The organism is Devosia elaeis, from assembly GCF_001650025.1.
In the GTDB taxonomy this organism is placed as follows: domain Bacteria; phylum Pseudomonadota; class Alphaproteobacteria; order Rhizobiales; family Devosiaceae; genus Devosia; species Devosia elaeis.
The window spans coordinates 1-113,338 of record NZ_LVVY01000081.1 but is presented as its reverse complement, the minus strand read 5'-3'; the positions used below and the strand labels follow the sequence as shown (position 1 = coordinate 113,338).

At 65.0% G+C, this 113,338-nt stretch carries 110 protein-coding genes and 1 tRNA gene (1 of these 111 cut by a window edge); 74 read left to right on the top strand and 37 right to left on the bottom strand.

Annotated elements, in window-relative coordinates:
- On the bottom strand, positions 1 to 1,009 hold the 5' end (the start) of the coding sequence (locus tag A3840_RS09615) for a PBP1A family penicillin-binding protein (RefSeq protein ID WP_067455457.1). Its footprint begins 1,715 nt before the window's first position; 1,009 of the gene's 2,724 nt are visible here — the first part of the coding sequence; its start codon is at positions 1,007 to 1,009; its stop codon lies off the left edge, out of view.
- 256 nt (positions 1,010 to 1,265) lie between these two features.
- Here A3840_RS09615 and A3840_RS09610 point away from each other — a divergent pair, with 256 nt between their 5' ends.
- Complete coding sequence (locus tag A3840_RS09610; protein ID WP_067455454.1) at positions 1,266 to 1,787, top strand: hypothetical protein; 522 nt, start codon at positions 1,266 to 1,268, stop codon at positions 1,785 to 1,787.
- Here A3840_RS09610 and A3840_RS09605 read toward each other — a convergent pair whose 3' ends face one another.
- On the bottom strand, positions 1,788 to 2,810 hold the full coding sequence (locus A3840_RS09605) for an LLM class flavin-dependent oxidoreductase (RefSeq protein ID WP_067455451.1): 1,023 nt from the start codon (positions 2,808 to 2,810) through the stop codon (positions 1,788 to 1,790).
- Between the two features lie 303 nt (positions 2,811 to 3,113).
- On the opposite strand from A3840_RS09605, the gene A3840_RS09600 reads away from it, so the two are divergent.
- The 11 genes from A3840_RS09600 to A3840_RS09550 all read left to right on the top strand — a co-directional run bounded on the left by A3840_RS09600 (position 3,114) and on the right by A3840_RS09550 (position 12,196).
- Complete coding sequence (locus A3840_RS09600) at positions 3,114 to 3,818, top strand: FadR/GntR family transcriptional regulator (protein WP_067455448.1); 705 nt, start codon at positions 3,114 to 3,116, stop codon at positions 3,816 to 3,818.
- Positions 3,815 to 4,831 carry a zinc-binding alcohol dehydrogenase family protein gene (locus A3840_RS09595; RefSeq protein ID WP_067455445.1) on the top strand — a complete coding sequence of 339 codons (1,017 nt, stop codon included), beginning with the start codon at positions 3,815 to 3,817 and terminating at the stop codon, positions 4,829 to 4,831. Before A3840_RS09600 ends, A3840_RS09595 begins: the two co-directional genes overlap by 4 nt.
- On the top strand, positions 4,828 to 5,607 hold the full coding sequence (locus tag A3840_RS09590) for an SDR family NAD(P)-dependent oxidoreductase (protein ID WP_067455442.1): 780 nt from the start codon (positions 4,828 to 4,830) through the stop codon (positions 5,605 to 5,607). Before A3840_RS09595 ends, A3840_RS09590 begins: the two co-directional genes overlap by 4 nt.
- A 43-nt stretch (positions 5,608 to 5,650) precedes the next feature.
- Entirely contained in the window at positions 5,651 to 6,622 is a 972-nt protein-coding gene (locus A3840_RS09585) for a C4-dicarboxylate TRAP transporter substrate-binding protein (RefSeq protein ID WP_067455439.1), read from the top strand.
- A 72-nt stretch (positions 6,623 to 6,694) separates the two neighbouring features.
- Positions 6,695 to 7,168 carry a TRAP transporter small permease gene (locus tag A3840_RS09580; protein WP_067455436.1) on the top strand — a complete coding sequence of 158 codons (474 nt, stop codon included), beginning with the start codon at positions 6,695 to 6,697 and terminating at the stop codon, positions 7,166 to 7,168.
- A complete protein-coding gene (locus A3840_RS09575) occupies positions 7,161 to 8,438 on the top strand; it encodes a TRAP transporter large permease (RefSeq protein ID WP_067455432.1) in 1,278 nt (425 codons plus the stop codon). The genes A3840_RS09580 and A3840_RS09575 overlap by 8 nt, the downstream gene beginning before the upstream one ends.
- A gap of 15 nt (positions 8,439 to 8,453) precedes the next feature.
- On the top strand, positions 8,454 to 9,146 hold the full coding sequence (locus tag A3840_RS09570; protein WP_067455429.1) for an RraA family protein: 693 nt from the start codon (positions 8,454 to 8,456) through the stop codon (positions 9,144 to 9,146).
- A gap of 1 nt (position 9,147) precedes the next feature.
- Positions 9,148 to 9,456: a UxaA family hydrolase gene (locus tag A3840_RS09565; protein ID WP_067455426.1), complete on the top strand. Its 309-nt coding sequence runs from the start codon at positions 9,148 to 9,150 to the stop codon at positions 9,454 to 9,456.
- Complete coding sequence (locus A3840_RS09560) at positions 9,453 to 10,658, top strand: UxaA family hydrolase (RefSeq protein WP_067455423.1); 1,206 nt, start codon at positions 9,453 to 9,455, stop codon at positions 10,656 to 10,658. Before A3840_RS09565 ends, A3840_RS09560 begins: the two co-directional genes overlap by 4 nt.
- Before the next feature lie 302 nt (positions 10,659 to 10,960).
- Positions 10,961 to 11,302, top strand: a complete 342-nt coding sequence (locus A3840_RS09555; RefSeq protein WP_067455420.1) for a putative quinol monooxygenase — start codon at positions 10,961 to 10,963, stop codon at positions 11,300 to 11,302.
- Positions 11,303 to 11,323: 21 nt separating this feature from the next.
- On the top strand, positions 11,324 to 12,196 hold the full coding sequence (locus A3840_RS09550) for a sigma-70 family RNA polymerase sigma factor (RefSeq protein WP_067455417.1): 873 nt from the start codon (positions 11,324 to 11,326) through the stop codon (positions 12,194 to 12,196).
- A gap of 77 nt (positions 12,197 to 12,273) precedes the next feature.
- On the opposite strand, the gene A3840_RS09545 is transcribed toward A3840_RS09550, so the two are convergent.
- Positions 12,274 to 12,350 (bottom strand) — tRNA-Arg (locus A3840_RS09545).
- A 256-nt stretch (positions 12,351 to 12,606) separates the two neighbouring features.
- On the opposite strand from A3840_RS09545, the gene A3840_RS09540 reads away from it, so the two are divergent.
- Positions 12,607 to 13,230, top strand: a complete 624-nt coding sequence (locus tag A3840_RS09540; RefSeq protein ID WP_067455414.1) for a DNA-3-methyladenine glycosylase I — start codon at positions 12,607 to 12,609, stop codon at positions 13,228 to 13,230.
- Here the strand turns inward: A3840_RS09540 and A3840_RS09535 are convergent.
- Entirely contained in the window at positions 13,227 to 13,664 is a 438-nt protein-coding gene (locus A3840_RS09535; RefSeq protein WP_067455411.1) for an FKBP-type peptidyl-prolyl cis-trans isomerase, read from the bottom strand. The two genes, A3840_RS09540 and A3840_RS09535, sit on opposite strands and share 4 nt — an antisense overlap.
- 439 nt (positions 13,665 to 14,103) lie before the next feature.
- Here A3840_RS09535 and A3840_RS20255 point away from each other — a divergent pair, with 439 nt between their 5' ends.
- On the top strand, positions 14,104 to 14,688 hold the full coding sequence (locus A3840_RS20255) for a transglycosylase SLT domain-containing protein (protein WP_082903782.1): 585 nt from the start codon (positions 14,104 to 14,106) through the stop codon (positions 14,686 to 14,688).
- A gap of 354 nt (positions 14,689 to 15,042) precedes the next feature.
- On the opposite strand, the gene A3840_RS09525 is transcribed toward A3840_RS20255, so the two are convergent.
- Complete coding sequence (locus tag A3840_RS09525; RefSeq protein WP_131798292.1) at positions 15,043 to 15,429, bottom strand: response regulator; 387 nt, start codon at positions 15,427 to 15,429, stop codon at positions 15,043 to 15,045.
- Positions 15,430 to 15,631: 202 nt separating this feature from the next.
- On the opposite strand from A3840_RS09525, the gene polA reads away from it, so the two are divergent.
- From polA to A3840_RS09510, 3 genes are read left to right on the top strand one after another with little or no spacing between them, the layout of a single operon-like run.
- Positions 15,632 to 18,550: a DNA polymerase I gene (gene polA, locus A3840_RS09520; RefSeq protein WP_067455407.1), complete on the top strand. Its 2,919-nt coding sequence runs from the start codon at positions 15,632 to 15,634 to the stop codon at positions 18,548 to 18,550.
- Positions 18,547 to 19,335 carry an aminoglycoside phosphotransferase family protein gene (locus A3840_RS09515; RefSeq protein ID WP_245676584.1) on the top strand — a complete coding sequence of 263 codons (789 nt, stop codon included), beginning with the start codon at positions 18,547 to 18,549 and terminating at the stop codon, positions 19,333 to 19,335. The genes polA and A3840_RS09515 overlap by 4 nt, the downstream gene beginning before the upstream one ends.
- 38 nt (positions 19,336 to 19,373) lie before the next feature.
- Positions 19,374 to 19,889, top strand: coding sequence for an AAA family ATPase (locus A3840_RS09510; protein WP_067455405.1), 516 nt, complete (start codon positions 19,374 to 19,376; stop codon positions 19,887 to 19,889).
- Between the two features lie 11 nt (positions 19,890 to 19,900).
- Here A3840_RS09510 and A3840_RS09505 read toward each other — a convergent pair whose 3' ends face one another.
- Entirely contained in the window at positions 19,901 to 20,110 is a 210-nt protein-coding gene (locus A3840_RS09505) for a hypothetical protein (RefSeq protein WP_067455403.1), read from the bottom strand.
- Between the two features lie 127 nt (positions 20,111 to 20,237).
- On the opposite strand from A3840_RS09505, the gene A3840_RS09500 reads away from it, so the two are divergent.
- A complete protein-coding gene (locus A3840_RS09500) occupies positions 20,238 to 20,498 on the top strand; it encodes a hypothetical protein (RefSeq protein WP_067455400.1) in 261 nt (86 codons plus the stop codon).
- Positions 20,499 to 20,507: 9 nt separating this feature from the next.
- On the opposite strand, the gene tsaE is transcribed toward A3840_RS09500, so the two are convergent.
- From tsaE to A3840_RS09455, 9 genes are all read right to left on the bottom strand, one after another.
- Positions 20,508 to 20,942: a tRNA (adenosine(37)-N6)-threonylcarbamoyltransferase complex ATPase subunit type 1 TsaE gene (tsaE, locus tag A3840_RS09495; RefSeq protein ID WP_067455397.1), complete on the bottom strand. Its 435-nt coding sequence runs from the start codon at positions 20,940 to 20,942 to the stop codon at positions 20,508 to 20,510.
- A gap of 131 nt (positions 20,943 to 21,073) precedes the next feature.
- Positions 21,074 to 23,473: a sensor histidine kinase gene (locus A3840_RS09490; RefSeq protein ID WP_165603162.1), complete on the bottom strand. Its 2,400-nt coding sequence runs from the start codon at positions 23,471 to 23,473 to the stop codon at positions 21,074 to 21,076.
- 486 nt (positions 23,474 to 23,959) lie between these two features.
- Positions 23,960 to 25,363 (bottom strand): adenosylhomocysteinase, encoded by a 1,404-nt coding sequence (gene ahcY, locus A3840_RS09485; RefSeq protein WP_067455392.1) that lies wholly within the window; start codon positions 25,361 to 25,363, stop codon positions 23,960 to 23,962.
- Between the two features lie 110 nt (positions 25,364 to 25,473).
- Positions 25,474 to 25,986, bottom strand: coding sequence for a DUF2937 family protein (locus A3840_RS09480; protein WP_067455389.1), 513 nt, complete (start codon positions 25,984 to 25,986; stop codon positions 25,474 to 25,476).
- Between the two features lie 354 nt (positions 25,987 to 26,340).
- The gene (locus A3840_RS09475; protein WP_067455386.1) at positions 26,341 to 26,640 is read right to left on the bottom strand and encodes an HPr family phosphocarrier protein; all 300 of its coding nucleotides are present in this window, start codon (positions 26,638 to 26,640) and stop codon (positions 26,341 to 26,343) included.
- A complete protein-coding gene (locus A3840_RS09470; RefSeq protein WP_067455383.1) occupies positions 26,640 to 27,044 on the bottom strand; it encodes a PTS sugar transporter subunit IIA in 405 nt (134 codons plus the stop codon). Before A3840_RS09470 ends, A3840_RS09475 begins: the two co-directional genes overlap by 1 nt.
- Before the next feature lie 142 nt (positions 27,045 to 27,186).
- Positions 27,187 to 27,654, bottom strand: coding sequence for an HPr kinase/phosphorylase (locus tag A3840_RS09465; protein ID WP_067455380.1), 468 nt, complete (start codon positions 27,652 to 27,654; stop codon positions 27,187 to 27,189).
- Between the two features lie 9 nt (positions 27,655 to 27,663).
- Positions 27,664 to 29,352: a sensor histidine kinase gene (locus tag A3840_RS09460; protein WP_082903788.1), complete on the bottom strand. Its 1,689-nt coding sequence runs from the start codon at positions 29,350 to 29,352 to the stop codon at positions 27,664 to 27,666.
- 102 nt (positions 29,353 to 29,454) lie between these two features.
- Complete coding sequence (locus tag A3840_RS09455; protein WP_067455373.1) at positions 29,455 to 30,171, bottom strand: response regulator transcription factor; 717 nt, start codon at positions 30,169 to 30,171, stop codon at positions 29,455 to 29,457.
- Positions 30,172 to 30,425: 254 nt separating this feature from the next.
- Between A3840_RS09455 and pckA the strand changes: the two genes are divergently transcribed.
- Entirely contained in the window at positions 30,426 to 32,018 is a 1,593-nt protein-coding gene (gene pckA / locus A3840_RS09450) for a phosphoenolpyruvate carboxykinase (ATP) (RefSeq protein WP_067455370.1), read from the top strand.
- Between the two features lie 54 nt (positions 32,019 to 32,072).
- Here the strand turns inward: pckA and A3840_RS09445 are convergent, their stop codons facing one another.
- The gene (locus A3840_RS09445; protein WP_067455367.1) at positions 32,073 to 32,963 is read right to left on the bottom strand and encodes a cell wall hydrolase; all 891 of its coding nucleotides are present in this window, start codon (positions 32,961 to 32,963) and stop codon (positions 32,073 to 32,075) included.
- Positions 32,964 to 33,250: 287 nt separating this feature from the next.
- Positions 33,251 to 33,934, bottom strand: coding sequence for an HAD family hydrolase (locus A3840_RS09440; RefSeq protein WP_067455364.1), 684 nt, complete (start codon positions 33,932 to 33,934; stop codon positions 33,251 to 33,253).
- A gap of 102 nt (positions 33,935 to 34,036) precedes the next feature.
- On the opposite strand from A3840_RS09440, the gene A3840_RS09435 reads away from it, so the two are divergent.
- Positions 34,037 to 35,446, top strand: a complete 1,410-nt coding sequence (locus A3840_RS09435; RefSeq protein ID WP_067455361.1) for a protein adenylyltransferase SelO — start codon at positions 34,037 to 34,039, stop codon at positions 35,444 to 35,446.
- 10 nt (positions 35,447 to 35,456) lie between these two features.
- On the top strand, positions 35,457 to 36,011 hold the full coding sequence (locus A3840_RS09430; protein ID WP_067455358.1) for a gamma carbonic anhydrase family protein: 555 nt from the start codon (positions 35,457 to 35,459) through the stop codon (positions 36,009 to 36,011).
- 261 nt (positions 36,012 to 36,272) lie between these two features.
- Here the strand turns inward: A3840_RS09430 and A3840_RS09425 are convergent, their stop codons facing one another.
- Positions 36,273 to 37,685: a helix-turn-helix domain-containing protein gene (locus tag A3840_RS09425; RefSeq protein WP_067455486.1), complete on the bottom strand. Its 1,413-nt coding sequence runs from the start codon at positions 37,683 to 37,685 to the stop codon at positions 36,273 to 36,275.
- A 124-nt stretch (positions 37,686 to 37,809) separates the two neighbouring features.
- Between A3840_RS09425 and A3840_RS09420 the strand changes: the two genes are divergently transcribed.
- From A3840_RS09420 to mce, 5 genes are all read left to right on the top strand, one after another.
- Positions 37,810 to 39,342: an acyl-CoA carboxylase subunit beta gene (locus A3840_RS09420; protein WP_067455355.1), complete on the top strand. Its 1,533-nt coding sequence runs from the start codon at positions 37,810 to 37,812 to the stop codon at positions 39,340 to 39,342.
- Between the two features lie 151 nt (positions 39,343 to 39,493).
- Positions 39,494 to 39,838 carry an endonuclease domain-containing protein gene (locus tag A3840_RS09415; protein WP_067455352.1) on the top strand — a complete coding sequence of 115 codons (345 nt, stop codon included), beginning with the start codon at positions 39,494 to 39,496 and terminating at the stop codon, positions 39,836 to 39,838.
- Entirely contained in the window at positions 39,835 to 41,817 is a 1,983-nt protein-coding gene (locus tag A3840_RS09410; RefSeq protein ID WP_067455349.1) for an acetyl-CoA carboxylase biotin carboxylase subunit, read from the top strand. The genes A3840_RS09415 and A3840_RS09410 overlap by 4 nt, the downstream gene beginning before the upstream one ends.
- Positions 41,818 to 41,956: 139 nt before the next feature.
- Entirely contained in the window at positions 41,957 to 44,083 is a 2,127-nt protein-coding gene (scpA, locus tag A3840_RS09405; protein WP_425388845.1) for a methylmalonyl-CoA mutase, read from the top strand.
- On the top strand, positions 44,080 to 44,502 hold the full coding sequence (gene mce, locus A3840_RS09400; RefSeq protein ID WP_067455342.1) for a methylmalonyl-CoA epimerase: 423 nt from the start codon (positions 44,080 to 44,082) through the stop codon (positions 44,500 to 44,502). Before scpA ends, mce begins: the two co-directional genes overlap by 4 nt.
- On the opposite strand, the gene A3840_RS09395 is transcribed toward mce, so the two are convergent.
- The gene (locus tag A3840_RS09395; protein WP_067455339.1) at positions 44,480 to 45,205 is read right to left on the bottom strand and encodes an SIMPL domain-containing protein; all 726 of its coding nucleotides are present in this window, start codon (positions 45,203 to 45,205) and stop codon (positions 44,480 to 44,482) included. The two genes, mce and A3840_RS09395, sit on opposite strands and share 23 nt — an antisense overlap.
- 83 nt (positions 45,206 to 45,288) lie before the next feature.
- Between A3840_RS09395 and A3840_RS09390 the strand changes: the two genes are divergently transcribed.
- A complete protein-coding gene (locus tag A3840_RS09390; RefSeq protein ID WP_067455336.1) occupies positions 45,289 to 46,323 on the top strand; it encodes a Gfo/Idh/MocA family protein in 1,035 nt (344 codons plus the stop codon).
- A gap of 288 nt (positions 46,324 to 46,611) precedes the next feature.
- Here A3840_RS09390 and A3840_RS09385 read toward each other — a convergent pair whose 3' ends face one another.
- The 4 genes from A3840_RS09385 to A3840_RS09370 all read right to left on the bottom strand — a co-directional run bounded on the left by A3840_RS09385 (position 46,612) and on the right by A3840_RS09370 (position 51,842).
- Positions 46,612 to 48,252, bottom strand: coding sequence for an ABC transporter ATP-binding protein (locus A3840_RS09385; protein WP_067455333.1), 1,641 nt, complete (start codon positions 48,250 to 48,252; stop codon positions 46,612 to 46,614).
- A complete protein-coding gene (locus tag A3840_RS09380) occupies positions 48,252 to 49,169 on the bottom strand; it encodes an ABC transporter permease (protein ID WP_067455330.1) in 918 nt (305 codons plus the stop codon). Before A3840_RS09380 ends, A3840_RS09385 begins: the two co-directional genes overlap by 1 nt.
- 46 nt (positions 49,170 to 49,215) lie before the next feature.
- Positions 49,216 to 50,196 (bottom strand): ABC transporter permease, encoded by a 981-nt coding sequence (locus A3840_RS09375; protein WP_067455327.1) that lies wholly within the window; start codon positions 50,194 to 50,196, stop codon positions 49,216 to 49,218.
- Between the two features lie 68 nt (positions 50,197 to 50,264).
- Positions 50,265 to 51,842, bottom strand: a complete 1,578-nt coding sequence (locus tag A3840_RS09370) for an ABC transporter substrate-binding protein (protein ID WP_067455325.1) — start codon at positions 51,840 to 51,842, stop codon at positions 50,265 to 50,267.
- 228 nt (positions 51,843 to 52,070) lie between these two features.
- On the opposite strand from A3840_RS09370, the gene A3840_RS09365 reads away from it, so the two are divergent.
- The 3 genes from A3840_RS09365 (at position 52,071) to A3840_RS09355 (ending at position 55,067) form a co-directional block, all read left to right on the top strand.
- Positions 52,071 to 52,607, top strand: coding sequence for a hypothetical protein (locus A3840_RS09365; RefSeq protein ID WP_067455323.1), 537 nt, complete (start codon positions 52,071 to 52,073; stop codon positions 52,605 to 52,607).
- Positions 52,604 to 53,542: an aldo/keto reductase gene (locus A3840_RS09360; RefSeq protein ID WP_067455320.1), complete on the top strand. Its 939-nt coding sequence runs from the start codon at positions 52,604 to 52,606 to the stop codon at positions 53,540 to 53,542. Before A3840_RS09365 ends, A3840_RS09360 begins: the two co-directional genes overlap by 4 nt.
- Positions 53,543 to 53,879: 337 nt before the next feature.
- Positions 53,880 to 55,067 carry an ROK family transcriptional regulator gene (locus A3840_RS09355; protein WP_067455317.1) on the top strand — a complete coding sequence of 396 codons (1,188 nt, stop codon included), beginning with the start codon at positions 53,880 to 53,882 and terminating at the stop codon, positions 55,065 to 55,067.
- On the opposite strand, the gene A3840_RS09350 is transcribed toward A3840_RS09355, so the two are convergent.
- A complete protein-coding gene (locus A3840_RS09350; RefSeq protein ID WP_067455314.1) occupies positions 55,058 to 55,369 on the bottom strand; it encodes an HU family DNA-binding protein in 312 nt (103 codons plus the stop codon). The genes A3840_RS09355 and A3840_RS09350 overlap by 10 nt on opposite strands.
- 190 nt (positions 55,370 to 55,559) lie before the next feature.
- Between A3840_RS09350 and rirA the strand changes: the two genes are divergently transcribed.
- Together rirA and A3840_RS09340 are read left to right on the top strand one after the other, a co-directional pair.
- Positions 55,560 to 56,036 (top strand): iron-responsive transcriptional regulator RirA, encoded by a 477-nt coding sequence (gene rirA / locus A3840_RS09345; protein WP_067455311.1) that lies wholly within the window; start codon positions 55,560 to 55,562, stop codon positions 56,034 to 56,036.
- 242 nt (positions 56,037 to 56,278) lie between these two features.
- Entirely contained in the window at positions 56,279 to 58,096 is a 1,818-nt protein-coding gene (locus A3840_RS09340; protein ID WP_067455308.1) for an ABC-F family ATP-binding cassette domain-containing protein, read from the top strand.
- A 174-nt stretch (positions 58,097 to 58,270) separates the two neighbouring features.
- Here A3840_RS09340 and A3840_RS09335 read toward each other — a convergent pair whose 3' ends face one another.
- Together A3840_RS09335 and A3840_RS19440 are read right to left on the bottom strand one after the other, a co-directional pair.
- Entirely contained in the window at positions 58,271 to 59,317 is a 1,047-nt protein-coding gene (locus A3840_RS09335; protein WP_067455305.1) for a LacI family transcriptional regulator, read from the bottom strand.
- Between the two features lie 115 nt (positions 59,318 to 59,432).
- Positions 59,433 to 59,624 carry a hypothetical protein gene (locus tag A3840_RS19440; protein WP_131798291.1) on the bottom strand — a complete coding sequence of 64 codons (192 nt, stop codon included), beginning with the start codon at positions 59,622 to 59,624 and terminating at the stop codon, positions 59,433 to 59,435.
- 205 nt (positions 59,625 to 59,829) lie between these two features.
- Between A3840_RS19440 and A3840_RS09330 the strand changes: the two genes are divergently transcribed.
- The gene (locus A3840_RS09330) at positions 59,830 to 60,045 is read left to right on the top strand and encodes a hypothetical protein (protein WP_067455302.1); all 216 of its coding nucleotides are present in this window, start codon (positions 59,830 to 59,832) and stop codon (positions 60,043 to 60,045) included.
- A 275-nt stretch (positions 60,046 to 60,320) separates the two neighbouring features.
- On the opposite strand, the gene A3840_RS09325 is transcribed toward A3840_RS09330, so the two are convergent.
- Genes A3840_RS09325 through A3840_RS09310 form a run of 5 tightly spaced genes read right to left on the bottom strand, consistent with a single transcriptional unit; the run spans position 60,321 to position 63,113 of the window.
- Positions 60,321 to 60,527 carry a hypothetical protein gene (locus A3840_RS09325; RefSeq protein ID WP_067455299.1) on the bottom strand — a complete coding sequence of 69 codons (207 nt, stop codon included), beginning with the start codon at positions 60,525 to 60,527 and terminating at the stop codon, positions 60,321 to 60,323.
- Positions 60,514 to 60,663 (bottom strand): hypothetical protein, encoded by a 150-nt coding sequence (locus A3840_RS19700; protein ID WP_165603161.1) that lies wholly within the window; start codon positions 60,661 to 60,663, stop codon positions 60,514 to 60,516. The genes A3840_RS09325 and A3840_RS19700 overlap by 14 nt, the downstream gene beginning before the upstream one ends.
- Before the next feature lie 58 nt (positions 60,664 to 60,721).
- Positions 60,722 to 61,288 carry a phosphonate metabolism protein/1,5-bisphosphokinase (PRPP-forming) PhnN gene (gene phnN / locus A3840_RS09320; RefSeq protein ID WP_067455296.1) on the bottom strand — a complete coding sequence of 189 codons (567 nt, stop codon included), beginning with the start codon at positions 61,286 to 61,288 and terminating at the stop codon, positions 60,722 to 60,724.
- Entirely contained in the window at positions 61,285 to 62,430 is a 1,146-nt protein-coding gene (locus tag A3840_RS09315; RefSeq protein WP_082903775.1) for an alpha-D-ribose 1-methylphosphonate 5-triphosphate diphosphatase, read from the bottom strand. Before A3840_RS09315 ends, phnN begins: the two co-directional genes overlap by 4 nt.
- Entirely contained in the window at positions 62,427 to 63,113 is a 687-nt protein-coding gene (locus A3840_RS09310; protein WP_067455290.1) for a DUF1045 domain-containing protein, read from the bottom strand. The genes A3840_RS09315 and A3840_RS09310 overlap by 4 nt, the downstream gene beginning before the upstream one ends.
- 158 nt (positions 63,114 to 63,271) lie before the next feature.
- On the opposite strand from A3840_RS09310, the gene A3840_RS09305 reads away from it, so the two are divergent.
- From A3840_RS09305 to A3840_RS09265, 9 genes are all read left to right on the top strand, one after another.
- Positions 63,272 to 64,525 (top strand): glycerate kinase type-2 family protein, encoded by a 1,254-nt coding sequence (locus A3840_RS09305; RefSeq protein ID WP_067455287.1) that lies wholly within the window; start codon positions 63,272 to 63,274, stop codon positions 64,523 to 64,525.
- 12 nt (positions 64,526 to 64,537) lie between these two features.
- Positions 64,538 to 64,891, top strand: a complete 354-nt coding sequence (locus A3840_RS09300; protein ID WP_067455284.1) for a VOC family protein — start codon at positions 64,538 to 64,540, stop codon at positions 64,889 to 64,891.
- A gap of 85 nt (positions 64,892 to 64,976) precedes the next feature.
- A complete protein-coding gene (locus A3840_RS09295) occupies positions 64,977 to 65,915 on the top strand; it encodes a Gfo/Idh/MocA family protein (RefSeq protein ID WP_067455281.1) in 939 nt (312 codons plus the stop codon).
- Between the two features lie 289 nt (positions 65,916 to 66,204).
- On the top strand, positions 66,205 to 67,233 hold the full coding sequence (locus A3840_RS09290; RefSeq protein WP_067455278.1) for a sulfate ABC transporter substrate-binding protein: 1,029 nt from the start codon (positions 66,205 to 66,207) through the stop codon (positions 67,231 to 67,233).
- 68 nt (positions 67,234 to 67,301) lie between these two features.
- Positions 67,302 to 67,565 (top strand): hypothetical protein, encoded by a 264-nt coding sequence (locus A3840_RS09285; RefSeq protein ID WP_131798290.1) that lies wholly within the window; start codon positions 67,302 to 67,304, stop codon positions 67,563 to 67,565.
- Between the two features lie 167 nt (positions 67,566 to 67,732).
- A complete protein-coding gene (cysT, locus tag A3840_RS09280) occupies positions 67,733 to 68,578 on the top strand; it encodes a sulfate ABC transporter permease subunit CysT (protein WP_067455272.1) in 846 nt (281 codons plus the stop codon).
- Positions 68,568 to 69,437 (top strand): sulfate ABC transporter permease subunit CysW, encoded by an 870-nt coding sequence (gene cysW, locus A3840_RS09275; RefSeq protein WP_067455268.1) that lies wholly within the window; start codon positions 68,568 to 68,570, stop codon positions 69,435 to 69,437. The genes cysT and cysW overlap by 11 nt, the downstream gene beginning before the upstream one ends.
- A 12-nt stretch (positions 69,438 to 69,449) precedes the next feature.
- A complete protein-coding gene (locus A3840_RS09270; RefSeq protein ID WP_067455265.1) occupies positions 69,450 to 70,481 on the top strand; it encodes a sulfate/molybdate ABC transporter ATP-binding protein in 1,032 nt (343 codons plus the stop codon).
- Between the two features lie 88 nt (positions 70,482 to 70,569).
- Positions 70,570 to 71,586, top strand: coding sequence for a LacI family DNA-binding transcriptional regulator (locus tag A3840_RS09265; RefSeq protein WP_067455262.1), 1,017 nt, complete (start codon positions 70,570 to 70,572; stop codon positions 71,584 to 71,586).
- Between the two features lie 119 nt (positions 71,587 to 71,705).
- Here the strand turns inward: A3840_RS09265 and A3840_RS09260 are convergent, their stop codons facing one another.
- Positions 71,706 to 72,899 carry a hypothetical protein gene (locus A3840_RS09260; protein ID WP_067455259.1) on the bottom strand — a complete coding sequence of 398 codons (1,194 nt, stop codon included), beginning with the start codon at positions 72,897 to 72,899 and terminating at the stop codon, positions 71,706 to 71,708.
- Between the two features lie 197 nt (positions 72,900 to 73,096).
- On the opposite strand from A3840_RS09260, the gene A3840_RS09255 reads away from it, so the two are divergent.
- The 11 genes from A3840_RS09255 (at position 73,097) to A3840_RS09205 (ending at position 86,765) form a co-directional block, all read left to right on the top strand.
- Positions 73,097 to 75,022 (top strand): ABC transporter substrate-binding protein, encoded by a 1,926-nt coding sequence (locus tag A3840_RS09255; protein ID WP_082903774.1) that lies wholly within the window; start codon positions 73,097 to 73,099, stop codon positions 75,020 to 75,022.
- Positions 75,023 to 75,361: 339 nt separating this feature from the next.
- A complete protein-coding gene (locus A3840_RS09250) occupies positions 75,362 to 76,354 on the top strand; it encodes an ABC transporter permease (RefSeq protein ID WP_067455253.1) in 993 nt (330 codons plus the stop codon).
- A 1-nt stretch (position 76,355) separates the two neighbouring features.
- Positions 76,356 to 77,489, top strand: a complete 1,134-nt coding sequence (locus tag A3840_RS09245; protein ID WP_082903773.1) for an ABC transporter permease — start codon at positions 76,356 to 76,358, stop codon at positions 77,487 to 77,489.
- 114 nt (positions 77,490 to 77,603) lie between these two features.
- Positions 77,604 to 78,620: an ABC transporter ATP-binding protein gene (locus A3840_RS09240; RefSeq protein WP_067455250.1), complete on the top strand. Its 1,017-nt coding sequence runs from the start codon at positions 77,604 to 77,606 to the stop codon at positions 78,618 to 78,620.
- Positions 78,617 to 79,693 (top strand): ABC transporter ATP-binding protein, encoded by a 1,077-nt coding sequence (locus tag A3840_RS09235; protein ID WP_082903772.1) that lies wholly within the window; start codon positions 78,617 to 78,619, stop codon positions 79,691 to 79,693. The genes A3840_RS09240 and A3840_RS09235 overlap by 4 nt, the downstream gene beginning before the upstream one ends.
- Before the next feature lie 104 nt (positions 79,694 to 79,797).
- Entirely contained in the window at positions 79,798 to 81,651 is a 1,854-nt protein-coding gene (locus A3840_RS09230) for a DUF2264 domain-containing protein (RefSeq protein ID WP_067455247.1), read from the top strand.
- A complete protein-coding gene (locus A3840_RS09225; protein ID WP_067455244.1) occupies positions 81,648 to 82,658 on the top strand; it encodes a hydroxyacid dehydrogenase in 1,011 nt (336 codons plus the stop codon). Before A3840_RS09230 ends, A3840_RS09225 begins: the two co-directional genes overlap by 4 nt.
- 5 nt (positions 82,659 to 82,663) lie before the next feature.
- On the top strand, positions 82,664 to 84,295 hold the full coding sequence (locus tag A3840_RS09220; RefSeq protein ID WP_067455238.1) for an acyltransferase: 1,632 nt from the start codon (positions 82,664 to 82,666) through the stop codon (positions 84,293 to 84,295).
- Between the two features lie 121 nt (positions 84,296 to 84,416).
- Positions 84,417 to 85,064 carry a ThuA domain-containing protein gene (locus A3840_RS09215; protein WP_067455480.1) on the top strand — a complete coding sequence of 216 codons (648 nt, stop codon included), beginning with the start codon at positions 84,417 to 84,419 and terminating at the stop codon, positions 85,062 to 85,064.
- Between the two features lie 55 nt (positions 85,065 to 85,119).
- On the top strand, positions 85,120 to 86,034 hold the full coding sequence (locus A3840_RS09210) for an ROK family protein (RefSeq protein ID WP_067455234.1): 915 nt from the start codon (positions 85,120 to 85,122) through the stop codon (positions 86,032 to 86,034).
- Positions 86,031 to 86,765, top strand: coding sequence for a copper homeostasis protein CutC (locus A3840_RS09205; protein WP_067455232.1), 735 nt, complete (start codon positions 86,031 to 86,033; stop codon positions 86,763 to 86,765). Before A3840_RS09210 ends, A3840_RS09205 begins: the two co-directional genes overlap by 4 nt.
- Before the next feature lie 361 nt (positions 86,766 to 87,126).
- Here the strand turns inward: A3840_RS09205 and A3840_RS09200 are convergent, their stop codons facing one another.
- Positions 87,127 to 88,245 (bottom strand): 5-methyltetrahydropteroyltriglutamate--homocysteine S-methyltransferase, encoded by a 1,119-nt coding sequence (locus A3840_RS09200; protein WP_067455228.1) that lies wholly within the window; start codon positions 88,243 to 88,245, stop codon positions 87,127 to 87,129.
- Positions 88,246 to 88,372: 127 nt separating this feature from the next.
- On the opposite strand from A3840_RS09200, the gene A3840_RS09195 reads away from it, so the two are divergent.
- The 8 genes from A3840_RS09195 (at position 88,373) to A3840_RS09160 (ending at position 96,494) form a co-directional block, all read left to right on the top strand.
- Positions 88,373 to 89,419: an aromatic ring-hydroxylating dioxygenase subunit alpha gene (locus A3840_RS09195; RefSeq protein ID WP_067455225.1), complete on the top strand. Its 1,047-nt coding sequence runs from the start codon at positions 88,373 to 88,375 to the stop codon at positions 89,417 to 89,419.
- A complete protein-coding gene (locus tag A3840_RS09190; protein WP_067455222.1) occupies positions 89,419 to 90,150 on the top strand; it encodes a GntR family transcriptional regulator in 732 nt (243 codons plus the stop codon). Before A3840_RS09195 ends, A3840_RS09190 begins: the two co-directional genes overlap by 1 nt.
- Before the next feature lie 180 nt (positions 90,151 to 90,330).
- Complete coding sequence (locus tag A3840_RS09185) at positions 90,331 to 91,299, top strand: PDR/VanB family oxidoreductase (protein ID WP_067455219.1); 969 nt, start codon at positions 90,331 to 90,333, stop codon at positions 91,297 to 91,299.
- A gap of 116 nt (positions 91,300 to 91,415) precedes the next feature.
- Positions 91,416 to 93,275 (top strand): feruloyl-CoA synthase, encoded by a 1,860-nt coding sequence (locus A3840_RS09180; RefSeq protein ID WP_067455216.1) that lies wholly within the window; start codon positions 91,416 to 91,418, stop codon positions 93,273 to 93,275.
- A gap of 3 nt (positions 93,276 to 93,278) precedes the next feature.
- Positions 93,279 to 94,520, top strand: coding sequence for a thiolase family protein (locus A3840_RS09175; RefSeq protein WP_067455213.1), 1,242 nt, complete (start codon positions 93,279 to 93,281; stop codon positions 94,518 to 94,520).
- Positions 94,520 to 95,281: an SDR family NAD(P)-dependent oxidoreductase gene (locus tag A3840_RS09170; RefSeq protein WP_067455209.1), complete on the top strand. Its 762-nt coding sequence runs from the start codon at positions 94,520 to 94,522 to the stop codon at positions 95,279 to 95,281. The genes A3840_RS09175 and A3840_RS09170 overlap by 1 nt, the downstream gene beginning before the upstream one ends.
- 8 nt (positions 95,282 to 95,289) lie before the next feature.
- Positions 95,290 to 95,706, top strand: a complete 417-nt coding sequence (locus A3840_RS09165; RefSeq protein WP_067455206.1) for an acyl-CoA thioesterase — start codon at positions 95,290 to 95,292, stop codon at positions 95,704 to 95,706.
- A gap of 23 nt (positions 95,707 to 95,729) precedes the next feature.
- A complete protein-coding gene (locus tag A3840_RS09160) occupies positions 95,730 to 96,494 on the top strand; it encodes a crotonase/enoyl-CoA hydratase family protein (protein WP_067455203.1) in 765 nt (254 codons plus the stop codon).
- A gap of 5 nt (positions 96,495 to 96,499) precedes the next feature.
- On the opposite strand, the gene A3840_RS09155 is transcribed toward A3840_RS09160, so the two are convergent.
- Positions 96,500 to 96,973 (bottom strand): MarR family winged helix-turn-helix transcriptional regulator, encoded by a 474-nt coding sequence (locus A3840_RS09155; RefSeq protein ID WP_082903771.1) that lies wholly within the window; start codon positions 96,971 to 96,973, stop codon positions 96,500 to 96,502.
- 265 nt (positions 96,974 to 97,238) lie between these two features.
- Here A3840_RS09155 and A3840_RS09150 point away from each other — a divergent pair, with 265 nt between their 5' ends.
- The 3 genes from A3840_RS09150 (at position 97,239) to A3840_RS09140 (ending at position 100,218) form a co-directional block, all read left to right on the top strand.
- On the top strand, positions 97,239 to 97,781 hold the full coding sequence (locus A3840_RS09150; protein ID WP_082903770.1) for a TRAP transporter small permease: 543 nt from the start codon (positions 97,239 to 97,241) through the stop codon (positions 97,779 to 97,781).
- Complete coding sequence (locus A3840_RS09145) at positions 97,778 to 99,103, top strand: TRAP transporter large permease (RefSeq protein WP_067455199.1); 1,326 nt, start codon at positions 97,778 to 97,780, stop codon at positions 99,101 to 99,103. The genes A3840_RS09150 and A3840_RS09145 overlap by 4 nt, the downstream gene beginning before the upstream one ends.
- 92 nt (positions 99,104 to 99,195) lie before the next feature.
- Positions 99,196 to 100,218 carry a TRAP transporter substrate-binding protein gene (locus tag A3840_RS09140; RefSeq protein ID WP_067455197.1) on the top strand — a complete coding sequence of 341 codons (1,023 nt, stop codon included), beginning with the start codon at positions 99,196 to 99,198 and terminating at the stop codon, positions 100,216 to 100,218.
- An 80-nt stretch (positions 100,219 to 100,298) separates the two neighbouring features.
- On the opposite strand, the gene pobA is transcribed toward A3840_RS09140, so the two are convergent.
- Positions 100,299 to 101,456, bottom strand: a complete 1,158-nt coding sequence (gene pobA / locus A3840_RS09135) for a 4-hydroxybenzoate 3-monooxygenase (protein WP_067455195.1) — start codon at positions 101,454 to 101,456, stop codon at positions 100,299 to 100,301.
- Between the two features lie 89 nt (positions 101,457 to 101,545).
- Between pobA and A3840_RS09130 the strand changes: the two genes are divergently transcribed.
- Positions 101,546 to 102,379 (top strand): helix-turn-helix domain-containing protein, encoded by an 834-nt coding sequence (locus A3840_RS09130; RefSeq protein WP_067455192.1) that lies wholly within the window; start codon positions 101,546 to 101,548, stop codon positions 102,377 to 102,379.
- Positions 102,380 to 102,568: 189 nt separating this feature from the next.
- Here the strand turns inward: A3840_RS09130 and pcaQ are convergent, their stop codons facing one another.
- On the bottom strand, positions 102,569 to 103,489 hold the full coding sequence (pcaQ, locus tag A3840_RS09125; RefSeq protein ID WP_067455474.1) for a pca operon transcription factor PcaQ: 921 nt from the start codon (positions 103,487 to 103,489) through the stop codon (positions 102,569 to 102,571).
- A 149-nt stretch (positions 103,490 to 103,638) separates the two neighbouring features.
- On the opposite strand from pcaQ, the gene pcaD reads away from it, so the two are divergent.
- The 6 genes from pcaD to A3840_RS09095 all read left to right on the top strand — a co-directional run bounded on the left by pcaD (position 103,639) and on the right by A3840_RS09095 (position 108,473).
- Complete coding sequence (pcaD, locus tag A3840_RS09120) at positions 103,639 to 104,433, top strand: 3-oxoadipate enol-lactonase (RefSeq protein ID WP_067455188.1); 795 nt, start codon at positions 103,639 to 103,641, stop codon at positions 104,431 to 104,433.
- Positions 104,426 to 104,815 (top strand): 4-carboxymuconolactone decarboxylase, encoded by a 390-nt coding sequence (pcaC, locus tag A3840_RS09115; protein WP_067455185.1) that lies wholly within the window; start codon positions 104,426 to 104,428, stop codon positions 104,813 to 104,815. Before pcaD ends, pcaC begins: the two co-directional genes overlap by 8 nt.
- Positions 104,812 to 105,558, top strand: coding sequence for a protocatechuate 3,4-dioxygenase subunit beta (gene pcaH / locus A3840_RS09110; RefSeq protein WP_067455182.1), 747 nt, complete (start codon positions 104,812 to 104,814; stop codon positions 105,556 to 105,558). The genes pcaC and pcaH overlap by 4 nt, the downstream gene beginning before the upstream one ends.
- Positions 105,558 to 106,181, top strand: a complete 624-nt coding sequence (pcaG, locus tag A3840_RS09105; RefSeq protein ID WP_067455180.1) for a protocatechuate 3,4-dioxygenase subunit alpha — start codon at positions 105,558 to 105,560, stop codon at positions 106,179 to 106,181. The genes pcaH and pcaG overlap by 1 nt, the downstream gene beginning before the upstream one ends.
- Positions 106,182 to 106,394: 213 nt before the next feature.
- Positions 106,395 to 107,423: a 3-carboxy-cis,cis-muconate cycloisomerase gene (locus A3840_RS09100; RefSeq protein WP_067455177.1), complete on the top strand. Its 1,029-nt coding sequence runs from the start codon at positions 106,395 to 106,397 to the stop codon at positions 107,421 to 107,423.
- Positions 107,424 to 107,456: 33 nt separating this feature from the next.
- Positions 107,457 to 108,473, top strand: coding sequence for a Gfo/Idh/MocA family protein (locus A3840_RS09095; RefSeq protein ID WP_067455172.1), 1,017 nt, complete (start codon positions 107,457 to 107,459; stop codon positions 108,471 to 108,473).
- 77 nt (positions 108,474 to 108,550) lie between these two features.
- Here the strand turns inward: A3840_RS09095 and A3840_RS09090 are convergent, their stop codons facing one another.
- Positions 108,551 to 109,243 (bottom strand): FadR/GntR family transcriptional regulator, encoded by a 693-nt coding sequence (locus A3840_RS09090; protein ID WP_067455162.1) that lies wholly within the window; start codon positions 109,241 to 109,243, stop codon positions 108,551 to 108,553.
- Between the two features lie 146 nt (positions 109,244 to 109,389).
- Between A3840_RS09090 and A3840_RS09085 the strand changes: the two genes are divergently transcribed.
- The 3 genes from A3840_RS09085 (at position 109,390) to A3840_RS09075 (ending at position 113,131) form a co-directional block, all read left to right on the top strand.
- Positions 109,390 to 110,943: a sugar ABC transporter ATP-binding protein gene (locus tag A3840_RS09085; protein WP_210178261.1), complete on the top strand. Its 1,554-nt coding sequence runs from the start codon at positions 109,390 to 109,392 to the stop codon at positions 110,941 to 110,943.
- A gap of 162 nt (positions 110,944 to 111,105) precedes the next feature.
- Entirely contained in the window at positions 111,106 to 112,101 is a 996-nt protein-coding gene (locus A3840_RS09080) for an ABC transporter permease (RefSeq protein WP_067455161.1), read from the top strand.
- An 82-nt stretch (positions 112,102 to 112,183) separates the two neighbouring features.
- Positions 112,184 to 113,131, top strand: coding sequence for an ABC transporter substrate-binding protein (locus tag A3840_RS09075; RefSeq protein WP_067455158.1), 948 nt, complete (start codon positions 112,184 to 112,186; stop codon positions 113,129 to 113,131).
- Positions 113,132 to 113,338 lie beyond the last annotated feature (207 nt).

Genomic DNA, 113,338 nt, shown 5'->3' with positions numbered 1-113,338 from the left:
TGGGATCGATGCGGGCCGCATCGGCCTCTTCGCGGGTGATATAGCCTTCCTGGGCCATGAGATTGAGCACCAGGCGCTGCCGTTCGCGGGCGCGGTCGGGATTGGTCTTGGGATTGTAGACCGAGGGGGCCGGCAGGATGCCGACCAGCATGGCGGCCTGGCCCAGCGACAGATTGCGGGCCGAGACGCCGAAATAGGTCTGTGCCGCCGCTTCGATGCCGGTGGCGCCCTGGCCGAAGAACACGCGGTTCATATAGAGTTCGAGAATTTCTTCCTTGGTGAAATTCTGCTCCAGCCAGACCGCCAGAATGGCTTCCTGCACCTTGCGGCCCAGGGTCTGGTCGGGGGTGAGGAAGAGGTTCTTGGCCACCTGCTGGGTGATGGTGGAGGCGCCACGGGTCACCCCGCGCGCCTGCACGGATTCCACCGCCACGGCCATGAGGCCGATCGGATCGACGCCGAAATGACTCATGAAGCGCCGGTCTTCCGAGGCGATAAAGGCCGCCGGCACATATTGCGGCAATTCGCGGAAGGTAACGGCTTCGCCGCCGGTCTGGCCCCGATTGGAGATCAGCGTGCCGTCGGCGGCCAGGATGCGGATATTGGGTGGACGCTCGGGAATGGCCCAGGTATTGGCCGCCGGCAATTGCGCGCCGTAATAGACGATGATGCCGATAACGGCCAGGCCGCCCCAGAGACAGGCCACGAAGCCCCACCAGAGCAGGCCCATGAGAAAGCCGCCGGAACGGCTTTTCTTCCTGCGCGGCTTGGCCGGCATTGCCCGGCCCTTGCGCGGCTTGCTGTTCTTGGGCGGCTTGCCGCCGCCATTGCCGCCCCCGGCATTGCCGGGGCGGTCATTGTCGACCGAAAAGGCCATGGTCTGGCCCAGGCCGGATTTGCCCATGCTGGGTTCGACGCGCTGACTCTTGGTGGCGGGCCGCGCCTGCGGCTTGCTTTGCCGGGCAGCGGGAGCACCAACGCGGTCATCGGCCGAAATACGGAAATCCATCAGGCAAACCTGTCGCAGAAAGGGATCACGCTGCTTCTACCCTGTTCCTCGATTGAGGGAAACAATTGGTGAGCGCGAGGTTAAGACCGGTCATGGCGCACGAACCTCCGCCGCATCCAGCAGCACGCCCACGCTTGTCCGCGTCAATTGTGGCCGGTTTATGTGACGAAACGGCGCTTTTTCGTGAGTGTGACCGCCTGAACACAGCGGGATCGCTGCCTCTTGCCGCCTGCCCGGTTCGGAGGCAGAAGGAGCCATGCGCTTCCTGTTTCCGATCCTGCTCGCTGCCCTTCTGTTCCCCGCTCCCGCCCTCGCCGATCCGGTCAATGTCGCTTTCAATGCGGCCATAACGGCCTTCGAGCGTGCCGGGCCGCGCCTTGCCGCCAGTGAAATGGGCGTCGATGTCACTGCCTATGGCGATGCGCTGACCCTGGGGCGGTTCACGTCCGCGTATTGGGGCGGCGAGATTGGCCTCGATGTCGCCGAGTCGCGCCAGGCCGACCGCGATTGCGCCCGCTTTGCCGCCTATGTCCGCATCCCGCCGCAGGATGGCCGGGTGGGATTGGTCATCTGCCCGCAATTTTCGGCCGAAGGTACCGACGCCCTGCGGCGGCTGACCATCCTGCACGAGATGGTACATGTCGTGGCCGGCCCGGACGAATGCCGGGCCATGGCCTTCGCGGCTCGGATCGAGCACCTGGCCCTCGGCAGCTTTACGCCGGTCGAACGCTATTGGCAGGCCAATGATTGCGCCGCCTCCGCGTTCCGCCTGCCCTGATCAGCGCCAGCCCAGGGCGGGCGCCACATATTTGAGAATGCTCTCGATCACATGGGCATTATAGGCCACGCCCAATTGGTTCGGCACCGTCAGCAGCAGGGTATCGGCCTCGGCGATGGCTTCGTCCTTTTCAAGCGCGGCGATCAGCTTGTCCGGCTCCCCGGTATAGCCCCGGCCGAATACGGCCCGCTTTTCGGGCTCGATATAGCCGAACTGATCTTCCTCGGGTCGACCCGAGCCGAAATAGGCCCGGTCCTGGTCGTTCACCAGGGCGAAGATGGAGCGGCTGACCGAAACGCGCGGTTCATGGGCATGGCCGGCTTCCTTCCAGGCCTGCCGATAGGCGCGGATCTGCTTGGCCTGCTGGATGCTCAGCGGTTCCCCGCTTTCATCGAACTTGAGCGTCGATGATTGCAGGTTCATCCCCATCTGCGCCGCCCAGATGGCGGTGGCGTCGCTGGCCGCGCCCCACCAGATACGCTCGCGCAGGCCTTCCGAATGCGGCTCCAGCCGCAACAGGCCCGGCGGATTGGGGAACATCGGGCGCGGATTGGGCTGGGCGAAGCCCTTGCCCTTGAGCACTTCGAGAAACACTTCGGCGTGGTTGCGCGCCATGTCGGCATCGGTCTTGCCCTCTTCGGGCTGAAAACCGAAATAGCGCCAGCCGTCGATCACCTGTTCGGGCGAGCCACGGCTGATGCCCAATTGCAGACGTCCGCCGGCGATAAGGTCCGCGGCCCCGGCATCCTCGGCCATGTAGAGCGGATTTTCATAGCGCATGTCGATGACGGCGGTGCCGATCTCGATCGTCTTGGTCCTGGCGCCCACCGCAGCGAGCAGCGGGAAGGGCGAGGCCAATTGGCGCGCAAAATGGTGCACTCGGAAATAGGCGCCGTCGGCGCCCAATTCCTCGGCCGCCACGGCCAGGTCGATCGATTGCAGCAGGGCATCCCCGGCCGTCTGCGTCCCCGATTGCGGCGACGGACTCCAATGGCCGAAGGACAGAAACCCGATCTTTTTCATGGCACACCTCGCATTCGCCGCCGCGGATGGCGGCGAGCCTTACCTATGTGGTCCAGACACGGCAAAAAAGCCAGTTCGCCGGAACGGACTGGCCCGGCTGAGTGAACAGCGGCCGGGGGAGGAGCGCTTGGCGCCGGAATCCACCATTCCTCCGTCGTCCCTGCGGGCGCCGGAAGGTCTGTCGCTCGCCTGCCTGGACCGCCATTTTCCCCAATCATTTACTTCGGGATTGACATCCCGGCGCTATCCGGAAAGAATTTGGTCAATTGGTCCTATTGTTGGACCAAGGGAGGAGAAGTTCATTTGGTTCGTGTCACCGCGGTTCGCGGCGTCTTCGACGCGCTCAAGGCCGATATCCAGACCAATTACAAAATTGGGGATCATCTCCCCAATGAACGGCTCTATGCCGAGCGTTTCGCCGTCAGCCGCAATACGGTGCGCGAGGCGCTGATCTTCCTTGAAGCCTATGGTTTCGTGGAAAAGACCCAGCGGGGCCCGCGCGTGACCACGCCGGACCTGACCGTGGCCTTCGATATCGTCGAGGGGGCCTTCGATCGCTCGCTCGAGACCTGCCGGGATATGATCGAGTTCCGTCGCGGCATCGACCTGGCGCTGATGCCTTCGGTGGTGAAGCGGATCAGCGACGAACAGATCGCCGAACTGAAACAGCACCTGATGCGGATGCGCGGTGCCTTGACGGTGCACCAGGGTGCCGAAGCCGACTATGCCTTCCACAAGGTGCTGGTCGATGCGTCCAGCAATATCGTGATCGGCAAGCTGTTCACCGCCCTGCGGCCGATCATCGTCTTCTACCAGGAGATCGGCAAGCAGCGCCCGCATCACGATGTGCGCTCGCTCGAGAACCATCAGGAAATCGTCGATGCGCTCGAAGCGCGGTCCCTGGAAAAGGTCACCGCTGCTTTCGTCGAGCACTACGCCCTCAGCGAGGCCTCCCTGGCCGAAGCGCTGTCCGAACATGAAGCAATCAAGGTGACCGAACCAGAATGAAGGCCGTTAGAATTGCCGCCGAAGGCCGCTGCGAAATTGCCGATATCGACCGCCCCGCTCCGGGTGCGGGCGAGGTCATGCTGGCCGTGAGACATGTGGGCCTGTGCGGCAGCGACCTCAATACCTTCAAGGGGCTCAATCCCCTGGTGGAGCTGCCGCGCATTCCCGGCCATGAAATCGGTGGCGAGGTCGTGGGCGTGGGCGCCGGCGTCGATGCCGGCCTGATCGGCCAGCGCGCCATCGTCGTGCCCTATACCAATTGCGGCACCTGCTCGTCCTGCCGCAAGGGGCGCCTCAATGCCTGCCGCTACAACAAGACCCTGGGCGTGCAGCAGGAGGGTGGCCTGGCCGAATTCCTGGTCCTGCCGGCCGAGAAGATCATCCTCAACGCGACCCTGGCGCCGGCCCATCTGGCGCTGGTCGAGCCGCTTTCCGTGGGCTTCCATGCCGTTGCCCGCGGCGCGGTCCAGGCCGGCGACATTGTCGTGGTTCTCGGCTGCGGCATGATCGGCATGGGCGCCATTATCGGGGCCGCGGCCCGCGGCGCCCGGGTCATCGCCGTCGACGTCAATGCCCAGAAGGCCGAGTTCGCCCGCCAGTTCGGGGCTGCCGACGTCATCGTCGCCGGTGCCGAGGATGTGGCGCAGCGCATCGAGGCGCTGACCAATGGTGACGGCGCCGATGTGGTGATCGAAGCCGTGGGCCTGCCGCTGACCTTCACCCAGGCCATCGATTTTGTCGGTTTTGCCGGTCGAGTGGTCTATGTCGGCTATTCCAAGGCGCCGGTCAGCTACGAAACCCGGTTCTTCAATCTCAAGGAACTCGACATTCTCGGCTCGCGCAACGCGACCCGCGCCGATTTCGAGGCGGTCGTCGCCTATCTCGAAACCCTGGGCGCCAAGGCCGATGCCCTGATTTCCAAGCGCTTCAGCTTTGCCGAGGCCGACAAGGCGCTGCCGTTCTGGGTGGACAATCCGGACGCGCTCAAGATCGTCGTCGAGGTCGGTGCATGACGCTGCCGACCCGATCCCTGGTCGACACATTCGGCCTGCAGGGCAAGACGGCTTTGGTGACCGGCGGCGGCTCCGGCCTGGGCCTGGCCATCGCCAAATGCATGAGCGCGGCCGGCGCCCGGGTCATCGTCGCCGGCCGCCGCGCCGATGTGCTCGATGCCGCGCTGGCCGAACTGGGCGACAATGCCGCCGCCGAAGTGCTCGATCTTGCCGACATCGCCGGCTTGGCCGAGGCCGCCAAGGGCATCCTCGCCCGCCACGGCGCTATCGACATTCTGGTCAACAATGCCGGCAACACCGTCAAGAAGCCCTTCGAGCAATCGAGCATGGCGGATTTCGACGAGGTGTTCGATGTGCATGTGCGCGGCGCGCTGGAGCTGACGCGGGCCGTGCTGCCCGGCCAGATCGGCAAGGGCGCCGGCGCGATCATCTTTACCGCCTCGATGACCTCGTTCATCGGCCAGCCCCTGGTCATGGGCTATACCGTGGCCAAGACGGCGCTGACCGGCGCGGTGCGCGGGCTTTCCGCCGAATTCGCCGAGCGCGGCATTCGCGTCAACGCCGTCGCACCCGGCTGGATCGACACCGATCTGTTCCGCAAGGCGACCTCGGCCGATCCCGAACGCCGCGCCAGGATCATGGGCCGCATCCAGGCCAAGCGGCTTGGCCGTCCCGAAGATATCGGCTGGGCCTGCGTCTATCTCGCATCCCCCGCCGCCGCCTATGTCACCGGCCAGACCCTGGTGGTGGATGGCGGAGCGGTGATCGGCTTCTGATCCCGCTTTCCAGTTCCCCTAAAATTCAGTGAGGAGACTATCCATGAAGAAACTTATTGCCGCATTGGCCGCTTCGACCCTGCTGTCGGTGAGCCTGGCCCAGGCTCAGGAGGTGACCATCCGCGTCGCCTATGAGAACAATCCCGGCGAGCCGGTCGACCAGGTCATGCATTACTGGAAGGACATGCTGGAAGAGCGGTCCAATGGCGAAATCGCGCTCGAACTGTTTCCGTCCTCGCAGCTGGGTTCCAAGTCGGACGTGACCGACCAGGCCGTTATGGGCCTCAACGTCATCACCATTACCGATGTCGGCTTCCTGGCCGATTACGAGCCCGATCTGGGCGTGCTTTTCGGACCCTATCTCAGCGACGATCCGGCCAAGCTCCTGGCCATCTATGACGGTGAATGGTTCGCCGCCGAAGCCGAGAAGCTGCGCAACGATCACGGCATCCGTGTCGTCATTCCCAACCTGCTCTATGGCGTGCGGCACCTGATCTCGACCCGCCCCGTCCGGACCCCGGAAGACCTGGCCGGCCTCAAGGTGCGCGTGCCGAACAACCTGATGCAGATCCGCGCTTTCGAGGCCATGGGAGCGACCCCGACCCCGATGCCGCTGGGCGAAGTCTATACCGCCCTCACCCAGGGCGTGATCGACGCGGTGGAGAACCCCATCGCCGTGCTGCATGGCCAGAAGTTCCATGAAGAAGCCAAATATCTCACCCTCATGGGCTATCTCACCAACACGGCCATGTTCGTCGGCGGCGAAGCCTTCTTCTCCACGCTGAGCCCCGAACACCTGCAGCTCGTGCTCGATACCGGCTACGAAGCCGGCCTCTACAGCCAGAAACTGGTCACCGAGCTCGACAACCAGATGATCGAGGAAATGAAGGCCGCCGGCGTCGAGGTGATCGAGGTCGATACCGCGCCCTTCCAGGCGCTGACCGCCCCGGTCTATTCCCAGTTCCCCGAATGGTCCGAAGGCCTCTACGAGCGCATTCAGGCCGAACTGCAGTAAGCATCTGATCCCGGTGGGCGCGCGCAGACCTGGGCGCGCCCACCTCCAGGCTCCCTCCCTAGGATTTTCGCCATGAAGTTCCTCGAACGACCGGTGAACTGGCTTTTGGCCATCAGCCTCGCGGCCCTGGTGGTCCTCAGCAACTGGGCCGTGTTCCAGCGCTACGTGCTCTCCCAGCCTCTGCACTTCGCCGAGGAAATGAGCGTCTTCCTGTTTATCTGGATCGTCATGCTCGGCGCCATTGCTGCCGAAAAGGACGACCGGCATCTGACGATTTCGGTGCTGACCGATGCCTTCCCCGCCAAATTGGGCAAGGTGCTGGATCTGATTTTGTCCCTCCTGTCGATCGTCGTGCTGCTCTATGCCGCCAAGATCGGCCTCGATCTCGCGCTGGCCAGCCAGACGCGTGTCACTCAAATTCTGCGCATTCCCTATTTCTGGATTTACATCGCCTTCCCGATCGGCTGCGCGGGCATCTGCATCTTCACGGCGCACCGCCTCATCGGCGTGCTGCGCAGCCTGACCGGAGACAAGGCCAATGGATAATCTGGGTATTGTCGTCCTGGTCCTGCTGGCGCTCATCGCGCTCAACATGCGGCTTTACGTGGCCATCATCCTGGCCGTCCTGTGCTATTTCCTGTTCATCAATCAGGTGCCGATCAACATCGCCATCCAGCGTGTGATTGCGCCGACCCAGAACATTGCGCTGCTCGCCATTCCGCTCTTCATCCTGCTCGGCACGCTGATGAGCTTTACCGGCATTGCCAGCCGCATGCTCAAGCTCGCCGACCTGCTGGTGGGCCGCATGACCGGCGGCATGGCGCAGGCCAATATCCTGCTGTCGCTGCTGATGAGCGGCATGAGCGCCTCGAACCTGGCCGATGCGGCCATGACCTCGCGCATGCTCGTGCCCGAAATGGTCAAGAGCGGCTACAGCAAGGGCTTCTCGGCGGCGGTGACCGCGGCCAGCTCGCTGGTCACCCCGATCATTCCCCCAGGTATCGCGCTCATCATCTATGCGCTTTTGGCCAATGTTTCGGTTGGGCACATGTTCCTGGCCGGCATTCTGCCGGGCCTGCTGCTCGCAGGCCTGCTGATGGTCGTCACTTACGTGGTGTCAAAGAAGCGCGGCTATAAGCCGACACGCGAGACCTGGCCCGAGCCGCGCGAAACCGGCTCCGTCCTGTTCCAGGCCTGGCCTGCCATCGTGCTGGTGGTAGCGGTCATCGGCGGCATCCGCGCCAATATCTTCACGCCCACCGAAGCCGGCGCCTTTGCGGTGCTCTTCGTGCTGTTCATTGGTTTCATCATCTATCGCGAAATGCGGCCGCACCACGTCTTCGACGCGCTGGTGGAAACCGGCAAGACCACCGGCTCGGTCATGCTGGTGATCATGGCGAGCTCGGCGCTGGCCTGGGTATTCTCGCTCGAGCAGGTCGGCCAGTCGCTGGCGACGACGTTGATCGGTCTCGATCTCAATCCGATCATGCTGCTCCTGGCCATGAACGTGATGTTCCTGGCTCTGGGCACGGTGATTGAAGGCACGGCCCTGATGATCGTGCTGGTGCCCATTCTCATGCCGACCGTGACCGCTGCCGGCATCGATCCGGTGCATTTCGGCATCATTCTCATCATCAACCTGTCGATCGGAACGCTGACGCCGCCGGTGGGCACGGTGATGCTGGTGGTCTGCAACATCACCAAGGTCAAGGTGGGAGAGTTCATGCGGGAATCGCTCGGCATGTATCTGGCGCTGATCGTGGCGCTGCTGCTCATCACCTTCATTCCCGAAATATCACTGGCGCTTGTGCATTAGCGCTCCGAGGAAATCATGACGACCAAAATGACCGATGCGGAGCTGATCCGCGTCCTCAAGGAAGAGCTCTTCACCGCTGTTGTCGGTGACGTGCTCGACGCGATGGGGTTCCGGCGGCAATTCCTGCCGCAGGCCATCAAGCCGCTGGTTGAAACCACCCGGATCGCCGGGCGCGCCATGCCGGTTTTGGAAGCCGATGTGTTCGACGAGGGCGGTGAGGATGCGCGCGGCCCGCTGTCGCGCGTGCCCTTCGGCATCATGTTCGAGGCCCTGGACGACCTCAAGCCGGATGAGATCTACATCGCCTCCGGCTCCTCGTTCAACTACGCGCTCTGGGGCGGGCTGATGAGCACCCGCGCCCAGCACCTCAAGGCCGGCGGCGCCATCCTCAACGGGTTCATCCGCGATGCGGGCGAAATCGAGCGGCTGGGCTTCCCGGTCTTTTCGCGCGGCATCTATGCCCAGGATCAGGGCGTGCGCGGCAAGGTCATCGATTTCCGCACCGCCATCGAGATCGAGGGCATCCGCATCCATCCCGGCGACCTCATCTTCGCCGACCGCGAAGGCGTGCTGGTCATCCCGCGCGAGGCCGAGCAGGAAGCGGTCGCCCGCGCCATCGAGAAGAACAATACCGAGAACGCCGTCGCCGTCGCCATTCGCAATGGCATGAGCACGCGCGAGGCTTTCGATACCTTCGGGGTGATGTGACGTGACCGACCTTCGGCTCCTGCTGTTGTCGCCCGCCGACAACGTCTTTGTGCTGCGCGAAGCGGTCGGGGAGGGCGAAACCCTGGTCATCGACGACCGGGCCGTTACGCTGCCGCATCGGCTCGATCGTGGCCACAAGATCGCGCGCCGGGCCATCGCGCCGGGCGAGAAAATCCTCAAATACGGCGCGCCGATCGGCTCGGCGACGGCGCCCATTGCCGTGGGGGAACACGTGCATATCCACAATATCAAGAGCGACTACACAGCCACTCACGTCATCGAGCGCAAGCAGGAGGAGCCGGCACAATGAGCGGACAATTGCGCGGCTATCCCCGCCCGGACGGACGCAAGGGCATTCGCAATGTCGTGGCCGTCGCCTATCTGGTCGAATGCGCCCATCATGTGGGACGCGAGATCGTCGCCGAATTCCGGGGCGAAGCCGTCCATCTCATCGGCTTTCCCGGCTGCTTTCCCAATATCTATGCCCAGGACATGATGGAAAAGCTCGCCACGCACCCCAATGTGGGCGCGGTGCTGCTGCTGTCGCTGGGCTGCGAGAGCTTCAATAAGTATCAGCTCTCCGAAGTCGTCGCCGCCTCCGGCCGGCCGGTGCATACCCTCACCATCCAGAACGATGGCGGCACGCGGCGCACCATCGAACAGGGCCGCGCCTGGGTCGAGGAACAGCTCGTCGCCCTGCGCCGGGCCGAAACGGTGCCCATGGCGCTCGACGAATTGGTGATCGGCACCGTCTGCGGCGGCTCCGACGGTACCTCCGGCATCACCGGCAATCCGGCGGTCGGCCGGGCCTTCGATATGCTGGTCGAGGCTGGCGCCACCTGCATTTTCGAGGAAACCGGCGAATTGATCGGCTGCGAGGACATCATGGCCGACCGCGCCGCGACGCCCGAACTGGCCGCCGAATTGCGCGCCTCGGTGGCCAAGGCCGCCACCTATTACGCCACGCTCGGCTATGGCAGCTTTGCGCCGGGCAATGCCGATGGCGGCCTCTCCACCATCGAGGAAAAATCGATGGGCGCCTATGCCAAGTCCGGCTCCTCGCAAATCTCGGGCATCATCAAGCCGGGTACGCTGCCGCCCAAGGGCGGGCTCTATCTGATGGACGTGGTCCCCGATGGCGAGGTGCGCTTCGGCTTCCCCAATATTTCGGACAATGCCGAGATCGTGGAGATGATGGCGTCGGGCTGCCACATGACCCTGTTCGTCACCGGCCGCGGCTCGGTGGTGGGCTCGGCTCTTTCGCCGGTGGTCAAGGTCTGTGCCAATCCCGATACCTATCGCAAGCTCGAGGATGACATGGACGTCGATGCCGGTCGCATCCTGGAGGGCCGGGCCAGCCTCGACGATGTCGGCGCCGAAATCCTCGGCCTCATCGAGGCGGTGGCGTCAGGCGAGGAAACCAAGTCTGAGCAATTGGGCCACCGCGAATTCATCCTCACCTATAAAAGCTTCGAACCCGCCGGCCCCGCCTGCCTGCCCTCCCGAGGCTGACCCCATAGGATGCGGCGCTGGCCAATGCCGGCGCCGCCCGCACTCCTGTTATCGGCAATCATTGCTCAATCATGTCGAGCAGCGCCAGCACGCCGGCGCGATAGCCATTGGCTCCGAGGCCGGCAATGACCGCTTCGGCGCGCATCCAAAGGCGCAGCAGCAGACCCGCCTCCATGCCGAAGCATTAGCAGGGGCCCGGCCGCGCAATGGCAAGGTCTCGCACCTGTTCGCGCATCTCCATGTCACATTTTTCCGGCCTTGCTTGTCATGATCTGCGGAACGAACTTTCTCAGGAGGCAGCAATGGCCGGCAAGAATAACGCACTGATCGATCCCCAATCTGCGAGTCTGACTCTGATCAATGTCTATGAAGTGGATCCACAGATGCAGGACGCATTGGTGCAGGCATTGTCGGAAGCCACCGAGAACACGATCAGGCACCAGTCGGGCTTCATCTCGGTGTGCATCCACAGCAGCCTGGATGGAAAAAAGGTCGTCAACTATGCTCAATGGGCGTCCCGGGCGCATTTCGACGGCTTCATGAACAGGCCGGAAACGCAGGAGCAGCTCAAACAGTTTGCCGGGCTGGCGAAGTCCGTTCAGCCGAGCCTCTACAAGGTCAACGCGGTTCTCGCCGAGGGGTGAACCGGCATCGGGTGGACGGATATGAATGGGATGCACGCTTCTCCATCATTCAACGATATGCGACCTCGCCTGATACGGGTGGCGTATCGCATGCTCGGCTCGATCGCCGATGCGGAGGACGTGGTCCAGGATGCCTATATCCGCTGGCTGGCGCTCGACCATGAGAGCGTTCGCCAGCCAGCGGCGCTGCTTCGCACCATCGTTACGCGCCTGTGCCTGAATGAATTGAATTCCGCCAGGCGTCGGCGCGAAACCTATATCGGGCCGTGGCTGCCGGAACCCTTCATCAATGCTGATGAGGTGGACGTCATGGACGACATCACTTTCCCGCTCATGGTTGCGCTGGAGCGTCTGTCGCCATTGGAACGGGCCGCCTTTTTGCTTCATGACGTGTTTGGCTTGGCATTCGACGATGTTGCAGAAGCCCTCGACCGCAAACCATCGACCTGTCGGAAATTGGCCACGCGTGCGCGTACCCACATACACAAGGCTCGCCCCCGCTTCCCGATAACGAAGGAACAGGGGATGGAATTCGCGGCCGCATTTTTTGCAGCCTCCCGCCACGGGGACATGCGCAAATTGCGCACCCTTCTCGCCGACGATGTCACCGCCTATTCGGATGGCGGTGGCAAGGTGTCGGCTTCCCTTGTTCCGCTGGCCGGCATTCATGCGGTGATGGAGCGGCACGCCCAGCTCGCTCGCGATTTCAGCAGATCGCCATCACGCCTCGTTCGCTACGCTCTAATCGACGGGATTCCTGGCTTCGTGACGATCGAAGAGGGAGGCCTTGTGCAGACCACGGCCTTGCAAATAGAGCGGGGAAAAATCATCGCGATCTTCATCACGCGAAACCCCGACAAGTTGCGACATCTGGACGGCGTCGCCCTACATTAAGCCGGCAATGAATGCCTCGCCCTGCGTCGCCTCAAGCGGAAACCGGCGGGATCGGCGTTCAGAACTCTGCACGGAAATGGCGCACCCGACAGGATTCGAACCTGTGACCTCTGCCTTCGGAGGGCAGCGCTCTATCCAGCTGAGCTACGGGTGCAGACCTGAATCGGGCGAGCCCGACGAACGGGCGAGAACCTAGTGCAAGCATGGCCAATGTGCAACCGACGAAATCGCGTTCCGCCAGGGCTTTGTTCACCCGGCCGCGCCCCGCCGCGATTGCGGCCATGGCCAAGGGCATGGGTGCCATCGGCGCGGCGCCTTGTTGCTGCTGACAGGACCTGACAGCTCTTTTCGATTTCCATGCAGCGTGCGAAACCTGGCGCGGACAACGCGTGCCGATGGGGGGCGATCCGATGCAGACGATTGAAGGGCCCGATGGCCGGCCTCGATGCCGCTGGTGTGCCGGCGCGCCGGAATTCCTGCCCTATCACGACGAGGAATGGGGCTTCCCGGTCGGTGATGATCGGCTGCTTTTCGAAAAGCTGGCGCTGGAAAGCTTTCAGTCGGGCCTCAGCTGGCGCACCATCCTCAACAAGCGCGAGGCCTTTCGCGCCGGCTTTGCCGGCTTCGAGATCGATAAGGTGGCGGCCTTTGCCGAAGCGGATGTCGAGCGTCTCCTGGCCGATGCGGGCATCGTGCGCCATCGCGGCAAGATCGAGGCCGTCATCAACAATGCGCGCCGCGCCCGCGAGCTGATCGCCGAGGCCGGTTCGCTGGCCGCCTTCGTCTGGCGCTATGAGCCGGAAGCGCCGGGCCTGCCGCAGAGCCGCAGCACCGCGCCGGAATCTGTGGCCTTGTCCAAGGCGTTGAAACAGCGCGGCTGGCGCTTTGTCGGCCCCACCACCATCTTCGCCTTCATGCAGGCCATGGGCCTGGTCAATGACCATGCCGAAGGCTGCATCAGCCGGGACAAGGCGAGCGCCCTGCGCGCTGCGTTCACCGTGCCGGGCCGCCAGGCCCGCGGCGGGCGGCTCTAGGCCGCCTTCACCACCTCGACCAGTTCGACGTCGAAAACCAGGTCCTGGCCGGCCAGGGGATGATTGGCATCCACGGTCACGCTCTGCGCATCCATCCCGACCACGGTGATCGGCAGCATGCCGCCATCGGCGGTGCGGGCCTGCAATTGCGTACCCACCTTGAGTTCGATGCCATTGGGCACCTTGGCGCGGTCCAGCCGCTGCACGGCTTCCTCGCGGCGGGGGCCGTAAGCGGCGGCGGCCGGAATGGTCACGGTGCTCTTCTCGCCGGTCTGCATGCCGGAGACATGCGCCTCCAGCCCGCTGATCACCTGGCCCTGGCCGAGGGTGAATTCGAGCGGCGCCCGGCCCTCGGAGGAATCGAACTGGGTGCCGTCGACGAGGCGGCCGGAATAATTGATGCGAACGATGTCGCCGTTCTGGGCAATGGCCATGGGACGAGCCTTTCGGGGAATTCTTGTGGCCCCCGCCTTGCGGCGGCCGTTCAAATCAGCCGCGCCGGACCTCATGGGGGAGATCGATCGGGTTTCGGGCGCGGCGGCGAGGGGTTAGTCTAAGGCCATGAGCCTCGATGTAAACCTCTGGCTCGCCCGCCCCGCTCTTCCGGGCCTTCCGGCATCCTGCCCGGCCAATGGGGCTTGCCGCGCCGTCGCATTTCCGCCATTAAGCCGCCCTGATTGACCACTAGAGCATCGCAGTCGCGTTTCCTGTGGGGATCGTTCGGCGCTCCGGGGCATCGGGGGAAAATTCGGGGATTGGTTTTCCGAAACGGCGATGCACCGACACCCAGTTTGGGCGGTTCTGGCATTCGAGGGATGCGAGGCTGCCGCGACCGCCCGGCGGGGGAGGGCGGATTGAAGGATTGCCCGTAAAATGCCCAACGCCACCCGGCCGCTATCCATTCCCTTCATCGCCGTTCTGGCCCTGACCATGGCCGGCTGTTCGGTGGCAGGCATCAAGCCCTTGCCCGGCAATCGCACCAGCGCCAGCGCCGCCATTGCCAGCGTGGCGCCCACGATCCCCGAAACCCGGGCGGGCCATGTGCCGCCCGCCGCCGCCGTGCCCCGCGCCGGCGACGATCTCGTCATGGCCTATGCCGGCAGCCCCCGCGGCGCGCTCGATGGGCTCATCGCCCATTACGCCACCCAATATGACGTGCCCGAGGCGCTGGTGCGCCGGGTCATCGTGCGCGAAAGCGGCTATAATCCGGCGGCCCGCAACGGCCCCTATTACGGCCTCATGCAGATCAGCCACGCCACCGCCCGCGGCATGGGCTTTTCGGGCGAGCCTTCCGCCCTGCTCGATGCCGAGACCAATCTGCGTTATGCGGTGCGCTATCTCGCCGGCGCCTATATGACGGCCGGCGGCAACGAGGATCGCGCCGTCCAGTTCTATGCCCGCGGCTATTATTACGACGCCAAGCGCCTGGGCCTGCTGCAGAAGAGCGGGTTGCGCTGAAGCCCGCTTTGGCCGCACGCGGCGTCCGCTGAACCGGCCCTGGAGCGGTTCACATTGAGCTGGGATCACGGCTCTTTTGCTTTGCTCACCCTTAAGAGAAGGGTTTGAGGGAAGGGGGGCTATCAGGGCATAGCTGAACCCACCCACCAACGGCTCGTCACCCTCGGGCCTGACCCGAGGGCGTTTGCCATGCGCCCAAACGAAGACCCCTCGGGTCAGGCCCGAGGGTGACGAGCCCGATTGGGTTAAATACCCCTAAAACAGTCCATATTGAGCTGGAATCGCGGTTCTTTGCTTCCCTCCCCATACGAGGGAGAGAGCGATAGAAATGTGTCCGTTTGCACGTGAGATGATCTAGCTCGGCACGGCGCCGAGCAATTCCTCGATTTTCGCCCGCAATTCGTCCTCCCGGAAGGGCTTTTCCAGCCGGGGCAGGGTGCACGCGATCCCTTCGGGCAATTCGGCATAGCCGGTGGTCAGCAGCACATTGAGGCGCGGATAGAGCGCCAGCGCGGCCTCGGCCAGTTCCACCCCGCTCATGCCGGGCATGGAAAAATCGGTGACCAGCACATCCACGTCGGAGCGGGCCTCGAGGATCGCCAGCGCCTCGCGGCCCGAAAAGGCCTCCAGCGCCATGTAGCCAAGGTCGCTGAGCTGGTCCACCATGTTGAGCGTAATCAGGGCATCGTCATCGACCACCACAATGGTGGCCTTGTGGCCCTGTGTCGGGCTCGCTGTCACGAAATGTCCTTTCGGCTGCACCAGCCGGTTCACGGAAGCGGGCCGCCCGCATTCCTAGGCCAAGTGAGGCTAGCCTATGAAAGTGGCGAAGTTGGGTCCAGTGGGAAAAGTCCCACGCCTGCTGACAGGTCCGGACGAAAATGGGTGCCATCCTGGCGGGCGAGGCGGTAAAGTCCCCGCCGTTAACAAGAGGAATCGTCTCATGCATCTGCTGCTCGTCGATGGCTCGGGCTATATCTTCCGCGCCTTCCACGCCTTGCCGCCCTTGAGCCGCAAGTCGGACGGGCTGCCGGTGGGCTGTGTCCAGGGCTTCTGCAACATGCTGTACAAGCTGACGCAGGACATGGATGGCGGCGAGGCCCCCACCCATATGGCCGTCATCTTCGATGCCAAGGGCAAGACTTTCCGCGACGATATCTATCCCGATTACAAGGCCCAGCGCCCGCCTGCGCCCGAGGAATTGGTGCCCCAATTCCCGCTCACCCGCTCGGCCACCCGCGCCTTTTCCATCCCCTCCATCGAAATGGAGGGGTGGGAGGCCGACGACATCATGGCCACCTATGCCTGCATGGCGCGCGATGCGGGGATGAAGGTCACCATCGCCTCCTCGGACAAGGATCTGATGCAGCTGGTCGAGCCCGATGGCTCCATCCGCCTGCTCGATACCATTCCCCGCCCGGGCCAGCCGCCCCTGCGCTGGATCGGCCCCGACGAGGTCTTCACCAAGTTCGGCGTCACCCCCGACAAGGTCATCGACGTGCAGGCGCTCTGCGGCGACAGCGTCGACAATGTCCCCGGCGTGCCGGGCATCGGCGTCAAGACGGCGGCCGAGCTAATCAATACCTATGGCGATCTCGAAACCCTGCTCGAGCGGGCCGGCGAGATCAAGCAGAATGCCCGCCGCGAAAAGCTGATCGCCAATGCCGAGCTCGCCCGCATCTCGAAAAAGCTGGTGACGCTGGAGCAGAAGGTGCCTGTCGAGATCGATCTCGATGGCCTTGCCCGCCAGCCGATCAATCCGGCGACGCTGTTTCCCTTCCTAAAGGCGATGGAATTCGCCACCATCACCAAGCGCCTGGCCACGGTGCTCGATGCCAATCCGGATGATTTCGAGCCCGACCCGGAGCTCAGGGCCGGCGGCACCAGGGATGTGGGGGCGCCGAAGAAATCCGCCGACCTGTCCGTCGCCAAGGCCAAGCTCGCGGCCAATGTCGTGCCCGGCACCGGCCCGGCCCGCCACGCTGCCGAGGAGCATGCGCGCGTCAAGGCCATCCCGGTCAATTACGATGCCTATGAGATCGTGACCACGCCCGAGCAATTGGCCCATTGCATCGAAAAGATCATGTCACGCGGCCATGTCGCCATCGATACCGAGACCACCGGCCTCGATCCGCAAATGGCCGATATCGTGGGCATCTGCCTGTCCACCGAGATCGGCGAGGGCTGCTATATTCCGGTCGGCCATGCCAAGCCCGGCGATCTTCTGGGCGGCGGGGGCCCGGTCGAGGGGCAATTGCCCATCGGCTTCGTGCTCGACAGTTTGAAGCCGGTCCTCGAGGATCCCTCGATCCTCAAGATCGGCCAGAACACCAAATATGACATGGAAGTCTTCGCCCGCTACGGCATCGCCATGGCGCCGATCGACGACACCATGCTCATCTCCTATGCGCTGGATGGCCCGCAATATAACGGGCTCGACGTGCTGGCCGACCACTGGCTCGGCCACAAGACCATCACCTTTTCCGAGCTCGCCGGCACCGGCAAGAACCAGAAGACTTTCGACCAGCTCGAAATTCCCGCCGCCGCGAAATACGCCGCCGAGGACGCCGATATCACCCTGCGCCTCTGGCATGTGCTGAAGCCGCGCCTCTCCGCCGAAAACGCCACCGCGCTCTATGAGACGCTGGAGCGCCCGCTCGCCCCGGTTCTCGCCCGCATGGAAGCGCGCGGAATCATGGTCGATCGGCAGATCCTGGCCCGCCTCTCCGGCGATTTCGCCCAGCGCGCCGCCGCCTTCGAGGCCGAGGCACATGGACTGGCCGGGCAGAGCTTCAATCTCGGCTCCCCCAAGCAGCTGGGCGAAATCCTCTTCGACAAGATGGGGCTCGAAGGCGGCACCAAGACCAAGACCGGCGCCTGGGCGACCGGCGCGGGCGTGCTCGAAGACCTGGCCCTGAAGGGCATTCCGCTGGCCCGCACCATTGTCGATTGGCGCCAGCTCACCAAGCTCAAGGGCACCTATACCGATGCCCTGCCCACCTATATCAATCCGCGCACCGGCCGGGTGCACACCTCCTACAGCCAGGCCTCGGTGCTCACCGGGCGCCTTTCCTCCAACGATCCGAACCTGCAGAACATCCCGGTCCGCACCGAAGACGGCCGCAAGATCCGCACCGCCTTCATCGCCCCGCCGGGCAAGGTGCTGGTCTCGGCCGACTATTCCCAGATCGAATTGCGCGTCCTCGCCCATATCGCCGATATCCAGGCGCTCAAGGACGCCTTCGAGGAAGGGCTCGACATTCACGCCATGACGGCGTCCGAAATGTTCAATGTCCCGGTCGAGGGCATGCCCAGCGAAGTGCGCCGCCGCGCCAAGGCCATCAATTTCGGCATCATCTACGGCATTTCCGCCTTTGGCCTCGCCAACCAGCTCGGCATCGCCCGCGGCGAGGCGGGCGATTACATCAAGACCTATTTCGAGCGCTTCCCCGGCATCAAGGATTACATGGATGCCCAGCGCGCCAAGGTGAAGGTGGATGGCCACGTCACCACCATTTTCGGCCGCAAGATCCAGTTCCCCAACGCCAATTCCGGCAATCCCAGCGAACGCAGCTTCGTGGAACGCGCCAGCATCAACGCCCCCATCCAGGGCAGCGCCGCCGACATCATCCGCCGCGCCATGATCCGCATGGAAGGCGAGCTGGCAAAGGCGGGCGTCGAAGCCGACATGCTGCTGCAGGTCCACGACGAACTGATCTTCGAAGTGCCGGAAGGCACGGAGAACGACGCCATCCCGGTGATCAGGAAGGTCATGGAAGGCGCAGCGGAGCCGGCGGTTCGGCTATCCGTGCCGATCCAGGTGGACGCGCATGCGGCGAAAAATTGGGACGAGGCGCATTGACCGCGGAGGACGGCGAACTCCTCCCCGGCGGCGGCCGTACCGCAGTGCGGCGCATCGGCGATGTCGTCCACCGCGACACCGGCCCCTGGGCGCCCGCCGTCCACGCCCTTTTGCGCTTCCTTGAAGCGGAAAGGTTCAGCGGCGCCCCGCGCGTCGTCGGCACTGGCTTCGACCAGCAGGGCCGCGAAACCCTCACCTATCTGCCCGGCGCCTCGCCTCATCCCGGCCCTTGGCCGGACGAAGCCCATTTCGCGCTCGGCGGGATGTTGGCGGAGTTCCACCGGCTCAGCGTGCGCTTCGTGCCGCCAGCCGGGGCTGTCTGGCGCGACTGGTTTGGTCGCGCCCTTGGGGACGGCGCGCGCCTCATCGGCCATTGCGATCTGGGCGATTGGAACATTCTGGCCGAGAACGGTCGCCCGACAGGCTTCATCGATTGGGAACAGGCCGGGCCGGTCGATCCCATGGTGGAGCTGGCCCAGCTCTGCTGGCTCAATGCCCATTTGTTCGACGACGATCTCCAAGCCCGCCTGGGCCTCGCCCCGGCCGCCACCCGCGCCCGCCATTTCCGGGCCATCGTCGATGGCTATGGCCTGCCGGCCGGCGCGCGGGAAAGGCTGGTCGACACCATGGTCATCCTGGCCCTCCATGACAGCGCCAACGAGGCGGTCGAGGCGGCTATCACGCCGGACAGCACCGCCCCGGTCGAAGCCTTGTGGGCCATGGCGTGGCGGGCCAGAAGCGCCGCCTGGATGGATCGGCACCGAACCCTTCTGGCGCGCGCCTGATTGCGCGAACGGCGCTTTTGGTCCATGCACTACCGATCATGACCGCCCCGCTCTACATCATCACCGGCGCCATGGCCGCCGGCAAATCCACCATCGCCAAGGCGCTGGTGCAGCGCTTCGAAAAATCCGCCCATGTCGGCGGCGATGCCTTTCTGCGTATGATCGTGCGCGGCGGCGCGGTCATGGGGCCGGTGCTGGATGCGGAGGCGCTGGCGCAATTGCATCTGCGCCAGGATATCGCCATGGACGCAGTGCGCCGCTTCGTGGGCGCCGGCTTCACCACGATCTATCAGGATATCCTGATCGGCGCCGATTTCACCCGCGTCACCACCGCCCTGGCCGATCTGTCGCCGCGCATCGTCGTGCTCAATCCCGATGTGGCCACCCTGGCCCAGCGCGACCGCGACCGCGCGAAAACCGGTTATGGCGACCATTTCCCGCCCGACGTGCTGGCCGGGGCGCTCAACCGCGACACCGAGCGGCGCGGGCTCTGGATCGATTCCTCCGGGCTCGGCGTCGAGGCGGTGGTGGAAGAGATCCTGGCCGCCTGGTAGGGCTTTGGGGCCTATTTGTTGGTCCGCCCGCGCTGGCGGGGATTGATGCTGCCATCGCCCCGCGTATCGTTCATCACATCGCCCTCGATGGTGTTCTCGCCCGCTTCGTCCTCGAAGATCGCGTCCTGCTGGTCGATGCCTTCGGTGGTCTGGCCGATCCCGGGATTGCGCTTGAGGTCCAGGTCGTTGGGCTGGCGGGTCTTGGGATGGTTGTTGGACATGGTTTCCTCCGTCTCGCCCTCATGGGGTCAATCGCGCGGCGGGGCAGGGGTTGCGCCGGCACCGATCACGATTGGCAACCCGCGCGCCCCTCGTCCGTTGGCCCAGCGAGGGCATGAGGAGACGATCATGGTCCAGCAGAGCAATCACGAAACCCGCGGCACCGAAAAGGTCACCCAGGGCCCGCGCACCCGCGAGCAGCAGCAGGCGATTATCCAGAAGCGCGAGCGCAGCGACGGCATCGATGTCGATCCCCGGCGCAAGTCGCTGGCCGAAGCCCGCGAGGATGTGGAGCAGCCCGCCGGGGAATACGAGATTTCCCATGGCGACCGCTCCATCCGGCGCGGTGCCAACCAGGAAAGCGAACACCACAAGCGTCGGCAGGATTGAGGCCGGCCGCTAGGCGCCGGGCCGCGTCACCCGCGCATGCCGCCCGGCGCCGCCCGGCGGAATGTCCAGGTCCACTTGCAGGGTCACCGCGTCCAGCACCTGCGGCGCCCGCTCCGCCCATTCCACCAGCACGATGGCCTCCGGATCGTCGAGCAGGCCCAGTTCGTCCGCTTCGGCGGCATCGGCCAGCCGGTAGAGATCGGCATGCAGCACCGGCCCGCGCCCCGTCTCATAGGGCTGGATGATGGCGAAGGTGGGCGAAGGCACCTCCAGATCGGGATCATCCGCCAGGGCCCGGATCACCGCCCGCGCCAAAGCCGTCTTCCCCGCACCCAGATCGCCCGCAAGGCTCACGACATCCCCCGGCCGCAATTGGGCGGCGAGCGTGGCGCCGAAGGCCGTGGTGGCGTCGTCATCGGGGAGGAAGGTCTGGCTGCTTTTCATCTCATGGCTCCGGCCCATCCTCTAGCCGGTCGCGCCGGTTCTGTCGCCCCCTCGCCCCTCGGAGGAGAGGGCGGGGTGAGGGGTGAAGGCTTTTCAGCAGGAATGCGAAACGGAACCTTCCGGCGCCGGCCCTATTCCGCCACGCCTGCCAGCGCCGAATTCATCGGCAGGTTGACGATGATGCGGCTGCCCTTGGGCTCGCGCCTTTCCGCCGAAATCGTGCCGCCATGCAGGTTGACGAAGGTGCGCACGATGGAGAGCGCCAGGCCGGCGCCGCGCTGGCGTCCGCCCGTCTGCGGCGCGTCGAGCCGGGTGAGGATCGCCGCCTTCATCTCGTCGGTAATGCCCGGCCCCTCGTCCTCGATGACGAAGAGCATGCGGTCGCCGCGATGCGACACGGCCAGCCGGATTTCCCCGCCCGGCGGCGAGAAGCGCGCCGCATTGGACAGGAGGTTATAGAGCACCTGCACGATGCGCGTGCCGTCGGCGGTGAACTGGGGCAGGCCGGGCTCGATCTCGATCACCAGGTTGGGCGCCTCCCCGGCCACTTCGGGGAAGGTGGCGGCAATCCCCGCTTTGGCCTTGTCGATCAGGCCGGGCACGTCCAGCACTTCGGGATTGAGCTCGGCAATGCCGGCATCGACCGAGGCCAGGTCAAGAATATTGTCGATCAGCACGCCCAGCGTGACGGAGGAGGCGCGGATATAATCGATATAGTCGCGCTGCCTGTCGTTGAGGCTGCCGCCCTCGGTGCCCGAGAGCAGGTCGGCAAAGCCGATAATATTGGTCAGCGGGCTGCGCAATTCATAGGAGACGTTCTCCACGAACGCGTCCTTCAGCCTGTCGGCGGCCACCAGCGCGTCATTGCGCTCCTTGAGCACCTTGGAATAGGAGGCGCTTTCGGTCACGTCCAGGAAGGTCATCATCGTCTGCCCGTCGGGCAGGCGGGTAATGGCATAGTCGATCAGCCGCCCGTCCGAACGGTTGATGCGCCCGGTGCGGTCGGTGCGCGTGGGGTTGAGATCGACGATGGAGCGCTTGAGGTCGCGCCAGATGCTGGCCCCGTCCTCGGGAATGGCCACGCCGCTGGCCTCGGCCAATTGGTCGATATGGGGATTGGCGCCGAAGGCGTTCATCGGCAGCTTCCACAGCTTGGAAAGCTGCGGATTGGACAGGGTCAGCCGCCCATTGGTGCCGAAAACCGCCACCGCTTCGCTGAGCGCATTCATGCTTTCGCGCAGCACATTGGTAAAGCTGCGATTGGTGCTTTCCAGCGCCAGCCGCTCGGTCAGGTCCTCGAAGACATAGATGACCCCGCCATTGGGGCCGGCCGGGGCCGAAATCACCTTGATCGTGCGGCCATCCGGCAGGTGCCAGGGTTCGGCCTCGAAAGGGGTCTGGCGGCCATAGCTCTCCAGGTGCTTGGCGCGCCAGGTATGGTAATCGACCTGGTTGGGCAGCATGCCCAGCGTGCGCAGCTTGTCGAGAATGGCGCGTTCGTCCAGTCCCGGCGCCAGGAAGGAGCGGTCCAGGTTCCACAGCCGCGCATAGGCCTCGTTGAACTGGGTCAGCTCCCGCCGTGCATTGAAGATGGCGATCGGGGTGGCCAGGGCGTCGATAATGCCCCCGATATGGGCCAGGCCCGCCTCGGCGGGCTTGGCCGTGTCGAGGGGTTTGAGATAGCCGGCGCTGCCGGCGGGCAGGGGCGTCTCGACCAGTTCGAACCGGCCTTGCCCGGCCAGGTCCAGTTGCGCCTGCGCCGCGCCCGGAGCGGCCTCGGCGATTTCCACGGGCCGGGTCTCGGTACAGGCCTTGCCCAGGGCCCGGGCCAGCGCGCAATAGGCGTCATTGGCATAGACCAATTGGCCCTCGCCATTGCGCAGGAAGGCCGGCTGCGCCAGCAGGCCCAGAATGGTGCGGGCGCCCTCGAGATCGCCTGCGGCGGCCTCGGCCGCGTTGTCGGCCAGCAGGGCCGCCTCGTCGCCGGGCTGGCTGAAGGCGGGGCGCAGCCGCAGCGCCGCGCCATTGCCCATGGCCCAGCCGGTGGCGCGCACCAGCTTGCCGTCCTGCGTGCGCAGGCTGGTGGCAAAGCCGCGCCCTTGCAGGCGCAATTCGTCCAGTAGCGTGGCCATGCGATTGGCCTCGGCGGCGCCCAGCCAGGTATGCAGGTTGAGCACGCTTTGCGGCTGCCGCCCGGCCGGCAGCACGGCGCCCGATTGTCCCAGGATGCGCGGGCTGCCCTGGCCGCCCCACAGAATGGTCAGCTCGCTGCCGCCCGAAATCAGGTTCTCATATTCGTCGACCAGCGCCCGCAGATCGGCGATCTGCTCGGCGGCCCGGCGGCGCATGGTGCGATTGTCGGTCAGGATGGTGCGCAGCACCGCCATGGACAGCAGGGCGAAGCCGCCCGCGCCCAGCGCGATGGCCAGCGGGGCAATGCCGCCCAGACTTGCCGGAACGAAACCCTGGGCCAAAGCGGGGACGGCCGTCATCAGGGTAAGGGGGGCACTGACAAGTGCCGCGAATCCCATTTGCTTCCGGAGCCGATCCGGCGCCATGACTGCCCTCTTTCGCTCGATTGTGCTGAAAACCCGGCCGGGAGAGGCCGGTACGCCACTGCAGGACGGGCACCCGACGCAGGATCCGAATGGTCCCGGCTGCCCCTCGTGGATTGCGTGTCCCCTTGCAACCCGAATCACTAGACCATAGCGGGCACTGGAATCGGGAAAAAGAGTCTTCGTGGCTGTGCGTTGCGGGCAAATGTGGCGGAAGGCCCTTGACCCCGGGAACGAAACAGAAACCTTTAAAAAGCGTAAAAGCCCGGCGCACTGGCCGGGCTTTTCGCAGATTTTTTTATTCGAGCCGGTTTATGTCCCCACCGGCTGTCATCCCGGCGCAGGGCGGTACCCGCCTTGTCGTCATTGCCGGGCTTGCCCCGGCAATCCATTTCGCCGAGGCATGGACCACCGGGACAAGCCCGGTGGTGACGATAGACCGGTGGGGTTGAACGCAGGCCTTTAATACCGATATTCGCTCGACTTGAAGGGGCCGTCCACGGTGACGCCGATATAGTCGGCCTGCGCCGGGGTGAGCTTGGTCAGCTTGGCGCCCAGCTTGGCCAGGTGCAGTTCGGCGACCTTCTCGTCGAGATGCTTGGGCAGCACATGCACCTTCTTCTCGATCTTCTCGCCATTGGTCCAGAGCTCGATCTGGGCCAGGGTCTGGTTGGAGAAGCTGGCCGACATCACGAAGCTCGGATGCCCTGTGGCATTGCCCAGGTTCACCAGCCGCCCCTCGGACAAGAGGATCAGCCTTTTGCCATTGGGCTGCTCGATCAGGTCCACCTGCGGCTTGATATTGGTCCACTTGAAATTGCGCAGGCCCAGCACGTCGATCTCGTTGTCGAAATGGCCGATATTGCAGACGATGGCCATGTCCTTGAGATTGCGCATGTCGTCGACCATCAGCACGTCGCGATTGCCGGTGGCCGTCACCACGATATCGGCGCGATGCGCGGCCTCTTCGAGGGTGACGACCTCGAAGCCTTCCATCGCCGCCTGCAGGGCGCAGATCGGGTCGACCTCGGTCACCAGCACGCGGGCCCCGGCGCCGCGCAGCGATTCCGCCGAGCCCTTGCCCACATCGCCATAGCCGCAGACGATGGCCACCTTGCCGGCCAGCATCACGTCGGTGCCGCGGCGGATGGCGTCGACCAGGCTTTCGCGGGTGCCATATTTGTTGTCGAATTTCGACTTGGTCACCGAGTCGTTCACATTGATGGCCGGGAAGGGCAGCTCACCCTTGGCGTGGAGCTGGTAGAGCCGCATCACGCCCGTCGTCGTCTCTTCCGACACGCCGCGGATATTGGCGCGGATGGCCGAATAGAATCCGGGATTCCTGGCCAGGCGCTTCTTGATGGTGGCGAAGAAGATTTCCTCTTCCTCATTGCCCGGCTTGTCGAGAATGGCGGGATTGGTCTCCGCCTTGGCGCCCGTCAGCACCAGCATGGTGGCGTCTCCGCCATCGTCGAGGATGAGATTGGGCGTGCCGCCATCGCCCCATTCCATCATCCGGTCGGTGAATTCCCAATATTCCTCGAGGCTCTCGCCCTTGTGGGCGAAGACCGGAATGCCGGCGGCGGCGATGGCGGCGGCGGCGTGGTCCTGGGTGGAGAAGATATTGCACGACACCCAGCGCACATCGGCGCCCAGCGCCACCAGCGTCTCGATCAGCACTGCGGTCTGCACCGTCATGTGCAGCGAGCCGGCAATGCGCGCGCCCTTGAGCGGCTGGGCCGCGGCATATTCCTGGCGGATCGCCATCAGGCCCGGCATTTCGATCTCGGCGATGGAGATTTCCTTGCGGCCGAAATCGGCGAGGGCGATGTCCTTGACCGCATAATCGGTCGGGCTCTTGGTCATGTCGGGCTCCAGCAGGATTTTGTCTTGCGCCTTCTATACGGGAGCCGTTCCTGCCGATCAATGACGGACATAAAGAGTTTGTTATATCTCCGACCCGATGGCGCGGTCCGTCACGCACGGTAGATCCGCCCCTGCGGGCGCCGGCGGAAGGGCAGGGCGCAGAAGCGCACCAATCCCGACAGGATCAGATAGCCCAGGATGAACCCCGCCCCGGCATAGAGCACGCCTTCCATGGTGACCGGCACGGCCGGCCGGTAATGCTCCAGCGTCCGCCGCCCGATATCGGTGTCGATATAGGCCGGCAGCGATCGCAGCCGCTCCACCGGCCCGGCGCCCTGGATGCGCGCCAGCGTCTCGCTCAGATCGGCATAGCGGGCAAAGGTCAGCGCCATGCTGTCGCCGCGCCCGGCCAGGAAGCTGTCGCTGGAGGCGGCGTAGCGGGCCAGGGCCGCCTGCCGGTCCATGCCGCCGGCCTGGGCCGCGCGGTCGAAATCCTCGGTGATGACACGCAATTCGTCCACCGCCCCGCCCAGGCGCTGGGTATATTGCTGCGCATATTCGGGAAACTGACTGAGGCTCGCCGCCAGCGCGATACCGCCCAAACCCGCAATCAATCGCCGCATCCAGCCGGTCTCCCCTGCACGGGTTCATTATGCATCGGCGAAACGGCAAGAAAAAGTCAGGGCCCGGAAGCGTCATCGCTGAGGTCTTCTTGGGCCTGGTTCGGAACCCATCCGTCGTCATTGCCCGGCTTGTCCGGGCAATCCACTTCTGCAAACAGCCAATGGCGCCCGGATCACCCGGACAAGCCGGGTGATGACGATTGGGGGGGATATTTCGCCCAGGGCGATCTCCGGATGCGGTCTCCTGAGCCTGTCGAAGGACGGGGTCGGGAACACCGCGCTAGCGACCTCGTGGTTCGACAAGCTCACCATGAGGTCTGGTCGCTATCGGCGCTTCATCGCAGCGCGGCCAGCCTAAGCCTCCGCCCCGTCCACATCCTCGTCGAACCCGTTATTGACCAGTTCGGTAATGGCCTCCAGCGCCTCGCGCGCCTGCTTGCCGCTGGCCTGCACCAGGATGGTGGCGCCCGGCCCGGCGCCCAGCATCATCAGCCCCATGATGGAATTGCCCGCCACCGAGGTGCCGTCCTTGACCACGTTGATGGTGGCGTCGAAACATTCCGCGGTCCGCACGAAGCGCGCCGAGGCGCGCGCATGCAGGCCCTTGCGGTTGAGAATCGTCATCTGCTGGGCCAGCGCCCTGCTTGCATCCATTATCCGGCACCGCCCAATACGGCATTGGCCACCGTGATATATTTCTTGCCCGCTTCCTGGGCAATATGGACCGCTTCTTCCATGCTCATCTCGCCGCGCACCCGGCCGAGCTTGACCAGCATGGGCAGGTTGACCCCCGCGATCACTTCCACATTGCGGTTCTGCATCACCGAGATGGCGAGATTGGACGGCGTGCCGCCGAACATGTCGGTGAGGATGATGACGCCGGCGCCGCTATCGGCCCGATCGATGGCCTTGAGGATGTCCTCGCGGCGCATTTCCGCATTGTCGTCGGGGCCGATGGCGATGGCTTCGATATAATCCTGCGGCCCCACTACATGTTCCATGGCCAGCTTGAACTCGTCGGCGAGCGCGCCATGGGTCACCAGAACCAATCCGATCATGCACATTCCCCAGAAGGTCGACGCTTATCCATAGGGGGGCCGCGTCGGCGCTTGAGCCCTCGTTTCACCTTGCCGTCGGGTGCAGGCAGGTAAGCCGGGCACAGTCTTGTACCCAAGGTTGGCCGTTGCAAGCGATAAATTGTCACGTCTTGGTGGCTTCCAGGCTTGCGCGAACCGCTTCGACCACCAGCAATTCCTGGTGGCCCAGGCTGACCACCCCCGCCTGCGGCACCGGCGCGCGCGCCAGCACATGGCCGAACAGCTCGGTTTGCAATTCCTCCTCCTCCACCAGGCGGATGAGGTCGGGCACCAGGTCGATGACCAGGTCCAGGCGCGCGCGCTGCTTGTGCGGCCGGCTGACGATGCCGCGCCCGCGCAATTCGATCAGCCCCGCCAGGCTCGGCGGCGCCAGCATGGTCAGCGTCGTGCCGTCGTCCAGGATATCGACCCGGTCGTCCGCCACGAGAAAAGCCGGCTGCCCCCGCCCTTCCCAGCGGTCCAGGAGTGCCATGGATAGAACCGATTTCCCGGCGCCCGAGGGGCCGCGCAGCAACAATCCGGTCTCTCCCAGGACCAGTCCGGTCCCGTGTACATTGTGGGGCTTGCTCATGCGCCAAGTCTATTTGCGGGCCCGGGGCAACACAATTGTAAAAACCGCGCCCGAGCGGTCGCTGCGGTTCTGCGCCCGGATCGTGCCCTTGTGCGCGTCCACGATCTGCTTGGAAATGGAAAGCCCCAGCCCCGAATGATTGCCGAAGCTCTCGGTTTCCGGCCGGTCGGTATAGAAGCGCTGGAAGATGCGGGTCACGTCCCCGGTAATGCCGGGGCCCTCGTCGGTCACCGTCACGTTGATCGCCTCGCCTTCGGTGGAAACGGCGACGCTGACCGTGCCGCCCTCGGGCGAGAACGAGACCGCATTGTCGATCAGGTTGGCGAAGACCTGCGCCAGCCGGCTTTCATGGCCATTGACCATGGTGGAGCCGCGTCCACTGCGCTTGGCCATCACCACCGAAACCTCGCGCCCGGCGGCCACGTCCTTCTGGATGGCGACCATGGCCTCGGCCAGCTTCTCAACGTCCACCAGGTCGGCGCTTTCGCGCGCCAGTTCGGCATCCAGCCGGCTGGCGCTGGAAATGTCGGTGATCAGCCGGTCGAGCCGGCGCACATCGTGCTGGATGATCTCGTTGAGCCGCGCCCGGTCCTCGGCCTTCTTGGCCAGGGGCAGCGTCTCCACCGCCGAGCGCAACGAGGTCAGCGGGTTCTTCAGCTCATGGGCCACGTCGGCGGCAAAGCGCTCGATGGCCTCGATGCGGTTGTAGAGCGCGTCGGTCATCCGTCGCAGCGCACCGGACAGATGCCCGATTTCGTCCGGCCGGTCGGAGAGGTCGGGAATTTCCGCCCGGGCGTCGCCGGCGGTCTGCACCCGCTCGGCCGCGGCCGACAGGCGCCGCATCGGCCCGGCAATGGTGCCGGCCAGCAGCAGCGACAGCACGATCTGCACGCCCGCCGCGATCAGGGCGATGCGCAACAGGCTCCAGCGTTCCAGGGCCACGACGGAATCGATGTCGCCCGGCGCGGTGGACAAGAGGATGGCTCCCACGATGGCGCGCAGGCGCTGCACCGGCACCGCCACCGACACCACCAATTGCCCCTTGTTGTCCACGCGCACGAAATCGGCCGGCGCGCCTTGCAGGGCCGAGGCCACCTCGGGATAGCGCGTGCCTTCGTCCGCCTGGTATTCCTGGTAGGTGGGATAATTGTCCCCCGGCGCCCAGGAGATGATGGCGTTCCACCAGTCCAGCAGGAAGAAGCGCGGCTGGCTGGTATCGATATTCTGCCGCAGCACCTCGCCCCGCGCATAGATATTGTCGCTGTCCAGGATCATCAGTCCGCCCTGGTCATAGATGCGGGCGCGGGTGCGGGTCGGGGTGATCAGGTTGCGCAGCAGCGGCGCCACCTGCTCGGGATTGATGGGGAATTGCAGCGTCGGGTCGAAATAGGACAGGGGCGAGACATTGCCCCCCTGCGCATCCAGCAGCCGGTCGGGATTGATGGAGATGATGTCGCTGTCCACCGTGGCCGAGGCGGCGATGGCGGCGGCGATGATTTCGCCCTGCACGCGCAGCGATTGCACCCGCGCATCGATCAGGCCGGCGCGCCATTGGTTGAGATAGAGAATGCCCACCACCAGCACCAAGAGGCCTGCCATGTTGAGCACGACGATGCGCCGGGTCAGGCTGGAAAAGATGGCGAAATCGATGAAGCGCCGGACGGCGTTGAACACCTTGACCACCGGCCGCAGCAGCATGAAGCGCCGCGAGCGGGGAGAGGATGTGCTCCCCCCGTCCTTTTCATCCCCGCTGGCGGGGTCGGATTGGTCCGATTGCGGCTCGAGAATGGCCAAGGCCGCCTATTGCTCCTTGAAGCGATAGCCGACGCCGTAAAGGGTCTCGATCATCTCGAAATCGTCGTCCGTGGCTTTGAACTTCTTGCGCAGCCGCTTGATATGGCTGTCGATGGTGCGGTCGTCGACATAGACCTGGTCGTCATAGGCCGCGTCCATCAGCGCATTGCGCGACTTGACCACGCCCGGCCGCAGGGCCAGCGCCTGCAGGATCAGGAATTCGGTGACGGTCAGGGTCACCCGCTGCCCCTTCCAGGTGCAGGTATGGCGTTCCTCGTCCATCACCAGCGCGCCGCGCTCGATCAGCGCCTTGCCCGGTGCGGGCTCGGCGCCGCCGGCGCCGGCGCCCACGCCCTCGCGCGGGGCCGAGCGGCGCAGGATCGCCTTGACCCGCTCCACCAGCAGCCGCTGGCTGAACGGCTTGGTGATGAAATCGTCCGCGCCCATCTTGAGCCCGAACAATTCGTCGATTTCCTCATCCTTGCTGGTGAGGAAGATCACCGGAACGTCCGACTTCTGCCGCAGGCGGCGCAGCAATTCCATGCCGTCCATGCGCGGCATCTTGATGTCGAGAATAGCCAGGTCCGGCTTGTCGGTGGTCAGCCCCTCGAGGCCCGACGCGCCATCGGTATAGGTGGCGACCTGATAGCCTTCCGCTTCCAGGGTCAGGGACACAGAGGTGAGAATATTGCGGTCATCGTCCACCAGGGCGATCTTTGGCATGGTCTGCCTTTCTCTTCGTGACGCTGCTAAATCTTGGCCGGTCTTCCGGCTGTGTTGTGGCGACGTTGCAGGCGACAATTACGCATTAAATAAGGCGGGGCCAAGTCTTCTGCCAGTTCTGCCGCTCTTCCATACCAGTTCTGCCCGATGCAACTTCCGTCTTACGACCCTTTACGGGATGGTTCGGAGCCGGCACCGCCACCTATTTTGCCCGCCATGGCCGCCAATATGGAGCGGCGGAGTGGAGACGAAATATGCCTGCGTTCGATCACGGAGCCCTTCGGGACGAACTCGCCGGAAACGCGGCGTCGCTGAGCGACAACGCCATTGCCCCCGCCCTGGTTGCGGCGGCCCTGGGGCAGGGGGAGAGCGTGCTCACCGCCGACGGCGCCCTCTCGGTGCGCACCGGCGCCTTTACCGGCCGCTCGCCCAAGGACAAGTTCATCGTCCGCGACGCCCTGACCGAGGACAAGGTCTGGTGGGACAATTCGGGCGCGCTGAGCCCGGCCGCTTTCGATCGCCTGCTCGGCGATGTCCGGGAGCATCTGGCCGGCCAGGCTCTCTTCCGCCAGGATTTGCTGGCAGGGGCCGATCCGCGCCACCAATATGACGTCACCGTCCTCACCCCCAGCGCCTGGCATGCTCTGTTCATCCGCAACCTGCTGATCCGGCGCGGCGAAGCCGTTCCCGCTTCGCCGGATGCCGATCCGGTCACCATTCTGCATGCCCCCCATTTCAAGGCCGATCCTGCCCGCCATGGCAGCCGCACTGAAACCCTGATCGCGCTCGACATGAGCCGCAATCTCGTGGTCATCGCCGGCACCCTCTATGCCGGCGAGATCAAGAAGAGCGTGTTCTCGCTGTTCAACTTCCACGCCCCCGCGCGGAACGTCCTGCCCATGCATTGCTCGGCCAATCTGGGTCCCGATGGCGAGGCGGCTCTGTTCTTCGGATTGTCGGGTACCGGCAAGACCACCTTGTCCAACGACCCGGCCCGGCCGCTGATCGGTGACGACGAACATGGCTGGAGCGAGGACGGCGTTTTCAACCTCGAAGGAGGGTGCTACGCCAAGACCGTCAAGCTTTCGGCGACCGCCGAGCCCGAAATTCACGCGGCGACCCGCCGTTTCGGCACTGTGCTCGAAAATGTCATTCTCGACGCTAACAGTCTGCCAGCGTTTGACGACGTAACGCTCACTGAAAACACCCGCGCGGCATACCCCATCCACGTCCTGCCCTCCATCGCCAGAGGCAGTGTCGGCGGCACCCCCAAAAGCGTGGTTTTCCTCACCGCCGACGCCTTCGGCGTCCTGCCCCCGCTCGCCCGGCTGACCCCGGAGCAGGCGGTCTACCACTTCCTCTCCGGCTATACCGCCAAGGTCGCCGGCACCGAACGGGGAATCACCGAGCCGCAGGCCACCTTCTCGGCCTGCTTCGGCGCGCCGTTTATGCCTTTACATCCAGTGGTTTACGGCCAGATGCTGGCCGAGCGGCTGCATCGGAGCGGGGCCCAGGCCTGGCTGCTCAATACCGGCTGGACCGGCGGCGGCTATGGCGTGGGCAAGCGCATCGACATCGCCTCGACCCGGCGCCTCCTCACCGCCGCGCTCGACGGCGCACTGGACCATGCCGACATGCGCTTCGACCCGCTCTTCGGCTTCGAGGTTCCCCTCAGCGTCCCCGGTGTCGACGATAGCCTGCTCGACCCGCGCCGGACCTGGGCCGACCCCGACGCCTACGACGCCCAGGCCACCAGGTTGGTCGAGCTATTCCGCAACAATTTCAACAAGTTCGGCCCCGATGCCGACCCCAGGGCCGGCCCGCGCCTGCAGATGGCGGCCGAATGATCGGCAAACAAAAAGGGCGCCACGAGCGCCCTTTTTCATCCCTGCCGTTCCGCCTTAATTCGGCGAATAGAAGATGTGGGAATCCACCACCGCAACGCGGTTGAACGTATAGGACCAGGACGGCGCCACCGCGGTGGTGTGGTAGTAAAGCGTCGAGCCGGGCACCACGCCGATTTCCTTGCCCTGCGCGAATTCGGCATAGACCTTGCGGGCCAGGTCCTGCGACTTGGCCCAGGCGCGGCGCTCCGCCGGCACATTGTTGCGGCCATCGCAGGCAAAGGTGAACTGGCAGCGATAAAGGCCCTTATTGGCGTTCTGGTAGATCACGCCGCACAGCGAATCGGGGAACTTGCCCGACCGCGCGCGATTGACGATCACGTTGGCCACCGCCAATTGGCCCTTGGCGCTTTCGCCGCGGGCTTCGTGATAGATGGCCTGCGCCAGGCAATCGCGCTCGCTATTGGCCAGCTCGACGCGTTTTTCGATGGGCTGGTAGCCGCTTTCCACATAGGTGGCGAGCATGTCCGAGGTCACCGAAGGCTGCGGGCGCGGTGCCGGCTCGGTGAAGCTGGCAATGGCCGAAAGGGCATTGTTGCCGCCGAAGGAGCCGCGGCTGATATAGCCCATCAGCAGGTCGGGCGTCAGTTCGGGTTGCGGGCCGGCCAGCGTCACGTCGACGGCGCGCAGCGCCTGCTGGCGCGCGGCATAATTGGCCAGCAATTCTGGCGTCAGCGCCAGCTCGCTCGGCGCCAGCGGCACCTGGACGGCGCCCAGCGCCGGCTGTAGCCGCAATTCGGCAATGGCTTCGGGAACGGGATCGGGCAGCGCCACATTGGTGTCGGCACGAACGGGCGAGAGGGTGACGAACAGCACGAGGGCGGCCGCACAAACGGCCAGAACCGGCGAAAGGGCGCGCGCGATAATCTGCTGCCGGTTCGATCTCAATGCCCCGTCCTTACCCCTGAGCCCTGCCGGCCATATCCGGCGGACCTCTTTTCTGGAGCTGCCCCAAAGGTTGCCCCACACTGCGGCTGCACACTAGCCAAGCCTTGGCCGCGATGGAAGTCGAAATTTACGGCTGGTTAACCATAGCCATTAGCGACTTAAGACAGGGTTAATGGAGGGGCGCTCCAAGGTAAACCCTTGATTTGGATAGGTTTTGCTTGTGCTGAATCAGCCCTTACGGAATTCCGTAAGGTTTTATCGATTACCGCGAATGGTTAATCACTTCTTCAACCGCGTGGAAAAGCCGCCAGGTGCACCTGCAGCAGGCTTTCCATGATCGCGATGCCCAGCGCCTCGATATCGGCGTCGGGACCGACCAGGTCTGGCACCATGATGGTCTGCATGCCGGCGGCATGGGCGGCGCGCACCCCCGCATGGCTGTCTTCCAGCGCCAGGCAGTGGACAGGATCGATTCCCAACCGCTTGGCAGCCGTCAGATAGGGCTCGGGATGCGGCTTGGGATTGGTCACGTCATCCCGCGTCACCACGGTTTCGAACAGGTCGAGCAATCCCGCCGCGCCCAGATGGTGGGCCGCATGGGGATTGCGCGAGGAGGTGGCGACGGCGGTGGGAATGCCGCGCTCGCGCAGATCGAGGATGAATTCGCGCGCCCCGGGCTTGACCGGCACGCCGGCATGGCTGCGCTCGCGCATGGTCACCCGGCATTTCTCGTCGAACAGCGCATAAGGAAAGGCCACGCCATAGGCCTCGATGAGCAATTGATTGGTGCGTTCATGGCTGGAGCCGACCATGGATCGGTGCACCGCCTCGGTCATCTCGAAGCCCAGCTCGGTACACACGTCGTAGACGATGTCGCGGAACACCGCCTCGGTGTCGAGCAGGGTGCCGTCCATGTCGAAAATGGCGGCGTGGAAAGGGCGAAGGCTGAGCGTATCGGAAAGGGGCGTCATCCGCTCTCCTATAGGCCGCTTTTGTGGCAATCGCCAGACAGCGTGCTGCAAACCCGGCTTGCACGAGACGAACCGGCGGGCGCGTGATAGCGTTGCTCTATCATGCCCGATTTCCAGCCTGCCCGCCGTCATGAGGATCTGGGCGACGCCTTCTTCGATCGCGTCGCGCCGGCCGATTTTCCGCAGACCATCCTGCGCCATTGCGATCGGCGCTGGGCCGACAGAATCGGCCTTGGCGGCCTGACCGGGGCGCAGTTTCTCGCCCATTTCGGTCGCTTCGAGCCCTTGCCCGGCTCGCTGCCACAGCCTTTGGCCCTGCGCTATCACGGCCATCAATTCCGCACCTACAATCCCGATCTGGGCGATGGGCGCGGCTTTCTGTTCGCCCAATGCATCGATCCTGTGGATGGGCGCCTGCTCGATTTCGGCACCAAGGGATCGGGGAAAACGCCCTGGTCGCGTGGCGGCGATGGACGGCTGACGCTCAAGGGCGGCGTACGCGAGGTGCTGGCCACCGAAATGCTTGAGGCGCAAGGGGTTTATACCTCCAAGAGCTTCGCGCTGGTCGAGACCGGCGAGCAGCTTTATCGCGGCGACGAGCCCTCGCCGACCCGCTCCGCCGTCCTCACCCGCCTCAGCCACAGCCATATCCGCATCGGCACTTTCCAGCGCCTGGCCTACCTCGACGACCAGGAAAACCTGGCAAAGCTGCTCGATCATGCCATCGCCAATTATTATCCCGAGTTGGAGGGTGCCGAAGACCGGGCGACTTCCTTCCTCGAAGCCGTCACTGCCAATGTGGCGCGGCTCGGTGCGCAATGGATCGCGGCCGGCTTCGTCCATGGCGTGCTCAATACCGACAATATCAACATCACGGGCGAGAGCTTCGATTACGGCCCCTGGCGCTTCCTGCCGGCCTACGACCCCGCCTTCACCGCCGCCTATTTCGACGAAACCGGGCTTTATGCCTTCGGCCGCCAGCCCGACACCCTCGCCTGGAATCTGACGCGCCTGGCCGAATGCCTCCTTCCCCTGTCTTCCATCGAAAAGCTCGAGCCGGCGCTCAATACCGTCTGGCCGGCCTTCCGTGCGCAATTGCCCCGGCAAATCCTGCGCCGCCTCGGCCTCCAGCCGCTTGATATCGAGCAGGATGGCGCCCTGGTCACCGCCCTGTTCGGTTTCCTGTCGGCCAGCCAGGCCCCCTATGAGCAATTCTTCTTCGATTGGCGCGGTGGGGCGCTGAGCGCCGAACGCGCCGCGCGCAGCCCTGCAGCCGACCATTATGCCAGCGAAGCCTTCCGCCCCGTGGCCGATCTCATGGAAGCCTATGGTCCGGCCGACGACGTCAATCTCGACAACGCCTATTTCGCCCGCGCCCGGCCCCGCACCATGCTGATCGACGAGGTCGAAGCCATCTGGGCGCCGATTGCCGAGCGCGACGATTGGTCATTGTTCGAAAGCACGCTTTCCGAGATCGCCCAGATGCGCGATGCATATGGCGTAACGCCCTAGGGAGGATTCCATGCCCATTTACGCGCTGGACAATGTCGCGCCGCAGATCGACCCGGATGTCGGCTTCATCGCCCCCGATGCGGTGCTGGTCGGCGATGTCGTTATCGGCCCCGAGGCTGGTATCTGGTTCGGCGTGGTGGCGCGCGGCGATATCGAGACCATCACCATCGGCGCCCGCACCAATGTGCAGGAAAACTGCGTGCTGCATACCGATAGAGGGTTTCCGCTGGTCATCGGCGACAATGTCACCATCGGCCATGCCGCCATCATCCATGGCTGCACCATCGGCGATAACAGCCTGATCGGCATGGGCGCCACCGTGCTCAACGGCGCAAAGATCGGCCGGAATTGCCTGATCGGCGCCAATGCCCTGGTCACCGAGGGCAAGGTCATTCCCGACAATTCCCTGGTCATGGGCGCCCCGGCCAAGCTGGTGCGCGACATCGACGCCGAGGGCGTTGCAGCCCTCGCCGCGTCCGCCGATCGCTACGTCAAGAACGCCCGGCGCTTCGCGGCGGGGATGAAGCCGGTGGAGCGGGACGGGCCCGATTTCGACCCCGCCTGAGGGCTTGGCCTCCTCAGGGGGAACCGCCAAATATGTCGTGCCTGCCGGCACCCCCTCCCATCCTCCCCCGTCAAGGGGAAGGTGCCACATCCAGTGTGGAGCAGCTTTTGGCGGCACAAGCCGGCCCTGCACCCTCCCCCTTGCGGGGAGGGTTGGGGAGGGGGATGGCCCCCCTCGATATTATCGGCTCAGGTGCGATAGCCCTGCCTCAAGGGAGAGGAAGGTAATGGAGTGCCAATACTGCGCAAGCCGATGTACGTTTCACCCGATCTCGTATGGCACGACGCTCCGCCGATCCGCCGGCACGGAAATCCCTGCGGCCAGCGGTGGCACCGAGCGCTGCGGGCAATTGCGGCGCTCGCAGATGCGGCAGGAAATCCCGATCGGCTCGAACATGGCCTTGCCCAGATCGAGGTCGTCGGCATAGACCAGCCGCCCCGCGTGGGAAATTTCGCAGCCCAAAGCATAGGCATAGCGCCTGGTCGTGCCGCGAAACCCACCCATGCGCTTCTCGTGGCTCCAGGCGAGGCAGAGATAGCTTTTCCCGTCCGGCGTCTCGGCCAATTGCCGGATGATCTGCCCATGGGCCTCGAAGGCGCGATGGACGTTCCATAGGGGGCAGGCGCCGCCGAAGCGCGCAAATTGCAGGGCCGTGGCCGAATGGCGCTTGGTGATGGTGCCGGCCGCGTCCACCCGCGCGAAGAAGAAGGGCACGCCCCGCTCGCGCGGTCGCTGCATGGTGGAAAGCCGGTGTGCCACCTGTTCGAGGCTCGCCCCGAATACCCGGCCCAGTTCCTCGATATCGAAGCGATAGGCATCCGCTGCCTTGAGGAAGGCGCCATAGGGCATGTGCAGCGCGCCGGCGAAATAATTGGCGAGGCCCATCCGCGCGATGGCCCGGGCTTCGGGCGCCTTGAAGCTGGCGCCGTCGAGCAGGCTGTCGAACAGCGTCGCCTGTTCCAGCCCGCCCAGGCTGGCGGCGATGCGAAAGAACTGGCTGGATGGCTCGAGATGGGAATTGATCCATAGCGTGCGATTGGCGCGGTCGAATTCCACCAGCCGCTCCCCGCTCGCCGGCGGGCTCAGGACGACCTTGATGTTGTGAATTTCCGCGCAATAATCGATCAGCCGCCGCAGCCTTTCCGACCCGAATTCGCCCAATTCCCCGGCCAAGGCCTCCGCGGCCCGGTCCAGGGGGTCGATGTAATTGTCGGCATAGTGGAAGAAATCGCGCACCTCCTCATAGGCGGTCGTCACTCCGCTTTGCGGGTCGCGCGACAGGGCCGCATCCATGCTGGCCAGCCGCTCATTGGTCTTGCGATAGGCCTCGTACAGCGCCAGCACCGAGCGCGCCATGTCCGGCGCATTGCCGGCCACGCTCTTCAATTCCTGCAGATTGGGCGCCGCCTCCCCGAAAACCGGATCGGCCAGCGCCTCCCGCAGGTCGATCACCAGCCGATCCGAGGCGTCACTGGCGAGGCTCGTGAGGTCGAGATTGAACGTCTCGGCTAGCGCCAGCATCACCGAGGCGGTGAGCGGCCGCTGGTTGGATTCGAGCTGGTTGACATAGGAGGCCGAAATATCGAGCCGTGCCGCCAGCTCGCTCTGGGTCAGCTTGTGCTGAACCCGCAGCGCCCGCAGCCGCGCGCCGGCAAACACCTTTTTCGGGGGCAAATTCACAACTCCACAAAATCACAGAGTGACCATTGTGTGATTGTAGCAGCTCCGCCCTTTCCTGTCTTGGGCAGCGGCGGCGTGCGCGATAAGGTCGCCCAGAGCACAAATCCGGGAGCCCGCCATGCAGGATATTCTTTCCGCCCTCGAAACCCGGCGCGAGGAAGCGCGGCTGGGCGGCGGCCAGCGGCGTATCGATACCCAGCACGGCAAGGGCAAGCTGACGGCCCGCGAACGGCTCGACGTGCTGCTCGATCCGGGCTCTTTCGAAGAATATGATATGTTCGTCACCCATCGGGCCCGGGATTTCGGCATGGCCGATACGATCATTCCCGGCGATGGCGTGGTCACCGGCTGGGGCACGATTGAGGGCCGCCTGGTCTATGTGTTTTCCCAGGATTTTACCGTCTTCGGCGGCTCGCTGTCCGAAACCCATGCCGCCAAGATCTGCAAGATCATGGATCTGGCCATGCAGAATGGCGCCCCGGTAATCGGGCTCAACGACAGCGGCGGCGCCCGCATTCAGGAAGGCGTGGCTTCGCTCGGCGGCTATGCCGACGTCTTCTGGCGCAATGTGCAGGCCTCCGGCGCCGTGCCGCAGATCTCGGTCATCATGGGGCCATGCGCGGGCGGCGCCGTCTATTCCCCCGCCATGACCGATTTCATCTATATGGTCGAGGATACGAGCTACATGTTCGTCACCGGCCCCGATGTGGTGAAAACCGTCACCAATGAAAGTGTCACCCAGGAAGAGCTGGGCGGCGCTTCGACCCACACCAGGATTTCCTCGGTGGCCGACGCTGCCTTTGCCAACGACATCGAGACGCTGCTCGAAGTCCGCCGCCTCTTTGCTTACCTGCCGCTCGCCGCCGGGCAGAAGCCGCCGCGCCTGCCCAGCCACGATCCCATCGACCGGCGCGACGACAAGCTCGACACCATCATCCCCGACAGCGCCAACAAGCCCTATGACATGCGCGAGGTCATCGAGACCGTCGCCGACGAGGGCGAGTTCCTCGAGCTGCAGAAAAACCATGCCGGCAATATCCTCATCGGCTTCATCCGGCTCGATGGGAATACGGTGGGCGTCGTCGCCAATCAGCCGCTGGTGCTGGCCGGGTGTCTCGATATCAATGCATCCAAGAAGGCCGCCCGCTTCATCCGCTTTTGCGACAGCTTCGAAATCCCCATCCTCACCTTTGTCGACGTGCCCGGTTTCCTCCCCGGCGTGGCGCAGGAATATGGCGGCATCATCAAGCATGGCGCCAAGCTGCTCTTCGCCTATTCGGAAGCAACCGTGCCGCTGGTCACCGTCATCACCCGAAAAGCCTATGGCGGCGCCTATGACGTGATGGCGTCAAAACATATCAAGGCCGACATCAACTACGCCTGGCCCTCGGCCGAAATCGCCGTTATGGGCGCCAAGGGCGCGACCGAAATCCTCTATCGCTCCGAACTGGGCGACAGGGACAGGATCGCCCAGCGCACCGCCGATTACGAAGCCCGCTTCGCCAACCCCTTCGTCGCCGCCGAACGCGGCTTCATCGACGACGTCATCATGCCCCACGGGACGCGGCGCCGGGTCATCCGGGCATTTTCGACGCTCCGGCACAAGAGCGTACAGGGGCCGAAGAAGAAGCACGGGAACATGCCGCTGTGAACGAGGCTGCTTACCCCCACCCCTGTCCCCTCCCCACGAGGGGGAGGGAGACGATGGAACCGCCCATTCCGGATGCGTGGCGGCGAAGATTGCCAGGGAGGGTCTCCCTCCCCCTTGTGGGGAGGGGACAGGGGTGGGGGTGGGGGTGTGTATGAGCATAGACCAGGCCCGCCAGCTCCGCCGCAACGCCACGGAGCCCGAACGGGCCATGTGGCGCCTGCTCTATCCGCTGCGCCAGCAGCATAATTTCCGGCGCCAAGTTTCGCTCGGACCCTATTACGCAGACTTCGCCTGCCACGCGCTGCGGCTGGTCATCGAGATCGATGGCGATACCCACGGCTCGGACATAGCCCAGGCCTATGATGCCGCCCGAACGCGCTTCATCGAAAGCGAGGGCTATCGCGTCCTGCGCTTCACCAATGCCGACGTGCTTGGCAACGCCGAAGGTGTTTTCGACATTATTGTTCTGGCCATCGAAGGGATCATGGCCCCATGACCATCACCAAACTCCTCATCGCCAATCGCGGCGAAATCGCCTGCCGGGTCATCAAGACGGCGAAAAAGATGGGCATTGCCACGGTGGCCGTCTATTCCGATGCCGATCGGGAAGCGCTGCATGTGCGCATGGCCGACGAAGCGGTCCATATCGGCGCATCGCCGGCCCGGGAAAGCTATCTCCAGATCGACAGGATCATCGCCGCTTGCAAGCAGACCGGCGCGCAGGCGGTGCATCCCGGCTATGGCTTCCTCTCCGAAAACGCCGCCTTTTCGGCTGCGCTCGAAAAAGAGGGCATCATCTTTGTCGGCCCGCCGCCCCAGGCCATCGAGGCCATGGGCGACAAGATCACCTCCAAGAAGCTGGCCGCGGAGGCGGGCGTCTCCACCGTGCCCGGCCATATGGGCCTGATCGACGATGCCGAGCATGCCGTGGCGATCTCGAAATCCATCGGCTATCCGGTGATGATCAAGGCCTCGGCCGGCGGTGGCGGCAAAGGCATGCGCATCGCCTGGACCGACGCGGAAGCCCGCGAAGGCTTCGAGCGCTCCAGGTCCGAGGCCGCCTCGTCCTTTGGCGATGATCGCATCTTCATCGAGAAATTCGTCACCGAGCCGCGCCATATCGAAATCCAGCTCATCGCCGACGCGCATGGCAATGTGCTCTATCTCAACGAGCGCGAATGCTCGATCCAGCGCCGCAACCAGAAGGTGATCGAGGAAGCGCCCTCGCCCTTCCTGGATGAAGCCACGCGACAGGCCATGGGCGAGCAGTCCGTGGCCCTGGCCAAGGCCGTCGGCTACCGCAGCGCCGGCACGGTGGAATTCATCGTCGACAAGGACAGGAAATTCTATTTCCTCGAAATGAATACCCGCCTCCAGGTCGAGCATCCGGTGACTGAATTGATCACCGGCCTCGACCTCGTCGAACTCATGCTGCGCGTCGCCAATGGCGAAAAGCTGCCGCTGGGTCAGGACGAGGTGCAGCGCCATGGCTGGGCCATCGAAAGCCGGCTCTATGCGGAAGACCCCTACCGCAATTTCCTGCCCTCCACCGGCCGGCTGAGCCGCTATCGCCCGCCGGCGGAAAGCGCCTCCGAAACGCTGGTGGTGCGCAACGATACCGGCGTTTTCGAAGGCGGCGAGATTTCCACCTTCTACGATCCGATGATCGCCAAGCTCTGCACCTGGGCGCCGACGCGGCTGGATGCGGTGGACGCCATGGCGCTGGCGCTGGATTCCTTCGAGCTCGAAGGCGTGGGCAATAATCTCCCCTTCCTTTCCACCGTCATGGGACAGGACCGCTTCCGCGAGGGCCGGCTCACCACCGGCTACATCGCCGAGGAATTTCCGGACGGTTTTGCGGGCGCCGAGCTCGGTGCCGATCATCATTTCGATGTCGTTGCCGCCGCCGCCGTGCTCATGGCCCGGCGTGAGCATCGGCGCACCGGCGCCCAGGCGGAAAGTCGCTGGCATGTGGCGATCGGCGACAAAAGCGAGAATGTCGTGCTGCACCAGCAGGGACATGACATCCTCGTCGATGCCGACTGGCGCTCCGAAGCCCTGCGGCTGGCCTGGCAGCCGGGCGACCGGCTGGCGCATCTGGATTGGTCGGGCGGGCGCCATGCCGTGCTGCGGGTCGATCCCATCACCTCCGGCTTCCGCATCCGCTATCGCGGCGCCGACCTCAAGGCGCTCGTCCTCCAGCCCCATATCGCGCAATATCTCCGGCACATGCCGGTCAAGGTGCCGCCCGATATGAGCCGGTTCCTGCTCTGCCCCATGCCCGGCCAGGTCGTGCGGGTGGATGTGAAGGAAGGCGATGTGGTCGAGGACGGCCAGACCCTGGCCATTGTCGAGGCCATGAAGATGGAAAACGTGCTCAAGGCCGAAAAGCGGGCCCGGGTGAGCAAGGTCCACGTGGTTCCCGGCGCGGTGCTGGCGGTCGATCAGGTCATGCTCGAATTCGAGGCTGTGTGATGGCGCGCGAATTATCACTCGTCACCCTCCCCCTCGCGGGGAGGGATCAAGAATGGGGAGTGAGAGCCACGATATCCCGGCTCCCGCACCCCCTCCCAGCCTCCCCCGTCGAGGGGGAGGTGCCGTTCGGCGCGTGAAAATATGGAGTTCACCCATGTCTGACCGTGAAAAATGGGCCGCCCTGGCCCAGCGCGAACTCCGCGATACGCCGCTTTCATCGCTCGATCGCGATTATGGCGGCATCGCGGTAAAGCCGGTCTATCTCGGCCCGGATGGCGAAGTGCCCGGGGCCGAACCGTTCACGCGCGGCGTGCGCGCCACCATGTATGCCAACCGGCCCTGGACCATCCGCCAATATGCCGGCTTCTCCACGGCGCGCGAATCCAATGCCTTCTATCGCCAGGCGCTGGACAAGGGGCAGAAGGGGCTCTCCGTCGCCTTCGATCTCGCCACCCATCGCGGCTACGACAGCGATCATCCCCGCGTCGTCGGCGATGTCGGCAAGGCCGGCGTGGCCATCGACAGCGTCGAGGACATGAAAATCCTCTTCGACGGCATTCCGCTCGACCAGATGAGCGTGTCCATGACCATGAACGGCGCCGTCATTCCGGTGCTGGCCATGTTCATCGTCGCCGCCGAGGAGCAGGGGGTGCGCCAGGAGCAATTGGAAGGGACCATCCAGAACGACATCCTCAAGGAGTTCATGGTCCGCAACACCTATATCTACCCGCCCGAACCCTCCATGCGCATTGTCGGCGACATCATCGACCACACCGCCCGGCACATGCCCAAATTCAATTCGATCTCCATTTCCGGCTATCACATGCACGAGGCGGGGGCGACGGCGGTGCAGGAGCTGGCCTATACCCTGGCCGACGGCATGGAATATGTCCGCGCGGCCCAGCGCCGGGGCCTGGATATCGATGCCTTTGCCGGCCGCCTGTCGTTCTTTTTCGGCATCGGCATGAACTTCTTCCTCGAGGTGGCCAAGTTGCGCGCCGCGCGAAAACTCTGGAGCGGGATCATGACCGATCTGGGCGCGAAGGACCCGCGCTCCAAGATGCTGCGCACCCATTGCCAGACCTCGGGCGTGTCGCTGACCGAGCAGGACCCGCACAACAATATCGTGCGCACCACCATCGAAGCCCTGGCCGCCACGCTGGGCGGCACGCAGAGCCTGCACACCAATTCCTTCGACGAAGCCATCGCGCTGCCCACCGAGTTTTCCAGCCGCATCGCCCGCAATACCCAGCTCATTCTCCAGCACGAAAGCCGCATCACCGACGTGGTCGATCCCCTGGGCGGCTCCTATTATGTCGAGGCGCTCACCGCCGACCTGGTCGCGGGCGCCCGCACCCTGATCGCGGAGGCTGAGGCCCAGGGCGGCATGACCGCCTTCGTGCAGTCGGGCGGTCCGAAAATGGCCATCGAGCAGGCCGCCGCGTTGCGCCAGGCCCGGGTCGACCGGGGCGAGGACGTCATTGTCGGCGTCAATCGCTACCGGGTGGAAAGCGAGCAGGAGATCGAGGTCCGCGAGATCGACAATGCCAAGGTCCGCGCCGAGCAGATCGCGCAGCTCCAGCGTATCCGCCAGACGCGCGACGAGGCGAAGTGTCAGTCCATGCTCGCCGCCCTGCGCGAATTCGCCGCCAAGGACGAGGGCAATCTGCTCGAAGCCGCCATCGAGGCCGCCCGCGCCCGCGCCAGCCTGGGTGAGATTTCCCAGGCCATGGAAGATGCCTTCGGCCGCCATCGCGCGGTGACGCGCGTGATTTCCGGCGTCTATGCCGGCGGCTATGGCGACGACCCCCAGCTCCGCTCGGTCACCGACCGCATCGCGGCCTTCAAGGCATCGCGGGGCAGGGCGCCCGCCATCTTCATCGCCAAGATGGGCCAGGACGGGCATGATCGCGGCGCCAAGATCATCGCGAGCGCCTTTGCCGATCTCGGCTTCACCGTCCATATGGGCGACCTGTTCGAGACCGCCCCGGAAGTGGCGGCCCATGCCGGCGAGTTCAAGGTCGATGCCGTCGGCGTCTCCTCGCTGGCGGCGGGGCACAAGACGCTGGTGCCCGAATTGATCGAGGCGCTCAAGGCGCGCGACCTGGGCGACGTGACCGTCATTGTCGGCGGGGTCATTCCCGAGCCCGATTACGACTTCCTCTATAATGCCGGTGTCGCCGCCATTTTTGGGCCCGGCACCAATGTGCTCGACGCGGCCTTCTCCGTGCTCAACGAAATCGAGGGAAGGCTGTCCAACCGATGATCGGCCGCCTCAATCACATCGCCATCGCCGTGCCGGACCTTGCCGCCGCCGCCGCGAAATATCGCGACCGGCTCGGCGCCGATGTGGGCTCGCCTCAGGCGCTGCCCGAGCATGGCGTCACCGTGGTCTTCGTCGATACCGGCAATACCAAGGTCGAACTGCTCGAACCGCTGGGCGCAGATTCTCCCATCGCCGCCTTTCTCGACAGGAACCCGGCCGGCGGCATGCACCATATCTGCTTCGAAGTGCCCGACATCGCCGCCGCCAGCGCCAGATTGCTGTCCGAAGGCGCCCGCATCCTGGGCGATGGCCGGCCCAGGATCGGCGCGCACGGCAATCCCGTCCTTTTCCTTCATCCCAAGGATTTCGACGGCACGCTGATCGAGCTCGAAGAGATCAGTCCACCAGGAAATAGGTGATCGTCGTCACCACGCGCACCTTCTTGTCGATCTGCTTTTCCGGCCGGTCATTAGGAATGTCGACCGCCGGCAGGATTTCGAACACGCCCTGATTGGCGGTCTGGATATCGCCCACCTGCGCGCCCGATTCGCTGGCGAATTGCGCTGCGGTTTCCTTGGCGCGCTGCGTCGCCTCGGTCAGCATCTCGCTCTTGAGGTCGTTGATATTGGTGAAGACGAAGGACGCCCCGGCGCTGTAGCTGTCCGAGGAGAATACCACGCCCTGTCGCAAGAGGTCCGCCACCGAGCGGCTGGCTTCGGCCAGCTCGGTCACCTTGTCGGTGGTCACCAGCATGTCCTCGGTCAGAACGAAGCGGTATTCGTCCGGGGTGGAACCGGCATTGTAGCCCGCCGCGCGATCCTCCACGAGCACGTTCTGCACCTGGATTTCTCCCTCCCCGAAGCCGCGGTCGGCGAGAAAGGCTCGCACCGACGCCTCGGAATTTTCCAGGCTCGCCCGCGCCGCTTCCAGCGTCGGCCCGGTGGCCACGAACCGGATCGGCCAGAAGCCCAGATCGGCCTGCACGGCGCGTTCGGACAGGCCTTTGACGGTCACCGTACGCAGCGGCTGGCGGCTTTCCACCAGCGAAGTGCCCACGAACCAGCCGGCCAGCGCAATGCCGACCGCCACGAAAAGCGCTGCAACAAGTCCGGCCAGTTTCATGCTAAGTCCCCTCATATCTGCCCCAAAACGGGGATGGAGCGCCGCGATCATGGCGCGACCAAGGCATAGGAGGAAGCGGCTGAATGGCGCATGAACAGGGCAAATTCGGATTGGGCGTGATCGGCGCGGGCATGGGGGCCAAGCCGCATGCCCTGGCGCTCGGCGCCTTGCGCGACAAGGTCGATGTGCGCGGCGTCTGGCGGCGCAATGAAGAGGAGCTGAAGCGCTTCTGCGCCGAATACGAGCTGCCCGCCGCCGCCAGTTACGAAGCCCTCCTGGCCGATCCAGCGGTCGAGGCCATCCTGGTGCTGACTCCGCCCAATGCCCGCCAGGACATCGTCGCCGCGGCGGCGGCGGCCGGCAAGCATGTGCTCATGGAAAAACCGGTAGAGCGCTCCACCGAGGCGGCCCAGCGCCTGGTCGCGCTGTGCGATGCTGCCGGCGTCACCCTGGGCATCATCTTCCAGCATCGTTTCCGCGCCGCCTCCGAGGCATTGGCCGCGCAGGTGGCGAGCGGCGCGATGGGCAGCCTTCACGCCGTTCATCTCACCGTGCCCTGGTGGCGCCCGCAACAGGGCTATTACGACAAGCCCGGCCGCGGCACCTTCGCGCAGGATGGCGGCGGCGTGCTCATCACCCAGGCCATTCATTCGCTCGATCTCATGCTGAGCCTTACCGGTCCGGCCAGCGCGGTGACGGCGCTGGCGGCCACCACGGGCCTTCACAGCATGGAGACCGAGGATTTCGTCGCCGGCGGCCTCGAATTCGCCAATGGCGCGGTGGGCGCGCTGATGGCGACCACCGCCAATTACCCCGGCGCCGCCGAGAGCCTGACGCTCAATTTCGACCGGGCCAGCGCCACGCTGACCGGCGGCAATCTCACGCTCAACTGGCTGGATGGCCGCACCGAAATCGTGGGCGAAGCCAGCAATTCCGGCGGCGGGGCGGACCCCATGGCCTTCCCCTTCGACTGGCACCAGGCCCAGATCGAGGATTTTGTCGAGGCCGTCCGCACGCATCGCCAGCCGCGTTCGACCGGCCATACCGCCCTCCATGTGCACCGGCTCATCGACGCACTGATCCTCTCGGGCAAGGAGGGCCGGCGGATCGAGCTCTAGAGCGGTTCGGGTTTAGCTGGCATCGCGGCTCTTTTGCTTCCCTCATCCTTAAGACTAGGGCTTGAGGGAGGGGGCATCAGGGGATAACCGAACCACCCCCACCCACGGATCGTCACTCTCCGGCTAGACCCGAGGGCGTTTGCGATACACCCAAAAACAAGGAACCCTTGGGTCACCCCCGAGGGTGGCGATCCGTGGGGAGGCGATTTGCCCGCCGGGCGGCTCGAAACCGTCAAAAGGGGAGGCGAGGGGCCGGCTTTGCCACACACGCCCCCCGCATTTGCGTGCTCAGGCGACCTTGGAAATGTCCGGCACCGCGTCGAGCAGCATCCTGGTATAATCGGCCTGCGGATTGTCGAAAATGGCGTCTGTGGGGCCCTTTTCGACCAGCACGCCATTATGCAGCACGCCGACGGCATTGGACATCTGCCGCACCACGGCCAGGTTGTGGCTGATGAGCAGATAGGTCAGTCCGAATTCGGACTGAAGCTCGCTCATCAGGTCCAGCACCTGCGCCTGCACCGACACGTCGAGAGCCGAGGTGGGCTCGTCGCAGACGATGAATTCGGGCTGGCTCGACAACGCCCGCGCAATGGCGATGCGCTGGCGCTGGCCGCCGGAAAATTCATGCGGGAATTTCCGCATCACCGAGGGGTCGAGCCGCACCCGGCGCAGCAATTCTGCGACCCTGTCGTCGACCTCCGAGCGGTTGCGGGCAATGCCCAGCGTGCGCATCGGCTCGGCGATGATATCGGCCACCCGCCAGCGCGGATTGAGGCTGGCATAGGGATCCTGGAAGATCATCTGCACGCGCTTGCGGCGCTCCTGATGGCCCTTGCCGCCGGCCCAGATGTCGTGGCCGTCCACAATGATCTGGCCTGAAGTGGGCCGCAGCAGGCCCACGATCATCTTGGCGCAGGTGGATTTGCCCGAACCCGACTCACCCACCAGCCCGAAGGTTTCCCCCTTGGATATGGAGAAGCTGACATCGTTGACGGCGCGGAAGATTTCCGTCTTGCCGGGCAACAGCTTGGTGAAGCTGCCCTTGCCGATCTCGAAATCGCGCACCAGGTTCTTCACCTGCACATAGGCCCCGTCGTCATTGGCGGCCTCTGCCGGGGTGGCGGCGTGCTCCTGGCGGAGAATGGTGGGGATCGATTGGATCAGCTTGATCGTATAGGCCTCGCGCGGGCGGCGGATGATGTCGCCCACCGTGCCGGTTTCCACCACCTTGCCGTGATGCATCACCACCATGCGGTCGGCCGTCTGGGCGATGACGCCCATGTCGTGGGTGATGAGCATCACCGCCGCGCCATGGCTCGAGCACAGCTTTTTCAGGACCTTGATGATCTGGGCCTGCACCGAGACGTCGAGCGCCGAAGTCGGCTCGTCGGCGATGATCAGTTCCGGCTCGGCGGCGATGGCCAGGGCGATGACCACGCGCTGCCGCATGCCGCCCGAGAATTGGTGCGGATAGGAATCGATGCGCTCGGCCGCCTTGGGAATGCCGGCCTCGGTCAACAGGTCGATGGCCTTCTGTCGCGCCTGCGCCTCGTTGAGCGGCAAGTGCGTGCGGATGGTCTCGACCAATTGCTCGCCCACCGTATAGAGCGGGTTGAGGCTGGTCAGCGGGTCCTGGAAGACCATGCCGATGCGCTTGCCGCGCAGCTTGGCCTTGGCCTCCTCCGGCAAATTGTCGATGCGCTCGCCCTTGAGGCGGATTTCCCCGCCCGCAATATGGCCGGGCCGCTCGATCAGCCCGATCACGGCCGAGCCGGTCATGGATTTGCCGGCACCCGATTCGCCCACCACGCCGACCACTTCGCCCGGCATGATGTCGAAGGAAACGCCGTTGACGGCGCGGAACACGTCGTCCCGGAAGGGGAACTCGACGACGAGGTCCTTGATGGAAAGAACGGGCTCGGTCATCAGCGCAACTTCGGGTTGAGGGCATCGCGCAGCCAGTCACCCAGGAGGTTGACCGACAAAGCGAGCAGGATGAGGGTAATGGCCGGGAAGAGGATGATCCACCATTCGCCAGAGAACATGAATTGCTGGCCGATGCGGATCAGCGTTCCGAGCGAGGGCTGGGTCGGGGGTACGCCGACGCCTAGATAGGAAAGCGTGGCTTCCTCGATGATGGCGAGGGCCAGGCTGATCGTGCCGATCACCAGAACCGGGCCCAGCACATTGGGCAGCACATGGCGCAGCAGGATGATGATCGGATTGACGCCGAGGAGGCGTGCGGCCGAGACATAATCCTTCTGGCGCTCCACCATGGTCGCGCCGCGCACGGTACGGGCGAACTGAGCCCAATTGGCCAGGCCAATGGCGACGATGAGCACCCAGACGGCGGCCCCTTCCTGCTGGTTGGGCGGAATGATGCCGCGCGCAACGCCGAAGATCAGAAGAGCGATCAGAATGGCGGGGAAGCTCAACTGCACGTCGGCGACGCGCATGATGATGGCGTCGACCACGCCCCCGACATAGCCGGAGACCAGGCCCAGCCCGACGCCCATGACCATGGCGAACAGTGTCGCCATGAAGCCGACAAACAGCGACACGCGCGAGCCATACATGATGGTGGAGAGCATGTCGCGGCCCTGGCTGTCGGTGCCGAGTGCGAAATACTTGCCCGAGAAGGACGACGAATTGGGCGGCGTGAAGCCGTCCATCAGGTTGAGCGTAGCCGGATTGAACGGATTATAGGGCGCCAGCAGGGGCGCAAACACTGCCATCAGGATCAGCAGCAGCGCCACTATGGACGCCACGATGGTTACGGGCGAGTGCCGGTAGGACCACACGATGTCGGACTTGAGAAAAGTCTTCCAGCGCGAGGTCTCCACCGCGACGACGGGTTGTTCGGGTGAATGGGGCAGATCTGTCACGATGCTACTTCCCGGTTCTGGCGCCGTCGCGGAGCCGCGGATCGACGATGAAATAGAGGATATCGACGATGAGGTTGATGACCACGAACACCAGGGCCACGAAGACCAGGTAGGCGGCCATGACCGGCACGTCGACGGCAGCGACCGAATTGACGAACAGCGAACCCACGCCCGGCCACTGGAACACCGTCTCGGTGATGATGGCGAAGGCGATGACCGAGCCCAGCTGCAGGCCGGTAATGGTGATCACCGGCACCATGGTATTGCGCAGCGCATGGCCGAAATTGATCGCCCGCTGGCTGAGGCCGCGCGCCCTGGCGAAGCGGATATAATCGGTCCGCAGCACTTCGAGCATTTCCGCCCGCACCAGGCGCATGATCAGCGTGAGCTGGAACAGCGACAGCGTGATCGCCGGCAGCACCAGCGAGCGCAGGCCCGATTGGGTCAGCAGGCCCGTCCGCCACCAGCCGATCTGCACCACCTCGCCCCGCCCGAAGGAGGGCAGCCATTTGAGCTCGACGGCGAAGACATAGATGAGCCCGATGCCGATGAGGAAGGTGGGCAGCGACACTCCGACCAGCGAGCCGGTCATGATGACGCCGGTCGAAAAGGCGCGGGGACGCAGCGCGGTATAGATGCCGAGCAGCACGCCGAAGACCAGCGCGATGGTCGCCGAGGCGAAGGCGAGCTCGATGGTCGCCGGCAGGCGTTCGAGGATCAACTGGCTCACCGGCTGCTGCAGCCGGTAGGAAATGCCGAACTGGCCCTGCAGCGCATTGATCACGAAATAATAGAACTGGACATAGAACGGCTGGTCGAGGCCGAGGCGCTCGCGCGCGGCATCATAGTCCGCCTGCTTGGCGTCCTGGCTGAGCAGGGCGGCCAGCGGATCGCCGACATAACGGAAGACCAGGAAAGCGATGAACGCCACGACGAGCATGACGATGACGGACTGCACGAGCCGCCGGGCAATGAAGGCGAGCATGGCACCCCCTCAAATACGAACCGCCGCGCGAGACGAGGCTCCACGCGGCGGCTCTGGATTGATGATGATTACTCGAAAGTGACCGTGGTCATGTTCGGCTGGTTTTCCGGCTGAACCGGCAGGGTCACGCCTTCGCGCATCGCATAGGCCAGAACCTGGTTATGGATCGGCAGCAGCACGCGGTCGGCCTTCACCACGTCCCAGATCTCGGCGACGGTCGCATCGCGGGCGTCCATGTCATCCATGGTGCCCAGGGCGATGATCTTCTCGTCCAGTTCCGGGTTCGAGTAGAGACCGACATTATAGGTGCCATGCAGTTCGGTCTTGGTGTGGATCAGGTCGTTGAAGACATAGGCCGAATCGAAGGTCGGCACGCCCCAGCCCAAGAGGTAGAAGTCGGATTCGTTGGCCAGGATGATCGGGCTGTGTTCGGCAACCGGGCGCGAGGCCAGGGTGACGTTGATGCCGATCTGGCCGAGCATGCCGACATAGGCGGTCGAGATGGCTTCGTCGTTGACATAGCGGTTGTTCGGGGTGTCCAGGGTCACCGAGAAGCCGTCCGGATAGCCGGCTTCGGCCATCAGGGCCTTGGCCTTTTCCACGTCCGGAGCGGGATAGGCGTCGAGCTCTTCGGTCCAGCCGCGCACGAAGGGCGGGTTGGGGATACCGGTCGGGATCGACTGGCCGCGCATCACCACCTGCTGGATCGCGTCGCGATCAAGCGCCAGTTCCATGGCCTCGCGCACCAGCGGGTTATTGAAGGGGTTGGAATCGGTGATGTTGGAGGATTTCAGCGGCTCGTCGCCGAACTTGTAGCCGAAATAGATGAAGCGGTTTTCCGGGCCGATTTCGACCTTGAAGCCTGCCGTATTGCTGAGGCGCTCGATATCCTGCGGCGGCACGTCCTGGACGATGTCGATTTCGCCCGAGAGCAGGGCCGAGATGCGGGTCTGCGCATCGGCAATGGTGAGATATTCGATATCGGTCACCGGCGGCTTCTCGCCCCACCAACCTTCATTATAGGTGAGGGTGGTCTTCACGTCGACTTCGCGCGACACCAGCGTATAGGGGCCGGTGCCATTGGTGTTGAGCACCGAATAATTGCTGGCGCCGCTGGCAAAGTCCTGCACCACGGCCAGGTCGTGCTCGTCCGACCAGGTCTTGTCCATGATGAAGGTATTGGTCAGGTTGTTCGGGTAGATCAGCGCCGGGCCGGTCATCTGGAATTCGACGGTATGATCGTCGACGGCGGTGACGGACTGCACTTCGGCGTGCAGCTGCTTCATGTTCGAGAATTCGCTCTTGGCGCGTTCGATCGAATAGACCACGTCCTCGGCGGTGAAGTCGTTGCCGTTGTGGAACTTGACGCCTTCGCGCAGCTTGAACACCCACACGGTCGGATCGCCGTCCTTGAGCGCCCATTCGGTGGCCAGGCGCGGCGTCAGGCTGCCGTCATTATCGCGACCGATCAGGGTTTCGTAGATGTGGTGGGCCAGGGTATGCGTATTGCCCTGGTTCTGCGAATGCGGGTCCAGCGTCAGCGCGTCCGAAGAGCGCGCCCAGCGGATCGTCTCGGCATTGGCAACACCGGCAAGCATCGTCGAGGCGACAAGCACCGCCGCGATGCGGGTCAGTGATGAGTGCATGGATTATTCTCCCGTTCCTGAATACGCCTTCTCAACGCCATGGCGCCGGAGGCTTGGCCACACAAAAGCCTAGAATGGAAGGGAGCGCAACGAGAATCGCTGACCATTTGGTCAATTTCGAGACGTGCCTATTAGCTATCCACAAGTATGGACGCTTTTTTATGAATCGGTTCGGCGCTTCAAACCGCTTATTGACCGCGGCGCCGTCCTCGACAAGCATGCCCGTTGATGCGATCCCATAGCGCCAAAGTCCTGAGCCTTATTCTTTTCTCGCTCGCCGCGCCTGCACTGGCGCAGGCGCCGGGATGGCATTATTCGCCCCTGCCGGGCGAGGGCGACCGGGCGAGCCTGGGCTGCGCGCGCCACTCCACCTCGACCGACTTCACCTGCCTGGCCGTGCGCTGCGAGGCCGATTTCTCCGTCGGCGTCCATATCCATGACAGCCGGGCCGGCGGGGGCGCCGGCGCCTGGCTGATGACGGCCGATCGCGAGGACCGGACCATGATGGCGCGGGCGGGCGAGGGGCCCTATGGCGCCAGGTTCGACGATGAATCCGGCTGGCTGCTGGACCGGCTCCGCCATGGCACCTTCATCTATCTGCGCCATGAGGACGACAGCGAGGCCGGCTTTGCCTATATCGACCTGGCCGGCTCGTTTCGCGCCATAGCCGAAGCGCTCTATTGGTGCGCTCCGCGCGCCGGCGCGGACGAACAAAATACCGGCCCGGACGTTGATGCCGCGGAACCCAATGGAGAAAAGCAATGAATCGTCGCCCCCTCGGACGCAGTGAACTGGTGATCGAACCGCTCGTTCTGGGCGGCAATGTCTTCGGCTGGACCGTGGACGAGAACCGGGGCTTCGCCATTCTGGATGCCTTTGTCGAAGCCGGCTTCACCGCCATCGACACCGCCGAGGGCTATCCCAATTGGGTGCCGGGCAATCCGCCGGGCATGAGCGAGACCATTATCGGCAAATGGCTCAAGGCGCGTGGCAATCGCGACCGCGTCCATATCATCACCAAGGTCAATTCCGCCAAGCAGCTCGGCGGGCTCAAGGCCGATGCCATCCGCGCCGGCGTCGAGGCTTCGCTCCGGCGCCTACAGACCGATTATATCGACCTCTATTTCAGCCATTGGCCCGATCCCGAAACCGGGCACGAGGAAACCCTTTCCGCCTATGACACGCTGATCCGCGCCGGCAAGGTGCGCACCATCGGCGCTTCCAACTACACCGCCGACATGATGGCGGCCGCCCAGCAGACCGCCATCGTCAAATCCCTGCAGCGCTACGAGGTCACCCAGCCGCGCTACAATCTCTATGACCGCGCCGAATTCGAGGCCCTGCGTCCCTACCTCCTCGAAAACGAGGTCGGCGCCATCGTCTATTACAGCCTGGCATCGGGCTTCCTCACCGGCAAATATCGCAGTGAGGCCGATCTGGGCCAGTCGCCGCGCGGCGGCGGCGTCGGCCGCTATCTCGACGAAAAGGGCCTGCGCATCCTGGAGGCGCTGGATGCGGCGGCGGCCGAGCTGGATGCCAGCCCGGCCGAAGTGGCCCTGGCCTGGCTGGTCGCCCAACCCGGCGTCAGCGCCCCCATCGCCTCGGCCACGTCCGTCGATCAGGTCCGGAGCCTGGCCCGCGGCGTCCGGCTCAGCCTGCCCGAGGCGACCCTCACCCGGCTTACCCAGGCCGGCGCCTGAGCGCTTCGTGCGAAGAGCCTCCCCCGTCCAGGGGGCTGCGTTTGTCGCGCAGCCACGTTACCCACCGCTCGTCACCCTCGGGCTTGACCCGAGGGCCACTTTCCCACGCAACACTTCCACAATAGGCCCCGAACGGCCCCGCGCTCTTGGATGGTCCAAAGGAAGGGAGGCGATGGAGCCATCGCGCCTTGCGATAGGGCTTGGCGCAATGGCCGCGCCATGATGTTATGGTGCCATCCTTCCAGGTTTCAGTCCGGGCGGCGGCGGAACCTATTGATTTGATTGCATCTTGGTAGAGGCGTCGCCTGGCGGCGCCCTGAACATCTGGGCTTTTCTCATGTCCAAAGCGGCGGGGCCGACACGGGATATTTTCGATGCCGGCGGCCGGGCCATGCGGCACAAGGGCCTGCGGCAGGCCAATGAGCGGACCGTGCTGACCGTGGTGGCCTTCAATTCCGGCGTGTCCAATGCCGAGATCGCCCGCATGTCCGGGCTGGCGCCGCAGACCGTATCGGCCATTCTCGCCAATCTGGAGCGCGATGGCCTGGTGGAGCGCGGCCCGGCCTTGCGGGGGCGGCGCGGTCAGCCGGCCACGCCCATCCTGCTCAAAAGCGATGGCGGCTTCGCCATTGGCGTCGAACTGGGCTGGCGCCATGCCGAAATCGTGCTGCTCAACATGCATGCCCAGGTTCTGGGCCAGCGTCATCTCGACTATTCCTATCCCGACGCCGAGACGATCTTCGATCAGATCGGAGGCGCCGTAGCCGAACTGCGGGCGCTGGTGCCGGCCGAGTCGGCTGGACGCCTGCTGGATTTGGGCTTTGCCATGCCGGGACGCCTGGCCGACAATCTCGGCCAGCTCGGCGCGCCTGAAACCCAGGTCGCGCAATGGCGGCACCTGGACCCGGCCGCCGAGCTGGTCGCCCGTACCGGGCTCGAGGTCTTTGTCTATAATGATGGCAATGCGGCCTGCTGGGCCGAACTCATCGCGCTGCCGCAGCCGCGCCCGGCCAATATCATCTATTTTCTGGTCTCCCATTATGTCGCGGCGGGCGTGGTGGGGGACGGGGTCCTGTGGAGCGGGCCCACCGGCAATGCCGCCAATCTGGGCTCCATGCTGGTGCAGCTCGATGCCGATGGGCCGGTCCATGTCCATTCAATCGCCTCGCTTAAGGCGCTGTGCCGGCGGTTGGCGGCCGCGGGCAAGCCGCACGATCTCGCCATTCGCGACCAATGGAACTGGGCCGCCATCGGCCCCGAACTCGACGCCTGGATCGCCGACGGCGCCAGGGCCCTGGCCCGCACCGCCTTCAATGCCACCACCATGGTCGAGGCGCCGCTGCTGATCATCGACAGCGTGCTGGCGTCCGAAATCACCGAAAAGCTGGTGGCCCGGTTCAGCACCGAGCTGGAGGCTTTGCCGGTGCATGGCTTCGAGGCGCCCCGCGTGGTCCGGGGCCGCTACGGCGCCATGGCGCCGGCCATCGGGGCGGCCGAATTGCCGCTCTTCAATCGCTATTTCTGACCCTTGCCGCGCCCCGGCCGGTGCAGCGCCGCGCGCAGCTTGGCGCCCGGGATGAAAACCACCGTCTGGTGCGGCGCGATGCGATGCTCCTCGCCGGTCCGGGGATTGCGGCCCACGCGCTCGGCCCGCGCGCGGACCTGCAGCGATCCGAAGCCGGTGAGCTTCACACTCTCGCCCGCCATCAGCGCGCCGCCGATCAGCTCGAACATGCGCTGCTCGATGGCGGCCACGTCAGGGCGCCCCAGCGCCGTGGCGCTGGCCGTCCGTTCCGAAAGCATGGCGCGCGTGATCGTCTTGTCCATCGGCGGGCCCTCCACCTATTAAATTCCTAAAACGAACATAAGCGCCTGTCCAGCATCCGGATTGCCGCAAAAACATGACAGCGCATTTCAAGATTAATTGACATTTTTTAGAATGGTTATAAGCTGCGACGCACGATAGAACGAATGACGCCGCCCTTCTTGGGGCATCGACGCCAAGGAAAGACGCCTCGTGAGACTGACCCGCCAATCCAATTATGCCATCCGCACGCTGGTTTACTGCGCCGTTAACGAGCCCGGACTGAGCCGGGTTGCCGAGATCGCCCGGGCCTATGGCATTTCCGAACTGTTCCTGTTCAAGCTGATCAAGCCCCTGGTGGAAAACGGCCTGTTGCAGACGGTGCGCGGGCGGCATGGCGGCATCAAGCTGGGCAAGCCTGCCGACCAGATCACCCTGCTCGATACCATCCGCCTCACCGAGGAAAATTTCGCCCTCGCCGAATGCTTCGAGGAGGGCGCCGATTGCCCCCTGATCGGGGAATGCGATCTCAACGGGGCGCTGCGCGAGGCCCTGGGCGCCTTTTTCGAAGTGCTGAGCCGCCATACCGTCGCCGATCTGGCCGCCAAGAAGCGCGTCATCCGCGAACGCCTGGGCATCAGCACCGCCGAGGCGGTGAACGAGAGCATCGAGGCCGTCGTCGCGCTCTGAGCGAGAATCTGAGTGCGACAGTCAAATATGAGTTTGACAATCATGTTATTGCATGGTTGATAGAGGCCATGGCGCTGCCGACCCCTTGGGGCCTGTGGGTCCGGCGCCGTAACACGACGGGGCTTGCTGCTACCGTCTCCCCGGACCGGTCAGGATCCTCAACGTCCTGACCGGTCTTTTCGTCTCCGATTGATCTCCTTGCCCCCCTATGCTCTATCCGGGCCAGTTTCCCCGGACTTGTCATGGCCGCACCACCACTTCTTTCGCTTCAGGATATCCAGCTCACCTTCGGCGGCACCCAATTGCTGGAGGCGGCCGAGCTCATCGTCTCGCCCGGCCAGCGCATCGCCTTGGTCGGTCGCAACGGCTCGGGCAAGTCCACCCTGCTCAAGATCGCCGCCGGGCTGATTCAGCATGATGGCGGCCGGCGCTTCGCCGAGCCCAGCGCCACCATCCGCTATCTGCCCCAGGAGCCGGACCTCACCGGCTTCGCCACCATCCTCGCCTATGTCGAGGCCGGCCTGACGCCGGGCGACGATCCCTATCGCGCCCAATATCTGCTCAATGCCCTGGGTCTCAGCGGCAATGAGGATCCCGGGACCCTCTCGGGCGGGGAGGGGCGCCGCGCCGCCCTGGCCCGCGTGCTCGCCCCCCAGCCCGATGTGCTGCTGCTCGACGAGCCGACCAACCATCTCGACCTGCCGGCCATCGAATGGCTGCAGGACGAATTGAGCCAGATGCGCTCGGCCATGGTGCTGATCAGCCACGACCGGCGCTTTCTCTCCGATCTGTCCCGTTCGACCGTCTGGCTCGATCGCGGCGTCACCCGCCGCCTCGAAAAGGGTTTCTCCGCCTTCGAATCCTGGCGCGACGAGGTGCTGGAACAGGAGGAAAAGGACCGCCACAAGCTCGACCGGCAGATCGTGCGCGAGGAGCATTGGCTGCGCTATGGCGTCACCGCCCGCCGCAAGCGCAATGTGGGGCGGCTGGAAAAGCTCGCCAATCTGCGCCAGGAGCGCCGCGACCAGCGCCGCGTCACCGGCAATGTCAGCCTTGCCGTCAGCGAGGGCCGCACCTCCGGGGCTCTCGTGGCCGAGGCGGAAAACGTCTCCAAGAGCTTCGGCGCCCGCCCCATCGTCAGGGATTTCTCCACCCGTATCCTGCGCGGCGACCGCGTCGGCATCGTCGGCCCCAACGGCGCCGGCAAGACCACTTTGATCAAGCTGCTGACCGGCCAGCTCACCCCCGATAGCGGCACGATCAGGCTCGGCGCGGCCATCGAACTGGCCATGCTCGACCAGGGCCGCGCCCGGCTGGAACCCGAGACGCGCCTGCGCGACGCGCTGACCGGCGGCGGCAGCGACACGCTGCTGATCAATGGCGAGCAAAAGCACGTCATGGGCTATATGCAGGATTTCCTGTTCACCCCCGAACAGGCCAATACACCCATCGGCAAGCTTTCCGGCGGCGAGCGCGCCCGCGTCGCCCTGGCCCGCGCCCTGGCACTGCCCTCCAATGTCCTGGTGCTCGACGAGCCGACTAACGATCTCGATCTCGAAACGCTCGACCTTCTGGAGGAAATGGTCTCCGACTATGCCGGCACCGTCGTCGTGGTCAGCCACGATCGTGACTTCCTCGATCGGGTCGCCACTTCCGTCATCATGGCCGAAGGCGATGGCCGCTGGACCGAATATGCCGGCGGCTATTCCGACATGGTGGCCCAGCGCGGCCAGGGCGTCACCGCCCGCGCCACGGAAAAACCCGCCAGAGCCACCAGGCCGAAGGCCGACAGTCCCGCGCCGGCCGCGACGGCGAAACGCAAGCTGAGCTTCAAGGAAAAGCACGCCCTCGAAACCCTGCCCAGGGATATCGACAAGCTCGATGCCGAGATCAGGGCGCTCAACGCCGCCCTGTCCGATCCGGCCTTCTACACCCGGGACCCCGCCGGCTTCGCCGCCAAATCCAAGGCCCTCGAAGCGGCCGAAGCCAAAAAGACCGCCGCCGAGGAGCAATGGCTGGAACTGGAAATGCTCAGGGAAGAGCTGGAATCGGGCGCCTAGAGCGGCCTGCTTGCTTCTGAGTCATTTCTCATTGCGATGGAAACACCAGTAGACCTCATCCTGAGCCTGTCGAAGGGCGAGGTCGTGGCACTCAGCCTTCGGCGCACCCGACCTCGTGGTTCGACCAGCTCACCATGAGGTCTTCTTGTGAGCGCTTGGTCTGGAACCTTGCCCCTAACCCGCCCACTCGAATTTCGGCTCTGCGATATGGGTCAGCCCTTCGGTCTCCCCCGAAATCTGGCGCAGCAGCAGCCGGCCGAGATGGCGGCCGGCATCGGCGAAATCTTCCTGCACCGTTTCCGCATTGGGCTGGAACTGCATGAACATCGATGTCGATTGCTTGGTCACCACATGGGCATTTTTGCCCAGCACCAGCCCCGCATCGGTCAGCGCGCCGATCACCGCCAGCGCCGAGACTTCCGAGGCGCAGACATAGCCGTCCGGCGGATCGGGGCGCTTGGCGCGCTTGATCACGTAATTGCGGATGGCGTCGGTGGCGCTGCCCAGGTTCACGTCGGCGGCGAATTCATAGGCGATGCCGGTCTCCGCCGCCGCCCGGGCAATGCCCGCCTTGAGATGCTCGGTATAGGTCAGCGCGCTGTCCGGCAGCACGATGGAGACCTTGCGGCATCCCCGCTCGGCCAGGCGCTTTGTTGCGCCATAGGCATAGGCCTCGTTGTCGAAATCGACGAAGGGATGCGGCTCCGGCCAGCGGCTGCGCCCATGGCTGACAAAGGGAAAATCACTGTCGAGCAGGAAGCGGATGCGCTCGTCGAACATTTCCGCCTTGGAAAAGATCACCCCGTCCGCCATGCGGTTGCGCACGATATGGCGGATGGGCTCGATCGGCGGCACATTACGGAAGAGCGGCGTGATGACCAGGTGATAGGCGGTGTCGCGCAGCGCCTCGGTAATGCCGGTCACCAGATTGGTGCCGAAACCATAGATCTGCTCGTCCGGTTCGAGCAGCAGCGCGATGACATTGGTGCGCCCGGTCTTGAGTCGCAGGGCGGCACGGTCGGGCAGATAGCCGATTTCGGCGGCGATCTTCTGCACCCGGTCGCGCGTTTCCTGCGCCAGTTCGGGCGCATTGTTGAGCGCGCGCGAAATGGTGGTCACCGCCAGGCCCGTCATTTGCGCAATGGTCTTGAGGGTCGGTTTGCCGGACGGCTTTGCACCCCGCTTGCCGCGTGTTGCGGGCGGCAATTCTTCGTCGGACACGTTTCCCCTCCCACCCGTCATGGACTGACGGGGACGCTGAACAGGGGAAAAACAAGACCAGATTGCCCGCCATTGCGCAAGCGGGCAAAGGTGGGTCCAAATATGACTTGTCAGGTCAGTTTATTACGGCTAGACCAAAGTCGAGCAGGGTTTTTCGCTTTTTTGTCGCTTTACGCATCGTCGTGGTCTGGCAAAAGCACAAAGGCTCCCCTATCTTGCCTTTGCTGCGCCGCAATGGCGTGGTCAAACCCGATCCGTCTAACACCGCAAGGAAAGGAATGACGATGCCGACATCGACGACCTTCACTCTCCATGCAGCGTGTTCGACCGTAGTACTCCGAAATCGCGGCGCCAAACGCTGGCAAGGATCCTGTCGCAGCAAACGAATGTGACCCGCCGTCACATCCCCGTCTCACTGAATCGATAGAATCCGTGTCGCTGGCCCGAGATGCCGCCTCCCGCAGGGATGGCGCATCCGTCGATGACCCGACGCGCAAGTGGAGTACCCACCAATGCAGGAAAACAGTTTGAACCGGGCCGAAAGGCTCAGGCCCATCGTGATCGAAGTCGGCGGCGAGCCCCAGGGCGTCGTCGTGCCCGATGCCGAAGGCTACCGGTTCCTCGCCGTCAAGCTCCCGGCCTTCGCCATCGATGGCCAGCTTTTCCCCAATATAGAAACCGCCCACCTGGCCGTCAGCCAGGCCGTCCAGGACGGCGAAGCGGCATGAAAAAGCCGGTGGCGGGGCCACCGGCTTTTGTTGGATGCTGGTTTCGGTCCCTGGATAGCTCGATATTATTCTGGCCGTCATTGCCGGGCTTGTCCCGGCAATCCATCTCGCGAGGGGCATGGACCACCGGGACAAGCCCGGTGGTGACGGCGGTCAGGGGAAACGACGATCAAAGTGAAGGCCCAGCAGCAGACCTCACCCTGAGCCTGTCGAAGGGCGAGGTCGTGGCACTCATGCCTTCGCGTGAGGTCCGGCGCAAATAGCCTGCCGCCCCCTCAATCGTCATTGGTCGCATTGAGTTCGGCGGGCCGCTTGCCTTCCGAGGCGGGCGGCGTGGGATCGAGCGCCAGGTCCACGGCCTCGGCCAGGGCATCGACATCGATACGCGAGGCCCCGGTCTGGGCCTGCCGCTCGATTTCGGCGGCGAGCGCGGTGGCGATGGCCTGCCGGCGCATGCCGCTATTGTCTTCAGCCATTTCCATCGATCGATATTCCTGTCTCGTCGACCCGCACCTCGACGCCGGGGCGGGCCTGTTCCTGCTGATAGGTGTAGATGGCGAAAGCAATGACCGCGACGGCCAGGACGGCAATCACGGCAAAAAGACTATTGCGGGACACTGGAGAACTCCTGACGCTTTTTTCTTCGATTGGTCCAACGCGTCAGGACGAAAAATGTTCATTCTTCGGCGATTTGCCGTAGCGCCATCACCAGGGCGGTCACCCCGATGCCGATCGAGCTGGAATTGTCGATGACGATCGGCGTCACGGCATCGGGCAGGGCGGCGCCCTCGCGGGCCAGGCGCGCCACGATCTGGTCGCGGTTTTCGCGGCCCCGCCGCGCCAGCCTTTCGGCGCGCAGCGAGATTTCGGCGCAGACCTGCACCACCCGGCAGAGTCGGTATTTTGCCAGCGCCAGCGGCACGGCATGGCGGGAAATATTGGCCACCACCACCCGGCCCAGCGCCAGGTCGGTATCGACGCCGATGGGCAGGGCATAGTCCAGCCCATGCGCCTGCCAGGTCAGGGCGAAGCGGCCTGCCTCGGCGGCGCGGGCGAATTCGGCCAGGTCCAGGCTGACATGGTCTTCGAGGTCGATATCGGCCGGGCGGGTCACCAGGCGCCGCACGAAGCCGAAGCGCTTGTCGCCGTCCAGTGCCGTGCGGGCCCCGCCGATCAGCGTGTCCTTGCCGACCCCCGAAGGGCCGATGACCAGAACCAAGACGCCCGGCTTCCTGTCGTTCAACTCACCCGCGATCCTTCGCGCCACACGGCCCTTACCACCGGCAGGGGCGCATCGGCGGCCACGCGCACCAGATCGGCGCGTTTGCCCGGCGCGATTTCGCCCCTGTCGTCCAGTCCGGCGGCGCGCGCCGGATTGGCTGTCACGGTAGCCAAGGCCTGGCTGAGGTCAAGGCCCTCGACGCGCCGTGGCAGCAGGAAAGCGGCCTGCAACAGGGCGAAGGGCACGTAATCGGAGCTGAGAATGTCCAGGAGGCCCGCCGCCACCAGGTCGGTGGCCGAGATATTGCCCGAATGCGATTTGCCGCGCACCACGTTGGGCGCGCCCATCAGGATCGCCAGCCCGGCATCATGGGCGGCCGAGGCCGCTTCCAGGGTGGTGGGGAATTCGGCGATGGCCACCCCATCGGCTTCGGCCTCCTCGACATGGGCGATGGTGGCGTCGTCATGGCTGGCAATGGCCAGGCCCAGCTCATGCGCCCGCGCCACGATGGCCTTGCGGTTCTTGTCCGAATAGAGCTCGTGCTCCTTCTGGCGCGCATCGAGATAGGCCTGCAGGTCCTCGGCGCTGCGGCCCATCTGCTTGGCATAGAAGCGCTTGTAATCGGCCAGCGAGCGGAATTGGCGCTGCCCCGGCGTATGGTCCATCACCGAGGCCAGGCGCGTCGAGGCATGGTCGGCCAGGGCCTCGAAATGCGTCACCACGTCATGGCTGGGCAATTCGCAGCGCAGATGGATGAAATGCTCGGCCCGCAGCCAGCCGCCCTCGCTCCCCGAGCGCACGGCCTGCACCAGCTTTTCGGCATGTTCCAGCATGTCCGGCAGGTCCGCATCCGAGCCGATGCGCACCGCATCGAACACCGTGGTGATGCCGGAGCCAGCCACCTGCGCGTCATGGGCATGCAGGGCCGCCAGCGGCTCCCAGAACACGCCCGGCCGGGGCCGGTAATGGTTCTCGAGGTGATCGGTATGCAATTCGATCAGCCCGGGGATGAGGTAATCGCCCTCCAGGTCCTCTCCGCTCTGCGATGGTCCCTTGTCGATGGCGGCGATCTTGCCGTCCGCGATGCGGATGGATCCTTCGATGGTCTCGTCGGCCAGGACGATGCGGGCATTGCGGAAAATGGTTTCGGACACTGTTGTCATCCCTTGAGGGCAAAGTCGGCGATGCGGCGGAAGGGCAGGCCGCTTTCCGGCTCGTGGTAGAGCGACAGGCGATCCAGCACCATCTCGGTGTCCAGCACCGGCCCGAACCAGGTCTGGGCCGCCGCGCGCAACTCCTCCCGGTCCGAGTCTCCCAGCCGGTCGGTCAGCGTCAGGTGAAAGCGGAACTGGTCGAACACGTAGGGATAGCCATAGCCATCCAGCAGTTCCAATTGCCGCTCGCTCAGCCCCTTGGCGCGGGCGGCGCGGCTGCGCGCATCCAGCGGCGCGCGGAACGGCTCGAAATCCTCCACCACCCGGGCGGCGAAATCCTGCAGGGCCTCGTTCTCGGCCTCGGGCACCAGCGCCAGGAAGCCGTCGAGATCGGCCAGCACCAGCCTTCCGAGCGGCACCGGCGCTGTAGCCGCGGCGAAGGTCGCGATGGCGGCGCGCAAATCGTCTTCGCTCCGGCCCTCCGCCAGCGCCATGGGCGGCTTGATCGTGGCATGAAAGCCGTAGCGCCCCGCCGATTGGGTGAGATTGAGCAGCCGCGTCCGCTCCATGCCCGCCAGCGCCCCTTCGATCGTTCGGGAATCGGCCGGGTCGCGGCCCAGCCAGATCGTGGCGCGGTCCCATAGCGCGTCATGGACGTCGGGGGCGTAATAAAGGGCGAATCTCTGTGGCATCGGATCTCCTGGGCGGGGGAGCTAGTGGAGCTATGTGACAAGTGTTTGACAAGCCCGTTTGCCCATCGCGGTTTCCCCGCCCGCATTCAGGTCTGGACAAACCCGGCTCTGCTGGCCACAAAAGCTCCGCCTTCCTCCCCAGCCGGACGACCCCCGCCATGGACCGAATTCTGCTCGAAAACCTTTTCCACGCGGCCGTGGCGCAGGCCCAGCCGGCCCTGGCGGTGGAACGGCACCTGCCCGAGCCGCCGAAGGGGCGTACCGTCGTCATCGGCGCCGGCAAGGCCTCGGCGCAGATGGCGCGGGCTTTCGAACAGGCCTGGCCGGGCGAATTGAGCGGCCTGGTCGTCACCCGCTATGGCTATGCCGAACGCTGCGAGCGCATCGAAATCGTCGAGGCCGCCCATCCGGTGCCCGATGCGGCCGGGGCCGAGGCCGCCCGGCGGCTCCTGCAATTGGTCTCCGGCCTCACCGAGGACGATCTGGTCGTGGCGCTGATTTCGGGCGGCGGCTCCTCGCTGCTGCCGGCGCCGGCGCCGGGCCTGGACCTCGAGGATGAGCAGGAGGTCAACCGGGCGCTCCTCGCCTCCGGTGCGCCCATCGGCGTGATGAATCTCATCCGCAACCAGTTTTCCCTCATCAAGGGCGGTCGGCTGGCCGCCGCCTGCGCCCCGGCCCGCGTCGCCACCCTGGTGGTTTCCGATGTCCCCGGCGACGATCCGGCCCTGGTCGCTTCCGGCCCCACCCTGCCGCTGGCCGGCGGCCGCGCCGAAGCCCGGCGCCTCGCCGCGCTCTACCGGCTCGACCTGCCCGTGGCCGCTGCCGCGCTCCTCGCCGGCGAGGACAATCTGCCCCCCGATGCCGCCGACCCGGTCTTCGCCCGCAACAGCGTCGCCACCATCGCCTCCGCCGCCCTTTCGCTGGAAGCCGCCGCCGGTCTCGCCCGCCGCCATGGCATCGAGGCCGCCATCCTTTCCGATTCCATCGAAGGCGAGGCCCGCGACGTGGCCCAGGTCCATGCCGCCATGGCGCGCGAGATCGCCGCGCGCAATCGTCCGTTCGGCAAGCCGGTCGTGCTGCTCTCGGGGGGCGAGACCACCGTCACCCTGCGCGGCAAGGGCAGGGGTGGGCGCAATGGCGAATTCGCACTTGCACTCGCTATCGCGCTCGACAACGTTAACAATGTGCTGGCACTATCGGGCGATAGCGACGGCATCGACGGCTCGGAGAACAATGCCGGCGCCCATGTCGACGGCACCTCCGCCCGCCGCATGCGCGAAGCCGGCATCGACCCCCAGGCGGCGCTGGCCAATAACGATGCCTATACCGCCTTCGAGGCCGTCGGCGATCTTTTCGTCACCGGCCCCACCGGCACGAATGTCAATGATTTCAGGGCGATACTCATCCGCTGAGGAGAAATCGGGATGGCCAGGGCATTGGGTATCGGCGGCTTCTTCTTCCGCTCCGGCGACCACAAGGCGCTGGCGGCCTGGTACGAGACCCATCTCGGCATCACCGAATTGTGGCAGCAGGAGCAGGGGCTTACCGTCTTCGCCCCCTTCAAGGCCAGCACCGATTACTTTCCCGCCGACAAGCAATGGATGATCAATTTCCGCGTCGATGATCTCGACGCGATGATGGACCAGCTCCGCGCCGCCGGCATCGCGGTCGAAACCCGGCCGGATGAATGGGATACCCCGGAAACCGGGCGCTTCTGCCGGATTCACGATCCCGAAGGCAATCAGATCGAACTCTGGGAACCCCCGTCCGAAGCGTAAAATCATACTTTTCTGCGCGAAGTCCCTTGGCAGGCACGGGTCGGCTCTGCTCTATAGCCGGCACGATTTTTCAAGGGAGTTCGGCATGGCCAGGCGCAAAATCGCAGTCATCGGCGTGGGCAAGATCGCTCAGGACCAGCATCTGCCGGTCATCGATGCCTCGCCCGATTTCGAGCTGGCCGCCACCGTCTCGACGCGCGGCATCGGCCATGGCGATGTGCCGGTCTTCCGCACCCCGGCCGAGCTCTACAACGCCATGCCCGAGATTGGCCTCGTGTCCATCTGCACCCCGCCGGGCATCCGCCACGCCTATGTCCGCGAGGCGCTGGACGCCGGCAAGGACGTGATGATGGAAAAGCCGCCCACCACCACCATTTCCGAGCTCGACGACCTCATCGCCCATGCCGCCCGGCTCGATCGGGTCCTGTTCCAGACCTGGCACAGCCAGTTCAATGCCGCGGTGGACCGCACCAGGACGCTGCTGGCCGAACAGGGCGTGCAAGCGGCCCGCATCGATTGGCGCGAAAGCGTGCGCAAATGGCATCCCGGCCAGGACTGGGTCTGGGAGCCCGGCGGCTTCGGCGTTTGCGATCCCGGCATCAATGCCTTTTCCATCTTTACCAAGGTCATGCCCTTCCCGGTCTTCGTGCAAAGCGCCCGGTTGACCTTCCCCGCCAATCGGCAGACCCCGGTCGATGTCGAAATCACCTTCAAGTCCGGCCAGCCGCACAAGCCGGAAATGTCCTGCGGCTTCAACTGGCTGGAGGAGAGCGGCGAGATCTGGACCATCGCCTTCACCACCGGCACCGGCAGCCAGATCAAGCTGGAGCGGGGCGGCCGCACCCTGCGCGTCGACGGTGAAATCGTGCTCGAACACGGCGATGCCGAATATGCCGGCATCTATGACCGTTTCGCCGACCTGCTCGATGCCCGGCAGAGCGAAGTGGACGCCGCCCCCCTGCGCCTGATGAGTGACGTCTTCCTGATGGGCGCCCGCGAAAACGGGCCGGATTTCGAGTGGTAGCGGGCGGGCGCACGCGCTCAGCCGATCATCGTCTGCCATCCCGGCCTTGAGCCGGGAGCGCGGCGCTGTTGATGATGCGGATGAGGGATGCCGCATCCGGCGCCCGACCCGTCATCGCGCAACGAAAATGACCAAACCCGGCCAATTCTGAAACTGGCTTGCCGTCGGTGCCTCGCCATCCCCAAGACGCAGAAAAATTTTCTCATACGCAGGGAGGTTCGCGCAAGGCTGCGCCTTTTCAATCACGACTGACTTGATAGGCTTTGTTCATTCTCACCGGGAGGTTCCGATGAACCGCACAGCCAAGTTTATCGCCTATTCCGCCCTCGCCGCCTCCCTGGCGCTGGGCTTTTCCGTGACGGCGCATGCGCAGGACAGGACGCTGATCAATGTCTCCTACGATCCGACGCGCGAACTCTATCGTGAATTCAATGAAGCCTTCGTCGCCCATTGGCAGCAAACCGCCGGAGAAAGCGTCGCCGTCCAGGTGACCCATGGCGGTTCCGGCAGCCAGGCCCGCACCGTCATCGATGGCCTCGAGGCCGATGTGGTCACCCTGGCGCTGGAAAGCGACATCAACGCCATTTCCGATGCCAATCCGGACCTGATCCCGGAAAACTGGCGCACGCTCCTGCCCAATAACAGCGCGCCCTATACCTCCACCATCGTGTTCCTGGTTCGCAAGGGCAATCCCAAGGGCATTGTCGATTGGGGCGATCTCGTCGACGAGGGCGTCGAGGTCATCACGCCCAATCCCAAGACCTCGGGCGGGGCCCGCTGGAATCTCCTGGCCGCCTGGGCCTGGGCCAAGGCGCAGGAGGGCGGCAGCGGCGACACCGCCCGCGATTATGTGACCGAGCTCTATCGCCATGTGCCGGTGCTCGATACCGGCGCCCGCGGCTCCACCACCACCTTCGTGCAGCGCGGCATCGGCGACGTGCTGCTGGCCTGGGAAAACGAGGCCTATCTGGCCCTCGAGGAACTGGGCCCCGACGCCTTCGACATCGTCACGCCCTCGGTTTCCATCCTGGCCGAGCCGCCCGTCGCCCTGGTCCGGGGCAATGCCGAGCGCAAGGGCAATCTCGATCTCGCCGAGGCCTATCTCGAATATCTCTATTCGGATCAGGGCCAGGCCATCGCGGCCAAGCACTATTACCGCCCCTCCAATCCGGATGCGGCGGCGCCCGAGGACATTGCCCGCTTCGGCGAGGTCAACCTCGTCACCATCGAGGATTTCGGGGGCTGGCGCGAAGCTCAGCCGCATTATTTCGGCGATGGCGGCGTGTTCGACCAGATCTATACCGGTCCCACCCAGTAACGCCCGAACCGGGCGGCCGGCCCCAGGGCCGGCCGTCTGCCCCGAAAACCCCGCCGATGGAGGACGTCATGGTGCATTTCTTCGGCATTTTCGGGCCGGGCCGTCAGGCCAGGTCCCGCGCGGCGGCGGAGGCGCCCGCCAAGGCCAGCTTCTTCGGCGGCCTGCCCGATGCGGCCCAGGGCGCCGTGCCGCTCAGCCGTGCCGAGCAGGATGCCTGCTATCTCAATGGCAAGGCCCCCGAACCGCCCGATGGCGCGGCCGATGGGGCGGGGGATGGCTTTCCCCGCCTGCCTGGCCATGGCGGCAGCGCGCGCAACAGACCGCGCTTCTAGTGCTTTAATCTCAGAACGAATTTCTAAAATTGCCCGAAAACTTGCCTGTTCGGCGGCTTGAGAAAGTCGACCGTTCGCATAGGGTTAGGGCCAGTCAGGGGAGGCCGGACAATGCTTCGACCTTTACATCCAGCCGGCGGCCGGCGCCGCGATGCCGGGAGAACGGCATGAAGGGGTTCGGCCGTTTTCGTCAGCCCAGCGTCATTCCCGGTTTCGGGCTGACGCTCGGCTTCACCATCACCTATTTTTCCCTCATCATCCTGGTTCCTATCACCGCCCTGGTCCTGCGCTCCACCGGCCTGGGTTGGAACGGCTTCTGGGCCGCCGCGCTCGATCCGCGCGTCCTGGCCTCGCTTCGCACCAGTTTCCTCACCGCCTTGATCGCCGCCGGCATCAATGTGGTCTTCGGCACGCTGATCGCCTGGGTGCTGGTGCGCTACCGCTTCCCCGGCCGGCGCATTTTCGACGCCATGGTGGATTTGCCCTTCGCCCTGCCCACCGCCGTGGCCGGCATCGCGCTCACCGCCATCTATGCGCCCAATGGCTTTGTCGGCCAATGGGTCGCTCCGCTGGGCCTGCGCATCGCCTATACGCCCATCGGCATCACCATCGCCATGATCTTCATCGGCCTGCCCTTCGTGGTGCGCACCATCCAGCCCATCCTCGAAGAGGCCAGCAAGGAGGTCGAGGAAGCTTCGGCCACCCTGGGCGCCAGCCGCCTGCAGACCATTTCCCGCGTGCTGCTGCCCAGCCTCACGCCCGCCATCCTCACCGGCTTCGCGCTCGCCTTCGCCCGGGCCGTGGGCGAATATGGCTCGGTCATCTTCATTGCCGGCAATATTCCCTTCGTGTCGGAAATCGCCCCGCTCCTGATCGTCATCCGGCTGGAGGAATTCAACTATGCCGGCGCCGCAGTCATCGCCACGGTGATGCTGGCCATTTCCTTCCTCATGCTGTTCGTCATCAATCTCATTCAGGCCTGGAGCCGCAGGAGGTATGGCTATGGCAGCTAGACCCCATGCCGCCCGCCGGGCCTCGCCCACCAATGAGCCGCTCTGGGTGCGCTGGGCGCTGATCCTCGCCGGCCTTGTCTTCATGGCCCTGTTTCTGGTCCTGCCGCTTTTGGCGGTGTTTTCCGAGGCCCTGCGGCAGGGCATCGGCGCCTATGTCCAGTCGCTGCAAAGCCCCGATGCGCTTTCGGCCATCCGGCTGACCCTCCTGGTCGCCGCCATTGCCGTGCCGCTCAACGTCGTCTTCGGCATCGCCGCCTCCTGGGCCATCGCCAAGTTCGAATTCAAGGGCAAGGCCTTCCTGATCACCCTGATCGACCTGCCCTTTTCTGTCTCGCCGGTCATTTCGGGCCTGGTCTATGTCCTGCTCTTCGGCACCGGCAGCGTGCTCGGTCCCTGGCTCAAATCCTATGGCATCGAAATTCTCTTTGCCGTGCCGGGTATCGTGCTGGCCACCATCTTCGTCACCTTTCCTTTCGTCGCGCGCGAATTGATCCCGCTGATGCAGGATCAGGGCACGGGCGACGAGGAAGCGGCGCTCTCGCTCGGCGCCTCGGGCTGGCAGACCTTCTGGCGGGTGACGCTGCCCAATATCAAATGGGGCCTGCTTTATGGCGTGCTGCTCTGCAATGCCCGCGCCATGGGCGAATTCGGCGCCGTGGCCGTGGTCTCGGGCAAGATACGCGGCCAGACCACCACCATGCCGCTGCAGGTGGAAATGTTCTATAACGAGTATCAGGGCACGGCCGCTTTCGCCTTGGCCTCGCTGCTGGCCCTGCTGGCGCTGGTCACTCTGGTTCTCAAGTCGGCTCTGGAATGGCGTTTCGGCGACGAACTCGCCGCCACCGGCCGGGGTCACTGACAGGGAAGATTTATGGAAGTACGGGTACAAAACGTCCGCAAGGAATTCGATCGCTTTCCGGCCTTGCACGATGTGTCGCTGGATATCGTCTCGGGCGAGCTGATTGCGCTGCTGGGCCCTTCCGGCTCGGGCAAGACCACCTTGCTGCGCCTCATTGCCGGGCTCGAGCGGCCCACGGCCGGCCGCATCTTCTTCGGCGACGAGGATGCCTCCGAAAAGAGCGTGCAGGAGCGCAATATCGGCTTTGTGTTCCAGCACTATGCCCTGTTCCGCCACATGACGATCCTGGAAAACGTCTCCTTCGGCCTCAAGGTGCGCCCGCGTTCGACCCGCCCGCCTGCCGGCGAAATCCGCCGCCGCGCCCTCGAATTGCTCGACCTGGTGCAATTGTCCGGGCTCGAAAGGCGCTATCCCAACCAGCTGTCCGGCGGCCAGCGCCAGCGCGTGGCGCTGGCCCGGGCTCTGGCCATCGAGCCCCGCGTTCTCCTCCTCGACGAGCCCTTCGGCGCGCTCGATGCCCAGGTGCGGCGTGAATTGCGCAAATGGCTGCGCGAGATCCACGAGCGCACCGGCCACACCACCATCTTCGTCACCCACGACCAGGAGGAAGCGCTGGAACTGGCCGACCGCCTCTGCGTCATGAGCCAGGGCCGGATCGAGCAGGTCGGTACGCCCGACAGCGTCTATGACAGCCCCACCTCGCCCTTCGTCTTCGGCTTTATCGGGGAATCGAGCGAATTGGCCGTCAATGTGGAAAGGGGCGATATCTGGCTGGGTGACCGGCCCATCGGCATCGCCGCGGGCGACAACCAGGGCCCGGCGCGGCTGTTCTTCCGCCCCCACGATATCGAACTGGTCGAGGGCGATGCGGCCCTGGCGGGCGTCGTCGCCTCCAGCCGCCGCGTCGGCGGCACCCGCCGCGTCGAGCTCGAACTGGGCGGGGCCGGCCATCGCGTCGAGATCGACCTGCCCTTCGATCATCCCGCCGGCGAGCGCAGCCGCATCGCCTTCCGCCCCAAGCGCTGGCAGCTTTTCCCCGCCTGACGATGGCCTCCGGCCCGGCCTGGCCACATAAACCTTGATCTGCTCAAGAAACGCAAATATTGCGTAGAGGATAGACAAGGAAAATCTCATGGCGCCGACCAAACGCGCAAGCCAGGCCGACATCGCCGAACAATTGGGCATCTCCGTGAGCACGGTGTCGCGGGCGCTGGCCAATGAGATCGGCATCAGTGATGCGGTGCGGCGCGATGTGCAGCGGGTGGCGCGCATGCTGGGCTACAAGTCCAAGCATCCCCCCGTCACCGGCGCCATCGACAAGCGCGCCCTGGCCCTGGTGCCGCTGGGCAGCGCCACCAGCGGCCTGTCCGGCTTCTATTTCGGCATTCTCGAAGGCATGCGCAACGAGGCCGCCAATATCGGCATGTCGCTGGATGTGCGCCTGGTCAACGAACAGGGCGTCACGCTCGAGCTCATCCAGCGGCAATTGGCCCAGGCCGATGCCCAGGGCGTGCTGCTGGCCGGCATCGACCCCTGGGAGGAATTGGTGGCCTGGAGCGAGGCCGACCAGGTGCCCATCGTGCTGGTCAATGGCAGCGATCCGCAGATGCGGCTCAGCGCCGTCTCCCCGGCCAATTTCTATGGCGCCTACATGGCCACTAAGCGCCTGATCGATGCCGGGCACCGCAAGATCCTGCATTACGGCCAGAAGACCCGCCCCACGCTCCTCCAGCGCCTGCGCGGTTTCCGCACCGCCATCGCCGACCATCCCGCCGTCCAGGGCAGCGTCGTCTACAATGCCGAAGTGCCCGTGGCGCAATTGGTCGAGGATATCCGCGCCGGCCGGCACGACATCACCGCCATTTTCAGCTGGAACGACATCGCCGCGGTCGAGCTGCTGGAGCATTTCTATGGCGGCGGCTCCGGCGTTTCGGAGAATTTCTCCATTATCGGCTTCGACGATCTGCCCATTGCCGGCATGGCCTCGCCGCGCCTCAGCACCATGCATGTCGATCGCCACGCCATCGGCCATGTGGCCATCCGCGTGCTGCGACAGCATCTGGACGGCGACATGGCCGTCCAGCAGGTCCAGATCGGCCTGAGCGCGGTGGAAGGCGAAACCGTCTTCACCCTGCCGGCGCCCCAGTAGACCTCACCCTGAGCTTGTCGAAGGACGAGGTCGTGCGCGCAGGGGCTGGAGTGCGCCCGCCCTCGTGGTTCGACAGGCTCACCACGAGGTCTTTGGGAAAGCTGGCTCAGCGGAGCGCGCTACCGCCCCGCCAGCTGCAGCTCGACCTCCGCGACTGTGTCCGTTGCCCCGACCGGCAGCCGATAGATCGCCCGCTTGCCCTCCTTGTCGGAGGTGAAATAGACGAAGTCCCCCGCCGCATCGAGAATGGGATGGGGGTGGCTGTCCTGGCTGTCCCAGGAGGAATCCGAGCGTCCCAGCACCCGCCAGCTCACCCGGCCGCTGTCCCAGTCGACATCGAGATGGGAAATCCAGGGACAGGTGCGCGAACCATCTTCCGCCCCGCCATGATAATAGCCGTCGGTCACCAGGTCCGCCCGGCTCGGGCCGACGGTGAAATGTCCGTAACGCCCCCAGCCCTGGGGCAAAGCCAGTTCGGCGATCGGTGCCCCCGAAAGCGGGATGCGGCCGATATAGGCGCGGCCATCCTCGTACAGCCCGTGATAGATCACCGCCTCGCCGTCGCGTTCCCACATTTCGTGGCAGGTCCAGTCCTTGCGGCTGCGGCCATTGCCCTCGCTGCGCAAGGCCCGGTGCTGTTTGCCGTCCCACAGCCAGACACGCCGGATGCCGCAATCGGCCGGCCATTCGTGATTGTAGAGGATGTGCTCGGCATTGTTGGGCGAGAATTGCACATGCGTCACCCAGGCCGAAGGCACGCTCTCGCAGGCCAGTTCTTCCCCCGTTTCGGTGGCATAGACCCGCAGATAGGACTTGAGCCCCAGCCGGCGCACGCGCGCATCGATACCCTTGTGGCGCTCGGTCCAGGCTTCATCCTCGGTAAAGGCCGCCGCGTCGGTCGTGGGCACGCAAAGTCTTGTGCCATCGGCCGAGACATGGGTGAAGGCGGTCACCTGGTCGTCCGGCAATGTGGCCAGCACCCGCTCCCGCCCTTCGAGATCGACCGCCCTGATCTCCCGTCCCTGGAGATAATAGAGCACGCCCCGCACCGCATCGAAGCTGACGCTGGCCTTGCCCAGCCCACGATAGGGCTGGCCCTCGAAATAGACATAGGACCGCAAGATGCCGTCCTCATTGCCGGTGAGCTGGCGGATGTCGCCATTGTCGAGGTCGATGCGGAACAGGTTGGGATTGCCGTCCCGCTCGCCGATCGCCACCACATGCCGCCCGTCTGCCGACAGGCTGGTGCTGGTGAAATAGAGCAATTGCAGGTGCAGATCGGCCTGCGCGGCGATCCTTTCTTGTGTCGTCATATGCGCCCTCCTTCGCGCCGCCCGCACTTCTCAACAGGCGTCCACAGGCCAAGTGCATCACGCATAAACGCAAAAGTCACGCAAATTCACTGAATATGGCGGTTAAATTGCGTAGACTTGCAAAACCGCAAATTCCTGCTAATGTTTGCGTATGACTAAGCCGCGGGAAAAGCGGATAGCATGGGAGGAGAAGAATTTTGCGACAGATCGTTTCCAGATACCGGCTTCCGGCGCTTGCCTGTGCAAGTGTTCTCGCCCTGGCCCTGGGGGCCGGCAATGCCGTTTTCGCCCAGGAATACAGCCAGGCGCCGATGCTCGACGCCCTGGTCGAAAATGGCAGCCTGCCGGACATAGCCGAGCGCCTGCCCGCCAATCCGCTCGTGGTCGAGCCGGTCGATGCCATCGGCACCTATGGCGGCACCTGGCGCAGCGCCCTGCGCGGCGGCCTCGACAATGCTTGGATCGCCCGCACCGTCGCCTATGACGGGCTGGTCCGCTACAACCGCGCCTGGGACGAGATCGTCCCCAACCTGGCCGAAAGCTGGGAAGTCAGCGCCGATTCGCGCACCTATACCTTCAAGCTGCGCGAAGGGCTCAAGTGGAACAATGGCACCCCCTTCACCAGCGCCGATATCGCCTTCGCCGTCGAATTGATGAGCGAGCCCGGCTATGGCGCGGGCACCTTCATCAAGAACCAGAACAATCCGGTCACTGTCGAGGTGATCGACGATCTCACCTTCAGCCTGGTCTTCGAGCATCCCAATGGCCTGATCCTGGACGAATTGGCCAGCGTCAACGGCTTCACGCTGGTCTCGCTCAGCAAGGATTACTGCAGCCAGTTCTATCCCAAATACAATCCCGATGCCGAAGCCAATGCCAAGGCCGCCGGCTTCGAGACCTGGGAATTGCACATGCAGGATCGGTGCTCCTGGGCCACCGAAACCATCCGCTGGGCCAATCCCGACCTGCCGATGATGAATGCCTGGATGATCGAGGAGCCGCTGACCGGCACCGCGACCCGCACCAGCTTCGTGCGCAATCCCTATTACTGGAAGGTCGATACCGAGGGGAACCAGCTGCCCTATATCGACCACCTGCAGATGCGCGTTTCCGACTCGCTGGAGGAAATCACCCTCATGGCGCTCAATGGCGAGATCGACTTCCAGGATCGCCACATCGCCACGGTCGGCAACCAGCCGCTGTTCTTCGATGGCCAGGAGGCCGGCGATTATCGCCTGGGCGCCAACGTGCCCTCGAACATGAACACCATGGTGCTCCAGTTCAATTTCAACCATGTCGATCCCAAGCGGGCCGAACTGTTCCAGAACAAGGATTTCCGCATCGGCGTCAGCCATCTCATCGACCGCGAGGAAATCATCGACGTGGTCTTTACCGGCCAGGGCGAGCCTTTCCAGGCCGCGCCGCGCCCGGAAAGCCCCTTCTATGACGAGGAAATGGCCAAGCAATATACCGAATACGACCCCGATGCCGCCAGTGCGGCCTTCGAGGCGGCCGGTCTGGTGCGCAATGGCGATTTCTACACCTTCGCCGATGGCAGTCCGCTCAAGATCACCGTGGACATGATTTCCACCGTCCGTCCGGAATGGATCGACATGATGGAGCTCATCCAGCTCCAGCTCGAAGCCGGCGGCATCGATATCGAACTCAACAATATCGACCGCACGCTCTATTACGAAAAGCGTCCGCTCGGTGATTTCGACGCCCAGATCTGGCAGGGCGATGGCGGCCTCGATGTGGTGCAGGAGCCCCGCTATTACATGGCTTCGGGCGCTGAATCGGTCTGGGCCTATCGCTGGCAGGCCTGGTATCTCGGCTCCAATCCGGAAATCGCCGAAGAGCCGGCCGATTGGGCCAAGGAGCAGATGGAGCTCTATAACCAGCTCCGCGAGGAAGGCGACGCCGACAAGCGCTCCGAGCTGATGAAGCAGGTCCTGGCCCTGGCCAAGGAGAACTTCCCGGTCATCGGCATTTCCCTGCCCGGCAATGGCTATTACATCGCCAAGAACAATATGCGGAACATCGCCGAACCGATGCTGCACGCCTACCTGTTCCCCACCCCGGCCCCCTATGACCCGTTCCAGTGGTATTTCGCCCAGGACTGAGCCGTCGGTCGGCCAAACCGATGAAAGGCTCCGGTGGAGCCTTTCAAGACAAGCAGGCCATGAGAGCTATGCTCGAATGGCGTGCCCTCCCGGCCTCCCGCGGCTCCTCCCATGAGCCGCGGGACGGTTGGAGCCCAATCTTCCGCGCTTTGGCTCTATCGCCTCCCTCCCCCTTGAGGGGAGGGAATGAGGGAGGGGGTCCATCGGTGAACCACTGAGCGACCCCCACCCCAGCTCTGCTACGGCCCTGCGGGCCGAGCGCCGCTACCCGCCCCGCAAGGGGGAGGGAGGCGACAGGGCCGCAAGGCTCGGACCAGGCCCCGTTTCAGGACAACGCCCATGCTGCGTTTCATCACCACCCGCCTCGTCGCCATGGTCCTCACGCTCTGGGCCGTCAGCTTCGTGGCCTTCGCCATCATCCAGCTGCCGCCGGGCGATTATCTCACCACCTATATGGCGACCCTGGCCTCCAATGGCGATCGGGTGGACCCGGCCCAGATCGATGCCCTGCGCCGCCAATACGGCTTCGGCGAGCCCTATATCGTCCAATATTGGAAATGGATCACCGGCATCCTGACGCGCGGCGATTTCGGCCAGAGCTTCGAATGGAAGGCGCCGGTGACGACGCTGATCTGGGGGCGCCTGGGCAATTCCATCCTGGTCGAGGGCCTGGCCGTCATCGTCATGTGGACCATTGCTCTACCCATCGGCATCTATGTGGCGGTCAAGAAATATTCCCTGGGCGATTACCTCGCCACCATTGGCGGTTTCATCGGCCTGGCCATTCCCAATTTCCTCCTAGCCCTGCTGCTGATGTATCTCAGCTTCGTCTGGTTCGGCACCACCATTGGCGGCCTGTTCTCCCCCGCCTATGAGAACGCCCATTGGTCCATTCCCCGGCTCATGGATTTCCTCTCCCGCGCCTGGGCGCCGGTCCTGGTCCTCGCCACGGCGGGCACGGCCGAGCTGATCCGCATCCTGCGCGCCAATCTGCTCGACGAGCTGAAGAAACCCTATGTCACCACCGCCCGGGCCAAGGGCCTGCCGGAATGGAAGGTCATTCTCAAATATCCCGTGCGCGTGGCGCTCAATCCCCTGGTCTCCACCATCGGCTGGCTGCTGCCGGCCCTGGTTTCCAGCTCGGTCATCGTCTCGGTAGTGCTCAACCTGCCCACGGCCGGCCCCCTGCTGCTGCGCTCGCTCACCTCCCAGGACATGTATCTGGCCGGCGCCATCATCATGCTCCTGGGCGTCCTCACCGTCATCGGCACGCTGATCTCCGACCTGCTCCTGGCCTGGATCGATCCGCGCATTCGCTATGGGAGCAAATGACATGGCCGTCGAAACCATGCCCCCCCTCGCCGAAACGGCGCCGCCCCGGGCCCGCCGGGAATCGCAACTGGCGCTGATGTGGCGGCGCTTCCGCCAGCATCAGCTGGCCGTCGTCAGCCTCTGGATCGTCGTCGCCTTCTATCTGGTCGCCGCCCTGGCCGAATTCCTGGCGCCGGTCGATCCCGCCTTCTACAGCGCCCGCTATACCTATGCGCCGCCACAGGGCATCAACTTCATCGTCAATGACGAAAACGGCTGGCGCTTCCAGCCCCATGTCAACGGCTACAAGTCCGAGATCGACCCGGCCGCCATGCGCCGCACCTTCGTCATCGATCCCGAAGAGATCATTCCGGTGCGCTTCTTCGCCCCCACCGAGCCCTATCGCCTGGCCGGGTTCATTCCCATGTCGGTCAAGCTCATGGGCGTCGAGAACCCGCGCGATCCCTTCTATGTCCTGGGCGCCGACCGGCTCGGCCGCGACCTTCTGAGCCGCCTCATCCACGGCACCCGCATCTCGCTCTCCATCGGCCTGGCCGGCGTCACGCTCAGCCTGTTCTTCGGCATCATCATCGGCGGCTTTGCCGGCTATTATGGCGGCCTCTTCGACAGCGCGGTCATGCGAGTCATCGAATTCATCCGCTCCATGCCCACCATTCCGCTCTGGCTGGGCCTGGCGGCGGCGCTGCCCAAGGACTGGTCCGCCCTCCAGACCTATTTCGCCATTACCATCATCCTGTCGCTGATCGGCTGGACCGAGCTGGCCCGCGTGGTGCGCGGTCGCTTCCTTAGTTTGAGGACCGAGGATTTCGTCACCGCCGCCCAGCTCGACGGCGCCAGCGACTGGCGCATCATCACCCGCCACATGGTGCCCAGCTTCACCAGCCACATCATCGCCGCGGCTACCCTGGCCATTCCCGGCATGATCCTGGCCGAAACGGCCCTGAGCTTCCTCGGCCTGGGCCTGCAACCGCCCATCGTCTCCTGGGGCACGCTGCTCCAGGAAGCCCAGAACATCCGCACGCTTGCGACAGCGCCCTGGCTGCTCACCCCCGGCATCTGCGTCGTCGTGGTCATCCTCGCCCTCAATTTCTTCGGAGACGGCCTACGTGACGCCGCTGATCCCCATGGACGTTGATCTTTCTTTCTTCACCTCTCCCTTCGGGGGAGAGGTCGGCGCACAGCGCCGGGTGAGGGGGCCTTTGGCGCCCATTCGCCGGCTCCCCGCCCTGGCCGATTGCGAGGTGTTCCCATGACCGCCCCCCTCCTCACCATCAACGACATGTCCATCATCTTCACCTCGCCCGACGAGCCCGATATCGAGGCCGTGCGCCAGGTCGATCTGACCCTCACCCCGGGCAAGACCCTGGCCCTGGTGGGCGAAAGCGGCTGCGGCAAGTCCGTCACCGCCCGCGCCGTGCTGCGTCTCCTCGACCGCAATGCCGATATCCGCACCGGCGAAATCCTCTTCGAGGGGGAGGGCGGCAAGGTCGACATTGCCCGGCTCAAGCCCGACAGCGATGCCATGCGCGCCATTCGCGGCGCCCAGGTTTCCATGATCTTCCAGGAGCCGATGTCCTCGCTTTCCCCGGTCCACACCATCGGCGACCAGATCGACGAGATCATCATCCTGCATGAACGCCTCACCCCCAGACAGGCGCGTGAGCGCACCATTGCCCTGTTGGACCAGGTCGGCGTGCCCGGCGCCCGCGAACGCGCCAATGCCTATCCCTTCGAGCTTTCCGGCGGCTTGCGGCAGCGCGCCATGATCGCCATGGCGCTGGCCTGCACCCCCAAATTGTTGATCGCCGATGAGCCAACCACCGCGCTCGACGTCACCACCCAGGCGCAGATCCTCGATCTCCTGCGCCAGCTCCAGGACGATTACGGCATGGCCATGCTGTTCATCACCCACGATCTCGGCGTCGTCGCCGAAATCGCCGACGAGATCGCCGTCATGTATCTGGGCGACGTGGTGGAGCAGGGCGATGTCTTCGACGTCTTCCGGGCGCCCCGCCATCCCTATACCCAGGCGCTGATGAATTCGGTGCCCCGCCTGCAGCGCAAGGCCGAACGCGAGAGGCTGTCGCCCATCAAGGGCAACGTGCCCTCGCCCAAGGACCGGCCGCAGGGCTGCGCCTTCACCAGCCGCTGCCCCTTCGCCTTCGAGCCCTGCGCCGATACCCGGCCGGCCCGCACAAGCCTGCCGGGCGACCACGTCGCCCGCTGCCACCTGCTGACCAGGACTCGCGCGGAGGCCATGGCATGAGCACGCTTCTCACCGTCGAAAACCTCTCCAAGGTCTATACTTTGGGCGGGGGCCTGTTCGGCCCGGCGCGGGAACTGGTCGCGCTCAACGATGTCGGTTTCACCCTCGAGGCCGGCGAAACTCTGGCCATCGTGGGCGAAAGTGGCTGCGGCAAGACCACGCTGGGCCGCTGCATCATCAAGGCCCAGCCGGTCACCCATGGCCATGTCTATTACCACCCCAAGGACCAGGCCAAGGTCGAGCTCACCGCCCTGGGCAAGCGCGACATCAAGCCCTGGCGCCGCGATATCCGCATGATCTTCCAGGATCCCATGTCCTCGCTCAATCCGAACATGCGCGTCTTCGACATCGTCGCCGAGCCGCTGCGCATCCATCGCGTCGCCCGCGGCAAGGAACTGGAGGAAAGGGTGCTGGACACCCTGGCCAAGGTCGGCATCGCGCCGGATGCGGTGGGCCGCTATCCCCATGCCTTTTCCGGTGGCCAGCGCCAGCGCATCGGCATTGCCCGCGCTCTGGTGCTCGATCCCAGGCTGGTCATCGCCGACGAGGCCGTCTCGGCGCTCGATGTCTCCATCCAGGCCCAGGTGCTCAACCTGCTCGACGATCTCAAGAGCGAATTCGGCCTGACCTACATTTTCATCAGCCACGATCTGGGCGTGGTCAATTACATCGCCGACCGCGTCCTCGTCATGTATCTGGGCCATGTGGTGGAAAACGCGCCCACCGAAATGCTGTTCGAGCGGCCGCGCCATCCCTATACCGAAATGCTGCTCGAAGCCCTCCCCATCGCCGATCCGACCCGACGCAAGGGCCGCAGCAAGGAACTCAAGGGCGAGATTCCCTATCTCGGCAATCGCCCCCGGGGCTGCCCGTTCCATACCCGCTGCAAATACGCCCAGGATATCTGCCGGTCCGAAAAGCCGGCTTTGCGTTCCATCAATGGCAGCGCCCAGATGGCGGCCTGCCATTTCGCCGAAACCCTCGACCTCAAGGGCGCCTATGAATCCTCGATAGGCGGTGGTGATCGCCCCCTCCCCCTTGAGGGGAGGGCCGGGGAGGGGGTGGTTTTGTGACCCACGATGGACCCCCACCCTCATTCCCTCCCCTCAAGGGGGAGGGAGGCGCAGGAGCTGATGCTTCCGCCACATACCAATTGCTCCGTAAGGAAACAGCTTGAATGACCTATGATCCCGTTTCGGCCAATCCGCTCCATGGCAATCCGCTCAAGACCCGGGCCGATGTCGAAAAGGGCCTGCGCGATCTGTTCACCCCGCTCCTGCCTTACTTTTCCGAGGGCGGCGCCCGCGTGCGGCTCGATGGGGCAGCGGCCCATTTCGACCGCGCCGCGGCCGATCTCGAAGGCTTTGCCCGCCCGCTCTGGGGCCTGACGCCCCTGGCGGCCGGCGGCGGCGCCTTCGATCATTGGGAACTCTATCGCCGCGGCCTCGCCAACGGCACCGATCCGGACCATCCCGAATATTGGGGCCAGGTCAACGGCATCGACCAGCGCCAGGTCGAACTGGCGGCCATCGGCTTCACCATGAAAATGCTGCCGCACCTGGTCTGGGACCCGCTGCCGCAACGGGCCAAGGACAATCTCGCCGCCTATCTCAAGCATGCCCGGCAATTCGACTATGCCGACAACAATTGGAAATTCTTCCGCATCCTGGTCGATCTCGGCCTCGAACAATGCGGCGTCGATTTCGACCGCTCCTATACCGACAAGTTCCTCGCGGAGCTGGAGGGCTTCTATCTGGGCGATGGCTGGTATCGCGACGGCAATGTCCGCCGCATCGATCACTACATCCCCTTCGCCATGCATTTTTATGGCCTGATCTATTCGAAGCTCGCCAGGGGCGACGCCGCCCGCGCCGCCGAATACCAGGAGCGCGCCCGCCTCTTCGCCCAGGATATCCAGCACTGGTTCGACGAGGATGGCGGCACGCTCGCCTTCGGGCGCAGCCTCACCTATCGCTTCGCCTGCGGCGGCTTCTGGGGCGCCCTGGCCTTTGCCGATGTCGAGGCCTTGCCCTGGGGCGTGATCAAGGGTCATTTCCTGCGGCACCTGCGCTGGTGGAGCAAGCGGCCGATCGCCAATCGCGATGGCGTGCTCTCCATCGGCTATGGCTATCCCAATCTCTTCATGTCCGAGAGCTATAATTCGGCCGGCTCGCCCTATTGGGCGCTCAAGGCCTTCCTGCCCCTGGCCCTGCCCGAGGATCACCCCTTCTGGGCCGCCGAGGAAGTCGCGGCCGATTTCGGCTCCCGCCCGGTGCCGCTCCGCCATCCCGGCATGGTCATGCAGCATAGCCCCGGCAATGTGGTCGCTCTGTCCAGTGGCCAGCAGAACTGGGAAATGCGCGCCGGCGCCGAGAAATATGCCAAGCTGGTCTATTCCTCGCGCTATGCCTTCTCGGTCGAGGTGGCCGAGCGCGCCTATCACCTGGGCGCCTTCGACGGCGTCCTCGCCTTTTCCGACGATGGCCGCCATTATCGCATGCGCGAGACCAACGAGGCCGCCCGCATCGCGGAAAACTGCCTCTATGCCCATTGGAAGCCCTGGAGCGACGTCGATGTCGAAACCTGGCTGGTGCCCGCCAATCACTGGCATATCCGCGTGCATCGCATAAGGACGCCGCGGCCCCTGCATGCCACCGAGGGCGGCTTCGCCATTGCCCGGGCCGATCTCAACGCCGATACCTATATCGACGAGCCGGGCCGCGCCGTCGCCAGGAGCGCGACCGATATCAGCGCCATCCTCGATCTGGGCGGCACCCGCGCCGGCCGGGCCTTCCGCGCCTTGCCCAATACCAATCTCATCGCGGCCAAGACCATCGTGCCGCAATTGCGCGGCGATATCGCAGCCGGCGAAACCCTGCTGATGACGGCCGCCATGGCCCTGCCGGCGGGGAATGAAGCCGAAGCCGCCCTGCAACACCCCCCTCACGCGCCCGATCTGGCGGCGCTCGAGGCCCTTTTCGCGCGCGAAGGTGTCGATGTCAGCGCCATCCTGGTGCCGGAGCGCTTCTGATGCGGCCAAAACTCGCCTTTGCCTTCAGGGCAGACAAGACCACCCACGTCTTCGACGACGAGGCGATGCGGCGGCTGCGCGCCTGCTGCGATATCGTCTCGGAAACCCCGCTCGAAAGCTTCGCGGAACCCGAGGCACGGCACATCCTCTCTCAGGTCGAAGTGCTGATGACCGGCTGGGGCTGCCCCATGCTGACGCCGGATATTCTCGCCGCCGCGCCCAATCTGCGCCTCATCGCCCATGCGGCGGGCACGGTGAAGTTCACCATCGATCCCAGCGCCTATGAGCGGGGCATCCGTGTCACCCACGCGGCCGAGGCCAATGCCGTGCCGGTGGCCGAATATACTCTGGCCGCCATTCTCTTTGCCAATAAGCGCGCCTTCGAATTGCGCGATCTCTACCGGGCCGATCCTTCGCGGCGCAGCGCCTATGCGCTGATGGACCAGCCCATCGGCAATTTCGGCCGCGTTGTCGGCCTGGTCGGCGCCTCCCGCATCGGCCGCAAGGTTGCCGCCATGCTCTCCGGCTTCGATTTCACCGTGCTGCTCTACGATCCCTTCGTGCAGAAGGACGATCCGGTGACCGCTCATGCCGAGCTGGTCGATCTCGATCAGCTCATGGCCCGCTCCGATGTCGTTTCGGTCCATGCCCCCTCCCTGCCGTCGACGCGTGGCATGATCGGGTCGCGGCAATTGAAGCTGATGCAGGATGGCGCCGCCTTCATCAACACCGCGCGCGGCGCGTTGATCGACGAGGCGGCGCTGCTGGCCGAACTGCAGACCGGGCGCATCCATGCCGTCATCGACGTCACCGAGCCGGAAATTCCCGCGTCCGGCTCCCCCTTTTTCAACCTGCCCAATGTCTTCCTCACGCCCCATATTGCCGGCGCCATCGGCACCGAGCGCGCCCGGCTGGGCCTGATGGCGGTGGAGGAGGTGGAGCGCTTCATCCGCGGGCAAACCATGCTCTACGAGATCGAACCGCAATTCCTGGAACGATTGGCGTGAGGCCCATGCTGGACGACAACCCCGACAACAATGACTGGCACCGCTCCCGGCTGCAATTGCTGACCTGGGACCGCACGCCCGACGACATTGCCAGCCCCGAGCATCAGGCGCGCCTCGAAGCCCTGCGGCAGAAGGCCGGCGCCAGCTTCGCGCCCAGCGCCTATGTCGCCGCCGATGCCGATATCTTCACCACCCGCCTGGTGCTGGGCGAGCAGAGCTGGATCGCCGGCCGCGCCCTGGTGCGCGGCGATGTCGAGCTCGGCGCCCATTGCACCGTCAATTCCTATGCCATGATTTCCGGCAAGGTCCGCTGCGGCGATGGCGTGCGCATCGCCAGCCACGTGTCCCTGGTCGGCTTCAATCACGGCTATGACGATCCGGACGTGCCGATCTGGCGGCAGAAGCATGAAAGCCTCGGCATCGTCATCGAGGACGATGTCTGGCTCGGCGCCAATGTCGTGGTGGTCGATGGCGTCACCATCGGGCGCGGCGCGGTGATCGCGGCGGGCGCTGTGGTCAGCAAGGACGTGCCGGCCATGGCCATTGTCGGCGGGGTTCCGGCCAAGGTGCTGCGCTATCGCGGGCGGGGTCGCCGGGGCGATGTCGAGACGCAATTGCACGCCCTTGGCGCGCGCGCCGCAGCCCAATGGCCCGACATCCTGGCCCGCAACAGCCAGGATGGGCACTATGTCTCGCGCGAGGCCGATGGCGTCCTGCGCGCCAGCAATCGCCATCTCTGCGACGCCATCGAGATCGCCGCCGGCTTCGATGCCCTGCCGCCCGGCCTCGATATCCCCGCCACCATTGCCCGTCTCCAGGCCGTGCAGGATCCCCAGACCGGCCTGTTCCCCGATCCCCACCAGCCGCCCCGCCCGGGCGAGGCGCTGCGCGACAACGGCCTGGCGCTCTACAACGTGCTTTCGGCCGGCTATGCGCTCGAAGTGCTGGGCAGCTTTCCGCTGCACCGCATCGGCGCGGTCGAGCTGCCGGCCCCCGAATTGCGCCAATGGCTCAAGGGCCTGCCCTGGGCCAGCCGGGCCTGGGGCGCCGGCGCAACGGTGGATGCCATCGGCACCGCGCTCTATTTCAACGCCCGCTATTTCACCTCCGGGGATGCCCGCGACACGCTGTTCGGCTGGCTCGCTCTGCATCAGGATCGCTCCAGCGGCCTCTGGGGCAAGCCGACGCGCGAAGAGGGTCTCCTGCAGCCGGTCAACGGCTTCTACCGGCTGACGCGCGGCACCTATGCCCAGTTCGGCGTCGCCGTGCCGCGCCCCGAAAGGGCGGTGGATTCGGTGCTGCTCAACCATCGCAATCATGGCGGCTTTTCCGGCGCCACCTATACGGCCTGCAACCTGCTCGATACCATCCACCCGCTCTGGCTCTGCCTCAACGACACCGATCACCGCCGCGCCGAGGCCGAGGAAATCGCCCGACAGGTCATCGCCCGCGCCGGCGAACGCTGGGTGGACGGGGAGGGCTTCGCCTTCGCCGATGGCCAGGAACCGGGCCTGCAGGGCACCGAAATGTGGCTCTCGGTGGTGCATCTGTCGGCCCGCCTGCTGGGCCTCGAAGCCGTCTTCCCCTTCCTGCCCAAGGGCGTGCACCGCACCGAACCGGTAGGATTGGGGCTTTAGGGGCGTCGGATGGCCGGGTGCCGAAGTCGCGGAGCGACACCTCTCCCTTTGGGGGAGAGGTCGCCGCGAAGCGGCGGGTGAGGGGGCCTTTGGCTGGTTGAATTTGATGGAGAAGTTCTGGATGACCAACAAGAAAGCCCTCATCGTCTGGGGCGGCATGGAATTGCACACCCCCGAGCGCGGCGCCCATGTGGTGCGCGACCTCCTGGAGGCGGAGGGCTTTTCCGTCACCGTCACCCCCGATTACGATGCCCTCGGCGCCGGCGATGTCGGGGACAACGACCTCGTCGTGCCGGTCATCACCGACGGCACGCTCGCCCCCGAAAAGATGGCCAATCTCATCGCCGCCATCCGCGCCGGAACCGGCCTTGCCGGCTATCACATGGGCCTGGCCACCAGCTTCCGCGCCAGCGTCCCCTTCCGCTATGCCGCCAGCTGCTATTGGGTGCAGCATCCGGGCAATATCATCACCTACACGGTCGACGTCACCCGCCCCGATCACCCGATCATGGCCGGCATCGAGAGCTTCGAGCACACCTCCGAGCAATATTATCTCAATTACGATCCTGCCGTCGAAGTGCTCGCCACCACCACCTTTTCCGGCGAATTCCACCCCTGGCGCAAGGATGTGGTCATGCCCGTGGTCTTCACCACCAATCACGACAAGGGCCGCGTCTTCTATTCCTCGCTCGGCCACACCGCCGACGAGCTGGCCATTCCCCAGATACGCACCATCCTCAAGCGCGGCCTGCTCTGGGCCGCCCGCTGATCCCGGCTTGATCGCGGCTCCTCTCCCGGCCAAAATGGCAGGGGAAGGGCCTCATATGATCACCTGTTTCGATATCGGCGGCACCCATATCAAGGCCGCCCTGGCCGAGGGCCCGCAAAGCCTCCGCGATCTCGGCCGCGTTCCCACGCCCCGCGATGATTTTTCCGCCTTCACCGCCGCCCTGGCCGGCCTGGTGGAACAGGGCGGCGCCCCCGCCGGCGCGCCCATCGCCATTTCGGTCACCGGCGTGGTCGATCCCGAAACCGGCCTTGTTACCGTCGCCAATATCGCCTGCCTCCATGGCCGCCACCTCGCCGCCGATCTCGGCGCCGCGCTCGGCCGGCCGGTGCTGATCGCCAATGATGCCGATTGCTTCGCCCTCGCCGAGGCCCATGCCGGCGCCGGCCGGGGCCACCGCACCGTCTTCGGCGCTATCCTGGGCACTGGCGTCGGCGGCGGCATCGTCGCCGGGGGCAAGCTGTTCCGCGGGGCAGGGGGCCTGTCCGGCGAATGGGGCCACGGCACCATCGTCGCCACCCGGACAGCCGCCCCGCCGCACGAGCTGCCACCCTTCCCCTGCGGCTGCGGTCTTTCCGGCTGCCTCGATACGATCGGCGGCGCCCGCGGCCTCGAAAGGCTGCACCGGCATATCCATGGCGCGGATCTGCCCAGCACCGCCATCGTCGCAAACTGGACCGAGGACGATCCCGCCGCCGCCGCGACCATCGATCTCTATGTCGAGCTCGTCGCCCGGCCCCTGGCGCTGGTGGTCAATCTCATCGGCCCCGATATCGTGCCGGTCGGCGGCGGGCTGGGCAACAGCGCCCCGCTCATCGCCCGGCTCGACAGGGCCGTGCGCGCCGGCATCCTGCGCCGGATCGATCGCCCCCTCGTCGTCCCGGCGCAATTGACCGTCGATGCCGGCCTGCTCGGCGCCGCCGCCCTCGGCTTTTCGGAGGGAAGGCCATGACCCTGCTGGAGATTTGCGTCGATGACGCCGCCGGGCTCGAAGCCGCCATTGCCGGCGGCGCCGACCGGGTCGAGCTCTGCTCGGTGCTGGAACTGGGCGGCCTCACGCCGACGCCTGGCCTCATCGCCCTGGCCGGTCACGCCAATGTCCCGGTCCGCGCCATGATCCGCCCGCGTCCCGGCGATTTCGTCTTCTCCGAAAGCGATCTCGCCGCTATGCTGGCCGATATCGAAGCCGTACGCCGGGCCGGCCTCGAAGGCGTGGTGCTCGGCGCCAGCCTTCCCGATGGCCGCCTCGATCTCGACATTCTGGGCATTCTCGCCAAGGCCGCCGCCGGCCTCAAGCGAACCCTCCATCGCGCCATCGACCTCGTGCCGGATATGGAAGAAGCGGTGGAACAAGCCATCGCCCTCGGCTTCGACACCATCCTTACCGCCGGCCGCGCCCGCACCGCGCCCCAGGGCATGGACCAGCTCGCCCTGGCCCATCGCATCGCCGCCGGCCGCATCGCCATCATGGCCGGTTCCGGCATCGATGCCGATACGGCCCCCGCCCTCCTGGCCCGCGTGCCGCTCCCGGCCCTCCATGCCTCCTGCAGCACCGCGGCCCCCCCGGCCAGCCCGCCGGCCATTCGGCTGGGTTTCGATAGTCCTGGCCGTCGGTCGACGAGCTTTGAGAAAGTTTCGGCATTAAAGGCAGTGCTATCGGCGCCTTCGTCTTCTCTCCCTTGAGGGAACGTGTTTGCTTTGGACGCTTCCCCCCTCCACGGAGTCATTCCCGCGAAAGCGGGAACCTCTGTTTGCGGCCTCCATATCGGCAACGGAGGTCCCCGCTTTCGCGGGGATGACATCGTGAAAATTCATGGATTGGTGCGCCTTAAGTACCCCTCCCTTGAAGGGAGGGATGGGGAGGGGGTGCGTTAGGCGTCAATCTTGCCCCAAACTGGATGCGGCACCTCCCCCTTGACGGGGGAGGCTGGGAGGGGGGGCGGCACGCACAAAACATTTGTCCATGTGCGACAGCCTCCCCTTGAGGGGAGGGCCGGGGTGGGGGCGTGCAGTGATTCGCTGATGGACCCCGCGCTCGCCCGGCCTACACCCCGCCCCAGATCGTCTCCGCCGTCTTCACCACCAGGTCGAGCTTGCGCCGCTGGTCGTCCATGCTGAGGTCGTTGCCTTCCTCGGTCGAGGCGAAGCCGCATTGCGGGGCGATGCCGAGCTGGTCGAGATCGGCATATTGGCTCGCCGCATCGAACTTGCGCTTGAGATCGTCCAGGTCTTCCAGTTCCGCCGTCTTGGTGGTGATGAAGCCGGGCAGCACGCGCTTCTTCCCCTTGGGCAAGAGCCGCAGCGGCTCCAGGCCGCCGGCGCGGTCGGTGTCGTATTCCATGAAATAGATATCGACATCGGTCTGGTTGAAAATGGCGTCCGCCGCCGGGTCATAGGCGCCCTCGGCCACCCAGGTGGATTTGAAATTGCCCCGGCACATATGCATGCCGATCAGCATGTCCTCGGGCCTGTCGGCAATGGCGTCATGCATCATCTTGGCATAGCGGCCGATCAGCCAATCGGGGTCCTCGCCCTTTGCCTTGCGCTCGGCGCGGATTTTCGGATCGCAGAGATAGGCGAAGAAGATGTCGTCCATCTGCAGATAGCGGCAGCCGGCCGCGTAAAAGGCCTTCACGGCATCTCTATAGGTGGCGGTGATCGCCTCGAAATAGGCCTCGGCATCGTGCTTGTATTCCTTGACCGCGATGTCGTCGTCGGCAATGCGGAAATGCACGGCGCTGGGGCCGGGAATGGAGATTTTCGGCGTCACCTTTGTATTGGCGGCGACGAACTTGAAATGCTCCAGCATCGGGTGGTCTGCGGGGAAGCTGAGCTTGTCGGTGATGACAGGCACGTCCTGCTTGGTATGGACGCCATGGAACTGGATGCCGCCGCCCTCGCGCTGGATGATGTCCAGCCCGTTGAGCATGCCCATGAAATCGAAATGCCACCAGGCCCGGCGGAATTCGCCGTCGGTCACGGCCTTGAGGCCGGCATCCTCCTGCATCTTGATGACGTCGCGGATCGCCGCGTCCTCGATCGCCCTGATTTCATCTGCGCCCATCTTGCCATCGGCGCGCGCCTTGCGGGCCGCCTTGATGGAATCGGGGCGCAGGAACGAGCCGACGACATCGGCGCGATAGGGTGGCTTGGCGACTGACATGGATAGCGATCCTCCTGATTATCAAGGCACTGATACCCAACCCGAAAGTCTTGGCAACGGCAATCTTGCAAAATGTATACAACTGGTATTCATTAGCGGCGAGGAATCTGGAGGAGGAATACGGAAAATGGCTGGCCCCACCTTTCCGATGAATGCTTGGTATGCTGCGGCCTGGGATGTCGAGGTCAAGCGCGCGCTGCTGCCGCGCACCATCTGCAACAAGCCGGTTGTGCTGTATCGCAAGCAGGATGGCTCGGCCATTGCGCTGGCCGATGCCTGCTGGCATCGCCTCTTGCCGCTCTCCATGGGCGAGCTGCATGGCGACAATGTCATCTGCGGCTATCACGGGCTGGAATTCGACGATACCGGCCGATGTGTATACATGCCCTCGCAGGACACCATAAATCCCTCGGCCTGTGTGAAATCCTATCCCCTGGTCGAGCGGCACCGATTCATCTGGCTGTGGATGGGCGATCCGGCCCTGGCCGATCCCGCCCTCGTGCCCGACCTGCACTGGAACGACGATCCGGCCTGGGCGGCCGATGGCAAATATATCCACGCCAAATGCGACTATCGCCTCGTGGTCGACAATCTCATGGACCTGACCCACGAGACCTATGTGCATGGCTCTTCCATCGGCAATCGCGCCGTGGCCGAGGCGCCCTTCGAGGCCACCCATACCGACAGCACCGCCACCATCACCCGCTGGATGCGCGATATCGATGCGCCGCCCTTCTGGCGCGGTCAGCTCGGCAAGCCGGGCAATGTCGATCGCTGGCAGATCATCAATTTCCAGGCGCCCTCGACCATCGCTATCGATGTCGGCGTCGCCCCCACCGGCACCGGCGCGCCCGAGGGGGATCGCAGCCAGGGCGTCAACGGCTTCGTGCTCAACACCATGACGCCGGAAACCGACAAGACCTGTCATTATTTCTGGGCCTTTGCCCGCAATTACAAAATCGACGAACAGGCCCGCACCCACAATCTGCGCGAAGGCGTCTCGTCCATTTTCCGCGAGGACGAGCACATTCTCGAGGCCCAGCAAAAGGCCATCGATGCCAATCCCGATCACGTCATCTATAATCTCAATATCGATGCCGGCTCGATGTGGGCGCGGCGGCTGATCGACCGGATGATCGCGGAAGAAAACGCCATGCAGCAGGCGGCCGAGTGATGGAAAAGACCGACCGCGCCATGCAATCGCAGCGCGCCCTGATGGGCGTGCGCGACCTGGTCATTTCCGGCGAGATTCGTGCCGGCGCCCGCCTTTCCGAAGTCGCGCTTGCCGAAAAGCTCGGCATTTCCCGCACGCCCCTGCGCGCCGCGCTGGCCCGGCTGGAACAGGAGGGGCTGGTGGAGGCCATCCCCTCGGGCGGCTATGCCGTGCGCAGCTTCACCCGCGAGGATGTCATCGACGCCATCGAATTGCGCGGCGTGCTCGAAGGCATGGCCCTGCGCCTCGCCGCCGAGCGCGGCGTCGCCCCGGCGCGCATGGGCGAATTGCATCGGCTCCTCGCCGAGCTCGACCAGGCCCAGCAGGGCGAGGTCGAGCAGATGGATTTCGATCGCTATGTCGATCTCAATGCCACCTTCCACGAAAAACTCTGGGGCCTCGCCAGCCAGACCATCCGCCGCGAGATCGAACGCGTCACCAGCCTCCCCTTCGCCTCGCCCAGCGCCTTCCTGCACAAGCAGGCCGACGTCATGGCCTTCCGCCGCTCGCTCTACGGCGCCCAGGCCCAGCACAAGGCCATGGTCAACGCCATCGAACTGCGCGAAGGCGCCCGCGCCGAGGCCCTGGCCCGCGAACACGCCAGGCTGGCCCGGCAGAACCTCGAATTCGTCCTGGACGAGGACCGCAGCCTCATCCGCCGCGTCCCGGCTTTGTCGCTGGTCGTTGGGTAGGGACGGGCCGTCGGGGCTGGGCGCGATGCAGCCCCTCGCCCCTCAGGGGAGAGGGCTGGGGTGAGGGGTGAAGGCCCATCAATGAAACGGCGACGCTGAACCCCTCATCCGGCCCTTCGGGCCACCTTCTCCCCTCAGGGGAGAAGGACAAGAACCACGCTGTCACTGGGAGGAAAACACATGCGCAACCGTGTCGAATGGCGCGATGCCACCGTCGCCGAAATCCGCGAGATCGCCGAAGACGTCCGCTATATCGCCTTTGCCGTCACCGGCGCCGTGCCGCGCTTCGATCCCGGCGCGCACAGCAATTTCCGCGTCGAGATCAATGGCCAGCCTGCCAATCGCACCTATACGACCATTCCCGCGCCGCCGGGCCAGATCGCCGTGGCCGTGAAGCTGCATCCGCAAAGCCGTGGCGGCTCCCGGTTCATGTGGGCGCTCCAGCCCGGCCAGCCGGTCCGCCTCACCCTGCCGGAAAACCGCTTCGAACTGAGCTGGCGCGCGCCCCATTATCTCCTCCTTGCCGGCGGCATCGGCATCACTCCCATCTATGGCATGGCCCGGGCCCTGGCGGCGCGCGGCGCCTCCCTGCGCCTGGTCTATGCCGCGCGCTCCCGCGCCCTCATGGCCTTTGCCGACGAATTGCAGGCCCTGCTCGGCGACCGGCTGGTGCTGCGCGACAATGCGGCCGGCCAGCACGTCGATCTCGCCGCCGAATTCGCCGCCCTGCCGCCCGATGCCGAATGCTATCTCTGCGGCCCCATCGGCATGCTCGAAGCGGCCAAGTCCGCCTGGGTCGCCGCCGGCCGCCCGATCAGCCGGTTGCGCTACGAGGTCTTCGGCGATAGCGGCCTCTTCGCCGAAAAGCCCTTCGTGGTCGATGTGCTCAACCGCGATATTTCCGTGCCCGTCCGGTCCGATCAGACCCTGCTCGAAGCCCTGCTCGGCGCCGGCGTCGACATGATCTACGATTGCCAGCGCGGCGAATGCGGTCTCTGCGCCGTCAAGGTGCTGGAGCGGGACGCCGAGATCGATCATCGCGACGTCTTTCTCAGCCCCGACGAGAAGGCGGAAAATCACCGCATGTGTGCCTGCGTTTCCCGGCTGAGCGCGGGGCGGGCGACCATCGATATCGGTTATCGCACCTGATTTTCCCGCTTTCGCGCTGCGCGGCGGCTCAACGTCAACAGTCTGCTGACATTTGATAGCCCCTCTTGCGCAGATAATAGTTATACGACATAACTATATCCGTGAGGGAGGAACTCATGGATCTATCTGCGACGCCCATCCGCCCCGTGCGGCTGGGCAACATGGCTGCGAACGCGGAAAACCGTGCCGACGGCACCACGATCATCCGCTCGGTCGAGGCGCTCGGCCCCTATCCGCGCTCCATCGTCGACGCCCTGGAAAGCTGGGCGCACAAGACGCCCGATGCCGTGCTGATCGCCGATCGCGAGGGCGAAGGCTGGCGCGAACTGAGCTTCGCCCGGGTGCTGGAATCCCTCCCGCCACTCGCCCAAGCCCTTCTGAATGCTGGACTTTCTGCCGAACGCCCATTGATGATCATCTCGGGCAACGAGGTCGAACATTTCCTCTTGGGCCTCGCCGCCATCTGGGTCGGCATCCCCTATGCCCCCATCTCCCCGGCCTATTCGCTGGTCTCCACCGATTACGGCAAGCTCAGGCATATTGCGGGCCTGCTCACCCCTGGCATGGTCTATGCCAGCGACGGCGCCAAATTCGCCCCCGCCATCGCCGCCACGTTCGGCGCCGACATCCCTCTCGTCGTCCGCACCAATCCGCTCGACGGCCGGCAAGTCCATGTTTTCGCAGATCTTTTGCAAACGCCGGTAACTCCCGCCGTCGCCGAAGCCCATGCGGCGATCACCCCGGACACGGTGGCAAAATTCCTCTTCACCTCCGGCTCCACCGGCCTGCCCAAGGGCGTCATCACTACCAATCGCATGATGGCCTGCAACCAGGAAATGATCCGCACCGCCCTGGCTTTCCTTGCCGATGAGCCGCCGGTCCTGCTCGATTGGATGCCCTGGAACCACGTCGCCGGCGGCAGCCACAATACCGGCATCGCCATCTATAATGGCGGCGCCTTCTATATCGACGACGGCCAGCCCACCCCGGCGCGGTTCGGCCGCACGCTGGAAAATCTCGCCACCGTGCAGCCGACATTTTTCACAAATGTGCCAAAGGCTTACGAATTCCTCGTCGCCGCCTTTGAGGATCATCCCGAGGCGCGGCGCAATCTCTTCGCCCGGCTGAAACTGCTGCAATATGCCGGCGCGGGCCTCGCCCAGCACGTCTTCGACGGGCTCGATCACGCCGCCCGCCAGGAGACCGGCCAGCGCGTCATGATCATCACCGGCTATGGCTCCACCGAAACCGCGCCCTTCGCCTTCACCACCACCTGGCCGGTGGAACAGGCCGGCCATATCGGCCTGCCCGCCGCCGGCATGACGGTCAAACTGGTGCCCAATGGCGACAAGACCGAGCTGCGCCTCAAGGGCCCCAATGTCACGCCGGGCTATTGGCGCGATGCCGAAAAGACGGCCGAAGCCTTTGACGAAGAAGGCTTTTACAGGATCGGCGACGCCGTGCGCTATGCCGATCCGGACGATCTCGGCAAGGGCTTGGTCTTCGATGGCCGCGTCACCGAGGATTTCAAGCTCTCGACCGGCACCTGGGTCAATTTCGCCGCCGTCCGCGCCGGAGTCATCGGGGCCTGCGCCCCCTTGATCCGCGACGTGGTGCTGACCGGGCTCGACCTCAACTATATCGGCGCCATGATCTTCCCCGACCTGGAAGCCTGCGCCCGCCATGCCGGATTGCCCCCCGGCACCGACCCCGCGCTCGTGGTCGCCCATCCCGCGGTCAGGGAGAAATTCGCCGACAGTCTCGCCCTTTTGGCGGGCAAGGCCACTGGCAGCTCCAATCATGTCGCCCGGGCGCTGATCATGGCCGAATTGCCCGATATCGACAAAGGCGAGGTCACCGACAAGGGCTCGATCAACCAGCGCGCCGTGCGCACCTGCCGGCCGCATCTGGTCGAGGCGCTCTATGCCGAAACGCCCGGCCCCGACATCCTTCTCTGTCCCCGGAAAGGCGCATAACCCATGAGCAAAGGCCTTCGGCTCACCTTCGACGACGCCTATTTGCTGGGCGGCGCCCGCACGCCCTTCATCGATTATCGCGGCGCCTTCGCCGAGATTTCGCCCATCGATCTCGGCATCAAGGCGGCCCGCGCGGCGATCGAAAAAACCGGCGTGAAAGCGGCCGATATCGGCCACACCGTTGCCGGCTCCATGGCCCAGGCCTCGTTCGATGCCTATGTCACGCCGCGCCATATCGGGCTCTATGCCGGTGCGCCCATCGAAGCTCCGGCCCATCTGGTGCAGCGCATCTGCGGCACCGGGCTGGAAGTCATCGCCCAGGCGGCCGATAGCGTGTCGCTCGGGCGGGTGGATCTGGCGCTGGGGGCCGGCTGTGAATCGATGAGCCGCAATCCCATCGCCGCCTATACCCACCGCAACGGCTTCACCATGGGCAAGGTCGAGTTCAAGGACTTCCTCTGGGAAGCGCTCTATGACCCGGCCGGCTGCGTCAATATGGGCGATACGGCGGAAAACCTGGCAAAACAGTATAATATCCCGCGGGAGCGGGTGGATCGCTTCGCCGAACGCAGCTTCGCGCGGGCCGTCGCCGCGCGGGACAAGGGCATTCTGGCCGAGGAAATCGTGGCGGTCGGCAGCGAGACCTTCGAGGTCGAAACCCTTGATAAACGGAGCATAAAACTGCCGCGCGGGGTGGAGAGCGTCGATAAGGACAGCCATATCCGCCCCTCGCCCTACGACGTTCTGGCCAAGCTGCGCCCGGCTTTCGGGGGCGTGCAGACGGGCGGCAATTCCTCGGCCATCGTGGATGGGGCAGGGGCCGTGCTGGTGGCCTCGGCGGCCTATGCCAAGGCCAATGGCCACAAGCCCCTGGCGCGGATTCTGGCCAGTGCTGCAATGGGCGTGCCGCCCCAGATCATGGGCATCGGGCCGGCCCCCGCCATCCGCGCCGTGCTCGACGTGGCCGGTATGCGGCTCGACCAGATCGACCGCATCGAGATCAACGAAGCCTTCGGCGCGCAGGTCCTGGCCTGCGTCGATGAGCTCGGGCTTGATGAAGACAAGCTCAACGTAAATGGTGGGGCCATCGCCATCGGCCACCCGCTGGGCGTGACCGGCATTCGCCTGGGCCTGACACTGGCGCTGGAGCTCAAACGCTCCGGCACGCGCTACGGCATCGCCTCGGCCTGTATCGGCGGCGGGCAGGGCATCGCGCTGCTCATCGAAAATCCCGAGGCCGCGTGATGGATATTTCCGGCAAGACAGTCTTCGTCACCGGCGCCGCCTCCGGGCTGGGCGCCCAGACCGCGCGGGCTCTGGTGGAGGCGGGAGCCCGCGCGGCGATATTCGACCGGGATGCGGAAAAGGGCGAAGCGATTGCCGCCGAGCTGGGCGGCAGGTTCTTCGCCGTGGATGTGGCCGATGCGGCCAGCGCCGAAGCCGCCGTGCAGGAAGCTGTCGAAGCGCTCGGCGCGCCCGCGGTGCTGGTCAATTGCGCCGGCATCGGCACGGCCGCGCGCATTGTCGGGCGCGATGGCCCCATGCCGCTCGATGCCTTTTCCCGCGTCGTCAATGTCAATCTGGTCGGCAGCTTCAACATGATGCGGCTCTGTGCCCACGCCATGTCGCTGGCCCAGCCGGACGCAAATGGCCAGCGCGGCGTGATCATCTCTACGGCCTCGGTCGCCGCCTTCGACGGGCAGATCGGCCAGGCCGCCTATGCCGCCTCCAAGGGCGGCATCGTTTCGCTGACCCTGCCGGCGGCCCGCGAATTCGCCCGCTTCGGCATCCGCGTCCTCGCCATCGCGCCGGGCCTGTTCCTCACCCCGCTGCTCGCCGAATTGCCGCAGGAGGTGCAGGACGGATTGGCGGCGTCGATCCCCAATCCGGCCCGCCTCGGCAAGCCATCCGAGTTCGCGGCCCTGGTCAGGGCCATGGTAGAAAACGATTATCTCAACGGCGAAGTGGTGCGGCTCGACGGCGCGCTGCGCATGGCCGCCAGATAGGAGCCGGCATGTTGACCAACACCACGAGCGTCGAAATCCAGTTCGGCGATTGCGACCCGGCCGGCATCGTCTATTACCCCAATTATTTCCGCTTCTTCGACAATGCCAGCGCCGCGCTGCTCTCGGCCGCCTTTGCCATGCACAAGCGCAATTGGCTGGATCATTACGGCATTGCCGGCATTCCCATGGTCGATACCGGCGCCCGCTTCATCAGGCCGTCGAGCTTCGGCGACATCATCGAAATCCAGAGCGCCATCACCGAGCTGGGCCGCTCCAGCTTCGGGGTGCGGCATGTGGTGCGGCGCGATGGCGACATCATGATCGAAGCGAACGAGAAACGCGTCTGGGTCATCCGCGGCGAGGATGGAGCCATTCGCTCCGCGCCGCTGCCCCACGAGGTCCGCAAACTCCTGGGTGCCGCATGAGCGCGCCAGTCGAAGGAAACAACATGGCCGATATGCTGGTCGTCGACCAGAAGGGCGCCATTGCCCATCTCACGCTCAACCGTCCCGAAAAGCGCAATGCCCTCAACGACGATCTCGTCGCGGCCCTCGATGCGTTTTTCGCCGATGTGCCGCAGCAGACGCGGGCCATCGTCATTTCCGGCGCCGGCGGGCATTTTTCCTCCGGGCTCGACCTGTCCCAGCATGTGGCGCGCCAGCCGCTGGAGGTCATGGCCCATTCGCGCAATTGGCACGGCGTCATGGCGCGGATCGCCCATTCGCCCGTGCCCGTAATCGCCGCCATGAGCGGCGCCGTCATGGGTGGCGGGCTGGAATTCGCCGCCGCCTGCCATGTGCGTGTGGCTGAGGACAGCGTGCGTTTCCAGATGCCCGAGGGCCTGCGCGGCATTTTTGTCGGCGGCGGTGGTTCGGTGCGGATCGCCCGGCTGATCGGTCCGGATCGTCTCACCGAGATGATGCTGACCGGCCGGACCTATTCCGGCGTCGAAGGCGAACGGCTGGGTCTGGCCCACCATCTCGTGCCCGAAGGACAGGCACTGGACAAGGCCTTCGAACTGGCCGGGCGGATTGCGAAAAATTCGCCTACCATCAATGGCTTCATCATCCAGGCCATCGCCCAGATCGGCTCCATGCCGCCCGAAGCGGGCCTTTATGCCGAAAGCCTGACGGCGGCCCTGAGCCAGACGGGCCCCGATGCCGAGGAGGGGCTGCGCGCCTTTCTCGAAAAGCGGCCGCCGGTGTTCAGATGACGCGTTCAGGTCAGCCGGTCGAGCAGGTCGAGCAGGGTCTTGCGGGCCTTTTCTCCGCCCAGCCGCGCGATCAGTTCCTGCTCCATCGTCTCATGGACGGCGCGCGCATGGGCGAGGAACGCTTCACCCGCCGCCGTCAGATGCAGCGCATTGGCGCGCTTGTCGGCATGGGAGGGGATGCGCTCCACCAGTCCGCGCTCTTCCAGCCCATGCACCAGGGTCACGAAATTGGCGCGCTTGACCCCCAGCACTTCGGCGATTTCGGTCTGCTTGCGGCCCGGATTGTCGGCGATCAGCACCAGGACGGAATAGTCCGCCGGCCGCAGCTTGAGTTCGTCGAAGACCGAGAGGAATTTCTGGAACACGCTGAGCTGTGCCCGCCGCAGCCGGTAGCCGATAATGCCCGTGGTGGCGCCCGTGCGTAGCGCCGCCTCGATCTCGCGCGACGGGGAAGGGGGCGGAGGCGGTTCGCGGCGCATTGGCACGTTCATTCCTGTGTTCGAGACCCGGACCGGGCCGGCTTCTAGCACCGGCGCCAATTGGTTATCCACTATAACTTTGCCCGGGCGGGCCGTCGATGCAGGCCGTCATTCGGTTCAAGTTATCGAACCACCCCCGCTTTGGCGCATTTCTTCGTCCGCCTCGCCGATGCGATAATCATGGGGTTATGGAATGGCGGGAATTTATCATTTTACTTGGCCGGGCGAGCGGCCTTAAATCGACAGGAAACGGGGGGAGGAATCCGTGTTCAGTGACAGTTCCTTGTTGGGACGGGCCACGCATGGGCTGGCGAAATGGATGGCCATTGCCGGCGGCATCGTGCTGCTGGCCATGGTCGCCGTGGTTGTCGTCAGTGTCATCGGGCGCACCTTCATCTGGGCCGGTCTCAAGCCGATCCTGGGCGATTACGAGCTGATTTCGGTGGGCATGGGATTTGCGGTTTTCGCCTTTCTCCCCTGGGCGCATCTGATGCGCGGCCACGCCCTGGTCTCCCTGGTGACCGATGCCTTCAGCGGCCGCGTCAATGCCTGGATCCTGGTGGTCACCGACCTGATGATGTTCCTGGCCGCCGCCTTCATCGCCTGGCGTCTCTATGCCGGCATGATCGACAAGTTCAACTACCGCGAGACCACCATCCTGCTCGGCCTGCCGCTGGGCTGGGCCTTCCTGGCCGGCCTGATCGGGGCCGTGGTCCTGGTTCTGGTCTCGATTTTCGTCCTGGGCCGCTCCGTCACAGACGCCCTCGCCGGCAAGGCACCGCCAAAGCACGTGGGGAGCGAGCATTGACCACCAATCTTATCCTTGGCCTGCTGGGCATTCCCGCCGTCCTGCTGCTGGTCTTCCTGCGCGTGCCGATCGGTCTCGCCATGATGGCGATCGGCATTTTCGGCACCTGGATGATCACCAAGAACTTCAACCCGGTCATGGCCCAGTTCAAGACGCTGAGCTATACCACCTTCGCGTCCCATTCGCTGTCGGTCGTGCCGCTGTTTCTGCTCATGGGCCAGTTCGCCACGCTGAGCGGGTTGTCGAGCAAGATTTTCACCGCGGCCACGGCCTGGCTCGGCCATCGCAAGGGCGGGGTCGCCATGGCGGCGATCGGGGCCAGCGCCGGTTTCGGCTCCATCGTCGGCTCCTCGCTGGCCACCGCCGCCACCATGGGGCGCGTGGCCCTGCCCGAGCTCAAGAAATATGGCTATTCCGATGCGCTCGCCACCGGCACGGTTGCCGCGGGCGGCACGCTGGGCATCCTCATTCCGCCTTCGGTCATCCTGGTCATCTTTGCCGTCCTCACCGAGCAGAACATCGCCAAGCTGTTCATGGGCGCCTTCATTCCCGGCTTCCTGGCGGCGCTCGGCTATATCATCGTCATCGCCATCTATGTGCGCCTGCGCCCCGGATCCGGCGGCAAGCTGGAGCGCGTGCCCTATGCCGAGCGCTTCCGGGCCCTGTTCGAGATCTGGCCGGTCCTCGCCGTCTTCGTGCTGGTGATCGGCGGCATCTATACCGGCATTTTCACGCCCACCGAGGCGGCGGCCATCGGCGCCGCCGGCACGGGGCTGATCGCCCTGGCCTATCGCAGCCTCACCTGGGCCAATGTGCGCGATGCGCTCCTGTCCACGGCCTTGTCCACGGCGATGATCTTCCTCATCGTCTTCGGGGCGGCGGTGCTCAACGGCTTTCTCGCTCTGTCGCAATTGCCGCAGGTGGCCGCCCACTGGATCGGCGAGCAGGGCTTCAATCCCTGGATCGTGCTCACCATCGTGCTGCTGTTCTACCTGGTCCTGGGCTGCGTCATGGATTCGCTGTCCATGATCCTGCTGACCATTCCCATTCTCTATCCGATGATGATGGTGCTCGATTTCGGCATGGCGCCCGATGAATTCGGCATCTGGTTCAGCATTCTCGTGCTGATCGCCGTGGAGGTCGGCCTGATCACCCCGCCGGTGGGCATGAACCTGTTCATCATCAATTCCATGTCGCCCGGCACCAGATTGTCGGAGACCTATCGCGGGGTGACGCCGTTCGTGTTGAGCGACGTCGTCCGCACCATCATCCTGGTGGCCTTTCCACCGCTCACCCTCTGTCTGGTGTGGTGGTTCTACTAGGAGAAGATGCCGCGCCGCCTCGGAGGAAGGGGGTGGCGCGGGACTATACGATCCGGCCAAAACGGCCGGCCATCTCAAGGGAGGGATACCCAATGAAGACCAAAATGTTCGTTCTGGGGGCGCTGGCGGCCCTGGCCATGTCCGGCACGGCCTTTGCCCAGGAAGTCACCCTGCGCATTCACCAGATGCTGCCGGCCCAGGCCACCATCCCCGCCCAGGCTATCGAGCCCTGGGCCGCCATGGTGACCGAGGAATCGGGCGGCCGCATCGCCTTCGAACTCTATCCGGCCATGCAGCTCGGCGGCGCGCCCGCCAGCCTCTACGACCAGGCCAAGGATGGCGTCGTCGATATCATCTGGACGGTGCTCGGCTATACGCCGGGGCGCTTCCCCAAGTCGGAAGTGTTCGAGCTGCCCTTCCTGATCACCAATGGCGAGGATTCCTCGGCCGCCTTCTACAATTACGCCATGGAACACGCCGCCGACGAATATGCCGGCGTCCATGTCATTGCCCTGCACACCCACGGCCCGGGCCTGTTCCACTCCAAGGAGCCGATCAACAGCCTCGAGGATTTGCAGGGCATGAAGGTGCGTGGCGGTTCGCGCATCATCTCCAACATGCTGGCCCAGCTCGGCGCCGAGCCGGTCGGCATGCCGGTGCCCGAGACGCCGGAAGCTTTGTCCAAGGGCGTGATCGAGGCGACCACCATTCCGTGGGAAGTCACCCCCTCGCTGCGCATCGCCGAACTGGTCAGGAACCATACCGGCTTCACCGGCGATCATGGCCTCTATAGCCAGACCTTCGGCTTCATCATGAACCAGGACAGCTACAACAACCTGCCGGACGACCTGAAGGCGATCATTGATGCCCATTCGGGCCTCGAAGTGTCTCGGCAATTCGGCCGCGTCATGGACAATGGCGACGCCACCGGCCTCTCCATCGCGGTGAATGCCGGCAACAATATCGTCCAGCTCGACGAAGCCGAAACCCAGCGCTGGATCGATGCGGCGCAGCCCACGATCGAGGAATGGCTGGCCGACATGTCCTCCGCCGGCCTGGACGGCCAGGCCCTGCTGGATGCGGCCCGCGCCGCCATCGTCGCCGAAACCAACTGATCCTTCTTGGGACCAGCGAAAAGACCCCGCCACTTCGGTGGCGGGGTCTTGCTTTTGGTGCCGCTGCCGGCATGGCCGGTCTATTGCGGCAGACCGGTATAATTCTCCGCCAGGCTCTGCTGGGCGGCGCGCGAGCCGACCAGATAGTCGAATTCCGCCCGCTGGATGCGGCGGCCGAACGCGCCGGCATCGGGAAAGACATGCAAGAGGCTGGTCATCCACCAGCTGAACCGCTCCGCCTTCCAGATGCGGGCGAGGGCGCGGGTGGAATAGGCGTCGAGCCCGGCCGGCGATCCTTCGCTATAGAACTCGATCAGGCCGTCGGCCAGCATGGCGACATCGCTCATGGCCAGGTTGAGGCCCTTGGCGCCGGTCGGGGGCACGATATGGGCGGCGTCTCCGGCCAGGAACAGCCGGCCGAAACGCAGCGGCTCGGCGACGAAACTGCGCAGCGGCGCGATGGATTTTTCCAGCGCCGGTCCGGTCTGCAGGCTCTCGGCTATTGCCGGGTCCAGGCGCCGGCGCAGCTCGTCCCAGAATTGATCGTCGCTCCAGTTCTCCAGCTTTTCGGCGGCGTCCACCTGCACGTAATAGCGGCTGCGGGTGGGGGAGCGCTGGGAACAGAGCGCGAAGCCGCGCGCGTGATGGGCATAGATCAGTTCGTCGGACACCGGTGGCTTGTCGACCAGGACGCCGAGCCAGCCGAAGGGATAGAGCCGCTCGAACGTCGTCAGCGCGGCTGCGGGCACGCTGGCGCGGCTGACCCCATGATAGCCGTCGCAGCCGGCGATATAGTCGCAATCGGCCCGCTGGGTGATGCCGTCCTTGCGCCAGGTGACATAGGGCTTGCCGTCGAAATCGTGCAGCGCGACATCCTCGGCCTCGTAGATGGTCTGGCCCTGCCGGGCCGCCATCAGGTCGCGCGTCACCTCGGTCTGGCCATAGACGGTCACATGGCGGCCGACCAGGGCGGTGAAATCGAGCCGGTGGCTGTCGCCGTCGAAGCTGAGCACCGTGCCATCGTGAACCAGGCCCTCCTTGTGCAGCCGCTCGCCCAGCAGCGCCCGGTCCATCAGGTCCACCGAACCCTGTTCCAGCACGCCGGCGCGGATGCGGCCCAGCACATATTCGGCGCTCTTGCGTTCGAGGATGAGATTGTCGATCCCCGCCAGGTCGAGCAGCCGGCCCAGCATCAGCCCGGCCGGGCCGGCGCCCACGATCACGACCTTTGTGCGCAATGTCCTTCCCCCCTTTGTTGTCCCAATGATGCGCGTCCCCGGCGTCGCGGTGAATGGACAGGCGGCGCAATCGCTTGCACTATCCGAACATGAATCTGATCCCCACCTATGCCCTTTACGGCGAACAGGAGAGCCCGCACGACTGGCTCCATTGGGAGACCATTCCCGCCCGCAGCCGACTGCATGGTTTTCGCATCGCCCCGCACCGGCACGAGCACCTGTTCCAGGTTCTGTCGCTCAGTGCCGGAAGCGCGCGGGTGGACCTCGATGGCGCGGTGTTCCGGCTACGGCCCGGCTCGATCGTGGTGGTGCCGGCCTTGGTCGTGCACGGCTACGATTTCTCCGAGGATGTGGACGGGGTCGTGCTGACTCTGTTCGAGCGCGACGTGCGGGCCCTGGGCCCGGGTTTCGACGGCGCCGCGATCATCGCTGCCGGGGCCGATATCGTCGTCGATGCCATGCGGCGCCTGATCGGGGAGGCCGACCATCCCGGGGAAAGCCATGGCGAGGCGATGCGCGCGCATCTGACCCTGCTGCTGGTCGCCTTGCGCCGGGCGCAGAGCCTGGCCGTGGCGCTCGATGGCCAGCCGGACCGGGCCCGCATGCACGCCGCCGCCTTCCGGCAGATGGTGGAAAGCCGTTTCCGCCAGACCCGCCGGATCGCCGATTATGCCGGGGCGATCGGCGTCAGCCCCACCCATCTCAACCGCATCTGCCGCCAGGTGCTGGGCGCCTCGGCCCTGACCATCATCGAGCGCCGCATCACGCTCGAGGCACGGCGGCAATTGCTGTTCTCGACCCTCTCGGTCAAGGAGATCGGCGCCGAACTCGGCTATGATGACCCCGCCTATTTCACCCGCTTCATCACTCGCATGCTGGGCATGTCGCCATCGGCCTTCCGCCGGGAAATGGGCCGGGGCTAGGGCTTTTCCCGCTATGCGTTCCCAGCAGGCCTCATGTTGAGCCTGTCAGGATGAGGTCTACTGGTGTTTCAGGTCAAAATCCCCGGGCTCCATCGCCCCCTCGCCCCTCAGGGGAGAGGGCCGGGGTGAGGGGTGAAGGCCCATCAGAAAGAACCCGACACTGCCCCTCTGAGAGGCAGAAGGTGCGATCTAATCCGCGCCGCGCAGATCCGCCGCCACGTCGCGCACCGTCTGCATGAAGGCGGTGACGGCCAGGCCCGGCACGGTGCCCGCTTGGGTGGTGAAGCCCACCGGCCCCTGGGTTTCGCTCATATCCACCGCCAGCAGCCGCAGATAGCCTTCGGCCACGTCATCGGCCACCACGCCTTCGGAAATGAACCAGACGGCGTCGCTGCGCCGGACGTAGGCGCGGCCGAAGGCATTGGACACCGTCTCCACCTCCTCGCTTTGCGGGCCGATCCCATAGGCCAGCAGCATGCGCTGTACCAATGGCCGGATCACCGAGCCGGGCGTCGGCATCAGCCGCTGGTAGCCCTCGATCATGCCGAGATTGAAGTCGCGGGCCGACAGCAGGGGATGGTCGGGCCGGACGGCCAGCACCACGCGCTCGGAATAGAGATGCTCGAAACTGAGGCCCAGCATGGCTTCCGGCTCGGCCATGCGCCCGATGATCAGGTCGACATCGCCGGTGCGCAGCAGCGACAGCAGATAGGAATTGGGGCCGGTAATGATGCGGTTGTTGATGCCCGGCTCGGCGAGGAAGAAGCGCCGCACCGCCTCGGGCAGGATGCGCGCCGAGACCGAGGGCAGGGCGCCGATCTTGACCAGGGCCGCCTCCTGCCCGCCGCGCGCCGCCTCGATCCCCTGCCGCAGGGCGGCGATGCTGGTCGAGGCATAGCGATAGAACACTTCCCCGAACGGGGTCAGCGCCAGCCGCCGCCGGCTGCGGTCGAACAGCACGCCCCCCAGCACCTCCTCCAGCTCCTGCACCGTCTTGGAGGCCGCCGGCTGGCTGATATTGAGCGCCTCAGCGGCATTGCCCACGCTGCGCAGCCGCGCCACTTCCAGAAAGCAGGCAATGTGGCGGATTTTGATCCTGGGGTCGATGATGCGCGGTGCCATGGTTATCCTAAGCGCAGATTTTCCGGAATTTGGACCGAGTGCGGCCGGTTTCTATAAGTTGGTGGTTATGATGTGGCGGTGAGTAATCATTTTACTCCGACGCTGCCAATCCCTTAAATCCCTTCCGGAGGGGAAATATGAACGTCGTCCGCATCCAAGATGTGCTGCTGCATTACCGCCTGTCCGGCCCGGCCGGCGCTCCGGCCCTGGCCCTGGTCAATTCCCTGGGCACCGATGCCCGCATCTGGGACGGGCTGATCGCCGAATTGGCGGACGACTATCGCATTCTCTCTTATGACAAGCGCGGCCATGGCCTCAGCGACGCGCCGGCCGGCGATTACAGCCTCGATGATCATGTGAACGACCTCGCGGGCCTGCTCGACCATGTCGGTTTCGAGCGGCCGGCTCTGTGCGGTGTCTCGGTGGGCGGGCTGATCGGCCAGGGTTTCGCCCTGCGCGCCCCCCAGCGCCTCGCGGCTCTGGTCCTGTCCAACACCGCGCCCAAGGTCGGCGACGCGGCCATGTGGAACGATCGCGCCCATACGGTGCTGAATTCCGGCCTGGCCGCCATTGCCGATCCGATCATGGAGCGCTGGTTCAGCCCGCAATTCCGCAGCACCCGGCCGGATCAATTGGCGCTCTGGCGCAACCTCTTCCTGCGCGCCGATCCCAAGGGCTATGCCGCCACCTGCGCCACCCTGCGCGATGCCGACCTGACCGCGCAAGCCGGCGCCATCGCCGTTCCCACCCTGGTCATTGCCGGCGCCGAAGACGGCGCCACCCCGCCGGATCTGGTGCGGGCCGGCGCGGCGCGCATTCCCGGCGCCCGCTTCGAAATCCTGCCCGGCACCGGGCATATTCCATCCATCGAGCAGCCGAAGAAGCTGGCGGCGCTGATGCGGCAATTTCTCAAGGAGGCCTTTCATGGCTGACGACAGCCTGTTCGCGCGCGGCATGGCGACCCGCAGGGCAATTCTGGGCGACGAGCATGTCAACGGCGCCACCTCGCGCAAGACCGCCTTCGACGACGATTTCCAGACCTTCATCACCGAGGGCGCCTGGGGTTCGGTCTGGTCGCGGCCCGGCTTCACCAGGCGTGAACGCTCCATCGTCACGCTGGCCCTCCTGGCCGCCTTGGGCCATGAAGAGGAATTCGCCATGCATGTGCGCGCCACGCTCAATACCGGGGCCAGCCCCGAGGATATCAAGGAAGCGCTGCTGCATGTGGCGGTCTATGCCGGAGTGCCGGCGGCCAACAGCGCCTTCAGGATTGCCAAGACCGAACTCGCCAAGCGTCAGGAGGCGGCCCAATGAGCGGCATTATTCTACCCGGAGCCGATGGCATGCTGTTCCAGCGCGATCGCGACTGGCATCCGCCGGCCGACACGCCGGGCTACAAAAGCTCCACCTTCCGCGCCCCCAGGCACAGCCTCCTGGCCCTCGGCCCGACCAGATCGGAAATGACCGGCCCCACTTTCGGGCACGAAAAGCTGGGCGAACTGGACAACGACCTCATCCGCAATTTCAGCCAGGACGGCAACGAGGCCATCGGCCAGCGCATGATCGTCTATGGCCAGGTGCTGGACGAGAATGCCCGCCCCGTGCCCGATACGCTGGTGGAATATTGGCAGGCCAATGCCGGCGGCCGCTACCGGCACAAGAAGGAGGGCTATCTGGCCGCGCTCGATCCCAATTTCGGCGGCTTCGGGCGCTCGATCACCGACGAGAACGGCTTCTATCATTTCCGCACCGTCAAGCCCGGGGCCTATCCCTGGCCCAATGGCGGCAATGACTGGCGCCCCGCCCATATTCATTTCTCGGTCTTCGGCCATGCCTTCGCGCAAAGGCTGATCACCCAGATGTATTTCGAGGGCGATCCGATGATCTGGCAATGTCCCATCGTCGCCACCATTCCCGACAAGGCGGCCATCGACCAGCTCATTGCTCGGCTCGACCGGCACAATACCACGCCCATGGACGCGCTGGCCTATCGCTTCGATATCGTGCTGCGCGGCCGCCGCTCGACCATGTTCGAAAACAAGCTGGAGGGGAATTGATGAAGCTGCACCCCGTCCCCGTGCTCAAGGAATCCCCCTCCCAGACCGCCGGGCCCTATGTCCATATCGGCATGACGCCCAATTTCTGCGGCATTACCGGGGTCATCGACGCCGATCCGGGCATTTCCATGCTGACCGCAGATGCCGAGGGCGAGCGCATCATCATCACCGGACGGGTGATCGATGGCGCCGGCGCGCCCGTCAATGACGCGGTGCTGGAGCTTTGGCAGGCCGACAGCAAGGGCAGCTTCGTCGCGCCCATGGCGCCCAATTCCAAGTCGGTCCCCGCCTTTACCGGCTGGGGCCGCCAGCCGACCCAGCCCGACGGCACCTACAGGTTCGAAACCATCAAGCCCGGCCGGGTGGACGGTCCGGATGGAAAGCCGATGGCGCCGCATGTCTCCTTGTGGATCGTGGCGCGCGGCATCAATATCGGCCTGCAGACAAGGCTCTATTTCGCCGACGAAGCCGAGGCCAATGCCGCCGATTTCGTGCTCAACAAGATCATGGATCCGCGCCGCCGCGAAACCCTGATCGCACGCCGCGAGGAGGGGCCGGTGCCGCGCTACGTCCTGGACATCCATCTCCAGGGCGAGCGGGAGACGGTGTTCTTCGATATTTGATGACCCCGAGGCAGAGCATGTTGCTCCTTCGCCTCCCTCCCCTTGAGGGGAGGGAATGAGGGTGGGGGTCCGTCAGTGAATCACCGCACGACCCCCGTCCCGCCCCTCCCCTCGAGGGGAGGGGGCAAAGAGCCGCTACATGTGTTGCCCCTTGCTGGAAAGCATGGGACAGGAGATGGTCGGCGGGACCGCTGATATGAGACGAAAAGCATCATGACCCTGCTCTCCGCCCTTGCCGGCGACGCCGAAATCGAGGCGCTGCTCTCCGACCGCGCGCAAGTGGACCACATGCTGGCGGTCGAGCGGGCTTTGGCCGGGGCCAGCGCCGATGCCGGTTGGATTTCTGCCGAGGCCGCCGGCGCCATTGCCGCGGCGATTGACAGCTTCACCCCCGATTGGCCGGATCTCGAGGCGGGCATGGCTCAGGACGGCGTGGTCGTGCCGGCTCTGGTCCGGCAAATCCGCCGCCAACTCGCCGAGCCGCATCGCGCCGCCCTGCACAAGGGCGCCACCAGCCAGGACATCACCGATACGGCGCTGATGCTGCAGGTGGCGGCCGTATTCGATCTTTACGAAAGCCGGCTCATCGCGCTGCTCTCCCGCTTCGACGAGCTGGCGCGCGCCTGGGCGGGGCGCGAACTGGTCGCCCATACGCGGATGCAGGTGGCCCTGCCCACCACCTGGGATGCCAAGCTCGCCGCCTGGAGCGAGCCCTTGCAGCGGCATCTGCGCGCCATCACCGCCATGCGGCGCAGCCTCCTGGTGGTGCAGCTCGGCGGCCCGGTGGGCGATCGGACGAGTTTCGAGGGCCATGGCGACGCCATCGCCGCGGGCCTGGCGCAACGGCTCGATCTGGGCCTGGCCGCGCCCTGGCATGCCACGCGCGACCCCATCGTGGCGCTGGGCAATCTGCTGGCGCTGCTCTCGGGGTCATTGGGCAAGATCGGCGCCGATGTGGCGCTTCTGGCCCAGAACGAGGTCGCGGCCCTCCGCCTCGAAGGCGGGGGCGGTTCCTCGGCCATGGCGCACAAGTCCAACCCGGTCAATGCCGAGGCGCTGGTGGCTCTGGCCCGCTACAATGGCGGCCTGGCCGGCACCTTGCAGCAGGCCATGGTGCATGAATATGAGCGCTCCGGCGCCGCCTGGACGCTGGAATGGCTGACCCTGCCGACCATGCTGATCACCACCGGCGCCAGCTTGCGCCTGGGGCTGAAACTGGCCGAACAGCTCCGCCTGGGCTAAGCAGGCATTCCTACACAAGCCGGGGATTCGATCATGGCCGAAACGCAAAAACTCCGCTGGGGTATCCTGTCCACCGCCAATATCGGCATGGCCAAGGTCACGCCGGCCATCCAGAAATCGGCTCATTCCGACGTCGTCGCCATCGCCTCGCGCAATGGCGACGCGGCGCGCCGGGCTGCCGACAGGCTCGGCATCGCCAGGGCCTATGGCTCCTATGAGGACTTGCTGGCCGATCCCGAAATCGACGCCATCTATAATCCTCTGCCCAATCACCTGCATGTGGAGATGACCCTCGCCGCCAATGCGGCAGGCAAGCATGTCCTGTGCGAAAAGCCCATCGCCATCACGGCGGAGGACGCGAAGCAATTGCGTGGCGCGCGGACTGACCGGCTGATCATGGAAGCCTTCATGGTGCGCTTCCACGCCCAATGGCATCGGGCCCGCGAGATTGCCCGCTCGGGCGAACTGGGCGAAGTCCGCGCCGTGCGCGCCGTGTTCAGCTATCACAATGTCGATCCTAACAATGTGCGCAACAAGGCCGATATCGGCGGCGGCGGCATGCTCGATATTGGCTGCTACCCGGTCACGGCCGGGCGCTTCTTCTTCGAGGCCGAGCCGCTGCGCGTCGTTTCCCTCATGGAACGCGATCCCGCCTTCGGCACCGACCGTCTGGCCAGCGTCATCGCCGATTTCGGCGGCGGGCGGCAGCTCAATTTCATGGTTTCCACGCAGATGGTGCCCAACCAATCGGTGGAAATCCTGGGCACCAAGGGACGGGTGGAAATCATCATTCCCTTCAATGCGCCGCAGGGTCTGGCCACCGCGCTGCTGGTCGACCAGGGCTATGCGCTCGATGCCAGCCTGGCGCGCCGCGAAATCTTCCCGCCTTCCGATCAATATACCGAAATGGCCGAGGCCTTCGCCCTGGCGGCCTTGGGGCAGGGCACGCTGCCCTATGGCGTCGAGGATGCCATCAAATCCATGCAGGTGCTCGACGCCATCTTCGAAAGCGAGCGCACTGGCGCCTGGGCGGCCGTGAAGGCGGGTTAAGGCTCTTCACCTCTCCCTCTGGGGGAGAGGTCGCCGCGCAGCGGCGGGTGAGGGGGCCTTCCCGCAGAAGCTGAACCCTATTCCCACGCGTCCAGCATGGCGGCGCCGACGAAGTCCAGGTGCCGGCGCATCGCCGTCCGCGCGCCTTCGGCATTGCCGCTGACAATGGCGGCGACGATGGCTTCGTGATCGCCCAGGATATGCTCGCGCACCAGCCCGCCCTCCACCAGATGCTGGTGGAACCGGGTATCGATCTCGTCGCTGCGAAAGGTCCAGAGCCGGTCCAGCGTATCGCGCAGAACCGCATTGCCGCAGGCATCGGCCAGGGTCATGTGCAGCATGCGGTCGCTGTCGAACGACCATTGCCCCGCCGCCGTCTCGGCGCGCATGCGCCGCAGCGTCTCGGCCAGTCGCGCCGTGCCTTCGGGAGAGATTTGCTGGCTGGCCAGAGCCGCCGCTTCCGGCTCCAGCAGCCGCCGCATGGTCATGATTTCGAGCGGCGAGGCGCCCAATTCGGGCAGGGCGGCCGATGCGTCGTCGCGCCGGCGCACGAAGGCGCCCACGCCCACCCGCACCTCGACCAGCCCGGCCACTTCCAGCGCGATCAGCGCCTCGCGCACGGTCGGCCGCGACACGCCCAGGTTCTGTGCCAGTTCGCGCTCGGAGGGCAATTGCCGGCCGGCCTCCACCGCGCCGCCCTCGATCTGGTCACGGATCTGGTCGGCGATCTGGAGATAGAGTTTGCGGTTGGATACGGCCTGCAGTTTCATCGCGTCCCCCTCGCCTTCTCTTAGCGCTCCCCACCCGCTTCTGTCTACTGGTCTGACCACTTGACAGCCTGACAGACTTGTCCTTAGCTCGCTGCCAATGACAAGCCTCGGCAATGATCGGGGCCCGCGGCGAGGAGGGTGAGGGGATGGCGGCAGGAATATCCGACGAAGCTTTATCGCCGGCCGCCGCGCCGCTGGTCGAAATGACCGGCATCGACAAGTCCTTTCCCGGCGTGCGCGCCCTGTCCCAGGCCCGGTTCGAATTGCTGCCCGGCGAGGTGCATGCCTTGATGGGCGAGAACGGTGCCGGCAAGTCGACGCTGATGAAAATCCTCTCCGGCGTCTATGCCCGCGATGCCGGCGTGGTGAAGCTCAATGGCATGCCGGTGGAGATCACTGCGCCGCGCCAGGCGCAGGATTTGGGGATTTCCATCATCCACCAGGAACTGGCGCTGATGCGCGACCTCACCGCCGCGCAGAACATCTTCATCGGCCGCGAGCCGCGCCGCTTCGGCATTCTCGACGAGGCCCGGCTCAACCGCGACGCGGCGGCGATCTTCGCCTCGATGAATTTGCGGCTCGAGCCCACGGTAAAGGTCGAGACGCTTACCATCGCCAAGCAGCAAATGGTCGAGATCGCCAAGGCCCTGTCCTATCGCAGCCGCGTTCTGATCATGGACGAGCCGACCGCCGCCCTCAACGATGCCGAGATCGCCGAGCTCTTCGCCATCATCAACCGGCTCAAGGCCGAGGGCGTCGGCATCGTCTACATTTCCCACAAGATGGACGAGATCAAACGCATTTCCGACCGCGTCACGGTGATGCGCGACGGCGAATATGTCGGCACGGTTCCGGCGGCGGATACGCCCATCGATACCATCATCTCCATGATGGTGGGCCGCACGTTGACCAATGAGGCCTTGGTCATTCCCAATGCCGCCGATGCGCCCCTGGCGCTGGAAGTGCGCAATCTGCGGCGCGGGCGCGAAATCCGCGATGTCAGCTTTTCCCTGCGCCAGGGCGAAATCCTCGGCTTTGCCGGCCTGATGGGCGCCGGCCGCACCGAAACGGCCCGCGCCATTTTCGGCGCCGACCGGCGCGAGGGCGGCGAGATCTGGGTGCGCGGCCAGCGCGTCGGCATCGCCTCGCCCAGGGATGCGGTGGAAAAAGGCATCGGCTACCTCTCCGAGGACCGCAAGCTCTTCGGCCTCGCCACCGGGCTCGACGTGCGCAACAATATCGCCCTGGCTAGCCTTTCGCGCTTCACCGGCCCGTTTGGCGTGCTCGACGAGGCCGGCATGGCTAAGGCTGCACAGGGCGCGATCCGCCAGCTCGCCATCAAGACGCCCAGCGACACGCAGGAGGCGCGCCTGCTCTCGGGCGGCAATCAGCAGAAGGTGGTCATCGCCAAATGGCTGCTGCGCGATTGCGATATCCTGATCTTCGACGAGCCGACCCGCGGCATCGATGTCGGCGCCAAGTCCGAGATCTACAAATTGCTCAATGCCCTCGCCGCCGAGGGCAAGGCCATCATCGTCATCTCCTCCGAACTGCCGGAAATCCTGCGCCTCTCCCACCGCATCGCGGTGATGTGCGAAGGCCGGCTGACCGGCATCCTGCCCGGCGGATCGAGCCAGGAAGAGATCATGCGGCTGGCCACGATGCGCGAACCGGCCATGGAACTGCGCCATGCGGGGTGATCCACAGGGACAGCCGCGCACGCGGTCGGTTCCCTCCCCCTTGAGGGGAGGGCTAGGGTGGGGGTTCTGGTCCCCTCACGATCTCATTACCGTTGCCAATCCTGAACCCCCACCCCCGACCCCTCCCCTCAAGGGGGAGGGGAGTAGCCCTGGAAGAACAGCATGACCGACACCGCCGCCCCGGCGCAGAAATCCGGTATCCGCATTTCCGGCGCCTTTCACCGGCTCCTGGCCTTTTCCGGGCTGATCGCGCTGGTCGTGGTCTTCTCGCTGGCCTCGCCCAATTTCATGCAGACCCAGAACATCCTGGCCATCCTGCAGGCCACCTCGGTCAATGGCGTGCTGGCCATCGCCGCCACCTTGGTGATCATTACCGGCGGCATCGATCTTTCGGTGGGGACACTGATGACCTTCTGCGCCGTCATCGCCGGCGTCATCCTCACCTATTTCGGCCTGCCCCTGCCGCTGGGCGTGCTGGGCGCCATTCTGGCGGGCACGGCCAGCGGCCTGGTCTCCGGCACCGTCATCGCCAAGCTCAAGGTGCCCCCCTTCATCGCCACCCTGGGCATGATGCTGATTTTGAAGGGCCTGTCGCTGGTCATCTCGGGCACGCGGCCGATCTATTTCAACGACACGCCCGGCTTCACCCAGATTTCCCAGGGCTCCATCATCGGCGCGCTGGTCCCGGCCCTGCCGATCCCCAATGGCGTGCTGATCCTGTTCGCCGTGGCGCTGATCGCCGCCTTCGTGCTCGGCAAGACCGCCCTGGGCCGCTACACCTTCGCGCTCGGTTCGAACGAGGAAGCGGTGCGCCTCTCCGGCGTCAATGTCGATCGCTGGAAGATCGCCGTCTATGCCACGGCCGGCTCGATCTGCGGCGTGGCGGGTCTGCTTATCGCCAGCCGCCTCAATTCGGCGCAGCCGGCCCTGGGCCAAGGCTATGAGCTCGATGCCATCGCCGCCGTGGTCATCGGCGGCACCTCGCTTTCGGGCGGGCGCGGCACCGTGCTCGGCACGCTGATCGGGGCGCTCATCATTTCCGTATTGGCCAATGGCCTGCGCATCCTTTCGGTGGCCCAGGAATGGCAGACCGTGGTCACCGGCACCATCATCATCCTGGCCGTCTATGCCGATATCCTGCGGCGCCGCACCCTTTAGGCCCGCACCAACCCCCGCGCATCCGCGCCAAGAAGAGGCTCAAATGCCCCGAAAATCCAACGCAGCATCTGGGAGGAAAACCATGCTCAATCGTCGTCACCTGCTCGGCGCCATCAGCGCCCTGGCCATGCTGGCCTCGGCCGGCGCCCCGGCCCTCGCGCAGGAAAACTATGACATCGCCCTCATCTCCAAGGGCTTCCAGCACCAGTTCTGGCAGGCCGTGAAGGCCGGCGCCGATCAGGCGGCCGCTGAATTCGGCGTCAATGTCACCTTCGAGGGGCCCGACACCGAAACCCAGGTCGATCGCCAGATGGACATGCTGGCGGCCGCCCTGTCGCGCCAGCCCGACGCCATCGGCTTCGCCGCCCTCGACAGCCAGGCAGCCACCCCGCTGCTGCAACAGGCCGCAGCCGCCAATATCCCCATCATCGCCTTCGACTCCGGCGTCGACAGCGACATTCCGCTCACCACCGTCACCACCGACAATGTCGCCGCCGCGGCCCTGGCCGCCGACAAGATGGCCGAGCTGATCGGCAATGCGGGCAAGGTCGCCGTGGTCGCCCATGACCAGACCAGCCGCACCGGCATCGACCGCGTCGACGGCTTCGTCAATCGCATCGCCGAAGCCTATCCCGATATCGAGGTGGTGAGCGTGCAATATGGTGGCGGCGACCAATTGCAGTCGACCGAGATCACCAAGTCGATCCTGCTGGCCAATCCCGACCTCAAGGGCATTTTCGGCGCCAATGAAGGCTCGGCCCTGGGCGTGGCCAATGGCAAGACCGAGCTGGGCAGCGACATCGTCGTCATCGGCTTCGATAGCGGCGCGGCCCAGAAGGGCATGGTGGAATCCGGCGTCATGGCCGGCGCCATCACCCAGAACCCGGTCGGCATCGGCTACGAAACCGTCAAGGCCGCCATCGGCGCGCTCAATGGCGAAACTTTGCCCGAAATCATCGACTCGGGCTTTGACTGGTACGATGCCAGCAATATGAACGACCCCGAAATCGCGGCCGTGCTTTACGACTGAAAATGACTCGGGCGTGGCGCGTTCTTGCCATGCCCGCCGAACTGCACCTCCCCCTTGACGGGGGAGGATGGGAGGGGGTGCGGGGGCCCCGATATCGTGGCTCTCGCCCCCACCCTTGATCCCTCCCCGCGAGGGGGAGGGTGACGACTGAAAACTCAAGGATTACGCCGTGACCGATCTCGCCGGAAAAACTGTTCTCATCACCGC

Coding starts and splice junctions, on each gene's coding strand:
- A3840_RS09595 (WP_067455445.1), top strand. CDS start 3,815: ATGAAGGCCGTTAGAATTGCCGCCGAAGGCCGCTGCGAAATTGCCGAT.
- A3840_RS09610 (WP_067455454.1), top strand. CDS start 1,266: ATGCGCTTCCTGTTTCCGATCCTGCTCGCTGCCCTTCTGTTCCCCGCT.
- A3840_RS09365 (WP_067455323.1), top strand. CDS start 52,071: ATGCGATCCCATAGCGCCAAAGTCCTGAGCCTTATTCTTTTCTCGCTC.
- A3840_RS09205 (WP_067455232.1), top strand. CDS start 86,031: ATGACCCTGCTGGAGATTTGCGTCGATGACGCCGCCGGGCTCGAAGCC.
- A3840_RS09575 (WP_067455432.1), top strand. CDS start 7,161: ATGGATAATCTGGGTATTGTCGTCCTGGTCCTGCTGGCGCTCATCGCG.
- A3840_RS09370 (WP_067455325.1), bottom strand. CDS start 51,842: ATGCACTCATCACTGACCCGCATCGCGGCGGTGCTTGTCGCCTCGACG.
- A3840_RS09305 (WP_067455287.1), top strand. CDS start 63,272: ATGGACCGAATTCTGCTCGAAAACCTTTTCCACGCGGCCGTGGCGCAG.
- A3840_RS09220 (WP_067455238.1), top strand. CDS start 82,664: ATGCTGGACGACAACCCCGACAACAATGACTGGCACCGCTCCCGGCTG.
- A3840_RS09165 (WP_067455206.1), top strand. CDS start 95,290: ATGTTGACCAACACCACGAGCGTCGAAATCCAGTTCGGCGATTGCGAC.
- mce (WP_067455342.1), top strand. CDS start 44,080: ATGATCGGCCGCCTCAATCACATCGCCATCGCCGTGCCGGACCTTGCC.
- A3840_RS09460 (WP_082903788.1), bottom strand. CDS start 29,352: ATGCTGCTGCGGCCGGTGGTCAAGGTGTTCAACGCCGTCCGGCGCTTC.
- A3840_RS09455 (WP_067455373.1), bottom strand. CDS start 30,171: ATGCCAAAGATCGCCCTGGTGGACGATGACCGCAATATTCTCACCTCT.
- A3840_RS09230 (WP_067455247.1), top strand. CDS start 79,798: ATGACCTATGATCCCGTTTCGGCCAATCCGCTCCATGGCAATCCGCTC.
- ahcY (WP_067455392.1), bottom strand. CDS start 25,363: ATGACCAAGAGCCCGACCGATTATGCGGTCAAGGACATCGCCCTCGCC.
- A3840_RS09160 (WP_067455203.1), top strand. CDS start 95,730: ATGGCCGATATGCTGGTCGTCGACCAGAAGGGCGCCATTGCCCATCTC.
- A3840_RS09250 (WP_067455253.1), top strand. CDS start 75,362: ATGCTGCGTTTCATCACCACCCGCCTCGTCGCCATGGTCCTCACGCTC.
- A3840_RS20255 (WP_082903782.1), top strand. CDS start 14,104: ATGCCCAACGCCACCCGGCCGCTATCCATTCCCTTCATCGCCGTTCTG.
- A3840_RS09195 (WP_067455225.1), top strand. CDS start 88,373: ATGGCTGGCCCCACCTTTCCGATGAATGCTTGGTATGCTGCGGCCTGG.
- A3840_RS09350 (WP_067455314.1), bottom strand. CDS start 55,369: ATGGACAAGACGATCACGCGCGCCATGCTTTCGGAACGGACGGCCAGC.
- A3840_RS09235 (WP_082903772.1), top strand. CDS start 78,617: ATGAGCACGCTTCTCACCGTCGAAAACCTCTCCAAGGTCTATACTTTG.
- A3840_RS09430 (WP_067455358.1), top strand. CDS start 35,457: ATGCCCATTTACGCGCTGGACAATGTCGCGCCGCAGATCGACCCGGAT.
- A3840_RS09240 (WP_067455250.1), top strand. CDS start 77,604: ATGACCGCCCCCCTCCTCACCATCAACGACATGTCCATCATCTTCACC.
- A3840_RS09285 (WP_131798290.1), top strand. CDS start 67,302: ATGGTGCATTTCTTCGGCATTTTCGGGCCGGGCCGTCAGGCCAGGTCC.
- pcaG (WP_067455180.1), top strand. CDS start 105,558: ATGAAGCTGCACCCCGTCCCCGTGCTCAAGGAATCCCCCTCCCAGACC.
- A3840_RS09100 (WP_067455177.1), top strand. CDS start 106,395: ATGACCCTGCTCTCCGCCCTTGCCGGCGACGCCGAAATCGAGGCGCTG.
- A3840_RS09470 (WP_067455383.1), bottom strand. CDS start 27,044: ATGATCGGATTGGTTCTGGTGACCCATGGCGCGCTCGCCGACGAGTTC.
- A3840_RS09355 (WP_067455317.1), top strand. CDS start 53,880: ATGTCCAAAGCGGCGGGGCCGACACGGGATATTTTCGATGCCGGCGGC.
- A3840_RS09075 (WP_067455158.1), top strand. CDS start 112,184: ATGCTCAATCGTCGTCACCTGCTCGGCGCCATCAGCGCCCTGGCCATG.
- A3840_RS09210 (WP_067455234.1), top strand. CDS start 85,120: ATGATCACCTGTTTCGATATCGGCGGCACCCATATCAAGGCCGCCCTG.
- A3840_RS09360 (WP_067455320.1), top strand. CDS start 52,604: ATGAATCGTCGCCCCCTCGGACGCAGTGAACTGGTGATCGAACCGCTC.
- A3840_RS09325 (WP_067455299.1), bottom strand. CDS start 60,527: ATGGAAATGGCTGAAGACAATAGCGGCATGCGCCGGCAGGCCATCGCC.
- A3840_RS09505 (WP_067455403.1), bottom strand. CDS start 20,110: ATGTCCAACAACCATCCCAAGACCCGCCAGCCCAACGACCTGGACCTC.
- pcaC (WP_067455185.1), top strand. CDS start 104,426: ATGGCTGACGACAGCCTGTTCGCGCGCGGCATGGCGACCCGCAGGGCA.
- pckA (WP_067455370.1), top strand. CDS start 30,426: ATGCCTGCGTTCGATCACGGAGCCCTTCGGGACGAACTCGCCGGAAAC.
- A3840_RS09490 (WP_165603162.1), bottom strand. CDS start 23,473: ATGGGATTCGCGGCACTTGTCAGTGCCCCCCTTACCCTGATGACGGCC.
- A3840_RS09300 (WP_067455284.1), top strand. CDS start 64,538: ATGGCCAGGGCATTGGGTATCGGCGGCTTCTTCTTCCGCTCCGGCGAC.
- A3840_RS09200 (WP_067455228.1), bottom strand. CDS start 88,245: ATGTCAGTCGCCAAGCCACCCTATCGCGCCGATGTCGTCGGCTCGTTC.
- A3840_RS09550 (WP_067455417.1), top strand. CDS start 11,324: ATGAATGGGATGCACGCTTCTCCATCATTCAACGATATGCGACCTCGC.
- A3840_RS09580 (WP_067455436.1), top strand. CDS start 6,695: ATGAAGTTCCTCGAACGACCGGTGAACTGGCTTTTGGCCATCAGCCTC.
- A3840_RS09185 (WP_067455219.1), top strand. CDS start 90,331: ATGCGCAACCGTGTCGAATGGCGCGATGCCACCGTCGCCGAAATCCGC.
- A3840_RS09540 (WP_067455414.1), top strand. CDS start 12,607: ATGCAGACGATTGAAGGGCCCGATGGCCGGCCTCGATGCCGCTGGTGT.
- A3840_RS09475 (WP_067455386.1), bottom strand. CDS start 26,640: ATGGATGCAAGCAGGGCGCTGGCCCAGCAGATGACGATTCTCAACCGC.
- A3840_RS09310 (WP_067455290.1), bottom strand. CDS start 63,113: ATGCCACAGAGATTCGCCCTTTATTACGCCCCCGACGTCCATGACGCG.
- A3840_RS09395 (WP_067455339.1), bottom strand. CDS start 45,205: ATGAAACTGGCCGGACTTGTTGCAGCGCTTTTCGTGGCGGTCGGCATT.
- polA (WP_067455407.1), top strand. CDS start 15,632: ATGCATCTGCTGCTCGTCGATGGCTCGGGCTATATCTTCCGCGCCTTC.
- A3840_RS09440 (WP_067455364.1), bottom strand. CDS start 33,934: ATGACGCCCCTTTCCGATACGCTCAGCCTTCGCCCTTTCCACGCCGCC.
- A3840_RS09410 (WP_067455349.1), top strand. CDS start 39,835: ATGACCATCACCAAACTCCTCATCGCCAATCGCGGCGAAATCGCCTGC.
- A3840_RS09190 (WP_067455222.1), top strand. CDS start 89,419: ATGGAAAAGACCGACCGCGCCATGCAATCGCAGCGCGCCCTGATGGGC.
- A3840_RS09095 (WP_067455172.1), top strand. CDS start 107,457: ATGGCCGAAACGCAAAAACTCCGCTGGGGTATCCTGTCCACCGCCAAT.
- A3840_RS09375 (WP_067455327.1), bottom strand. CDS start 50,196: ATGCTCGCCTTCATTGCCCGGCGGCTCGTGCAGTCCGTCATCGTCATG.
- A3840_RS09585 (WP_067455439.1), top strand. CDS start 5,651: ATGAAGAAACTTATTGCCGCATTGGCCGCTTCGACCCTGCTGTCGGTG.
- A3840_RS09390 (WP_067455336.1), top strand. CDS start 45,289: ATGGCGCATGAACAGGGCAAATTCGGATTGGGCGTGATCGGCGCGGGC.
- A3840_RS09330 (WP_067455302.1), top strand. CDS start 59,830: ATGCAGGAAAACAGTTTGAACCGGGCCGAAAGGCTCAGGCCCATCGTG.
- A3840_RS09155 (WP_082903771.1), bottom strand. CDS start 96,973: ATGCGCCGCGAACCGCCTCCGCCCCCTTCCCCGTCGCGCGAGATCGAG.
- A3840_RS09465 (WP_067455380.1), bottom strand. CDS start 27,654: ATGAGCAAGCCCCACAATGTACACGGGACCGGACTGGTCCTGGGAGAG.
- A3840_RS09090 (WP_067455162.1), bottom strand. CDS start 109,243: ATGAAACTGCAGGCCGTATCCAACCGCAAACTCTATCTCCAGATCGCC.
- A3840_RS09130 (WP_067455192.1), top strand. CDS start 101,546: ATGAATCTGATCCCCACCTATGCCCTTTACGGCGAACAGGAGAGCCCG.
- A3840_RS09560 (WP_067455423.1), top strand. CDS start 9,453: ATGAGCGGACAATTGCGCGGCTATCCCCGCCCGGACGGACGCAAGGGC.
- A3840_RS09480 (WP_067455389.1), bottom strand. CDS start 25,986: ATGCGGCGATTGATTGCGGGTTTGGGCGGTATCGCGCTGGCGGCGAGC.
- pcaD (WP_067455188.1), top strand. CDS start 103,639: ATGAACGTCGTCCGCATCCAAGATGTGCTGCTGCATTACCGCCTGTCC.
- cysT (WP_067455272.1), top strand. CDS start 67,733: ATGAAGGGGTTCGGCCGTTTTCGTCAGCCCAGCGTCATTCCCGGTTTC.
- A3840_RS09420 (WP_067455355.1), top strand. CDS start 37,810: ATGCAGGATATTCTTTCCGCCCTCGAAACCCGGCGCGAGGAAGCGCGG.
- A3840_RS09605 (WP_067455451.1), bottom strand. CDS start 2,810: ATGAAAAAGATCGGGTTTCTGTCCTTCGGCCATTGGAGTCCGTCGCCG.
- A3840_RS09570 (WP_067455429.1), top strand. CDS start 8,454: ATGACGACCAAAATGACCGATGCGGAGCTGATCCGCGTCCTCAAGGAA.
- A3840_RS09510 (WP_067455405.1), top strand. CDS start 19,374: ATGACCGCCCCGCTCTACATCATCACCGGCGCCATGGCCGCCGGCAAA.
- A3840_RS09085 (WP_210178261.1), top strand. CDS start 109,390: ATGGCGGCAGGAATATCCGACGAAGCTTTATCGCCGGCCGCCGCGCCG.
- A3840_RS09140 (WP_067455197.1), top strand. CDS start 99,196: ATGAAGACCAAAATGTTCGTTCTGGGGGCGCTGGCGGCCCTGGCCATG.
- A3840_RS09295 (WP_067455281.1), top strand. CDS start 64,977: ATGGCCAGGCGCAAAATCGCAGTCATCGGCGTGGGCAAGATCGCTCAG.
- A3840_RS09385 (WP_067455333.1), bottom strand. CDS start 48,252: ATGACCGAGCCCGTTCTTTCCATCAAGGACCTCGTCGTCGAGTTCCCC.
- A3840_RS09265 (WP_067455262.1), top strand. CDS start 70,570: ATGGCGCCGACCAAACGCGCAAGCCAGGCCGACATCGCCGAACAATTG.
- A3840_RS09260 (WP_067455259.1), bottom strand. CDS start 72,899: ATGACGACACAAGAAAGGATCGCCGCGCAGGCCGATCTGCACCTGCAA.
- cysW (WP_067455268.1), top strand. CDS start 68,568: ATGGCAGCTAGACCCCATGCCGCCCGCCGGGCCTCGCCCACCAATGAG.
- A3840_RS09175 (WP_067455213.1), top strand. CDS start 93,279: ATGAGCAAAGGCCTTCGGCTCACCTTCGACGACGCCTATTTGCTGGGC.
- A3840_RS09270 (WP_067455265.1), top strand. CDS start 69,450: ATGGAAGTACGGGTACAAAACGTCCGCAAGGAATTCGATCGCTTTCCG.
- A3840_RS09435 (WP_067455361.1), top strand. CDS start 34,037: ATGCCCGATTTCCAGCCTGCCCGCCGTCATGAGGATCTGGGCGACGCC.
- A3840_RS09245 (WP_082903773.1), top strand. CDS start 76,356: ATGGCCGTCGAAACCATGCCCCCCCTCGCCGAAACGGCGCCGCCCCGG.
- A3840_RS09215 (WP_067455480.1), top strand. CDS start 84,417: ATGACCAACAAGAAAGCCCTCATCGTCTGGGGCGGCATGGAATTGCAC.
- A3840_RS09415 (WP_067455352.1), top strand. CDS start 39,494: ATGAGCATAGACCAGGCCCGCCAGCTCCGCCGCAACGCCACGGAGCCC.
- A3840_RS09315 (WP_082903775.1), bottom strand. CDS start 62,430: ATGACAACAGTGTCCGAAACCATTTTCCGCAATGCCCGCATCGTCCTG.
- A3840_RS09340 (WP_067455308.1), top strand. CDS start 56,279: ATGGCCGCACCACCACTTCTTTCGCTTCAGGATATCCAGCTCACCTTC.
- A3840_RS09080 (WP_067455161.1), top strand. CDS start 111,106: ATGACCGACACCGCCGCCCCGGCGCAGAAATCCGGTATCCGCATTTCC.
- A3840_RS09290 (WP_067455278.1), top strand. CDS start 66,205: ATGAACCGCACAGCCAAGTTTATCGCCTATTCCGCCCTCGCCGCCTCC.
- A3840_RS09590 (WP_067455442.1), top strand. CDS start 4,828: ATGACGCTGCCGACCCGATCCCTGGTCGACACATTCGGCCTGCAGGGC.
- A3840_RS09535 (WP_067455411.1), bottom strand. CDS start 13,664: ATGGCCATTGCCCAGAACGGCGACATCGTTCGCATCAATTATTCCGGC.
- tsaE (WP_067455397.1), bottom strand. CDS start 20,942: ATGAAAAGCAGCCAGACCTTCCTCCCCGATGACGACGCCACCACGGCC.
- A3840_RS09555 (WP_067455420.1), top strand. CDS start 10,961: ATGGCCGGCAAGAATAACGCACTGATCGATCCCCAATCTGCGAGTCTG.
- pcaH (WP_067455182.1), top strand. CDS start 104,812: ATGAGCGGCATTATTCTACCCGGAGCCGATGGCATGCTGTTCCAGCGC.
- A3840_RS09180 (WP_067455216.1), top strand. CDS start 91,416: ATGGATCTATCTGCGACGCCCATCCGCCCCGTGCGGCTGGGCAACATG.
- A3840_RS09170 (WP_067455209.1), top strand. CDS start 94,520: ATGGATATTTCCGGCAAGACAGTCTTCGTCACCGGCGCCGCCTCCGGG.
- A3840_RS09500 (WP_067455400.1), top strand. CDS start 20,238: ATGGTCCAGCAGAGCAATCACGAAACCCGCGGCACCGAAAAGGTCACC.